This window comes from Clostridioides sp. ES-S-0006-03, assembly GCF_020662275.1.
Taxonomy (GTDB): domain Bacteria; phylum Bacillota; class Clostridia; order Peptostreptococcales; family Peptostreptococcaceae; genus Clostridioides.
On record NZ_JADGMM010000001.1, the window covers coordinates 1 to 115,343 of the forward strand.

Genomic DNA, 115,343 nt, shown 5'->3' on the forward strand with positions numbered 1-115,343 from the left:
TCAAGATAAGATTTCCCACCGCAAGGGTAAGACCCCAGAAAGACTATCTGGTTGATAGGTCGAAGGTGTAAGTGCAGCAATGTATTTAGCTTATCGATACTAATAGGTCGAGGACTTGACCAATATTTATTTGATGTTCATTAATTAAAATATATATGCAGTTTTTAGAGTGTTAATTTAACTCACAATAGAATAAGTGTGCTGGTGTGGCTCAACGGTAGAGCAGCTGACTTGTAATCAGCAGGTTGTAGGTTCGATTCCTATCACCAGCTCCAGTAAAGACTATGTTTTTAACATAGTCTTTTTTATTATATAATATATTTATTATTTTATATAGTTTATAGAAATAGACAGGAAATTGATAAATTTAAGTAAAAAATAGCTATTAAGTAAGAAATAGCTATACAGATTAAAATAATTATTTTAATCTGTATGTGAATACCTTAACGCAAAAATTTGATTATTTGTGTAAGAATTGTTAAAAAGACATGTATATTTAATTTGAAACTAACTTGCCATGGATTACCATTCTAGCATCATCAAATTCATAAGTGCATGTAGAAAGTGTAACTATCTTATCTTTACTACTTACTTTCATATTTGATTTATGTAATGATTTGGAAGTAATAGCATCTATGTATTTTTGATAGTCTGATTCGCTATTAAAGCTTGTTTTTAGATAATCATAATCAGATTCTACAATATAGGCAGAAAATACTTCATATAATAATTCTTTTCCATCCATAGTGATTTTTATTTGATTGTTTTCTTTAAAGAAATCATCATCTTTAAACTTATTTAGATTATTAAACATTGTTTTGTTTTTCATATTATGTCCATATACTATAACATTTTGGTCATCCAGAGATTTATTTCTATAATCCATGAATAATGTACCTGAGATAGATTTTTTACCATAAAAGTCTTTGTCAAGATAATAAGAATTATCTTTAGATTGTACAACTGGATAATTTATATTTGTATTATCAACAGAAAGCCAAAACTTAAAATCTTTGTTTATTTTTAATAAGTCTTCTTTTTTATTTTCTTTTTTCTGAAGTTGAGCAGATACTTTAGTATCATGGCTGTACTTGCTAAGCTTTAAGCATATATTAAATCCACTATAGATTATTACTAATATTAATATAATATTAATTATTACTCTATATAATTTTTTCAACATTCCACCTCAAATCATAAATAATAGTTTATATACCTATATTACACTATTTTTGAAGAAATTTAAATTTTTAGTATAATATTACTTTGACATACTTAAGTATTTATGATAATATAGCTAAGTAAAATGAATATTAAGTAAGCCAGATAATCGCATGTAATTTTACATGAGGAAAGTCGGAGCTCCATAGAGCAGGGTGCTAGGTAACACCTAGTGGGAGCAATCCTAAGGATAGTGCAACAGAAATAAACCGCCACTTAAGTGGTAAGGATGGAAAGGCGAGGTAAGAGCTCACCAGCAGCTAGGCGACTAGTTGGCTATGTAAACCCCACCTGGAGCAAGACCAAGATAGGAATAAAGAGTGCTGCTCGTACTCTCCGGTAGGTAGGTCGCTTGAGCTTATTGGTGACAATAAGCCTAGAAAGATGATTATCTAATACAGAACTCCGCTTATAGACTTGCTTAATTTTTTCGATAGGTGAAACATCAGTTTAAACTGATGTTTTTTTATTTGCAAATTTGTCTAATTTACTTTCAAAATTTTGTGGAATATTGTAATATAAGTTAGTACAGATATTAAAAATGGTATAATATAAGATGGATATAAAAAGAAAAAGTAAAATGATGTAAATAATATGATATGATATAAGATGTAGTAAATTTAGTAACTAATTATTAAAATATCATAATCAAATTAGTAATTTTACATAATGTAAATATCACAATAAAATAATTGATTTAAGGAGTGAAGGTTTTGAGTGAAAATAATATAATAAGAAATACTGTTTTAAATGTCACAGCAAGTTTTTTAAAACAAGAGTCTAAGATAAATGAAAAATTAGAAGGTGTTTTAGAAAAGAAATTTGAAAAAGTAGAATTCAATGAAGCAAAATATGCTGAGCTTTTAAAATTTAATATATTGTTTTATAAAACATTAGCAAGAAATACAGAACCGCTTATCGGGAAATGGATAGTAGATAAATACATACCTGAAATAGATGAATTAGAGAAAGAATTAGAATTAACTACAGCTAAATGTAGAAAGTATGTAAATAAGGCAATGAAGGATGGTTTAGACTGTCTAAAAGCCAACGATTTAAGTAGTTTTTTAGCTTATGATAAAATGGACCTATTAGAGAGACGAAGACGTTTAGAAAAGGATTATAAGGTTCTAAATCTATATAAAGACCTTCTTAATATAACACTTAGAAAGATAAGTTTAGAAAAGAAAGATTGTGCAAGTTTATTTCTTAAGAATCAAGCTGATGCTAAAAGAGAACTAAAAAGAGAAATAATATTCTGTGTAAATAAGATATTAGCTAGTAGCAAAGAGGTAGTACCTAAAAATATAGAAGAGAATTCTGAACAAAGCAGTGAAGATATAAAAGCAACAGAAATTGAAGATTTACAATTAGGTAAAGATAATTCAGAAAATGATGTTTTATTAAATTCAGTTAAAAAGTCAGAATTAGGAAAAGAACCGCAGATAAATGATGTAGAAGCAAAGTTTATGGATAAACTAAATAGTTTAAATGATGAAAGTATATCTCAAACTGTATATAATGAATATAAAAAATTATGTGGGTTAGAAGAACTTCCTTATGTTGAAGGCTATGGCTTTGGTGGAGAAGTTATTAAAGACTTTGTTTGTGCAACAGTTGCATTAGAATTTTTGAAGAGAAGAAATAGAGACCTTATAGAAGGTGCGATGAGATTAACTATAATTGGAGAATTTGGTGCTGAAAATTTTAAGGAATTCATAGATTATGTAATTAAAAATAAAACAGAAATTAGTGAAAATGTTTGGGAAGAAGCACACATTGTTCTAAAAGATAAATCTTCTGAATTAGAAAATCACGATATTGTATCAAAGAGAACTAGAAAAAATAAAGACATTGATATTGAAGAATATATTTATATGATAAAAAATGCAGATAAAGATGTTTGTTTTAGAAGTAGCATTTCTATAGAGGAAGATACTAAAGAAGAAGTAATTAATAAGAATGAAAATGTAGAGAATGCTATAGAAAATAAAGAAGATATTGAAAAAGATCATGATATAAATAAAGAAGAAATAATTGAACCAGAAAATAAGAAGAGTAGAAAAAAAGATAAATTATTTGGATTTATGAAAAAGGAAAGCAAAAAAGAGGATGTGCTAGAAGAAACTGAAAAGGAAGAGATTGGATTAGATAATACTTCTGATACAGTTCCAGGTGAAGCTGATGAATCTATTAAGGAAAATATAGAAAACTTAGAAGAAATAAACCAAAGTTTAGAAGAAGAACGCAACATAAAAATAGAAAAACCAATAAATAATGATGAGTTAGATAAAAAACTATCAGCAAGTAATGAGCCTAAATCTGAAAAAGAAAGTAAGGGATTAGGTGATGAAATGCCAAAAGAAGCAGAAGAAAAAAAGGTAGAAAGTGAAAAATCAGTAGTAATACCTATTAACAAGAAAGAAAAAAATAGCAAAAAGTCTAAACATTCTTCTAAGTTTAATTCTAAGGAAAAGAAAACAGAAATAAAAAATTATGAATCAAATGAAGAAGATTCTATAGATGATGAAGAGGTTGGTTCTAAAAAAAGCAGATTAAAAGAGACTATTATAGCTATAGTTATAGTGGCAATTGTTGGTGTAGGATACTTTATAACAGTAGGCAATAACAAGAAAAATGATAAAGACACGACACCTCCAAAAGCACCAACTCAGCAACAAGCCAACAATAAACAAACAGAAGAAGAAAAGAAAGCAAAAGCTGAAAAAGAAAAGAAAGAAGCAGAAGAAAAGGCAAAAGCAGAGGAAAAAGAAAAAGCTGAAAAGAAAGCAAAAGAGATGGAAGCATATAAAGACGGTAAAGGTGTATATTATACTGTCTATGCAGGTTCACTTAAAGTTGAAGCAACAGCAAAAGAAACAGCAAAAGAATATGAAGCTAAAGGTATTTCTTCAACAATAGTTCAAGAGAATGGATATTATAAAGTGAAGATAGGTGATTATTCTGAGTATGGAGAAGCACAAGAAAAATGTAATGAATTAGCTAAGAAATCTATTGATACATATATAGCGATGTATGATAAGTACTATGATTACAAATTAGAAGATTTGAAAGAATCAGCTCCTTCATTAAGTGCTGAAGAACTTAGACAAAAATATGAAGATTTAAGAAGTGAGTTAAAAAATAAATCTGGATATCGTGAATATGTTAAACATTTAGATAAACTTTATGAAGAAATAGTTGAAGGTGCTTAGGATATTTATTAAATAAGGACGAATTATGTCTCAAAATAAAAAGTATTAAAAGATATTATTTATTTTGAGACATTTTATTCACCTTTAGAAAATAATTATAATTTTGTTTAGGCGGTGAAGGTATGTTGAAATTAGGAGAAAAAATTATATATGAGCTTTCAGATGGATTTGAGCTTAGTGGTATCAGTAGATATTCAAAAGAATCTAAGAAACTTCATATAACAAATTTAGGTAATATTATAATCAGCAAAGCAGATGAAGTTAATGATGAATCAGGGGTAAAATATATATATAGTTTTTCAGATAATAAAAAAAAGTTAGAAGCAGTTTTAGAAGGTTCTCAAATAATCATTTATGGAGATAACTTGCCTTTTTATATAAAAAGTGAGAATTCAAGTAAGAATGTTACAGCAAGTTTAACTATGAAAATAACTTTAGATGAATATGATTTAATCTGTAAGAACCAAAGAGAATTTATATTTTATTTAAAAGACAACATGACTATCTTGAGTTTAGATGATAATAAATTTTATATGGGTGGAATTAATAAAGATAATGAAAAGTTTATATTTATCAGTGGAAAAAATAGATTTGAAATAAACTTTGATGATATAGAAAGATATATTTTAGAAGATAAGAGAGTTTCTCTAAAGGGTTATTTTCATATGGAAAGAGAAGGTCTTATAGTAAGGTCTATTTCTATATTTAATAATAATGTAGAAAATATAGTTCCAGCCGATTTAAGTGAGAGAGTTAAAGATAATAAGAAAATAGGAAATCTTCCTAAAGATTGTGAGATAGTATTCTGTAAAATATCAGGAAATATAGATGGATTTGATTATAAAAATACTAATATGCTTTTAGTAAAATATCAGGATCAACTTATTTTTATAAATAAGAAGTCTAAAAAAACTATTGTTAAGTCAACAAAAGATAATTGTTCAAAGTTAATTTTAGGAGAAGACATTATATTATATGATAATAAAAATGTATTTAACTTGCACATAAATGATAAAAATAAAGAAGCTATGCAAATAGAGGATTTAAAAGATATAGAAAATGAAATAGTAGGATATACATTAAAACATGCCCCATTTTTTATCCAAGAAGATTTTAATAGTTTAACAATAATGAAGTCTTTCCAAAAAGAAATTATATCTATAAAAAATAGTGATGTTAAAGATATTGTAATTAATAGAGATATTGAAAGTAAAAATTCTGATTTTGTAGAAACAGAAATAAAATTTAATAATCAAAAAATAATTTTAAATTTAAGTAGAAGTATGGTTCAAAAACTTATGCAAGATGTCTTTATATATGCAAAAAAACCACTACTTAAAGACGTTTCTGTTGAGATTTTATATAAAAATTGGTCTAAAGCTATGAATGATATGATAATATTTAATTTCTTTGGAAATATTTATTACATGAAATCTGAATTTGATAAAGTATTAGAAAGAGAACTGAATGATGAAATAAGAATAGAAGTCATAAATGCACTTTATAATCAGATACAAGAACAGAGAAATAATTTAGACTTGATATCAGCCTATACTCCAAGAATATTAGAAAATCAAGATATAGAGTTATTTGAAAAGTATAATGCAAAACTTGATGTACAAGTATTTAGACAGATTAAAAATTTATTCTTTGATTTATCATACAATATAAGTAGTTATTTAGATGGAGTTGAAAAAAGTTTAGATAATATTATATTTGTAATATCAGGTGAAGATAAGAAGCGATACAATTATAGGATGTTAAAGGAAAGTGAAAGTGCAAACTTGGATGTATTTTTAAAACAAGCTATATCAAGATTAAATCATTTAGTAGAAAATATGTATCCTTACTATGTGGATGAAACTAGTAGAGAGATGTTTAAGTTATTTGAAGTTTTATGGAAAAATTATAAAAATATTAATGATGATAGTATAAAAGAAGTATTATTCGAGAGAATAACAAATACATATGTATTTAGACAATTGACATTAAATAATAATACAAATGAAAGAAGAAAAGACATAATTGAAAAAATATATAATTCTGTTGATTATGGAGCCAATAAGCTAGATGAAAATATGTTTTTCACAGGAGGAATGAAGTATGTCAAGTAAATACAATGTATGGAATTTTAATTATGAGTTTTTAGGTCTGAATTCAAGTGATGAAAAAAATAATGAAGTTTATTATGAGATTGATTTAGATGAAGTCTTGAATGAAAACTATATAAGTGAAGATATAGATGGAGATTTAGATACTGATGGAAATAGCATCTTAGGAGAATTAATATCAGAAATGGATATAGATGAAGATGTAAGTGTTGACATGACATATCAAGAATTAGAAGTGGATTTAGAAGATTTAGATTCGTATTTGGATGATGATATAGATAGTGATATAAAGGGTATTTTGGATGAAATTTAGTACCTATGTGAGTTTTAGGTAGAATATAGACAATATAATATATTAACTTATAAAAACTAAAGGTAGATGAAATTTCATCTACCTTTATGTTCTTGTAATGTTAAGAATTGGGATAATATAGAGTTTGAAGAAAAAGTATAAATATGGTATATTAATTTGGTACAAGAGAAAATTTACGAAGAAGGGTGAAAAAATGCAGATGACAGTAAAAAAAGCGATAATACCAGCAGCAGGGCTAGGAACTAGATTTTTACCAGCAACAAAATCACAGCCCAAAGAAATGCTTCCTATAGTAGATAAACCAACTTTACAGTATATAATAGAAGAAGCTATAGACTCAGGAATTGAAGAAATTCTTATAATAACAGGTAGAAATAAAAAATCTATAGAAGACCATTTCGATAAATCAGTTGAATTAGAGTTAGAATTAGAACAAAAAGGTAAGACAGAAATGCTAGAAATGGTAAGAGATATATCAAATATGGTAAATATTCACTATATAAGACAAAAGGAGCCAAAAGGTCTTGGACATGCAATTTACTGTGCAAAAAGTTTTATAGGGGATGAACCTTTTGCTGTATTATTAGGTGATGATATAGTAGACTCAGATGTGCCTTGTCTAAAGCAATTAATAGATACTTATAATGAATATAAAACAACTGTACTAGGTGTTCAAAAGATAGCTAAAGAAGATACAAACAAATATGGAATATTGGATATAAAACATATAGAAGATAGGGTTTATAAAGTTAAAGATATGGTTGAAAAGCCTGCAATTGAAGAAGCACCATCAGACATAGCCATACTTGGAAGATATATAATAACTCCTGCAATATTTGATATATTAGAGAAACAAACACCTGGAAAGGGTGGAGAAATACAGTTAACAGATGCACTTCAAACTCTTGGAAAACAAGAAGCTATCTATGCTTATAATTTTGAAGGAAGAAGGTATGATGTGGGAGATAAGATTGGTTTTTTAGAGGCGACAATAGATTTTGCCCTAAAAAGAGAAAATCTAAAAGATGATTTAATGGCTTATATGAGAAAAAAAGTAAGCGAAAAATAAATTTAGAAAAGAGGTAATTACTATGGCGGTTTTAGTAGCTGGAGGAGCAGGATATATAGGAAGCCATACAGCAATAGAACTTTTAGAATCAGGTTATGAAGTTGTTATAGTTGACAATTTAAGTAATAGTAACTCAATAGTAGTTGATAGAATTAGAGAATTATCTGGAAAACAAGTAAAATTTTATAATATTGATATAACTAATAAAAATGAAATGCACACTGTATTTAAAGAAAATAATATTGAATCTATTATACATTTTGCAGCTTTAAAAGCAGTTGGAGAATCAGTAGAAAAGCCAATTGAATATTATAGCAATAATCTAATAAGTACATTAAATTTATTTGAATTAATGAGAGAATATGGTGTTAAGAAATTTGTATTTAGTTCATCAGCTACTGTATATGGAGATCCACATACTTGTCCGATATTAGAAGATTTCCCGCTTTCTGTAACTAATCCATATGGAAGAACTAAGCTTATGATAGAGCAGATGTTAGTGGATATATCAAAAGCAGATGAGTCATTAGATATAGCACTTTTAAGATATTTTAATCCAGTAGGTGCTCATAAGAGTGGAAGAATTGGTGAAGAACCAAATGGAATTCCAAGTAACTTAATGCCTTATATAACAAAAATAGCAGTGGGTAAATTAAAAGAACTAAGTGTATATGGAAATGATTATCCAACTCATGATGGGACTGGAGTTAGAGATTATATACATGTATTAGATTTAGCTGCTGGTCATGTAAAGGCATTACAAAAATTAGAAGAAAATCCAGGACTTGTTGTTTACAATTTAGGAACTGGTAAAGGATATAGTGTTCTTGATTTAGTTAAAGCATTTTCTAAAGCCAGTGGAAAAGAGATACCATACAAAATTGTTGGAAGAAGAGCTGGAGATGTAGCAATGTGTTATGCAGATTCATCAAAAGCAGAGAAAGAACTTGGATGGAAAGCTAAATATGAACTTGAAGAAATGTGCCAAGATTCTTGGAGATGGCAAAGTATGAATCCAAATGGATACGAAGCATAAAATGTATATTAAAGGGGTAAATGTAACAAATTTGTAAATACAAGATATTGGTAATTTTATGTTATAATTAGAGGCGTGTAGTTATGTTTCTAAAAGAGGGGGAAGTTGTAGTGAAAAAAAGTCTAAAAAAGTATTTAGTACTAGCAATGACTTTAGTTTTAGTATTTGCATGTGGTGTACCAGAATCAAGTGCAGCCAGTAAACATGTAATTATAGTAAACTCAAGAAAAAACACTCTGGGATATTTTGTAAATAGCAAGCTTGTAAAAGAATTTAAAGTTGCAACAGGGAAAAAAGGTTCAGAGACACCAACAGGGAAAACAAAGGTAGTTAACAAGATAAAAAATAGACCATATTATAAAGGAAATATACCTGGAGGAAGCCCAAAAAATCCATTAGGAGATAGATGGATGGGATTAGCACTAAAAGGAACTTATGGAGATACATATGGGATACATGGAAATAATAATGAAAGTTCTATAGGAAAACACATTTCTGGTGGATGTATAAGAATGCACAATAAAGAGGTTAGATGGTTATTTGACCAAGTTCCAGTAGGTTCAGATGTAATTATAGATTATAGTAATGACAGTTATACTAAAATAGCAGCAAAATATAAGATAAATTTAAACCAAACAGGATGGAAAACAGAAAATGGTAAGAAGTATTATGTAAAATCTGATGGAACATACCAAAAAAATAGTTGGTTAAAAGTAAATGGAAAAATGTATTATTTTGATGCTTCAGGAGTAATGCAAACAGGATGGAAGACAATTAATAACAAAAAATATTACTTAGGAACTGATGGAGTAAGAGTATCTGGATGGAAGGTAATTGATGGAAAAACTTATTACTTTAATTCAGATGGAGTAATGCAAACAGGATGGCAAGAAAAAGATGGCAAGAAATACTATCTAGGAAATGATGGCTTATCAGTAGTAGGATGGCAAGAAATAGATGGTAATAAGTATTACTTTGATAAAACAGGAGTAATGCAAACAGGATGGCAGCAATTAGAAGGTAAATCTTACTATTTAGACAAAGAAGGTAAAATGCTAACAGGAACTCAAAAAATAGATGGAAAAGATTATACTTTCAATGAAGATGGAACAATAAACCCTACATGGAACACCGTTGTAGGAGCAAATAGATTTGATACAGCTAAAAAAATAAGTGAAGTTGGAAATTGGGGTGCTGATAGTTCAGATACTGTTGTATTAGTAAATGGAAATGCAATAGCAGATGGAATAACAGCAACGCCTTTGGCAAGTAGTTACAATGCAACAATATTACTTACTAATACAGATAAATTACCAACTGAAACTGTTGCAGAAATGAATTCATTAGCACCTAAAACAGTAATTTTAATAGGTGGAGAAAATGCAATAAGTTCTAAATTAGAGCAAGAAATAAAGAGTACTTTTAATGCAGAGACAAAGAGAATATCAGGTCAAGATAGATATCAAACTGCTGTAAGAATAGCTGATGAACTTGGAAACAGAGAAGAAATAAAGACAGCTTATATGGTTTCTGGAAATGGAGAGGCAGATGCTCTATCTGTAGCTTCTAAAGCTGGAGAAGAAAAACAACCTATAATACTAGTTAAGAAAGATGGAATTACAGAAGAATCTTATATTTGGCTAACAGAAAGAAAATTAGAAAATGCATATTTTATAGGTGGACCAAATGCAATTAATGATTCAACAATAGCTAAGATGAATGAAATAACTACTGAAGATGTTTCAGGAAATAGAATATATGGAAATGACAGATTAGATACTAATGCTAAAGTTATAGAAAAATTCTATGGCGATACTGATTTACAATCTGTGTTAGTTAGCAAATCAGATGCTTTAGTAGATGCTTTATCCGCTGGACCATTAGCTGCAAAATTACACTCACCAATAGTTTTAATGGATAATTCAGGATTATCAGCAGAACAAAATAGAGTATTTGCAAATAAAAAAGTTGAAACTCCTTATCAAATTGGAGGAGGAGTATCTTATATAGGTATGGATAAATTAATAGATATTCTTAGAAAATAATAAAACTATATAAATAATGTATAAAATGAAATTGAGATGTAAAATTCAACAGCCTAAAGCTTTGATTGTTTATATCTCAATTTTTTTATTACAAAATTAAGTTTAAGTTATCTAAAAATCTTGGAATATTTTCAAAACTCATATAAAATAAATATAGGTGATATCATCATATGTTAAGAGGGTGAGTGAAATTATAAAGAAGAAGTATATAATGTTTATTGATGAAAGTGGGAGAGCTGATATAAATCATGAGGACCCATTTACATTAACAGGAGTAATTTTTGAATATAAATACGCAGTGAGTCAAGGTGATTATGTCTGTTGTTTAAGGAAAGAGATGGATGCCTTTAAAGATTATTGCTTTGGAACTAGTAATATAGGAATACACTTGACTGATATATCCAGAAAGTCAAGAGCATTTGAAAGGTTTGATGATTCACAAATTAAGTTATTTTATGATGAATTACCTTTATTTCTATCTAAACTAGAGTGCACCATAATATCAGTAACAGTAGATAAGGCTAGATTAAAAAAATACTATGCACCTTCAAAGGAACCTTATGTTGTAGCTTTTATACATGTGCTTCAAAATTTCTATTCATTTGTAAATAATGAAAATGTAGAGTCTGCAAGAATCGTTATTGAATCAAGAGATGATGTTTCAAATTTAAAAGTACAAAAGGCATTTTTTGATGTTTTTAATAATGGAACAATATATTTAGATATAGATGAAGAGTTAAGAGACAAGGTAAAAGGTTTTATAATTGCCAAAAAGGAAGATGTAGATTACAAAGAAGGTTTAGAAATAGCTGATATTCTATGTAATCCTCTTAGTAGAGCTAGAAGAGGATTAATAGAAGCAAATCCAAAATGTGTGCAATATGGAGAAAAAAATAAAATATTTAAATCTGTAAGAAGTAAAATATACACTCCAACTAGTTTAAATGACATAAGAAATTGGGGTTTTAAAGAAGTTCCGATTGTAGAGCCTGTTGGACCATGGCTTGAAAAAATGAGATAGATAGATTGACAAATTTTTAGAAAATTGATATAATATAAATAACTTAGTTATTCAGGAATTGAAATACAGTTGCTGTTATATAACGATTATTACTGAGACTCGGATGCCGACTGTCAGTTAAGAATCTATACTTTTAGAAGTATAGATTTTTTTATTTTGGAAGAAACCCTAAAAAAGAGACTATTTAAAAATAACCTCTTTTATTAATACTTATAATTGAGCATTTTTAATGACAAAGTTTTTGAAATTTTTAATTGCAGGAGGCAAATATCTATCCTTTATAACTGCTAAGTAAAAATTTCTTTCCCAACTTGGGTAAACGATTTGAATTACTTTTACTTTTGTAAACTTAAGCATAGGCATATTTGGTACTACAGCTATACCGAAATTTTTTGCAACTAATCCAGCAACTACCTGGTCTTCTTCTACCTCATGAACTATGTTAGGTTGTTGATTTATTTTTTTAAACATGTCATCAATTATATATCTAAGTCCACTTCTTTGATTAAATACTATTTGAGGATAAGGTATTGTCTCTTTTAAATCTATAGTATCTTTTGTAGCCAGTGGGTGGCTATATGGTACAATTAATACTAAATCTTGTTTGGATACAGGTATAAATTCAATTCCCTTCTCTTTTTCAAGTTTTGAGCAAAAAGCAATATCGTATTTTCTTTCCTTAAGACCTTGGATAATATCAGTAGTTACACCTGTATGAAATTTAAAGTCAATTGATTTATCAGGATTAGATTTTAAGAATCTATGAACCATATCAGGTATAAAGTCTGTACCAAGTGTTCTAAGGAAAGCTAAGTCAATTTGACCTTCACCAGTACCCGTTATCTTTAGTGACTTTACACTTGAGTCTAAGATTTCTAATGATTTTTCCACGTCTCTTAAAAATATTTTACCATATTTAGTTAAAACTATATTTCTACCTTCCTTTTCAAATAGAGACACTCCAAGTTCACTTTCTAACAAAGAAATAGCATGACTCAAACTTGGTTGTGTTATAGATAAATTTTCTGCTGCTTTTGTATAGTGCTCTAAATGTGCCAATGTAACAAAATAGCGTAAGTGATATAAGTTCAATTTTTGTTCATCCTTTCATGAGTATCGTATTTTTTATTTGTATGTATTTAAAGAAGTTGACCTTAAAGAAGTTTTTCACATTTTTATTATATATGATTACAGCGTAATAATAAAAGCTTTTAAAGAAATTTATCGTTTTTTGTCTTAAATTTTAGATAGATAGAGTTAAGGTATATATTAATAAATTATATTATCAATAAAATCTATAAACAAAATCTATGAATTGATAGGAAATTATCAATTTGTTATTAATAAAGTCTCATGATACAATGAATTTATAAAATCTAGATAAAGATAAATCAAAAAAATATTTTTATTTTTAAAGTAAAATAATGCTACTAGTAGAATAAATAAAAAAATAAAATCAAAAAAAAGATTAATTATAAAGAAATTAAAGGGGGCATATTTAAATTATGAATAATCAAAAAAATATTAACATTCCAATTACTATTAGTTCTTATACATTAGGCACAGAAGTTTCATTCCGTGATAGAGTGCGTATTGCAAAAGAAGCTGGATTTGATGGCATTGGATTACGTGCTGAAAATTATGTGGATGCAAAAAACGCTGGAGTTACAGACGAAGAAATGCTTTCAATTCTTGATGAATATAATATGAAAGTTACAGAAGTAGAATATATAACTCAATGGGGGACTAAAGAGGATAGAACAGAAGCTCAACAAGAAAAAGAACAAAATGTTTATCATATGGCTCGTTTATTTAATGTTAAACATATAAACTGTGGTCTATTAGAAATGGTACCAGAAGAACAAATTATAACTGCATTAGGAGAATTATGTGATAGAGCAGGAGAACTTATTATAGGACTTGAGTTTATGCCATACAGCGGTGTGCCAGATTTAGCTACTGCTTGGCGTGTTGTAAAAGGATGTAACCGTGAAAATGCAATGCTTATATTAGATACATGGCACTGGGCTAGAGCAAAACAAACAGTAGATGACCTTGCACCTGTTCCAGCAGAAAAGATAGTATCAATTCAAGTTTGTGATGTTTTAGAGACACCTTATGAAAAACTTAGAGATGAATCACTACATGACCGTGTAGCTCCAGGTGAAGGATATGGAAATACAGAAGAATTTGTAAAAATAATCAAAGAACATAATATATCACCAGAAGTTATAGGTGTTGAAGTAATATCTGATTCTTTAGTAGCTAAAGGATTATCAACTACAGCTGAGACTGTATTTAAGGCAACTAAAAAAGTATTAGATAAAGCATGGCCAGAAGTATCTCCAAAATAAAAATAGACTTATTCGATATTAAAGTATATAAAGCATAAAAATATAAGAAAAAAATATAAAACTTGAAAGGAAGGAAAACCTTATGAAGATTAGTTCTATGTTTACACCTATAAAAATTGGTTCAATGACAGTTCCAAACCGTTTTGTAGTTCCTCCTATGGGAAATAATTTCGCAAACACAGATGGTACTTTAAGTGAAACTTCTAAGGCTTATTATCTTGAACGTGCCTTAGGTGGTTTTGGATTAATAACTATAGAATCTAGTGTTGTGGATAAGAAAGCTAAAGGAGGACCTCGTAAACCTTGTTTGTATGATGATAGCACAATAGATAGTTTTAAAAATGTAATAGATGCCTGTCATAATGCAGGTTCAAAAGTATCTATACAATTACAACATGCTGGTTCTGAGGGAAATGAAAAAATTGCAGGGTATCCTTTAAAAGCTGCTTCTGCAATACCTGCGTCAAATGGACGTAATACACCATTAGCAATAACAACTGAAGAAATATATGAACTTATAGAATCTTATGGAGATGCTGCGTTACGTGCAAAAAAAGCTGGTGTAGATGCTGTTGAAGTTCACTGTGCTCATGGATATTTAGTTAGTAGCTTTATATCACCAAGGACAAATAAACGTGTAGATGAATTTGGTGGATGTTTTGAAAATAGAATGAGATTACCTCGCCTTATAATTGAAAATATACGTAAAAAGGTAGGTAATTCTATAGCAATACTATGTCGTATAAATAGTACAGATGATATTTTAGGTGGAATTGATGTACATGATAGTTCAGTAATCGCAGCTTATTTAGAAGATTGTGGAGTAGATGGACTTCATGTTTCACGTAGTATACATATACATGATGAATATATGTGGGCTCCTACAGTTCTTCATGCTGGATTTAGTGCAGATTTAGTTACAGAAATAAAGAAATCTGTTAGTATACCAGTAATAACTGTTGGTCGCTATACAGAGCCACAATTTGCTGAATTAATGGTTCGTCAAGGTAGATGTGATTTAGTAGCATTTGGTAGACAAAGTTTAGCTGACCCAAGTATGCCTAACAAAGCTAAAAATGGGAAGTTAGATGAAATGATACCATGTATTGCGTGTCTACAAGGTTGTGTGCCAAATATGTTCCAAGGTAAGCCTATAGCTTGTCTTGCAAATCCGATATTAGGTCATGAATCTGAACTTAAACCAGCTGAAACTACAAAAGAAGTTCTTGTTGTTGGTGGTGGTGTTGGAGGTATGCTTGCAGCATGGGTATGTGCTGAGAGAGGGCATAAGGTAACTCTAGTTGAAAAATCTGAAATGCTTGGTGGTCAAATGCGTTTAGCTGCATATCCTCCAGGTAAAGGAGATATTACTAATTTAGTTCGTAGTTATATTTCAAAGTGCAATCAATATGGTGTAAAAATATACACTAATACAGAAGTTACAGTAGAGTTTATAAAAGAAAAATCACCTGATGCAGTTATTGTAGCTACTGGTGCAACTCCACTTGTACTTCCTATACCAGGAATTAATGAATCAGGATTAATACATGCAGTGGATCTTCTTGATGGAAAAGAATCTTGTGGAAAGAAAGTTCTTGTTGTTGGTGGTGGAATGGTTGGTTGTGAAGTGGCAGCCTTCCTTGGTGAACAAGAACATGATGTTACTGTTATTGAATTAAGAGAACAAGTTGGTGCAGATGTAATTTCTGAACATCGTAAATTCCTTATGGATGATTTTGAAAGTTACAATATACATACTGTTACTGGTGCTAAAGTTGCTAAATTCTATAACGATGGAGTTGACTATTCACTTGCAGATGGAACAGAAGATAATTTAAAAGGCTTCGATTCAGTAGTACTTGCTATGGGTTCTCGTAATTATGACCCATTAAGCGAAGAAGTAAAGAAATTTGTGAATGAAACTTATGTTGTTGGGGATGCAGTAAAGGCTCGTAGAGCATTGGATGCAACAAAAGAAGCTTTTGAAGTAGCATTAAATATATAGTTGAAATTAAATAGATGTTTCTTTGCAAATAATTAAATAGATTATTTGCAAAGAAATTGATGATATTGGGAGGATATAAAATTATGGAAATTTCAGGAAGAACAGGGTTATTCGCATTAATAGGTACACCAGTGGGGCATTCTAAATCACCACTAATGTATAATTATAGTTTTGAAAAATTAGATTTAGATTATAGATACTTAGCTTTTGATATTACTGTGGACAAGGTAAAAGATGCACTTTCAGCTATAAAAACGTTCAACATAAAAGGAGCAAATGTAACAATGCCATGTAAAACTGCTGTTACAGAATATATGGATGAACTTTCTCCAGCTGCTCGTATAATTGGAGCATGTAATACAATTGTAAATGAAAATGGAAAGTTAATTGGACATATAACAGATGGTGTTGGTTATGTTCGTAATTTAAAAGAAAATGGAGTTGAAGTAAAGGGTAAAAAACTTACGATTATGGGTGCTGGTGGTGCGGCAACTGCTATACAAGTACAATGTGCATTAGATGGAGCAAGAGAAATATCTATTTTCAATGCTAAGGATGATTTTTATAAAAGAGCGGAACAAACAATTGAAAATATAAAGAAAGAAGTACCAGAATGTATTGTTAATTTATATGATTTAGCAGATACAGAAAAACTTTATGAAGAAGTATCATCAAGTGATATTTTGACAAATGCAACGCTTATTGGGATGAAACCTCATGATAATGAAACTAATATAAAAGATGTTAGTGTATTAAGAAAAGAGTTAGTTGTAACAGATGTTGTTTATAATCCAAATAAAACAAAAATGATTGAGGATGCTGAAGCTAATGGTTGTAAAGCTATTGGTGGATTAGGAATGTTATTATATCAAGGAGCTGAGGCTTTTAATCTATACACTGGATTGGAAATGCCTGTAGAAGAAATTAAAGAATTATACTTTAAATAGACGAAAAAATAATACTTTAATAATATAGAATATATATGTATCTCAATGTTTTGATATTACTTTACAAAATATTTTGATATTACTTTATAAATTGTCATAGTGGGTTTTGTATTGGTGGTATAGTTAAATGTAAAAGTTTAGCTATTCTTTAAACCCATTATGGGAATGCGTTTATTGTATATAAAAATGTTAATAAATTAACAAGAATGGGAGAATAACTATGAATAATAAAAAATACTATCCTACTGCCATAGCGTTGTATTTTTCATATTTTTTACTTGGTATTGGAATTTCAATTTTAGGACAATATAAACCAGAATTTGCATCTATGTGGGGAGCTAAGACACTATCAGATGGAACTCTTGATGTGAGTATTGTTTTAGCAGTTATTGCTGCATTAGGGTTAGGTAGACTTATATCATATCCATTTGCAGGCCCTATTTCAGATAAATATGGAAGAAAGGTAAGTGGACTTATAGGTAATTTTCTACATGCAATTTTCTTTATTGGAATTGTATTTTCACCAAATTTTTACATAGCGTATATATTTGCAGTAATTGGAGGTGCAGCAAACTCATTTTTAGATACTTGTGTAACACCTTCTTGTATGGAGATATTTGCTAGTCTAGGAACAATAGCAAATATGTTTACTAAATTCACAATAGCTTTAGCGCAATTTTTACTTCCTTTTATAATTGGATTTGTTGCAGCAAATTCAATATCATTTAAAGTTATTTTTATAGTAACAGCTGTTCTTATTATTGTAGATGCAATTTTAATAGCTATATTGCCATTTCCTCCAGCTAACAATGTTATTGATAATAATGGAAAGACTGTTAAGTCAGAGAAAATGAAGTTTACACCAACAAGTATAGCTCTTGTTTGTATTGGATTTACATGTACATCTACATTTGTACTATGGCTAAATTGTAATCAAGAATTAGGTAAATTATATGGTATGGCTGACCCTACAAAAATTCAATCTTTTTATTCAATGGGAGTAATCTGTGCAGTATTAATAACTTCTGTGCTTATAAAAAAATATGTTAAGCCAATAAGAATACTTGTTATCTATCCTGTAATAGCTTCAATTATGTTATTAATTGTGTATTTTGTTCAGTCTCCAACTATTTGTATGGTAGGAGGATTTGTAATAGGTTATTCAGCAGCAGGTGGTGTGCTTCAATTGACTACATCGACAGCAAATGAAATGTTTCCAACTAATAAAGGAAAAATAACATCTATAGTTATGATTGCATCTAGTATAGCTAACTATGTTATTTTAAATATAGCTGGATTTATTACAAAATCTGGTGGAGTAAATGGGCCAAAATATGTTGTACTATTTAATGTAGCTATAACATTTGTTGGAATTTTACTTGCATTGTTTGTAAACATGAGATATGAAAAAGAAAAAGTACATGATTGTAATATGTAACATTAGTATAATATAATTGTAAGTATTTTTAATTTTAACATGTCTGAAAGAAGAGGTGTGACAATGGAAAATATAGAAAAAATAAGAGAAAAAATAGACTTATATGATGATGAGCTGATTGATTTACTTGAGAAAAGAATGGAATGTATAAAAGGTATTATTGATATTAAAAAGGAAAAAGGTCTTCCCATTTTACAGCCAGACTATGAAAATAAAAAAGAAGTAGCATTAATTGAGAAGCTAAAAGGTCATAAGTTTGAAGATGAAATTATAGATATTTTCAGATATGTAGTAAAAAATAGTAAGAAAATACAGGCTAAAAATTTATTCTCTTACAATATAATGCTTGTTGGATTTATGGGGGTCGGAAAAAGCACTGTATCATCATACTTGAGTCATTTATTAGAAATGGAGCAAGTAGAAACAGATGCATATATAGTTGAGCATCAAGGGATGAGTATTTCTGAAATATTTGAAAAACGAGGAGAAGAATATTTTAGAAATCTTGAAAGCCAAGCATTAATAAATTTACAACAAAGAGAAGGACTAGTTGTTTCCTGTGGGGGAGGAATCGTACTTAGAGATAAAAATGTAGAATATATGAAAAAAAGTGGAAGAATTGTTTTATTAACAGCAAGTCCAGAAACTATTCTTCAACGTGTTAAACATAGTGATGAAAGACCAATACTTAATAATAATATGAATGTTGAATTTATATCTGATTTGATGAAAAGACGAGAAGAGAAATATATGGCATCAGCAGATATTATTGTAAAAACAGATAATAAAACAATAAAAGAAATTTGTGAAGAGTTGGTCGTAAAGTTAACGGAACTTGATAAATAAATTCTAATTTAACAAAACCATTGTTAAGCGATGAAACTTTAATATTTGTACAATTAGTATTACTGGAAATTTTAATTTCTAGTAATATTTTTTTATGTGTAAAAATGTAAATTCATTAAAATAAGTAGTATAATCAATATAAATTATAATAATGTAAAGGAGGATAATTTAGTGGGTAGTATTTTTAAGCAACTACAAAAGATTAAGGATTATGATGGATATAAAGAATCATTTGAAATGAATTATTTATGTATATACGAAAAGATACCTTTAAGAGAACAAGTAGAACTTGCAAATAATTTGGTAGAGAATATTTTAAATATTTATAGAAGTGAATCTAATAAAATTGACCTGTTAGAAGAGTATAGTCATAAGTCTCTAATTTGTTATTTTGAAATTTTTATGAAAAAGATAAACACTCTAATAAAAGAGCGAATAATTGATGAAAAGTGGTTATATCAGCTAACAGAGGATTTAATATATACAAGTGAAAAAGATGAGTATGTAAAACTTGGGCTTGTTTTAAGTGAAAATTATTTAGATGTAGATAATATAAGAGAAATAGTGGATACATTTTCTAAATCTGGAGAATACATATTTTACTTAAGTAATACTATTAGAAAACTTGAGTTTTACAATACATATTTGTTTAATCTATCTAGAATATCTACAGGCTCAATAAAAGTATTTGCCATTGTCAATATGGAAAATCTAGATTCTGAAATAACCTCTTATTTAATTGAAGAAGGATATAAAGATAAAAAATATGAAGGATTACTAATGAACTATATTATTTCTACAGTAGATTTAAGCGAATATCTTGAAAGACGAGATTTAGATAAAGATAAGGTAAACAACTTAGCATATCTTATATGCAATTATTTGTTAAGTGTAGAATTTAAATATATAGGGAATAAAGTGGAATTAGTGAATCAATTTCTTCCAATTGTAGCAAGCTATGGGACTAACTTTGATAGTCTGTATTCTATTTTTTTAATAGCAGTAGGTGTTTTAGAGGATGACAAAGTAAGTTGTGATAAAGTTGAATTTAAGAAAGAAATGAATAATGTTTTACTCAGTGAAAAGTGGAAAAGTATATTCTTTAAAGCATTAAATGAAGCTGATGGAAAAACAGAAGATATGATAAAAATGTCAGAAATCTATGATGTACGTTTATCTTTTGATGATTTATTACCATATTTAAATAAAGATATTCGAGATTTTGAGGTATATTGGCATATATCTAAAAAGGGAAGTGCAAGCTGTAAGTTGAAGTTATTAGATTTTTTTGAAAAAACATTTAAAACAGAAGAGTTAATTGGAAAAATGGAAGATATAGAAAAAAATAAATTAACACAAGAATATTATGATGATATGTTATTTTTCATTGTCCTTAAAGGTAGTAAATCACTGTACCCTAAAGGGAAAAATTTATCTTTAAAAGGACTTTTTGGAAACATAAATGAAGTACGTAAGGAATCTATAAATATTTTGAAGAGGTATAGAGAGAGACTTTCTCTTAAAGAAATGCAAATAGTTAAAGAAGCTTATGAAAAAGAAAAAAATATCAAATTAAAAGATGAGTTAAGACGATTGTTATATGAAAGTAATAATTTAAAAAAAGAATTTGTAAATACTAAAAAGCTGAAGGTAAATGAGCATGGTAAAGACATTTATTTGATTTCAGTAGCTGTTGCTGGCTCAAGGTTTAGAAATAGAGAATATTTAGAAAAGGAATTGGAGAAGAGTAAGATATACTATCTAAAAAGAGAGAAAGATAATTTATATGATGAAAATGCTATTAAAATAGTTGGAGAAACTGGGTATGTAATAGGTTATGTTCCAAGAAAAGATAATTATATTTTGAGTAATTTATTAGATGGAGGAAAACTTTTGTATTGTAGAGTAACTGAATACAATTTAGATGAAGATTATATTTACATAAACGTATATTTAAGTTATAAAGACGTGATTGAAACTGTTGAAAATTCACTTAAAATGGTATTAGATAGAAGTAAGGTAAAAGTTATAAACTAAATAATATTATGAATTATATGAAATTTAAACTGTAATCAATCTTCACTTGATGATGGGTTATATAAAATTTTGAAAGTACAATGGATAGAATCTATGTCACAATGTACAATCTTAGATGAGGGCGAATTTAGTGGTTATGTAGGCTTTGACGAGTGTAATGGAAATAGATTTTGGACAAAAGAGGAAATAGAATCCTTGACATTTATACCAGAAATATATAAAAGCAGTTATGGATAATTTGAATTAATGGACTTATGTGATAAACAAGAATACATATGAGCTTTTATTTATAAATCAAAACATATTGAGTATAGCTCCAAACACAGAGATAAATCAATTGTGTTATAAGGTATTTTAGAATAGAGATAAACCATGTGAAGTTTGTCCAATGAATGAACAAAAAAGTGCGTGCCTAATGTGTTGTAATGATATAACTAAGTATAAAAAAATGAATCTAAATCTGAACCTAACTGTTAGTGATGTATTTATAATATAATAGCTATTTTTATTTTAATAAAATATAGCATAAAGAAACCAATTGTTTTGTAAGTAGACTATACAAGTTTACTTGAACCTGTATCTCTACAAAACAATTGGTTTTATTCTATTTTATAATTTTAAATTTAGAAGGAATTTTAACTTCTGATTTTTCTTTTATTTTAGAAGCTTGTTTTTTAACTTTTTCCAATAACTCAGATTCGTTTACAACTAATACCTTTCTTTCTTTCATAAGCCACTTTCCATCACAAATTGTAGAATCTACATTTTCGCTAGTCATAGAATACACTATGTTTCCAATTGGATTATGCATTGGTAAGCAATGAATTGTATCTGGATTAAGAATAATCATATCTGCTTTTTTGCCAACTTCAAGACTGCCAATTTCTTTTTCAAGTAAAGCACATTTTGCTCCATTTATAGTAGCCATTTCTAATATTTGTTCAGCTGGAATAACTGTTGGATTTAAAGTTCTTCCTTTATGTATTAATGAAGTTAAATACATATCTCTCATTAAATCCATTCTATTATTTGAAGGAGCCCCATCAGTACCAATTGAGACTGGAATTCCTTTTTCTAGCATTTCAGGAATTGATGCAAAACCTAGTACTACTTTCATAGCTGCACCAGGGTTATGAGAAACTTTTACATCATGTAATCTGAATAAATCAATTTCTTTATGCGTAAGCCAAACTGTATGAGCAGCTAAAAGGTTTGGCCCCAAAACACCTAACTTATCAAGATATTCAACTGTTCCAACTCCAGTATTTTGTTTTACAAATGAAATTTCATCAGCTATTTCAGCTACATGCATATGTATACCTGTGTTGTATTTGTCAGCTAATTGTTTAGTTCTAACAAGTAAATCCTCAGTTGTATTAAAAATAGTTCTTAAAGCAAACCATATTTTAATTCTTTCATTAGATGTATTATTAAACTTATGGTATAAATCTAATTGAGTGTTGATTTCTTCATCAGTAGTTTTTTGCCATGCTTCAGGAAGACCATCTCCTGTATCCATAACTGATTTAGCTAGACATGCTCTAATTCCAGTTTTATCAACAGCTTCAACCATAGCATCGACATATTGACCACCAGACTCTAAAAATGTAGTGACACCAGATTTTATTAGTTCTACACAACATGCAGTAGATGAGATTAAAGAATCTTCGTAATTAAAGCTACTTTCATATGGCCAGATTCTTTCTCTAAGCCATGTTAAAAGAACAACATCATCAGAAAGACCACGACCTAATTGTTGAGATAAGTGAACGTGTGTATTGACTAATCCTGGCATTAATATTTTTCCATTAGCATCGTATATTTCAGCATCTTTATCTACAATATTATTATCAAATTTCCCAACTTTTTTTATAATATTGTCTTCAATAAGTATACTTCCATTCTCATATACTTCTCTATCTGTATTCATAGTGATTAGATATGCATTTTTTATAAGTAATTGTGACATAAATATCATCCCTTTTCTATGTATTTTTCTATCTATATATTATGATAATAAATTTTATATATAAAGTTAATAGCAAAATCAATTTAGATATAAAATTGATTTTGCTATTTTTAAATTAAAAATAAATAAGCTTTTAATATATCAAAATTAAAATACTAACTTAGTACTAAGTTTACAACTGCAAGTATACCTATAACCCAAAGTGTTATACTAATCTTATCAGTTTCTTTAGCTACAACATGCATTATTATATATGAAATAAATCCAAAACACAAACCAATACTTATACTATAAGTTAGAGGCATCAATAAAACTGTAACAAAAGCAGGGACTGCTATTTTACTATCAGCAAAATCGATTTGTTTTATACTTTCAAACATAAATACACCAACCATGACAAGTGCAGGTGCTGCAGCATAAGTAGGAACTATACCAAGTAATGGTGTAAATATAAGTGTAGCTAAGAATAATGCCGCTGTTACTACAGAAGCAAGTCCAGTTCTTGCACCTGCTGCTATACCAGAAGCCGATTCTCCAAATGTTGTAACTGTACTAGTTCCTAAAAACGAACCTATTAAAGTAGAAGAAACATCTGCATATAACATTTTTCCAAGGTCCTTTATTTCTCCATTTTCATCTTCAAGACCCATCTGTTTGCAACAAGTGATAAGGAATGCTAACGAATCAAACATGTCTATAAACATGAAAGAGAAGATAGGTCCAATTAATGAGAATTTTAACGCTCCTATAATATCTAATTTAAAAGCAATTGGTGCTATACTTGGTGGTGTTGAGATTATTGCTGTTGGTAATTCTACAAATCCACATATAATAGATATTACTGTTGCGACTACTATACTTATTAATATTCCACCTTTAATTTTTTTGTATTCTAATATTGCCATTAAGATAAGTGCAAAAAGAGCTATTAAAACTGTTGGTGTAAAATCTGCAAGTGAAACTATTGTATCTGGGTTTGCAATTATAACCCCCATGTTTTTTAAACCAACAAAAGCAAGGAAAAGACCTATACCTGCTGAAGATGCTACTGCTAATTCTCGAGGAATTGCATCAGCAATTGTCTTTCGTAAACCTGTTACTGCGAGTGTGAAGAATACACATCCAGATAAGAATACAACTCCAAGACCTGTTTGCCATGGAATTCCTGCTCCTATAACCAATGAATATGTGAAGAATGCATTTAGACCCATACCAGGTGCTAGTGCAAATGGTGCATTTCCTAAAATTGCAAATATCAGTGTACCAATGGCTGTAGCTAATATAGTAACTGTTATAAGTGCTGCTTTATCCATGCCAGCTTCAGATAATATTGCTGGATTTACGAAAACTATGTATGCCATTGTTAAGAATGTAGTAACCCCACCTATTACTTCTGTCTTAAGGTTAGAGCCACGTTCGCTGAATTTAAACATCTTGTCTAAAAAGCTTAATGATGAATTATTTCCATCTGGTTGTACATTATTAGTGTTTGGTACCATTTTTACCTCCAAAAAACTTTAAAATATAAACAAAAAAATATATATTCATATAGATAGAATAGAATATATATTAAAGTTAACATTCTATTCATAGAAAACTCATTTAAGGTGAGTTTGTAGAGACTATTAGACCATATTACTAATATTATATGAACATTTTCTATTTGTTTTTCTGTTGTATTATATCGTAATATTGTATTATTTACAATAAATTTAAAGAAATTATTCGTTTTTTTTGTCGATTTTATAAAAAACCGAGGTCATTTTTTATAAAGAATAATTATTTCTAAAGATAAATGTTACAGAAGTATAATAAATGTTATACTTCTGTAACACTTATGCTATTAATGGAAATTCATTATAAATAAGTTTGTGATATAATTATAAATGTACTGAATACAAGAATATTTCGTAAAAACTTTTTAATATATTGAAAGTACATATAATAGCTTAATATAATAATAAAAACGAGTTTAAAAATAATATAATTTATAGTGGAGGAGAAAATGACTAAGATTATTAAAGTACAAAAGCCTAAATTTACAGGGGAATTAGAAAATGTTGAAAATATTGAAGTTATATTAGATGATATATTCAATGATGAAAAAATATTTAATAAAACTATAGAAAATGAGGTTATAAGTGATTTAGATATTACAGGAGCAAGTTTTGAATCTTGTATATTTAGAAATGTATCCTTTGAAAATTGTAATTTGAAAAAGATTGACTTACTTGATGTAGTATTTGAAAACTGTAATTTATCCAATACGTCTTTCTATGGAGGAAGTATATACAGAGTTGAATTTAAAGACAGCAAATTAATAGGAGTTAGATTGGATGATTGTATACTTAAAAACGTATTGTTTAAGGATGTTTTAGGTAGATATTCTAACTTCTCGTTTTCTAAGTTCAAGATAGTTTCTATTTTAGATTCAAATTTTGAAAGTTCTGTGTTTCAGGAAGTAAAAAATGAAAATTTAGTATTCGAGTATACAAATTTAAAAAAATCGAATTTTAATGGAACTAAACTTTCTGGAGTAGATTTTACTACTAATAATATTGAAGGTATTGAAGTAGGAATAAATGATATTAGGGGAGCTTGTTTTGATGTGTCGCAAGCAATTGATTTAACAAAACTGATGGGAATTATCATAAAATGAAAATTATATGCAAATATTAAATTGGGAAAACGTTAACAATATGAGAATTTTTACCAGATTGACATTTTTATGAAAATAAAGTAAGATTATCTTAATATTCAAAATATTTTCAAAGGGGGTAGTTTGGTGTGAGTAAGCAGATGAGAGATATTTTTATAGTTGGTTTTGCTTTGTTCTCTATGTTCTTTGGCGCAGGAAATCTTATGTTCCCTCCATTTTTAGGAATGGAATCCGGTAAAGACTGGTTAATTCCTCTTGTTGGCTTTGTTGTTGCAGATGCTGGTATAGCAATGCTTGTTATCATAGCAACAGCAAGATGTAAAGGAAGCATGGATGATGTACTTAGAAGAGCAGGTAAAGGATTAGCAAGAGTAATGAGTGTAGCTGCTCTAGCATGTTTAGCACTTCTTGTTATACCAAGAACTTGTGCAACAACATATGAAATGGGTATTATACCTATATTTGGAGACCATGGAACAGTAGCTAAAGCAGTATTTTCAGTAATATTCTTTGGTTTGACTTTAGCATTTACGATTAGGTCTTCTAAAGTTATAGACATAATAGGTAAATATTTAACTCCAGCGTTATTATTAGTATTATTTGTTCTAATTGTAAAAGGGATAATATCTCCAGCAGGACCTATGAGTCCAGAACATATGATAGATAAAAATCTATTTGGTGAAGGTATATCACAAGGTTATCAAACAATGGATGCTCTAGGTGCAGCGTCTATGGCTACTATAATGTTAATGTCTATAGTGGCTAAAGGATATACATCAGATAAAGACCAAATAGGTATGACTATTAAAGCTGGTTTTGTAGCCTGTGTATTCCTTGCATTAGTATATGGTGGTCTTACTTATCTAGGAGCAACAGCTTCAACTTTATATGATACTAGCATACCTCAAGCATCTTTATTGGTTGAGATAACTAGTATACTATTATATGGTCAAGTAGGAAAGATAATTTTAGGTGTAATTGTAGCACTTGCCTGTTTAACTACTTCTACAGGTCTAACAGCATCAATTTCAACTTATTTTGAAGGAATAAGTAAAGCAACTTATAAACAACTAGTTATCGGTATATGTGTGGCTAGTATGCTTATATCTAATTTAGGTGTTGATGCTATAATAGCTATATCAGTTCCAATTCTACAAACTATATATCCTGTTTTATTGGCAATAGTTATCATGGAATTAGCTGGTAAGCATATAAAAAATGATAATGCATTTAAGGGTGCAGCATATGTTACATTACTAGTTAGTGTATTATCAGCTGTAAATGGAATGACAGGAGCTGTTCCATTTATACAAAGTTTACCACTTGCAGGTTTGGGCTTTAACTGGGTAATACCAGCTATATTGGGTGGAATAGTTGGTAACTTCATAAAAAGCAAAAAACAAATAGCATAATAATTTATAATTAATTTAATTTTATAATATATAATTTTTTTAGTACTATGGGTAGATTTAATCAAAATCTAATCTACCTATAGTATTTTTTAGATTGGATTATAATAGTTAGCATATAATTTTTTTATAATATAATTTTTCTTTGAAGTATGATAAAATTAGTAATAGTGATAAGAAAGTACAAATTTAGGAGGTTTTAACTAATGCTTAAAAAAATAACAGCACTTATGCTATCTATATGTTTAATTATTGGGATTACAGGGTGTAGTTTAGTTACAGGCAAAAATGATAAAGAGAAAATCATTGATGATTTCAAAGTTGCAGTAGTAACTCAGCCATTATCTGAAAATAAAGTACAATACAGTATAGTAGAAGATTTAGCAAAAGAGTATAAGGAAGCTAATGAAACTGATAAAGAAAAAGATGGTGAAGCTAGAGTTGAGCGAACTATAAAACATGTTGTGTTGCCAGAAAACTTTACTTCTAATATAGATAAGTCTATAAATGAAATAGTAAAATTGACTGATGATAAAGAAATTCAGGCGATTGTAGTATCAACGGACCAAGCAGGTCTTTTACCAGCATTACAAAAGGTAAAAGAAAAGCGTCCAGAAATAATAACTATCTCAGCTCCTATGGGAGAGGACAAAAACCAATTGAGTCAATATGTAGATGTAAATCTAGGAGTTGACACAGAGGAAAGAGGAAAGTTATTAGTTGAACGTTCAAAGGAACTGGGAGCAAAAGCTTTTATTCATTATGCATCTAAGGATGATTTGAAAGATGCCAATATAGCCAAAAGACTGGAAAAAATTAAAGAGACTTGTAGAAGTTTAGGAATGCAATTTGTACAAGTTGATACACCAAATGTAAATACAGAAGAAGATAAGGGCAAAATGAAGCAATTTTTAAATGAAGATATAGACAAACAGGTTAAGAAGTATGGAAAAGATATAAATGTATTTGGTGTAAATGAGTATATGGATGAAGTTATATTAACTAAAGCTTTAGAGTTAAAATATATAGTTGCAGAGCAAAGTAATCCATCACCAACAGATACATATCCTAGCGTTATGGGATTTAAAATAGCTAAAAAAGATGCTCAAAATTATGACAAGATAAATGATATGATAAGTGAAAAGGCTAAAGCTGCTGGCATGTCAAATAGACTTGGTGGATATCCTATGCCAATGGACGCTTTTATACCATCATTAGCGACTTATCTTGCGACTGAGATGGTACTTCAAGATTTAACACAGGAAGATGTATGTGACCCAGACTATTTAGAGGCGTTTGCAGAATTAAAATTTGGGATTGGTTCAGAGTTTGTACCTTTAACAGATACACTTTATAATTATCAATCAGTAATATTAAATCAATTAATATACTAATATTAAAAGCTATGAAACTAATAATAAAAATTATTACTTCATAGCTTTTTTGCTGAAGGTATCTTTTATTATTTTATAATAAGTTATAGTAAAATAAAATTTATGATTATAAATATAAATTTTGAGGTAGTAAATTTGAATTAATATAAAACTAAAATATATTATTTTCTATAATTTTTATACCTTTTTCGGTGATAGAGCTACCTTTTCTTCCTTTACCAGGAGTTAAATATTCATTAGATGTCAAATATTCTAGCATACTTCTTACTTCATATTCTGTGACATTATGCTCCATAAATTTCATGAGTTTTGATCTTCCCATTGGCTTTATATATAACGATTTTAGGATAGAAACACATATATTTTTATCATATTGATTTAAATCATGAAATATAGAGGTATTTCCTAACATATGATGATTATTTAATTTTGAAGATATATTTTGTGGCAAGTCATTTATCGTAAGTTGATTAGAACCCATATAAGCCATATATTCAATACAATTTCTCAATTCTCTGATATTGCCCATCCAAGTATAAGAATTTAAAGCTTTTAATAGATTTTTATCGAGTTTAATATTTTTATATGGAAGTTCTTTTAAAAACGATTCTAAAAGAAATGGTATATCTTCTAATCTATTTCTAAGAGGAGGCAACTCTAATGTGAACATACTTATCCTGTAAAACAAATCCATTCTAAATTTATTTTCTAAAATTAATTTTTCTAGGTTTTTGTTTGTAGCAGCTAGTATTCTTACATCAATTGGAATAATATTTGTACCACCAATTTTTCTAATTTCCTTTTCTTGTAAAACTCTTAAGAGTTTTACTTGTAAATCATGTGGCATATCTCCTATCTCATCTAAAAATATGGTTCCAGTATGAGCTAATTCAAATAATCCTTTCTTTCCACCCTTTTTTGCTCCAGTAAAAGAACCATCTTCATATCCAAACAGTTCACTTTCAAGCAATTCACTTGGAAGTGAAGCACAATTTATTGCTACAAAAGGTTTATTTTTTCTAGGAGAATGGTTGTGTATTGATTGAGTAAAAGCTTCTTTACCAGTACCTGTTTCACCAGTTATTAGAATAGGGTTATCTGTAAGAGCCATTTTTTTTGCTTTTTTGATACAGTCTTTTATAACAGTGCTATTTCCAATTATATTACTGAACTTATACTTGGCTATATAACCTCTTTTAACAGAGTCACTTCTTATTTTTTGTTCTAGTATTTCTATCTTGCTTACATCTTTTAATGTAATTAAGCAACCTTCTATATTTTTATAAAGATAAAATGGTTTTTTTGATAGTATAAATTTTTTGTCTATTTCATCTATGTATATAATCATATTATCTATGTTTAGATTTTGAGTGATTTTATCCAAAAAACTCTTTGGTAAATATTCCATTAAAGAAGGTGATTTTATGAGCTTTTCATCTAATTCCAACATGCTTAGTAAAGATTTATTTACAAATGTAACCTTGTTGAATGTATTGAAAAATATTAACCCATCTCCAATTTCGTCAATAGTCATATAGAGTATAGTTTTTAATTTAGATATATTATCTAATGATGTATTTAAAAAATCATGACTAAGTATTTCCTTAGATAGCTTGTATAGTTTTTCTATAAACTTCTCGTTTTTTAGCTTTAATACTACTAGTAACGACATATATGTATCTAATGAAATTTTTCTCCAACCTAAGTCAACGATATTTTTTATGTATTTTGGTATAAATCTAGTCTGACCTGGTGTTATAGCTGTATCTAAATCATATATTTCTTCACAGTTTGGGTATGTTGGTACAAAATCGATATGATTTATTCCTATTTTATATAAATAAGTAGCCATTTCAAACGCTGAAGTTTTATTGGTAGTCATAAGTAATGATTTTGTACCTGGAGGTAGTTTCATCATTTTCTCATATCCAAGCTTTGAAAGTGCCTTTGTTCCATGGATAATTTCAATATCTTCCTTGAAATGCTTTATTAAAAAATTACTAGTTAAAGGTGATAGAGAAAGAACTACATCACCCTCTAAATTCTCTCTTATACCATCAAGTATGTTTTGAGTTTCTATACTTATTTCATCTCCAAAAAAGCTTATTAACTCTTCTTTGTAGTGGTCAGCATTTAATTTATCATATGTTATAAGGATTAATTTTTTTCTGTCCATTTTATTTCTCCTAACTAAGGTAATATTTAGTTTGCTTTTTTAAGAGCAGAACAAGTTATATTATACAACAAATAACATGATAAATTTATACATTTAGCTAAATAATAGGATTTTATAGGTTTTTATCCTATAAAATCCTATTTATAAAATTAGTTTGAAAAATTATATAGAAAAATATTTATAATATAAAGATTTTTCTACTGCATGACAATAAAAGATGTATAAATATAAGTTTAAAAAGTTAGCAATTGCAAGCAATTTATATGATGTAAAAAATTAACAATAAAAAAACAAATGAAAAAATATTATTATTAAAGTATTGGCATGGGTTTTGCTTAATGAAAAGGTGTACTAATAAAATTTATTTAAGCAGGAGGGAGAATTTATATGAGCAAGTTAGAATCAACAACAGAAAAAATAGAAGTTAAATGGTATGGGTATGTAGCATTAATATTAGGAGCATTATTCTTTTCAGGAATATTTAAAGATGCACCTGGAGCATTAAAAGTACTAGATTTTAATAATGTATTAGGAAACTTTGGTTCACTGGGGACAGTTAATGATGGTGTAGGTACATTAGCTGCAAACTTCAGAGGGGATGGAGGGACTGGTCCTCGTGATGGATGGCTATATGCATTAACTTTAATACCATCAGTTATGTTTGCACTTGGAATAGTCAGAGTTATAGACCACTTAGATGGTATGAAAGCAGCGCAAAAACTTCTTAGTCCACTATTAAAACCATTACTAGGATTACCTGGATTTGCAGGATTAACTTTAATAGCTAGTTTACAATCTACAGACGCTGCTGCATCTATGACTAAGGAACTTAAAGATGATGGGTATATAGATGAAAAGCAAAAAGCTGTTTTCTGTGCATTTCAGTTTTCTGGAGCATCTGCAATCACAAATTTCTTTGCTTCAGGAGCAGCATTGTTTCCATTTATAGGCGATGTTCCAATATTTATACCACTTGCCTTAATCTTAATTATGAAATTTGTTGGAGCAAACTTACTTAGATTATACTTAAATAAATTCGAAAAGGAGGAAGCTTAATATGAGTGATATAGCAAAAAAAGAGGTGAAAGTTAAAAAAGGAAATGTGATAGATGCATTTATTGGTGGAACTAGAAACGGGTTTCAAATAAGCACAAATTCAATGGCTCCAAATGTTATATTTGGTTTTGCTATAATTTCTATATTCAATTTAACTGGTCTTTTGGATATAATAGGAACAATTTTCACACCTGTCATGAGCATATTTGGACTTCCAGGTGTTGCAGCAACTGCAATAATGACAATATTTATATCAATGGGAGGAGCTTCTGGGGTAATAGCTGGCTTGTTTACAGCAGGTCAAATAAATCAAGCACATGTTGCAATACTTTTACCAATGTTATTACTTTCAGGAGCTCAGATACAGTTTATGGGTAGGTTGTTAGGAACAGCCGAATTAAAAACTAAATACTATCCACATATGTTTATAATAGCAACTTTAAATGGATGTATTGCAATGCTTATAATGAATTATTTTGTAGTATAGACAACATATGGAAAAGAGTAATATAAGGTAAAAATTAAAATTTATGGAGGTATTATATTATGGAAAATAATAAAAGTTATATTGACTATGTACATAAGGTGTATGATTATTTACATACAATTCCAGAAAAAGGATTTGAAGAATACAAGACATCTACATTTATTTTAGAAGAACTTAAAAAAATGGGATTTGAAAATATAGATGAAGGTGTTGCAGGAACTGGCATTATAGTAACAATAGACTCAAAAAAAGAAGGGCCAGTATTTGCGATAAGAGCAGATATAGATGCATTAGAATTTATAATAGATGGAGAAAAGAAAATGATACATGCTTGTGGTCATGATGGTCACACTTCCATGCTTCTAACAGCTGCAAGTTTAATAAAAGAGAGGGACTTAGTAAAAAAAGGAAAACTTAAAATAATTTTTCAACCAGGTGAAGAAAAACTTTATGGAGCATTAAGAGTAATAGATTCTGGTTTATTAGATGATGTTGAAGAGATGGTAGGTATGCATTTAAGACCTGGGCAAGATTGTAGATTAGGAAAGGCCATACCTGCAATGTATCATTGTGCCAGTTGCATAATGGAATTTACTATTAAAGGTATTACTTGTCATGGTTCTAAGCCACACTTAGGTGTAAATGCAGTAGATGCTGTATGTTTAGCAGTAAATGCAATAAATGCAATAAGAGTAAATCCAGCTGTTCCAAATTCTATTAAAGTTACAAATATATCAGTTAAAGGTGAAACATATAATAATATACCAGATGAAGCTTTTATGGCTTTAGATATAAGAGCAGAGAGTAATGAAATAATAGAAGAATTAAAAGAAAAAGCTATTCATGCTATAAAAACCGCTGCAAGTTCTATAAACGCAGAGGCTATATTGCTTTCGAAAGATGGAGTTCCAGCAGCAGAGTTTGATGAAGGTCTTGTAAGTTTAGCTGAAGAGACTATTAAAGATGTACTTGGTGAAGATGCATCTATAGGTGTATTTAAAAACTCTGGTGGGGAAGATTTTCACTATTATACTCAAAAACTAAAATGTAAGACTACATATATTGGACTAGGTGCTGATGCTACACCAGGATTCCACAATCCTAATGTGACGTTTGATACTAAGGCTTTAGAATATGGAGTTGATATCTGGTGCAGACTAGTTGAAAAGAGATTAGGATAAGATTTTAAATTAATTGATTTATATTTAAAATTTTTTAAACTTATGAAAAGAGGTTTTTTATGTTAGTTGTAATATTATTGACGTAAATAGTCTCTTTTTATTTTGTTGTAATGAAGTTATTTTTACAATATCGAAAAAATCTATTGTAGGAAAAATAGGTATATTTTAAATCTATTAAACCAAAAAGTATTATTATTATAGTGTGTAGAGTGGTAAAATGTCCTTAGATTACAAGTAGTGACAAATTTAATATTTATAGAATTTATATTTTTAGGAGGCTTAAATGAGTAAATATAATTTTGATAGAGTTGTAGACAGAGTAGGAACAGACTGTGTAAAGTGGGATTTCAGAACTAATTGTTCACCAAAAGCACAAAAAGATGGTTTACCTTTTTGGATTGCAGATATGGATTTTGAATGTGCAGAACCAATAATAGAAGCATTACATAAAAAAATCGACCATAAAATATTTGGGTATAGTTCTAATAATAGTGACGAATACTTTGATGCAGTTTGTGGATGGTATAAAAGAAGATTTAACTGGGAAGTAAATAGAGAAGATATTGTTTTTAGCCCTGGAGTTGTACCTGCTGTAGCTATTTTAGTAAGAATATTAACAAACTCTGGAGAAGGAGTAATAATTCAAAAACCAGTATATTATCCATTTGAAGCAAAGATAAAAAGCAATAACAGGGAAGTTATAAATAATTCTCTAATATATGAAAATGGAACTTATAGAATGGATTACACTGATTTAGAAGAAAAAGCTAAGTGTGGCAATAATAAAGTACTTATTCTTTGTAGCCCTCACAATCCTGTTGGTAGAGTATGGAGAGAAGAAGAATTAAAAAAAGTCGTAGAAATATGCAAAAAATATGACTTGTGGATAATAGCAGATGAAATACACTCTGACTTAATTCGAAAAGGATTTAAACATATTCCTTTACAATCATTATGCCCAGAATATAAAGAGAAAATAGTCACATGTATAGCTCCAAGTAAGACATTCAATTTAGCTGGAATGCAATTATCCAATATAATAGTGAATAATAAAGAGTTAAAGAAGAAGTATCAATATGAAGTTACAGCTGTTGGAGTTGGTACTTCACCAAATCCTTTTGCTATTGTAGCCACTATAGCAGCATATAATGAAAGTGAAGACTGGCTTGATGAATTAAATGAATATCTAGATAATAATATAAAATTTATTGATGAGTACTTAAAAGAATACTTACCAAAAGTTAAACTTGTTTACCCAGAAGGGACATATCTAGCTTGGCTAGACCTTACTGCTTATGGATTAAATGAAGTAGAACTTGAAGATTTAATGTTTAAAAAAGCCAATGTATTATTTGATGAAGGTTATATATTTGGAAAAGAAGGTATTGGGTTTGAAAGAATAAATGTAGCATGCCCACAATCTCTATTAAAAGAATGTATGGATAGATTAAAAACTACATTTGAAAACTTATAAAACATGGGGAAAAATGTATAAAGTATATAAAAAATAAAAAATAATAAACTTGACAAAATTTAACTAATCACTTATCATACTATTATGAATAAATAGAAAACACAAAAGTTAACTTTTATTAAAGTAAAAATAAAACTTTAAAGACGTTGAAAGGAAGAGTAGGTATAGAATGTAATTAAAGCGAGTTGGTGATGGTGTGAGACCAATATGAAGTCTATAGTGAAGAACATCCTGGAGTTGCTAACTGAAATTTTAAAAGAGTAGGCTTAGTCGGAACCAAACCGTTATCATATTGGGATGTATCGAGTAATATCTGTACATTATGAGCTGGGTTTGAATCTATTTCAAACTAATCAGGGTGGTACCGCGGAAAAGCAACCTTTCGTCCCTTTTTATAGGGATGAGAGGTTTTTTTAATGGAAAAATATATAGAATATAGGGAGTGAATAGTATGAGTACAATAATACCAAAAGATTATAAAAGCAGTCTAAATGTAATTGATACACAAGTAGCCATAAAAAAATTAAAAGATTTCTTTGAAATGAGATTGAGTAATGAGTTAAATCTAATAAGAGTTTCTTCACCACTATTTGTATTGCCTGAAACAGGTGCAAATGATAATTTAAATGGAGAAAAAGCAGTAAGCTTTGATATACCATTTATGGATAAAAATGCAGAAATTGTTCAATCACTTGCAAAATGGAAGAGATTAGCTCTTAAAAAATATGGTTTTGCAGTTGGAAGTGGTTTATATACAGATATGAATGCAATAAGAAAAAATGAAGAACTGGACAATATACATTCTTTATATGTAGACCAATGGGACTGGGAATTAGTTATAGAAAAAAGTAGCAGAAATGAAAAAACTTTAGAAGACGTTGTAAAAAGATTATATGGAGTATTTAAAGATACTGAAATATTTGTGTGTAGTATGTATGAAGGTATAAAAGAAATTTTACCAGAAGAAATAACATTTATAACATCACAGGAATTAGAAGATATGTATCCAGAGTTATCGCCAAAAGATAGAGAAGATAAAATTGTAAAAGATAAAAAAGCTGTATTTATAACACAAATAGGAAAGACATTAGTATCAGGAGAAAAACATGATGGAAGAAGCCCTGATTATGATGATTGGGAATTAAATGGAGATATACTATTTTATAACCCTGTTCTAGATTCTGCATTAGAATTATCATCAATGGGAATTAGAGTTGATGAAGAATCACTAGATAGACAGTTAAAGCTTGCTGGATGTGAAGATAGAAAAGAATTTGATTATCATAAAATGCTTTTAAATGGTGAGCTTCCATATACAATTGGTGGAGGAATTGGTCAATCAAGAATCTGTATGTATTTCTTGCAAAAGGCACATATAGGGGAAGTACAAGTTGGAGTATGGCCACAAGATATGATTGAAAATTTTAGAAACGCAGGAATTGAATTGTTATAATTAAAAATAAATTAATATTATTGTAAAAATTATAAACAATTTAAAATACTTAAGTTATTATATAACTGTCCATATGTAATCAATACAATTTAAGTATAAACTAATTAATAAAATTTATATCTAAAATATTCATCAAATTAATTATATCGGTTATAATGTAGAGTAACCTATGATTATAAGAGGTGATAAATATGGAACTTTTAAAAAGAGTTATTGATATAATTTTAGATACTTTAAAAAAAATTTTAGTAAGATTTAAAAATGCTAAGTTTGGATTACTTTTTATATTTGATTTACTTAAACTACCAGATTTTATGACAGATAAAAGAATAAATATAATTGATAAGGTCAAAGTAGTTTCTGTATTAGTTTTTACTGTATCCTACTTTGTATCTGGTATTGATATAATACCTGAAATGCTCGCTGGAGCATTTGGATTTATAGATGATGCTATAGTATTAATTTGGAGTATAGGTATTGTGAATGAAGAAATTAATAAGTACAGAATCATTGCAAAACAGGATAAACATTCAAATATAATTGAAAATGTAGAATTTTCTATAAAAGATGAAGAAGAATAACATTTTATAAGTGTTATTCTTTTTATTATTAACAAAAAATGGTTAAAATGTTGACGGAGAGATAAAACTCTATTATCATAAGAAGTGGGGGGATTCAATGATTGACAAAGTATTCAATGTACAAGAATACTTAATCTAAAAAAATTTATGGAGGGAAAAATTATGAGTAAGAAAAAGATAGGTTTAGTGCCTAAACTAATCATCGGTATCATAGTCGGTATTTTAATCGGAAGTTATGCACCAGAAATAATAGTTCAAATATTAGTAACAGTTAGTACTTTATTCTCAGCATTCTTAAAGTTTGTCATACCATTTATAATTATAGGATTTGTAACAGCAGGGATAGCTGATTTAGCAACAGGAGCAGGAAAGTTATTAGGAATAACTACAGGAATAGCATATGGTTCTACTTTAATTGCAGGAGTATTGTCATTTGCAGTATCTATGTTAATATTTCCAAATTTTATTGATGCAAGTGTAGCAAGTCAAATTGGAGACCCAGAAACAGGAATGTTAGCACCAATATTTACAATTCCACTAGAGCCTATGGTAGATGTAACAGCAGCAATAGTGTTTGCATTTGTAATGGGACTTGGAATATCAGCTTTAAGAAATCATGGAAAAGGAGAAGTTCTATTTAATTTCTTCCAAGAATTCCAAGAAATAGTAACGAAAACGTTGTCAACAGTAATTATACCCTTATTACCATTATATATAGCAGGAACTTTTGCAAATATAACTATAGCAGGACAAGTATGGACAATATTAGGAGTATTCTGGAAAGTTTATTTAGTTGTAATACCATTACACTTTGTATACATGGCATGTCAATTCACAGCAGCAGGAGCATTCTCAGGAAAGAATCCAATCAAAATGTTAAAAAATCAAATACCTGGATATTTAACAGCTATAGGTACTCAATCTTCAGCAGCAACTATACCAGTTAACGTTGGTTGTGCAGAAAACAATGGTGTAAGTAAACAAATAAGAGAATTCGTTGTACCTCTTTGTGCAACAATACATCTATCAGGTAGTATGATATCTATAACTGGATTTACAACAGCAGTTTTAATGATGAATGGTATGCCTCATGGAATCAATGTATTATTCCCTTACATTGCAATGTTGGGGATAGCAATGGTTGCAGCACCAGGAGCACCAGGAGGAGCTATAATGAGTGCACTTCCTTTCTTACCAATGGTTGGAATACCATCAGATGGTGGTCTTGCGAGCTTAATGATAGCTTTATACTTAACTCAAGATAGTTTTGGTACAGCATGTAATGTATCAGGAGATAATGCAATAGCAGTAGTTGTCGATAAAATAAATGATGGAATGAGTAAAAAAGGAAATAAAGAAAAGCAAAGTGCTTAATTTCTTAATAAATAAAAATGAGTTATCTCAAAAAGAGATAGCTCATTTTTTTATAATTATAAGTCTTTCGTAATTATATATTTTTGTATTCTTTATGCTAATCTGTATCTAGTATTTTTCTATTTAAAAACTGTTTTAAGAGATGATATTAATAATTTATTTTCATCAGGCTTTAATATACATACTCTAAAAAAGTATTCATCTAAACCTTCAAATGAATAACAATCTCTTATTATTATCTTTTGAGGAATTAGTTTCTCACGAAGAGCTTTAGCAGTAAATTCCTTTGTTTTAATTTTACATAATATAAAATTACCTTGAGTATCATATACATCTAGGCTGTCTATGCTTTTAAGCTCCCCAAGTAAGTAATTTCTTTCAGTATTCATTAAGGAAATAGTACTAGAGATAAAGTTTGAATCTCTAAACATTATTTCTCCCATCTTAGAGGCTATTATGTTGATATTCCATAAATCTAAGTTGTTATTTATTTTATTCTTAGCAGCATTATCAGATATAAGTCCATATCCAAGTCTTATGCCTGGTGTTGAAAAAAATTTTGATGTTCCTCTTATAACAAATAAATTAGAATAATCATCGACTAATTGAGTAGAAGAGTATATATTTGTATCAGTAAACTCTACATAAGTTTCATCAATCATTAAAAATTTATTTGTGTTTTTTAATATTTCTTTTATTTCTATTTTGTTAAATGCAAATCCAGTTGGATTGTTAGGATTGCAGATTACAACTAAATCATAGTCTTTAGAATTAATAGTCTTTATAAGATTTTCTAATTTTATATGAAAATTATCTTCTTCATTAGCAAAATATTTATCTATAGAACAATTAATTTTAGATAGTTCTTTTTCATACTCTGAATAAGCAGGAGAAAGTAAAAGAGCTTGTTTAGGGTTAATTGTATGTATAAAAGATGAAATTAATTCTGTAGCTCCACTACCAAGTACTATATTATCTATAGAACACTTACAGTAGTTAGATATAGAAGTTTTTAAGTCTATGTAATCAGGGTCAGGATACATAGATACTATATCTATATTGTTTACAATGTATTGTTTGGCTAAAACTGATGTACCAAAAGGGTTTATATTAGAACTAAAATCCATAAATTCTTCTTTTGAAAAGCCATACTTACTAGATAAACTATATAAATTAGCTCCATGATTTGTGCTCATAAAAGTGCCTCCAAAAATAAAATTATATAATTAATAAAAATAACTGATTAATATATTTACATATAGATTATAATACAAAGGAATATTTATTCCAAATTTTTAAGAGAAAAAGCAAAAAAGTATGGATAAGCTGTTAATTTAGGTTTAAAAATGATGAAAAAGATTTTAATTGATATTTCAGTATGCTATAATATATAGGTTAATAGATGGAAAGCGGGAGGATTCAAGATGTACAAAGTTACAGGAAAAATGTTGACAGAAGAACAGATAAAAGCAAAAGTTTATGAATTAGGTAAAAAAATAGAAGAAGATTTTAAAGGTGAAGATTTACTAGTAGTAGGTATACTTAAAGGAGCTAGTGTATTTGTTTCAGATTTAATAAGATGTATAGATTTAGATGTAAATATAGATTTTATGAGTGTTACAAGTTATGGAAATTCAACAGAATCTTCTGGTACAGTTAAAATATTAAAAGATTTAGATGTAGATATTGAAGGAAAGAATGTGTTAATTGTAGAGGATATAATAGATTCTGGTTTAACATTAAGTAATCTAGTTGCAGCTTTAAAAACTAGAAATCCAAAATCTCTAAAATTATGCACTCTACTTGATAAGCCTCAAAGAAGAAAAGCTAATATACCTGTAGACTATGTTGGATTTGTTATAGAAGATAAATTCATTGTTGGTTATGGAATAGATTATGCTGAAAAATACAGAAATTTACCTTATATAGGTATAGTTGAGGATGTAGAATAGACTTAAATGTGAATTAAAAGCACTAATCTCTGTAGGAGTTAGTGCTTTTTAATTAAGTATATAAAATTTTAGTAAAGGAGACATCGGTATGGATATTCAATTGAGTATATTATTATTTTTCCAGAGTTTAAGAAATCCAATTTTAAATTTTATATTTCTTGTATTTACAGTAAGTACAGAAGCACCATTATTGATATTAATTACAGCAGTTATATATTGGTGTATAAATAAAAAATGTGGACAAAAAATGTTGTTCGCGATAGTTGGAAATTTTATTGTGAACCTAGGTATTAAAGAATTTGTAAAAGCTCCTAGACCAATAGGTATAAAAGGTCTTGAATCACTGAGAGTTTCTACCGCTGGAGGATACTCTTTTCCAAGTGCACATACTCAAACTGCAACTACATTTTGGGTTAGTATTATGACTATATTTAAAAGAAACTATATACGTTTGTTGGGTGCAGTGATGGTTTTAGGAGTAGGATTATCTCGACTATATTTGGCTGTTCATTGGCCTATAGATGTAATTGCTGGTTGGATACTTGGCATATTTTTTACCATTGTATTTGTAAAAGTATTTGACTATATCGATGATAATAAAAAATATATTTTTCTTGTAGCATTACTCATCCCATTTATATTAATAGCAATATTTCTAAAAAGCCCTGAATATTTTGAAAAATTTGGTATTCTAGTAGGATTTATATTTGGGTATATAGTTGAAGATAAGTTTGTTAAATTTACTACAGAAAATAATAATAAAAAGATTAATTTTAGTAATAAAAATAAAAAGAGCAAAAACATAGTATTTTCGAGAATATGCAGGTTTTTGATTGGAATAGTCACAATAGGAATTTTATATGTTGCTATTAAAGTGTTGATTTCAATATTAATAACGACTTTAAATATAAGTGACTCTAGTATGAGTATAATTTTCATGAATTTTATTAAGTATACATTGGTTGTTTTTTATGGAATAGCAGGAGCTCCTGCATTATTTAAAATTTTGAAATTAAATTAATTTAATTTGTACTATTGTATAGAGACTAATTTAATTTTAAGAAAATTTAAGGGTAGAAAAGAGTGATTATTTGAAGAAAATAGTAGTAATAGGCGGTGGACCAGCAGGGATGATAGCAGCCTCAACTGCATCTGAAAGAGGGTTTGATGTAACTTTAATTGAAAAAAATCATAAGTTAGGCAAGAAGCTTGCAATAACAGGAAAAGGTAGATGCAATATAACTAATGATTGTGATATAGAAGAATTAATAGAAAATGTTCCTACAAATGGTAAATTCTTATATAGTGCTTTTTACACTTTTACAAATGATGATGTAATAAGTATGTTTAATAATCTTGGAGTAAAAACTAAAACAGAAAGAGGAAAAAGAGTTTTTCCAGAAAGCGATAAAGCGTTTGATGTTGTAAAAGCTCTTGAAAAACAAGTAAGAAGCAAAAAAGTAAATATATTATTAAACTCTAAGGTAGAAAAAATAATATCTAAAAATAATAAAATTGAAAAAGTAGTTCTAAGCAATAAAAAAGAAATCAAGTGTGATTCTGTCATAATAGCAACGGGTGGATTAAGTTATCCACTTACTGGTTCTACTGGTGATGGATATAAATTTGCTATTTCGCAGGGTCATACTATTGTAGATACAAAACCATCTTTGATTGGTATGGAAGTTCAAGAAGGTTTTGTAAAAGATTTAGAAAAATTATCATTAAGAAATGTTGAGATAAGTGTGTTTAATAGTAAAAAAAAGAAAGTGTATAATGATTTTGGAGAACTTGAATTTACTAAATTTGGTTTAGATGGACCTATAATAAAGTCTGCAAGCTGTAGGATGAAAGATACAACTAAAGAAAATTATACTATACTGTTGGATTTAAAACCTGCATTAGATGAAGAAAAATTAGATAAAAGAGTTCAAAAAGATTTTCAAAAACATACAAATAAAAAATTTGAAAAAGCATTGGATGACTTGCTTCCTAAAAAACTTATACCTATAATAATAAATTTAAGTGAGATTTCTCCAGATACAGTTGTTCATCAAGTTTCTAGAGAACAAAGAAAAAATTTAGTTCATTTACTAAAAAATTTGAAATTTACAGTAAAAAGATATAGACCTATTGACGAAGCCATAATAACTTCTGGTGGAGTAAAAGTGAATGAGATAAACTCAAGTACAATGGAATCAAAATTGATAGAAGGTTTATTTTTTGCTGGTGAAGTAATAGATATAGATGCGTACACAGGAGGATTTAATTTGCAAATAGCTTTTTCGACTGGATATTTGGCAGGTTTTAATTGCTAAAAATTACCTGAATTAAAAATGTTTAAAATCACATAATATTATCAGCAACACAAAATAAATTAAACAGAAGGAAGGTAATCAACATGGCAAGTAACAATAACAACAACAAAACAGTAGTACCAGGAGCAAAAGAAGCTTTAAACCAAATGAAATTAGAAATAGCTAATGAACTTGGTATGAGTAATTATCAACAAGTTGATAAAGGAAACCTTACTGCAAGAGAAAATGGTTATGTAGGTGGATACATGACTAAAAAATTAGTTGAAATGGCTGAACAACAAATGGCTGGAAAAAACAACAGATAGTTAATAAATAATTATTTATAACTATTAGGCTATTGTTATAGCTAGAGCTATCTCAAATATAGAAAGTAATTTCTAAATTGAGATAGCTTTTTTTTATTAAGTTTTATATGTCGATATTTTTATGTAATAAATTTTAGAAATCTGGATAAAATAGTACAAATGAATATATTACATAAGGAGTGATGTAAAATGAGTAGTGTAAACTTTGAAGATTTAAAAAATAAATTTATTAATAGTGATTTAGATGAAAAAATAAGAATATATACGACAACAGAAGGATTATCAGTAGAACAGTTTAAAGAACTATTAAAATATTATCCAATACAACACTTATCTAAATTAGAAAAAGCTCTTGGATAATATCATATAGAAATAAAAATTAAAAAGGCAATTTGTTTAATATAAAAAAATAGATTTTATATTAAATAAATTGCCTTTTTATAATAAATTTATTTTATTATGCTTTTGATATATAATTATATATTCTCTCATTTCCAAGTTCAATAGACCCAGTATTGATAAGTGTAATAATACCTTCTATATCCTTAGGAGTCAGGTACTTGTATGGAATTGATAGATTATAACCAGTATCATGTAATAAATTTTTCAATTGAATTATTTGAGTGATATTAAAACTTTTTATAGACTTAGTAGATTTTTTTCTTGAATTAGACAAATTTTCATTTTGTATTTTTATTAAAGTTTCAATATAGTCTATATAAGATAACTTAAATTCATATTCACTTATTATTTTTTCATCAAGTATACTATTTATAAAATCTTGAGATAATATATTATCTGCAAATTTATCTGCTGTTAATTTTCCAGATATAATACCTTTTTGGTATTTTCTAAGAATTTTTTTTGTATAGCAGTATATTTTATTTCTTGTTTCTAAATCGAGTTGTTCTATTTGCACAAAAACACTTCCTTTTAATTGTAAGAATATTTATTTTGAAAAGTTTATACTTAGTCTATAAAGTTTTAATAATTTATTTACAATAAATACTAAATTATAAAATATTTGTTATTTTTTATTATTACCAAGTATAAAAAATATTATAATTGTAAAACTTACAAATATATGTAAAATATTTAGGAGTGATGAAAATGTTAAATGGGATAATAAAACTTTTTTATTCTGAAATTGTAAAAACAAAGATTAATAACTTAGATTCAAGTGGATATTCATTAAGGGATGAATGTAAAGAAATCAGAAATATAACTTTAAAGATAGACAGTGTGTTTTTTAAACTTTTAAAGTTAGTTTTTGGTTCAATACTGCTTATTGTAGCATTTAATCTAAATTGGATATTAGGTATAGGAGTATTTTTAGTTGGAGTGGTATACATTCTTTATAAGAGAAATATGGAAGAACAAGTGAAGGAACATATAAACAATGTAAAAAATAATATCGACATCTCTAAGATAACTTTTATGGATGAAAAGGGAAGAACAGGTCTAAATGCATTGATTACATTACTTCTTATAGGAATATTGACAGGATTTAACTTGATATTAGTTCTTAGTTTTGTCGTTGTTTTTGTTTTTACTATAAAGAATGTATGTTAAAATACTAATAAATAGTTTAATATATAGGGGGAGAAATTGAGTATGACTAATGGCAATTATAAAATGAAGAATTTAGTGGAAATATCTGCTATGGTGACTGAATCTACAGATTTTTTTAATATAAAAGATAAAATAATAGAAAAAATGTTAGAGGTTGTTCACCCTACAAAGGCATGTGTAAATCTATTTTATAAAAATGATTCTAAATATGCCTATTTAGTATGTTCACAAACTTTAGAATATGTACCTCAAATTTTTCCAATCAATAGTCTTAAAGGTGCAAAAATTGATTTTGACACATATCCAGAATATATCCATGAAGCTGTAAATGAGAAAAAGATAATATATGTAAAAAATGTATTTGAAGATTCTAGAGCAGAAGGGGAACGAGATTTAGCAAAATCTGAAGGTTACATTGGTAGAATAGTTTTTCCTTTTATCATAAATAATGAAGTAGTTGGATTTATGACTTGCTTTTTGACAGAAGAAGATTTTCTAACAGAACAAGATATAGACTTTATATCTTCTGTTGCATCTCTCTTAAGTTTATCAATAGAAATAACTAATAAAAATAATAATGTACAAATTTTGGTTGATAAATTAAGAGGTTCAATAAGTGCTATAAATGAAGCTACTAAAAAATTATATCTCAATAAAAGTATAGATGGATTTTTAGAAAACTTAAGTAAACAGGCGTGTAACATCACTAATAGTAAAGAAGCTTTGATAATTATAACAGGTCATGATAATAAAGATAAGATATTTAGCTGTTATAATACAGAGCATAAGAAGAAAACAAATTTATATCCTATGTTAGACAAGTTTGTAAATAAAGAATCCTTAGGAGGATATTTAAATAATTTAAAACCATGTTCACAAAAAGGGATAAACTTGGAAAGTTATATATATTACAAACTCCAAGATAAAAATGAGACTATAGGATGCATTGTTTGTGCAAACAGCAAAAACTACACTAGTGATGATTTAAATATTCTTAGTATATTATCTAAACAGGTTTTGGTTGGTATGCAGTTATATGAGCACAATGAAAAAGAAGTAAAGCACAAGGTTCTTGAGAATGAGTTAAATGTATTAAATAAACAGCAACAACTTATTATGGACAAAGGTAAAATGGATTGTAATGATGAAAAAGAACTTTATTTTTATCATAAACCAGCAAGAGTAGTAGGTGGAGATTTTTACTATGCTACAAAGGTAGATTCTGAACACATAGTTTATATTGTTGCTGATGTAATGGGTCATGGAATGGTTTCAAATTATGTTGTTGCAATGATAAAAGGTGCTTTTAAAGTGTTATGTAATCAGTATAAGACACCACAAGAAATAATGACAAATTTAAATAGTATGTTATATGATGAATTTGACAAGATGGGAGTATTTACAACTTGTTTGATTGGACTTATAGATATTAAAGAAAATATGATTACAGTATCTAATGCAGGACACTATAGCCCTGTAGTTGTAAAAAAAGATGGAACAATAGAAACTAACTTAAATTGTAAAAAGGGAATACCTATTGGGGTAATGGAAGATGCAACATATGAAAACAATACTCTTTCAATGGAAGATTATGCAATGGTATGTATGTATACTGATGGAATTTTAGAAATAAAAAATAAATCAAAAGAAGAATATGGTATAGATAGATTAGAAAACTTTTTAAAAGAAAATTTTAGATTAAATCACCAGTTGATAGTAGAAAATTTAAAATTAGATTTAAGAAACTTTTCATCAAAAGATAATTATGATGATGATATTTTAATTGTTATGTTAAAGGATAGGTAGATTGATTATGGATTTAAATAATAAAATAGAACTTGAAAGTCCAGAAATTATAATAATAAATGGAAGTCCGAGAAATAATAGAAACTGTAGTTTTATAGCAAATGAAATAAAACTTAAATTAGAAGAGAGTGGACTTAGTAGTAAAATATTCAATATATATGATATGTATATTGAATATTGTACAGCATGTGGGTTTTGTAATAAGACAGGGTATTGCAAATTTAATGATGATATGAAACCTTTATATAAAATGTTTGATAAATCAAAAGGAACTATAGTAATAAGTCCTGTACATTTTGATTCAATATCAGCTAAAGTAAAAACTGTTGTTGATAGAACTCAAGCTATCTATGCGAGTAAGTATATATTAAATAAGCCTTCAATTGATAGGAATAAAAAGCGTATAGGTATGTACATTGCAGTAGGAGGTAGTAAACCTTATGATTCACAATTTAAAGGTGGGCAAATAGTTATGGACTTTTTCTTTAAGAGTATAAATACTAAACTTTTACACAATATATATTTAAACAATACAGATAATATACCTTACACAGATAATCAAGAGTTTAAAGACACTCTGTCGAAGAGTCTAAAAGTTTATATTGATTCAATATAATTTGATTTTGTAAGTAATATTATGTATAATTGTATTGCAATAATTTAAAAATAATTAAAGGAGGGAATTTCAATGAAATTACCAATAGCATTATCTAATAAACATGTTCATTTGAGTCAAGCTGATATAGACGTATTATTTGGAGCAGGTCATGAATTAACTAAATTTAAACCATTATCTCAACCGGGACAATTTGCCTGTGAAGAAAAAGTTGATTTAGTCGGTCCAAAGGGGACTCTAAAAGGAGTTAGAGTTTTAGGACCAGCTAGACCTCAAACTCAAGTTGAGATTTCTTTAGCAGATGGATTCCCATTAGGAGTAAAAGCTCCAATAAAAGAATCTGGTGATATAGCTGGAACTCCTGGTGTTAAATTAGTAGGACCAGCTGGAGAAGTTGAAATGAAAGAAGGAGTTATAGTTGCTTCTAGACATATACATATGAGCAATGAAGATGCTGCTAAATTTGGTGTAACTGATAAACAAATAGTAAAAGTTAAAACATCTGGACCAAGAGCATTAGTATTTGAAAATGTATTAGTAAGAGCTAGTGATAGCTTTAATTTAGAAATGCATGTTGACATGGAAGAAGGAAATGCAGCAGGTGTTAAAAATGGAGATTTAGTAGAATTAATAGTTGATTAGTTTTATGTATGAAATTTATGCTAGTGAATATTTTATTTACTAGCATATTTTTTAATGTAATAAATTTCTATATTATAAATTTAATCTATCAGATTAATTTATAATATAAAGGGGTATTATGAAAATTATAATAAAAACTTACAAAAATATGATATAATATGGTAAAATTAGATATATAAAATTTATATATGATAAAGAAGGCTCTTTTACTCCTAATACCAATATATGCAAATAGATAAAAAAGTTTGAAAAATCTAACTTAATTTATTATATATTGTATACAAAATTATGAAAAAAACTTAACATATTTAATTTAAAAAAAAATCTACTTAAATATGTAATTAATTTACAATTTTCAAAGGAATTTTATCAAATCTGTAGTATTATATTAGAAGATAGAGTATTTGCGCGACTATGTGTGTTTATATTTTTGTTGTGTAAATTATATGTAAATATAAAAAAATAGACTTGTTATAAACAAGTACAATTGTAGCTATCAAGGAGGATACATATTATGGCTAAGTTTATGAAAACACTTGATGGGAATACAGCTGCAGCTCACGTTGCCTATGCATTTACAGATGTAGCAGCTATATACCCAATCACACCATCTTCAACTATGGCTGAAGTAGTTGATGAATGGGCGTCACAAGGAAGAAAAAATATATTTGGACAAAAAGTTAATGTTGTTGAAATGCAATCAGAAGCAGGAGCAGCAGGAGCATTCCACGGTTCTTTACAAGGTGGAGCTTTAACTTCTACTTTTACAGCATCTCAAGGTTTATTATTAATGATACCTAACATGTATAAAGTTGCAGGGGAGTTATTACCAGGAGTATTCCATGTAAGTGCTCGTGCTTTAGCATCTCAAGCTTTATCAATATTTGGGGATCATCAAGACGTTATGGCTGCTAGACAAACTGGATGTGTATTATTAGCTTCTGGTTCAGTTCAAGAAGTAGCTGATATAGCACCTGTTGCACATTTAGCTGCAATAGAAGGTAAATTACCATTTATACATTTCTTTGATGGATTCAGAACTTCACATGAAATCCAAAAAGTGGAATTATTAGAAAATGAAGATTATGCAAGTTTATTAAACTTTGAAGCAGTTCAAGCATTTAGAGATAATGCTTTATCTCCAAATCACCCAGTTACTCGTGGTACTGCTCAAAACCCAGATATATATTTCCAAACTAGAGAAGCTTCTAACAAATACTATCAAAATATAGTAGGTATAGTTGAAAAATACATGGAAAAAATGAGTGATTTAACAGGTAGAAAACATAGTTTATTTGATTACTATGGAGCAGAAGATGCTAAATCTATATTAATTGCTATGGGTTCTGTAACAGAAACAATAGAAGAAACTATAGATTACTTAAATGCTAAGGGAGAAAAATATGGTTTAGTTAAAGTTCATTTATATAGACCATTCTCAATGAAACATTTCTTAGATGCTGTGCCATCTACTGTTGAAAGAATATGTGTACTTGATAGAACTAAAGAGCCAGGTTCAACTGGTGAACCATTATACTTAGATGTACGTGATGTATTCTATGGAAAAGAAAATGCTCCTATGATAATAGGTGGAAGATACGGATTAGGTTCAAAAGATACTACTCCTTCAGATATAAAAACTGTTTTTGATAACTTAGTTTCAGAACAACCTAAGAATGGATTTACAGTAGGTATAGTTGATGATGTAACTAATACTTCTTTAGCTCCATCTGAATCAATTAAAATAGCTTCTAAAGGAACTATAAGATGTAAGTTCTGGGGATTAGGTTCTGACGGTACTGTTGGAGCTAACAAACAAGCTATAAAAATAATCGGTGACCACACTGAAAAATATGCTCAAGCTTACTTTGATTATGACTCTAAAAAATCTGGTGGTATAACTATGTCTCACTTAAGATTTGGTGATACTCCAATAAGAGCTACTTATTTAATAGATGAGGCTGACTATATTGCCTGTCATAAACAATCATATGTTTATCAATATGATTTATTAAAAGGTCTTAAAAAAGGTGGTACATTTGTACTTAACACTATATGGGACCAAGCAGGAATTGAAGAAAACTTACCAGCTCATATGAAACAATATATAGCTAAAAATGATATAAAATTCTATACAGTTAATGCTGTTAAACTAGGACAAGAAATAGGTCTTGGAAATAGAATAAACATGATAATGCAATCTGCATTCTTTAAATTAGCTGAAATAATACCAGAAGAAGATGCTGTTAAATACTTAAAAGATTCTATAGTTAAAGCTTATGGTAAAAAAGGTGAAAAGATAGTTAACATGAACTATGCTGCTGTTGATGCAGGAATAAATGCTTTAGTTAAAGTTGAAGTTCCAGCTTCTTGGGCAAATGCTGTTGATGCAGATAAAGAAGAAGTTAAAGAACCAGAATTTATAAGAAATATATTAAGACCAATGACTGCACAAGAAGGTAATAACTTACCAGTAAGTACATTCAATGGTATAGAAGATGGAACATTCCCTTGTGGTACTTCAGCTTATGAAAAACGTGGTATAGCTGTTGATGTTCCTGAGTGGGTAATGGATAACTGTATCCAATGTAACCAATGTTCTTTTATATGCCCTCATGCATGTATAAGACCAGTTTTAGTTACAGAAGAAGAATTAGCTAATGCTCCAAAAGGATTTGAAGCTAAAAAAGCATTAGGTAAAGGATTAGAAGGATTAAAATATAGAATCCAAGTTAGTCCACTAGATTGTACAGGATGTGGAAACTGTGCTGACATATGTCCAGCTAAAGAAAAAGCTTTAGTTATGAAACCAATAGATACTCAACTTGATACAGAGTTAGATAACTGGGCATTTGCAGTAAATCCTGAAGAGGTAGCTCCAAAAGTTGATGTTATGCCTGCAAACACTGTTAAAGGAAGTCAATTTAGACAACCATTAATGGAATTCTCAGGAGCATGTGCTGGATGTGGAGAAACTGCATACATCAAGTTAGTTACACAATTATATGGAGATAGAATGATGATATCTAATGCTACTGGATGTTCTTCTATATGGGGAGCTTCTGCACCTTCAACTCCTTATACTTGTAACCATGAAGGCAAAGGTCCATCTTGGGCAAACTCTTTATTTGAAGACAATGCTGAATACGGATTTGGTATGTACACAGCTGTTAAACAAATAAGAGGAAAAATAGTAGATGCTATGACAGAATTAGTTTCTATGGATATCTGTGAAGATGCTAAAGCAGTATTTACAGAATGGTTAGATTCTAGAAATGATGGAGAAGCATCTAAAGTAGCAAGTGCTAAAGTTGTTGAATTATTAGAAAAACCAGCTTGTGATTGCACAGATGAAAAAGCTAAAGAATTAGTAAAAGCTATAAGAGATAGAAAAGATTATCTAGTTAAGAGATCTCAATGGATACTAGGTGGAGACGGTTGGGCATATGACATCGGTTACGGTGGATTAGACCATGTTCTTGCATCTGGCGAAAATGTAAATGTACTTGTATTTGATACAGAAGTATATTCAAATACAGGAGGTCAAGCTTCTAAAGCTACTCCAGCTGCTGCTATGGCTAAATTTGCTGCAGCAGGTAAACAATCTAGAAAGAAAGACCTAGGTATGATGGCTATGACTTACGGAAACGTATATGTAGCTCAAGTTGCTATGGGTGCTGATAAAAACCAATTTATCAAAGCTGTTCTAGAAGCTGAAAAACATGATGGACCATCTTTAATAATAGCTTACGCTCCATGTATAAACCATGGATTAAAAGAAGGTATGGGAAGAACTGTAGCTAACGAAGCACAAGCTGTTGCTTGCGGATACTGGCATTTATACAGATTCAATCCAGAAGTAAAAGCTGAAGGTAAAAACCCATTCACTTTAGATTCTAAGGAACCAACTGCAAGCTTCAGAGATTTCATACTTGCACAAGTAAGATACTCTGCTATAGCTAAACAATTCCCAGAAGAAGCTGATGGATTATTTGCAAAAGCTGAAGCTGATGCTAAAGAAAGATACGAAGGATATAAAAAATTAGCTGAATAATAATTAAAATATTATAATGCTTATTTAAGATATGATTTGATAATAATTAGGGATACTATTAAAAAATAGTATCCCTTTTTTATTTATATCAAACTGTGAGAATTAAGATTTTGTTTCGGTATATTGTCTATGTTTTTTAGGAGTATTTTAGGAAGAAATATACCTGTTTTGTTGCGATAAATAATATAATTGTTTCCAAATTCATTTATCATGTCTTTTTCTTCTTTTTTTGCTAATCTATAATATACAATTACTAGTATAGACCACATAATTTTTCAAAACTGATGTTATTATTTCAAAGTTATATAACATCAACAGTTGAATCTTCAATTGATGAATATCTTCATCAACAATTTAATGCTTCAATCCATGAAAAATCTCTTGCAGAAATACTTACTTCACTTTCTACTATTGTTGCAGAACTATTTCAACAAGGAGTGGAAGAAGGCATATTTAAATGTGAATATACTTTAGAAGTATCAGAGATAATTTTATCTGTTTTTACTTTTTTACTTGACCCAGGTATTTTTTATTGGAATAAAGAGGAGAAAAAACGCAAATTAGAAGCATTAAGTTTGATTTTAGAAAGAAGTCTAATGGCACCAAAAGGAAGGTTTAATTTTTTTATAAGGGATTTTTAAATTATTTAATTATTAAATAATATTTATAATATAGGAATTTATATTTTATATTCAAATATAAGTATTCATTTTTGTGATTTAGCTTTGAATCTATCATTTTAAAAGAATCTATATTTAGTATAAAAAATATATTAAAGATAAAACACTATATAATAGTATAGATACAAAAGAGTATCCCATTTAAGATTTTTAAAAATCATCTTGAGATACTCTTTTTGTATATATAGAAAAAGAGTATTTTATCCTACAAAGATTTGTGTCCAGTAAATTGAACCACCACTTTTTTGTGCTACTCCAACACCTATTTTACTGTAATTTGGATTTAATATATTTTTTCTATGACCTTCAGAATTCATCCAAGCATTTACAACTTCTTTTGGTGTTTTTTGTCCCATTGCTATATTTTCACCAGCTGTTTTATAGCTTATCCCAAACTTTTTCAACATGTCAAATGGAGAACCATAAGTTGGAGAATTATGTGCAAAGTAGTTGTTGTCAATCATATCTTGAGATTTTTTTGTAGCGACATTTGATACATCAGCATCAAGAGTAAGTGGATTTAATCCAGCTTTAGATCTCTCTACATTTACTAAATCAACAACTTCTTTTTGGTAAGCTGAAAAATTTCCAGTTGTAGAGCCTGAATTGTTATTATCTTCAGGTTTATTAGATTCTGAGTTATTATTATCTTCAGGCTTATTATTAGAGTCTGAATTGTTGTTGTCCTCAGGTTTATTAGATTCTGAGTTATTATTGTCTTCAGGCTTATTATTAGAGTCTGAATTGTTGTTGTCCTCAGGTTTATTACTATCTTCAGGCTTATTAGTAGAACCTGAATTGTCATTATCTTCAGGCTTAGTAGAGTCTGAGTTATTATTATCCTCAGGTTTATTAGTAGAACCTGAGTTATTGTTGCCATTAGGCTTGTTAGTAATATTACAATTCTTGTCATTGTGATTTTTATCTTTACAAGAATTATCTTTGTCAGGTTTAAGTTCTGGTTTTACAGAACAATTTGGTTTTGCTGAAAACTTAAATTTAGCATTAGTATATACTAAATTTTTATTACTTATATTCATATTATTTTCAAGTGACGAAGCACTTGCAGTAACAGCACTGGAAGCTGTTGCTAAGGTTAACACTCCTAAAGCTAGTATAGTTTTTAATTTTGTTGGTATATTTTTTCTCATTATAAACACCTCTCAATCTAAAAATTCTAAAAATGTTACTAAATTGTAACCTTTAGTGTAGGGGGTACCCGTGCATTTATACTAACATAGAATCAAGTGTTTTTTTACTGTAAAGATATGTAAATAAAATATACCTGGAATAAATAGGTATATTTTATGATGTTTGATAATTTTCATCATTAATCTGCATAGTATGGAATAACTGCTTTAGAAGAAATAGTGTTTTTATAATAATTCTATGATGTAAAATTCTGGTTGTGGTAAATTTTTTTTATAGTTAGTGATATTTATTTAATATATACTTTGAAAATCAGTAAAAAAAGTATCTTTAATTAGATTCTTGAAAATAGAAAAGTCATCTATCATAAATAGATGACTTTTTATATAATAAATTGTAGTTTGATTTAGTTTAATACATTAGTAATCCTAATGTAATTACAATGATTTCTGCTATTAATGAACCAACTGCAACCACAATAAAAGTTTCTTTAAAACCAGTTTTATGTGTTAATTTAGATAAACTCAAGAATGTAAGAAACACACCGCTTTGAGGTACTATTGTTAATATATTTGAAGCAATTGTAGCAACACGATGGATTAACTCTGGGTTCATACCAGTACTTAGATAATAATCTGCAAAGTTCGGCATTACTATTCCCAAAGCCCCAGAAGAGGAGCCTGTTATTGCTGACATTGTTGAAGTTAAAACAGTAAGACTTATAAGTGGACTTCCTGGTATTGACATGATAAGTTTACTGAATATATCAAAGCCTGGTGCAGCCATTATTACAGCTCCAAATGCAACAGCAGAAGATGTTGCAAAAATAGGTCCTATAGAACCACTAGCACCAATACTCAATGTTTGTATTTTTGATGATAAAAATTTACGGAATAGAAAAGCAGATAAAACAATTGCAACTATTAAAGCTATGTAAATTACATTTTTTTTCATAAACTCTGAACCAAAAGTGCTTCCAGATATTGCTATGACTACAAGTGACAATAGAGGAAAAATACTTGCAAAAAATCCTGGTAACTCTCTATCTAAAGATTCTTCTTCTACATCTGAAGTGTAAGTTGCATAAGTTTCTCCTTTCCTAAGACTCTTGTTTAAAGTATATTTCATGTATACTAGACCAAATACAGCACAACCTATACTTCCTGCAATACTTGGTATAGCTGCTGCAGTAAGAGATGTGTTTAGGTACTGAATAGGAATAACATTTTGAATAGCTGGTGTACCAGGAATCATAGTCATAGTAATTGTTGCAATTCCAAGCCAAAGAGGTATCTGAATAAGATTCCAAGAAATATCAAGTTTTTTAAATAGAGTTCTTGCAAGTGGAATAACTGCAAACATAACTACAAATAAACTTATTCCACCATATGTTAATATAAAACTTACTATAAATATAGCCACTAAAACTCTATAAGGGTGATTAGAACCAAATTTATTTAGAATAAAATCAGCTATAGATACAGTAGCTCCACTTTCCTCCATAAACTTGGCAAGTATAGAACCTAACAAGAATATTGCAAAGTAACTCATTATATAGTTTCCAAGTGCTCCCATATAATTATTTTTGTCAGCACCCAGCATTGATGTCACAACATCCATTTTATTTAAGAGAACAACTATCAAAGTTGCTATTGGAGCAGCTATAGTTATATGAATTTCTTTAACTGAAAAATATATAATAGCTATAATACCAATAATTATACCAATTGGTGCGATAATACTCATAAATATCCCTCCTTAGTAGAAGGACCTGAAGAATAAATTCCTCAAGTCCTAAATATGTAATAATTATTGTGCAGTATATCCTCCATCTAGTAGGCAAGCTTGTCCTGTAATTCCTTTAGCCTTATCACTAGCTAAGAACATTGCATAATCAGCAATTTCTTGAACATCTAGTAGACGTTTTTGAGGTACAAGTGGATATAGAACTTCTTCTAATACATTTTCTAGTGGTACATTACGAGTTTTTGATAGGTCATTAAATTGACCTCTAACAAGTGGAGTATCTACATATCCAGGGCATATAGCATTAACTGTTATACCTGAGTCAGCAGCTTCAAGTGCAGCAACTTTTGTTAGACCTATAAGTCCATGTTTAGCTGAATTGTAAGCAGCTTTACCAGCAAATCCAATTACACCATTGATTGAAGCCATGTTTATTATACGACCAAATCCTTGTTTTTTCATTATAGGGAATACTTTTTTAGTAGCTATAAAAGGTGCTGTTAACATTATTTTTATCATAAATTCAAATTTATCAGTTGGGAAATCTTCTATCATAGCAACATGTTGAAGACCAGCATTATTTATTAGTATGTCCAATCTTCCATATTTTTCTATAGTTTTATCTATTGCATGGTTAATTTCTTCTTCTTTAGTTACATCACACTTTACATTTGCACAATCATAACCTTCTTTTTGTAATTCTGATGTAACTTTATCTAGCGCTTCTTGATTTATATCAGAGAATACTACCTTAGAACCATTCTTCAAGAATGATTCAGCTATTTGTTTACCTATTCCACTTGCAGCTCCTGTTACGAATACAACTTTCTCTTTAACCATTTTTATTTCCTCCAATTTAATTTTATTTTTATATTAATTTTTTGTATTAATATTTTACATCTTTTAAATTTATTTTCTGATGTAATTTTGATTAATTTTAAATAATCGATGCCTCTTTATTTAATGAATCTGACAATATTAAAGGTGCTTCAGTAGCAGAAAGAACTTCGTCTAATGTGAAGATAGGATTTATTTCTATAAGAAGGAGTCCATCTGTAGTTACTTCTATAACTCCCATCTCAGTTACAATTAAATCTACAGCATTGGTTGCAGTAAGTGGGAGAGTACAGTTATTTAATATTTTTGCTGAACCTTTTGAAGTGTGTTCCATTGCTACAATGACTTTTTTTGCTCCAGTTACTAAATCCATAGCTCCACCCATCCCAGGAACCATTTTACCTGGAATCATATAATTTGCTATGTTACCATATTTGTCAACTTGGAGTGCTCCAAGAACAGTTATATCTACATGACCTCCTCTAATTATTCCAAAAGAAGTGGCACTATCGAAAAAACAACCTCCATGAAGGATAGTAACTGGCTGACCACCAGCATTTACAATAGTTTCATCACTTGAATTTCCACTTTCAGCTGGTCCTAGACCTAGAAATCCATTTTCAGATTGTAAAATAACGTTTACCTCATCTGGAATATAATTGGCTACTTTGGTTGGTAAGCCTATACCAAGGTTTACAACAGCTCCATCCTTTAATTCCTTAGAGACTCTGTTTGCAATATATTCTTGTATTTCTAATTTATCCATTATAAATTACCTCCTTCAACGATGTAATTCACAAAAATACCTGGTGTAGTAACTTCATTTGGGTCGATATCACCTATTTCAACAATTTTGCCTGCCTCGACTATTGTAATATTAGCAGCTGAAGCCATTAAATTATTAAAGTTATTCATAGAACCTTTGTAAACTAAGTTACCTGCTTTATCTACCTTTGAAGCAAATAAAAGAGCAACATCAGCATGAATTGGTTTTTCAAGAAGATATTCTTTACTATCGACAACAATCTTTTGCTTTCCTTCTTCTATAAGAGTACCAATGCCAGTTGGTGTTAGTATTCCACCTAAGCCATAACCAGCTGCACGAATTTGTTCAGCAAGAGTTCCTTGAGGAACTAATTCAACACATGTTTCATTATCATTCATCTGTCTTCCTGTTTCTTTGTTTAATCCTATGTGAGAGGCAATTATCTTTTTGAACTGCTTATTAACAACCATCTTTCCAACACCCTTGTCAATAAAACCAGTATCATTACAAACTAATGTTAAATCTTTTATACCTTTATCACATAAATAATCAATTAAATTTTCTGGGGAACCATTGGCCATGAATCCACCAACCATTACTGTATCTCCATCTTTGATGTGAGATAGAGCCTCATCAATGCTAACTATTTTATTCATATTTCCTCCTATCGTGAAACTATCATTGCTATTCCTTGACCACCACCAATACAAAGTGTTGCAAGGCCAGTTTCTACTTTACGTTTTTGCATTTCATAAATAAGGGTTACAAGTACTCTAGCTCCACTTGCTCCTATTGGATGTCCTAGTGCTATTGCACCACCATTTACATTTAGTTTAGACGAATCTATTTGAAGTTCATTTTTAACTGCAAGTGCTTGTGCCGCAAATGCTTCATTCGCCTCTATCAAGTCTATATCGTTAATATTAAGACCTACTTTTTCTAGTGCTTTTTTAGTTGCAGGAATAGGACCAGTTCCCATTATTTCAGGTTCTACACCAGATGATGCATATGATTTTATTGTAGCAAGCGGCTTAAGCCCAAGTTCATCTGCTTTTTGTTGACTCATTAGTATCATCATTGCTGCACCATCATTGATTCCTGATGCATTTCCAGCTGTTACAGTACCATCTTTTTTAAAGGCAGGTTTAAGCTTGGATAGTATTTCAGATGTCATGCCTAATTTTGGATATTCGTCTGTATCAATAGTTTTAATTTCTCTATGATTTATTGCAGCTTCTACTGGAACAATTTCGTCTTTAAAACGATTGTTTTTTATAGCTTCTTCAGCTTTATTTTGGCTTTCTAGTGCTATTTTATCTTGCATTTCCCTTGTAATTCTAAATTTATCAGCAACATTTTCGGCAGTAATTCCCATATGATATTGATTGAAAGCATCTATAAGACCATCTGTTAGCATACTATCTACCATAGTAACATTGCCCATTTTACTACCAAAACGAGCAGTAGGAATAATGTAAGGTGATTGACTCATATTTTCAGTACCACCTGCAATTACTACATCATTTTCACCAGCTATAATTGATTGAGCTGCTAGTTGAATACTTTTAAGTCCTGAACCACATAATTTATTTACTGTGTAACTTGGTACAGAACTCGGTATACCTGAGTTTATGGCAATTTGCCTAGCAACATTTTGTCCAAGACCTGCTTGTAGAACATTTCCAATTATCACTTCATCTATCTCAGATAAATCAAGTTTTATACGTGATATAGCTTCCTTAACAGCTACAACTCCAAGTTGAACAGCAGAAGTATTTTTAAATACGCCACCAAAGTTTCCTATAGGTGTTCTTACTGCTGATACAATTACTACATCTTTCATGTTTAATAGTTCCTCCTTGAATGATTATTTGAAATTTTCTGAATAAAAAACTTTGAAGAACACTATAATAAATTACTTATAATACAAGCTTGTTTTTAAGTAGTTTAATTATTTTTATTCCTAATGCCTTAGGTTTTCCTCTTTCTAACTATAGATTACGGCTAAAAATGTGTTTTGTCTAAGTCTAATTTTTTATACAACATATAAGGAAAATTTATAGGATAAAAATTTAGAATATATATATAGGAATATTTTGTTAAAATATTAATGAAATTATTTCGCTTTTCTTATAAAATGTTCTTATAAGAAAAAATATTAATATCAACTATACTTGTAAGAAAGGTGGTTTGAAATGGATATAAAACAGTTAAAATATTTTGTTGAAATAGTGAAATCTGGTTTTAATTTATCAATTGCATCAAAAACTCTTCACATATCTCAACCAGCCTTAAGTCAAATTATAAAAACCTTTGAAGAAAATGAAAATGTATATTTATTTGAGAGATATAAAGGCAGGTTAAATGGCTTAACTCCAGCAGGAGAAAGATTTTATGTAAATGCAGAAAATATTATAAATGAATATAAAAATATGATGGAGGATTTGCGAGAAGATTCTGTTCAGTTTAAAGGGAAAGTTAGAATAGGAATACCACCACTTATACTTGGAATAGCTTTTTCTGATGTAGTTGCACAATTAGTTGCAAACAATCCAGACATAGAATTTGATATAGTAGAGAAGGGGGCATATGATTTAAGTAGAATGCTTATTTTGCAGGAATTAGATTATGCAGTTCTTTTACATCCACATAAAATTGATAGGAGTGTAGTAACAGAACATGTACTTCAAGAAGACGAACTTACAGCATTTTTAAATATAAATCATCATCTCGCAAAGAAAAATAAAATAGATTGGAATGATTTAAATGAAGAACTGCTTGCAATATTTAATCCTACATTTATGATACATCATAAATTAATGCAAAAATTTACTGATGAAAAAGTTAAACTTAAGAGGTATATTATGTCTGGTTCTTGGGATTTCTTGTTGTTGTCAACTACAAACTCTGACTTTATAACTATTTTACCATCACCAGTACACGATTTTTTTGAAAATAGTCAAATTATAGAAAAACCATTTAATGACCCTATCACATGGAAGGTTGTGTTATGTAGACCTAAAAAAGAGCGTTATAGTCATGTAGATGAACATGTATTTAAATTTATTATAGATTTCTTTAGTAAAAAGAATCTATGATTTGTTATTTTAATAACAAATTATAGATAAAATAATTAAGTTCAATTACAATAAACTATTAGTTTTTCAACTACATATTAATTAAGGGAAAATAAATTTTATATAATATATAAATAATTTAGAAGGTTATTAAAGTTACTTAATATATAACTTCATTAAATTCTATAACATATAAAATTTTTATTTTGAAATATATAAAAAGCAGTGAGTGTATTTATACACTCACTGTAAAATATTTTGTATTTTTATTTTAAAGTATTGATATTATCAAGTGTTATTAGAGAACTTTTTACTTATTATAGTTAAACTCATAACTGTTAAGAAGATAAGTAAGCCAGGAAATACAGCTAAATATAACTTATCAAAAATATGTCTTTGAGCATCTTGAAGCATGTTACCCCATGATGCAAGAGGTAACTGTATACCAAGTCCTAAAAAACTAAGTGCAGATTCAGTTAAGATAGCATTTGCAATATTTAATGAACCAGCAACTGTGATAGTTTCTTTATAGAAGCCTTAGGAGCTAGATAAGTATTTAATACAATTAAAACTAAAAAACTTGGAATACTCATAAGCATGTCTACTAATCTCATCAAGAACTGGTCTAGTTTCCCACCAATATAGCCACTAATAACACCTACAGCAGTACCAAATACTATAGAAATAAGCATTGATAAGATACCAACACTAAGTGAAATTCGTCCACCATAAAGTGTTCTAGCAAAGTAATCTCTTCCTAGTTCATCTGTACCAAAAATATGTTTTAACCTAGGTTCTTGAAGTTTAGTAGTAGTATCATAGAGAGATATTCCATCTCCAACAAACCCACCATCTGGATGTAAGTTCTATACAAGATGTCCTTATTGTAAGGAAATATGTAAAATAGAAGTGCCAGCTTTAAAGGAAATCTCAAAAAATCATATGGTTGCATGTCACTTAGTATAGAGGTTTTCAAAACTAAATTTGGCGTATATAATAAGAATAATAGATTAAAGTAAATATTTTATAATTACATGTAAAGTGTAATACTATCAATATTAAGATAGTTAATATATAAGTCTAATCTATAAATTATATATTGAAAAGAGATGTAGATATGTCAATTTTAGTAACTTTATTAGGTTTGTTGGTCTGTACAATAATTTCAACTATACTTAGTAAAAAATGGAGCAATATTCCTCTTGCAATTTATCAAATTGTATTAGGTGTTTTATTGTCTATTTTACCATTTAAATTTTCCTTTTCGTTTAGTCCAGATATATTCGTAATATGTGTCATAGCTCCACTATTATTTAGTGAAGGTCAAAATGTATCAAGAAGAGAATTATTAGAACTTAGAAGACCAATTTTACTTCTTGCATTTGGACTGGTTTTAACAACAGTATTTGCAGGTGGGATTTTTATACATTTTCTTATTCCTGAAATGCCACTATCAGTTTCATTCGCTTTGGCAGCAGTAATATCTCCAACTGATTTAGTAGCAGTAAAATCAATTACACAAGGTTTAGATTTTCCTAAAAATATGATGAATATACTTGAAGGAGAATCGCTATTAAATGATGCTGCAGGGGTAGTGGCATTTAAAGTTGCAGTACTTGCTACCGTTACAGGCTTTTTTTCAATAAAAGAAGCAAGTATTCAATTTTTGATTACTGCATTTGGAGGAATAATAGTAGGAAGTATTTTAGGATATATAATCATAAAAATAAGACTTAATTTGCACAAGTGGAATTTAGAAGAAATACCAATGGTAATAGTCATACAGATAATGACTCCACTTTTTGTGTATTTTGTGTCAGAAGAGCTAGGGGTATCTGGAATTTTAGCAGTTGTAATGGCAGGTATAGCCCATGGAATCGAAAAAGAACATTTACAAAATACAACAACTAAATTGAGAATAATATCAGATAATACATGGTATGTTTTGGAGTATGTACTGAATGGGTTTGTCTTTACATTACTTGGTTTTTTGTTGCCAGGTATATATCAAGGAATTATCACTAACAACGAAGATATAGCATTAAATTTAACTTTTATTGCTATTTTAATTGTAGTTATATTATTTATTATAAGATTTGTATGGGTGTATTTATGGCACAGTTCTTTTATAAAAATCAAGAAAAATCCTTTAAATAATTTCTTTACAGGTTTTTTAGGATTTAAGAATGAAGAATTTGAAAAAGATGATACTTCTAGATGGAAATATTCATTAATAGTTGCTACTTGTGGTGTTCATGGTACATTTACACTTGCAACTGCTCTATCTATACCATTTTACCTAGACAATAAAGATATGTTTCCAATGAGAGATATTGTTTTGTTTATATCATCAGAAGTCATACTTATAAGTTTATTACTCGCAACAGTTTTATTGCCAGTACTATTAAAAAAGAATGTACAAAAGTCAGAAGACTTATTGTCTGATAGAGAGGCATATAAATTAATTTTAAAAGAAGCTATTTTAAAACTTAGCAATGAAAAAGCGCAAGAGGTACAGCCAGTAATACATGATTTAAATGAGCAGCTAGTAGATTTAGAAAAGGGTATATTAAATATTCCAGATAACAAAATTATAAATATGATGATTGCAGAGGCAGATAATCAAGGCTTAATAGCTGTTCATAAATTATTGAATGATGGAAAAATTTCTGGTAGAGCATTTGAGTTATATAGATTTTATATTACAAAATCGAGAAAATCTGTCCAAAAATCAATATTTAAGATTGTAAAATTAAAAATAAGTATGTGGATTATAGATAGAAAGGTAAAAACAGAAGTAAAAGAAAAGATTACAAAAATAATATCTGAAAATAAGGAACTAATTAAAGAGTTTCACCATGCATATGCACTTTCTACAAAGACAGCTATATCATTTATAAATAAAAATATTAATGAAGATAATAGGCATGAATCATTAATAGTAATTAGATTTTATAATCGTTATCTAAATTGGCTAACTAGAAAAATTCATAATGATGAGAAATTTGAAGCAAAAGTAGTATACTATAGATTAATGGCAATACAAAGTGAAAGAGATAGTATTCAACAACTAGTTGAAACCAAACAAATATCAAGAGACGTAGCTAAAGAACTATTGGAAAATATTCTCTATGATGAAATGATGATGATAGAATGAAAAAAATAAACTGTATAGGATTTAAATTTTATTGGTACTAAAAAATAGGAAACAGTTTTCAATAATTGCTTGACATAGATATCCATTTATAATAGAATAAAGCTATAAATTGAATACAATATTTATGAGCGTTAACAAATTGGATTGTTACTGGGAAGCAGGCAATACCTAAGTTAGGATATACAGGTGAATTGTATCTTAATTTAGGTGTTTTTTTATGAATAAGGGAAATTGTATTTTGGGAGAGATATTGATTATGATTATTCAACAAATTTACAATAATAATGTTGTGTTAGTTTTAGATGAAAACCAAAAAAAAGAATTAATACTAACAGGATGTGGAATAGGATTTCAAAAAAAGAAAGGTCAAGAAGTAGATAAAAGTAAAATTGAAAGAACCTTTGTAACACAAGATGAAAGTTTTATAGATAAAATTGGAAAATTAGCAAGCCAGGTTGATGAGAAGTTTTTTGAAGTGAGTACAGAGGTAATTGCTCATGCAGAAGGCATTTTAAATACTGAACTTTATGAGTACATATATGTAGCACTTACTGACCATATTGCATTTGCAATTAAAAGATATCATGAAAATATAAATATAAAAAATGATTTACTACATGAAATAAAAAGAATTCACAAAAAAGAATACGAAATTGGAAAATGGGCTGTAGATTATATAAATAAAGAATTTAATGTAGAGTTTCCTTTAGATGAGGCAGGATTTATAGCTATGCACATAGTAAATTCAAATTATAAAGGCAGTTCAAAGGAATCCCTGTTAATTACTAAAATTGTAAAAGACATACTAAATATTATAAGATATTATTATAGAGTTGAGTTTAAAGAAGATGATATAAATTATGATAGACTTCTTACACACTTAAAATTTTTTGCAAATAGATTAGTAAAAAGAGAGGAAATCAATGATACTAATAATGATATTGTAGATATAATCAAGATAAAGTATGAAAAAGACTATAATTGTGCATATAAAATAAAGACACATGTAGAGAAAAACTATGAGTACTATGTAAGTCAAGATGAATTATTATATTTAACACTACATATTAAAAGAGTCATATCTGTGTTGAATTCATGATAAACATACTAAATAAATATAAATTCAATATCGGTGTTTAAGATATTATGTAAAATTTAATAGCAATATAATAATTTTAAAACATTAAGATTGTTACTGATAATGCAGGCAAGACTTAGGTTTATAAAAAAATTATAACAGTTTATTTTTAATTCTAAAATTAGGTTGATATAGGTTTATTTATATTAACATGAGGTTTATTTTTAGGATTAAAGTTACTAGTGTAATTTTTTATAAACTTAAGTCTTTTTTATTTAAAAAATATAAAATAATAAGGAGATAGAAGTAAATGAAAAAAATATTTGGTGTTTTACAAAAAGTAGGAAAATCTTTAATGTTACCAGTTGCATTACTTCCAGCAGCAGGTATATTGCTTGGTGTAAGTAATGCTTTAGCAGGAGATGCGTTACTTGCTCATTTTCCAGCACTAGCAAATCCTACATTCCAACTTATAATAAGTATAATGGAAAGTTCAGGGCAAATCATATTCAATAACTTGCCACTTATATTTGCAGTTGGTGTAGCCGTGGGTCTAACCGAAGGCGAAGGTGTAGCAGCATTGGCAGCTATAGTAGGTTTTTTAATCCTTAATACGTCTATGGGTGTTATGGCAGGTGTCACAGAAGATATGATAGATAATTCTATGTATGCAAGTATTGTTGGAATACCAACAATTCAAACAGGTGTATTTGGTGGTATTATAATAGGCATAGTGGCTGCTTATCTTTATAAAAAATTTTATAAAATTGAACTACCTCAATATTTAGGTTTTTTTGCAGGTAAAAGATTTGTGCCTATTGTTACATCATTAACAGCAATAGTAATAGGAATTATATTATCATTTATTTGGCCACCAATACAAGAAGGATTACTTAGTTTTTCAAAAAATGTTATAGAAGCAAATCAAACATTAGCAGCATTTATGGAAGGGTCTTTAGAAAGGTTATTAATACCATTTGGTTTACATCATGTTTTCCATAATCCATTTTGGTATCAATTTGGAGAATATGTAAACAAAGCAGGTGAACTTGTAATGGGTGACCAAAAGATATTCTTTGCTCAACTTAAAGATGGAGTAAATTTCACAGCAGGTACTTTTATGACAGGGGCGTTTCCGTTTATGATGTTTGGTCTTCCAGCAGCAGCACTTGCTATGGTACATGAAGCAAAGCCAGAAAAGAGAAAATTTGTAGCAGGAATAATGGTATCAGCTGCACTTACATCTTTTTTAACAGGAATAACTGAACCAATAGAGTTTGCATTTTTATTTGTTGCACCAGCATTATTTGTAGTACATTGTTTGTTTTCAGGTTTATCATATGCAGTAATGCAACTATTAGGAGTTAAAATCGGATTCACATTTTCAGGAGGATTAATAGATTTCTTGCTATTTGGTGTACTTCCTAATAGAACTCAATGGTATCTAGCTATTTTAGTAGGTATTGGATTTGCAGTATTATATTATAGTGTGTTTAGATTTATGATAAGAAAGTTTAACCTAAAGACGCCAGGAAGAGAAGATGAATCAGAGTCTAATGTGGAGACTAGTGAGATTTCAAAAGATGAGTTAGCATCAGAAATACTAATAGCTTTAGGAAATAAAGAAAATTTAAAAAGTTTAGATGCTTGTATAACAAGACTTAGATTAGTTGTAAATGATATAGATAAAGTGGATAAAGAAAAGTTGAAATCACTTGGAGCAGCAGGTGTAATGGTTATTGGAAACAATGTCCAAGCTATATTTGGTCCAAAATCAGATGCAATAAAATCTAATATAAAAGATATAATAGAGGGAAAAGTAAAGATTGAAAATACTGATATTAAAAATATAGATAAAAAGAAAATGGAAAAAAATAATAACACAGAAAACACTAATATAGGTAATACTTTGGTGGAAGAAGAAATTTATTCATTGACAAATGGAGAAATCTTAGGTATAGAAGAAGTTCCAGACTCTGTATTTTCAAGTAAATTAATGGGCGATGGTTTTGCAATTAAATCTGATGATGGATTAATTTATTCACCAGTAGATGGAACTATTGGAGTTGTATTTCCAACTAAACATGCAATAATAATCAAATCTAAAAAAACTGGAGTAGAAATACTTATACATTTAGGTATAGAGACTGTAAACTTAGAAGGAAATGGGTTTGATGTATTTGTAAATGTAGGAGATGAAGTTAAATCGGGTGATAAACTGGTTAATATGGATTTAGAATATATTGAAAAAAATGGTTTATCAACAATAAGCCCAGTAGTATTTACTAATTTAGAACAAAATCAAAAACTAAACATTAAAAAGGGAAAAGTCACAGCAAAAGAAAGTAATCGTGTAAGTATATTAAAAGAGAGTATTGAAAAAATAGGATAGACACATCAGTATATATACTTAAAACTTGTATGAGTTTTAGTAATTATATAAGCATAATTTTAATTTATATATTTTAGTTTAATTAATAAAAATATATGATTTATATTTCAAGCAATTAGAGGTACTAGTATATCTATTTTACTAATACCTCTAATTTTTCTTGAAATAAAATCTATAATAATTATTTATTCATCTAACAAATTACTATCTAAAGGGCTTTTATTGTTTAGATAGTTTTTAGGAGATACACCATAATACTTTTTAAATGCCCTTACAAAGCTAGAATAATCATTAAATCCACATTTACTACAAACTTCACTCATAAGATGTCCATTGGTTATTAATGATTTAGCTAAAATCAGTCTTTTTTGAATTATATAATTGTGTATGGATGTTCCAGTATGAGATTTAAATCTTCTCATGAGATAATATTTGCTTATAAAAAATTCAGATGCAATGCAGTCTATAGAAAGTTTATTCTCTATATTTAAGTTTATATAGTTTAATATTTTTTTTATAGTTTCATCATAAAATACATCTTCTACAGATTCTATGTTCTCGCTTTTTAAGAAAATTCTATTTAAAAATATCATAAGCTGTATGAACAAGGTATTTCTCAGTATTTCATTTCCAAATTCATTACTAGATTCAGAAATATTTATTTGCTCAATAAAAAGTTTGAGTGCTTCGATGTCATGTATCTTTAAACGCAATAGATTACATTTATTTTCTGTGGCTGTCTTAAAACATTTTTCTAAATCACTAGTATTATCACTGTTTTTTTTCATAAATTCTGGGCTAATCCATATTGCAATTCTTTCATAAAATACATTTGAATCTATAACTGGTTTGTGAATTTCATTACTACTAATAAAAAGTATGTCCCAAGGTTTTAGTTTATATGGAATTCCTTCAACAAAATAAGTTACATTTCCATCTATAAATATAATTATCTTATTAAAATCGTGATTATGGTATTCAAATTCTATGTCTTTTTTATCTCGGATACTAAATATTTTAAAATTATCATTTAAGTATCCAATTTTATTGTCTGTAATTTTCATAAAAGACCTCTCTTAGATTATATTATAGAGAATTATAGAGCATTTTTTACAATATTTCAAGCATTTTTAACCATTCACATAGTAAAAAATTCTTAATATAATATTACATGAAGTGTAATTTTAGCAAAAAGAGTTTAAAGGGAGGAAAGCATTTATGAAATTAAATGATATTATACAGGGGTTGGATATAATCAGTGTCAAAGGTGAATTAAATATAGATATTAATAGTGTACAATATGATTCAAGAAAGATTACAGAAGGTACATTATTTGTATGTATAAAAGGATTTGTGTCAGATGGTCATAAATATATAAAAGATGCTATAAACAAAGGAGCAAAAGCTTTTATTGTTGAAGAAGATGTAGACATAAAAGGGTATACGTTTATAAAAGTAAAAAATACAAGAGAAGATATGGCAAAGATAGCTGATAATTTTTATAATCATCCATCACAAAAATTTAATGTTATAGGAGTTACAGGTACTAACGGAAAAACTAGTATAACTACTATACTAAATGAAATATTAACTTTGAATAAAAATAAAGTTGGTCTTATTGGTACTATAAAAATATTTGATGGTGAAAAAGACATTATTTCTAATTCAACAACTCCAGAAAGTATAGATTTACAATATCATTTTAATAATATGTTAAATAATGGATGTGATTACTGTGCTATGGAAGTTTCATCACACTCATTAGCACTAAATAGAGTTGATGAAACAGACTTTAAACTAGGAATATTCACAAACTTAACACCAGACCATTTAGATTTTCACAAAGATTTAGAAGACTATAGAAAAGCTAAAGAAAAATTGTTTTTTAAGACTACTATGGCAAACATAATAAATATAGATGATGATGGTGGTAAAAAGATATACGAAAATATAAAAGATATAGATGTCCCTTGTTACACATATGGAGTTGAAACTAATGCTGATTTTATGGCTAGAGATATAAAATCAGATTCAGATGGTGTATCTTATAGATTAATAACTCCTTCTTATGAAGAAGTTATATTTATACCAGTTCCAGGAATGTTTACAGTATATAATACTTTAGCTGTTATAGCTGCTTGTTATGTACTTGATATACCTAAACCAGTATATAAAGAAGGTCTTAGACTTTCTAATGGAGTATCAGGAAGGTTTGAAACTGTACCAAACGATAAAGGTATAAGTGTAATTGTTGATTATGCTCATACTCCTGATGCACTTGAAAATGTATTAAAGACAACACAACAATTTGCAGAAGGAAAAATAATTTCTGTATTTGGATGTGGTGGAGATAGAGATACTGAAAAGAGACCTTTAATGGGTGCTATTGGACAAAAATATTCTGATATATGTATTGTAACTTCTGATAATCCAAGAACTGAAGAACCAGAAGCAATAATAAAGGATATACTTGAAGGAATAGATAAGGAAAAGAAAAATTATCATGTTGTTGCTGATAGAAAGCAAGCTATAGAAGAAGCTATAAGTATGGCAAAGAAAGATGATGTTGTAATTATAACAGGTAAAGGGCATGAAAATTACCAAATAATAGGTAAGGTTAAGCATCATTTTGATGATAAAGAGATTGCTAATGAATGTTTAAGTAAAATGTAAGGTGAAAATTTAATAAAATATATATTTTAAGAATATAATATCAAAATTATTTTGATATTATATTCTTTTTATGTAGTGTACATTAATGCAAATTATGTTAGTAACCTTTAATATAGATAATATAATTTATTAAAATTGTATTATCTATATTAATTAATTTTTTATTGTAATAAAGTTGATAATTTTGTATAATTACAGTAAATATGGAAAAATAAGTATTGTCGCAAAATTGTTAAAATAATTGATATAAAATAATAATTGTATACATATAGATTCCAGAAAGGCAGGAAGCGTGATGTTGGGTGATGCAAAAAATAATAGGCAGGGTTTGTCCATAATTGCTATCATAAGTATCTTAGTAGTTACAATTTCCTGTTTGATTTATGGTTCAAAGTTGAATAAGACACTAGGTGAGGAAACGAATCAATATCTTTCAGAAATAGCAAATCAAAGTGTCAATGTGTTAAAAAAACAAATTAATGGCGATATAAAATTGTTACAATCAATTTCAATATATATTGAAGGAGAAGAATCTTTTGAATTGGACAATATTATTTCAATACTTAAAAGAGAATCTGTAAATAGTTCATTTAAAAGAATGGGTGTTATTCTACCAGATGGTATGGCATATACTACAGATGGTTATGTAGAAGATTTTTCTAAGAGAGATTATTTTTCCAAGTCAATGCAAGGAGAAGTAGTCATAACAGGTAAGTTAAAAGATGTAATAAAAGATCATAAAGACATTAATGTGTACTCTGTACCAATTTATAAGGGGAACAAGATTATTGGTGTTATATTTGCTACACATAGTACAAAGTTATATGAAAAGATACTCTCTGTACCAACTTTTAATGGAAAAGGATATTCTTATATAGCTAATAGTAATGGTGATATTGTTTTAAATCCAAGTAGCAAAAACGCAAACTCTAATATGGAAAATTTATTTTCATATATAAATAAAAGTAATACCTTATCAAAATCTACTCTTAATGATATGAAGTTAAATATAAAAAATTCTAAATCAGGTTCATTAAGTTATAATATGTCTGGAAAAGGATATTATTTAAGTTATGCTCCAATAGGAATTAATGATTGGTATCTTTTTTCTGAAGTTCCTAGAACTGCTGTATCTGAAAAATCATATGCTATTATAAAACTTACACTATCAGCATGTATAGTTTTAATTGTGATATTTACATCATTAATAATTTATATCTTGATTATGCAAAAAAAGAGTAAGGAAAGGTTAGAAGAATTTGCGTTTAAAGACAGTATTACAGGAATTGGAAATTCAAATAAATTTAATCTGGAAGGTGGTAAATTTTTATCCACTCATGAGAAAAAGAATCTAGTTTTAATTTATTTTGATATAGATAAATTTAAGTTAGTAAATGATAGATTTGGATATGAAGAGGGAGATAGAGTATTAAGAAAAATTGCAGAGATGATTGAAAATATGTTTAAAGAAGAGTCTGTATTTTCAAGAATTTCAAATGATAATTTTGCTATAATATTTGAAAAAAAGAAGGATAAAGAATCAGTTATAGAGATATGTGAAATTATGCGTAAAAAATTATCTATGATAAAAACTAGCTTAGATGTAGAACTTAATCTGATACCATCTATAGGAGTGTATTTTATTGAAGAGGGAGAAACAAATATATCTACTTGTCTTGATAAGGCTATGATTGCAAAGACTACAGTAAAAAGAAAATACTTAAAAGTGTATGAGATTTATGCTGAGAATTTAAAGGAAACTCTTATAGAAGAACGTGATATTGAGCAAGAGATGCACGATGCTTTAAAAAATGAACAATTTAAGGTGTATTTGCAACCTAAAATTGAATTATCTACAGGTAAAATAGTAGGTTCTGAAGCTCTTGTACGTTGGCAACATCCCAAAAAGGGATTAATAAGTCCAGGTGTGTTTATTCCTATTTTTGAAAAGAATGGTTTTATAACAGAATTGGATATGTTTGTATTTATTCAAGTTTGTAAAAACTTTAAACGTTGGGAAAATGAAGGCTTACCTAGATTTCCTATATCAGTAAATTTATCAAGAGTACATCTTGAAAATCCAGACTTTATAGAAAAGTTTGAAAACATTGCAAAAGAATATGATATTGAACCAAATTTAATTGAAATTGAACTAACAGAGAGTGCAATATTTGATAATACAAAAATGTTATTTAAAATAATGCAGAATTTAAAATCTGTAGGATTTAAAATATCTATGGATGATTTTGGCTCAGGGTATTCTTCTTTAAATATGCTTAAAGATATGCCAATTGATGTATTGAAATTAGATAGACAGTTTTTTATAACAGTAGAAGATACAAAAAAGAGTCAAATTGTGGTTTCAAGCATTGTTCAGATGGCAAAGCAACTTGATATAAAAGTTGTTTCAGAGGGAGTTGAAACCTTAGAGCAAGCAGAGTTTTTAAGATTTATAGGATGTGATATGGCTCAAGGATTTTTATTTGCAAAACCAATGCCAATAGAAGAATACGAAAAGTTGATATTAAATAGGAATGATATTGAAGGTATGAGTACAAATTAAAAAACTTAGTACAAAATGAAATAAAGATTTGTAAGAAGAGTGAACTTTGTATAGTCAAAGTTCACTTTATTTATGTAAAAATACTTTGGTATAAAAATATGAATTAGGTTTAGAGTATTACTTTACATTATATGGAGCATATAATATTTTCTAAAAGAGATATAATTTTTCCATGACTAGAAGTTTTTAATTTGAGTGTAGCAGTTTGTGAATATAAGAATATCAGCAATTATGTAAGTACTTAAGGGAGGAAAATTTTTGAGTAATATAACAATTAGGGAAATGGTAAATGATGAAAGAAAGCTTGTTTTGGTGGAAAGCGTATTTGGGATTACAGTAAAGTACTGTCATTGTTGACAATCATAATTTCTGTGGGAATACTATAAAAAAGAGAGCTTCTATTATGATTTTTAAAAATCATTTAGAAAAACTCTCTTTTTTATAAAATCTAAATAGCTATTATAATATAATAGAAGTTTCTATTATTCTAATTTTCTTATTGTAATACAATAGTTAAGATTGTAGATAAATAAGCATTTTAAACATTAAATCTAAATAATATTACATCTCCATCTTTAACTATGTATTCTTTACCTTCTAATTTAACTAATCCTTTTTCTTTTGCAGCTGCCATAGTACCATGTTCAACTAAATCATTAAAAGCAATTGTTTCAGCCCTGATAAATCCTCTTTCTATGTCAGAATGTATCTTTCCTCCTGCTTGAGGTGCTTTACTTCCAATCTTTATAGTCCATGCTCTGACTTCTTTTGGACCAGCTGTTAAGAATGAAATTAGACCAAGTAAGGCATAAGATGATTTTATAAGTTTATCAAGCCCTGATTGTTCAAGCCCTAATGTTTCTAAAAATTCTTTCTTTTCTTCAGCAGAATCAAGTTCAGAAATTTCTGCTTCTATTTGTGCACATACAACAACAACTTCAGCATCTTCTGTTTCTGCAAATACTTTAACTTGTTGAACATACTTATTACTTTCTCCATCATCTGCCAAATCATCTTCTGATACATTTGCAGCGTATATTACAGGTTTAGATGTAAGTAAATCTAATGAATTTACAAAGCTTTGTTCATCTTCTGTAAATTGCATAGTTCTTACACACTTACTATTTTCTAAAGTAGCCATGATTGAATTTAACAAATCAAGCTCAGAAACTAAAGTTTTATCAGCTTTAGCGGCTTTTTGAGTTTTATGAATTCTTCTTTCAAGAATCTCTATATCAGAGAAAATTAATTCTAAATTTATAGTTTCTATATCGCGAAGTGGTTCAACAGAACCATCTACATGTATAACATTTTCATCTTCAAAACATCTGACAACATGTACGATTGCATCAACTTCTCTTATATGTGATAAAAATTTATTTCCTAAGCCTTCTCCTTTAGAAGCACCTCTAACTAAACCAGCTATGTCACAAAATTCTATAGCAGTAGGAACTATTTTTTCAGAGTTGTACAATTCTTTTAGTTTATCTAATCTTTCATCTGGAACAGATACAACTCCAACGTTTGGGTCTATTGTACAAAAAGGGTAATTTGCAGATTCTGCGCCTGCTTGAGTTATTGCGTTAAATAGTGTGCTTTTACCTACATTTGGTAAACCAACTATACCTAATTTCATATTAATCGTCCTCTCTCTTATTCTTTTTATATTCTTTATATAACTTTAAACAATCAATCTATGGGATTGTAAAATTGTTTTAATTATAGACATACATATTGATTATACATCATATATATGAAGCTTGTAAACTAGACTTTAAAGCAGACTGCTCTAAATAACTTTTTATTTAAATTTAAATAAAAATATTACTTTTAGAAAATAATAAAAAGGATATAATTAAATAGAAGGTTTTTATATATAAGTATATACAATCAAAAAATGAATAAATTTCAATTTTAAAATTGATGTTTAAATAAAAAATAGGAGGTACATATGGTTAATACTAAGAAAATAATAAATTTAGGTAATAATATTAATTTGACTTTGATAAAAACAGAAAAGTTTAAATCAAATCTTATAAGTTTGTATGTTCAGAGATTGTTGGATAAAAAAGAAACTACAAAAAATGCTTTGATACCATCAATAATAGCAAGTGGAAGTGAAAAATATCCTAGTGCCAGAGCAATATCCAATAAACTAGATGATTTATATGGTTCGTCTATGGGAGCTGATGCTGTAAAACGTGGAGAGCGTCAAGTACTAAGTTTTAAAATAATTAATATAAGTGAAAAGTATTTAGATGAAAATATATTTGAAGAAGTAGTAGAATTTTTTAATGAAGTAATAAATAATACACTTGTTGTAGATGGTGGATTTAAAGAAGAATATTTAAATATTGAAAAAGAAAATTTAAGAGATAAGATACAATCAATAATAAATGATAAAAAAGAATATGCACAAGATAAATGTATAGAAGCTATGTGTGGAAATGAAAGATACAGTATAAGTGAGTTTGGTTACGAAGATGAAATAGATAACATAACTTCAAAAGAGCTATATGAGCATTATAGAAATATACTTAAAACATCTCCAATAGACATAGTTGTAGAAGGTAATTTTGATGAAGATAAGGTTGTAGACATAATAAGTAAGAATTTAAAATTCGAAAGAGAAGATATTATAGATATACCAAAAGAAGATTTCATAAAACATGTAGATGAAGTAAAAGTAATAGACGAAAAAATGGAAATAACTCAAGGTAAATTAGTTATGGGGTATAGAGCAAATGTAGATTATGTAGATAATGATAAATATTATGCCCTTGTGGTCGGAAGTAATGTATTAGGTGGTGGTCCACACTCTAAACTATTTGTGAATGTAAGAGAAAAGGAAAGCTTATGCTATTATATTTTCTCTTCAATAGAGAAGTATAAAAGTATTATGCTTATATCATCTGGAATAGAAACTAAAGATTATGATAAAGCTGTAAAATTAATAAAAGAACAATTAGAAAGTTTAAAAGCAGGAGATATATCTGATGAAGAGTTAGAAAATAGTAAGCTTGCTTTAGTTAACTCTATGAAATCTATAACAGATAATATAGGTGGAATGTCTGATTTTGCTTTTTCTCAGTCTATGGCAAAGACAAATTCTGAAGTAGAAGACATAATATCTAGCATAGAGAAAGTTACTAAAAAAGATATAGTTGAGGCTGTAAAAGATATAGAACTTGATATTGTATACTTTTTAAGAAATTAATGGAGGAGATGTCTATGGAAAAAATAGTTAATGATATATTAAGAGAAGAAGTTTATTATGAAAAATTACAAAATGGCTTAGATGTATATTTTATGCCAAAGAGAGGCTTTACAAAAAAATATGCTATTTTAGCTACTAATTATGGTTCAAATGACTTAGAATTTATTCCAATAGGAGAAGATAAAAAGATTAGAGTAAATGAAGGAATTGCACATTTTTTAGAACATAAGATGTTTGAACAACCTGATGGAGGAGATGCTTTTGAAAAATTTTCTAAATTAGGTGTAAGTGCAAATGCATTTACTAACTTTACAATGACAGCATACTTATTTTCAGCTACGGAAAATTTTTATGAAAGTTTAGAGCACTTAATTGATTATGTTCAAACACCTTATTTTACAGATGAAAATGTTGAAAAGGAAAAAGGTATAATAGCACAAGAGATAAAAATGTACAATGATGATCCAGACTGGAATGTGTATTTTAATTGTCTAAAGGCTATGTATGTAAATTATCCTGCTAGAATTGATATAGCTGGTACAGTAGATAGTATATATAAGATAACTAAGGAAGAACTATATAAGTGTTACAATACTTTCTATAATCCAGGAAATATGGCTTTGTTTGTTGTAGGTGATTTGGATGTAGAAAAGGTAATAGATGTAACTAAAAAAGCAAACAATTATGATGTGGATAAACTTTCTAAGAATATAGAAAGATTTTATCCTGAAGAACCAGCAACTGTAAAGGAAAAAGAAGTTATAGAAAAGTTTCCTATATCTATACCTATGTTTAACATAGGTTTTAAAGATAATAATGTAGGTGTAAAAGGAAAAGAACTTTTACGTAAAGAAATTGTAACTGATATCCTTATAGGTATGTTATTTAAAAAGGGCAGTAAACTTTATGAAGATTTGTATATGCAAGGTCTAATAAATGAAAATTTTGGAGCTGGATTTTCATCTCAAGTAGACTATGCTTTTAGCGTAATTGCTGGAGATTCTAAGGAACCTAAAAAAGTAAAAGAGATAATTCTTGAATATATAGAAAGAGCTAAAAAAGAAGGATTATCTAAAGAGGAGTTTGAAAGAACTAAAAAGAAAAAAATTGGTTCATTTATTAAATGTTTTGATTCTATAAACTTTATAGGAAATAGTTTTATATCTTATATCTTTAAAGATATAAATATATTGGATTATTTAGATATTATTAAGGATGTTGCTTTTGAGGAAGTTGAAGAGAGATTAAAAGAACACTTTAAAGAAGAGTATTGTGTTATTTCTATTGTAGAACCTAAGTAGAACGTTTGAATATTACAAATAAGTAGCTAAAGGCCAAATAGTTAATTTTGATACTTGTTTTATTTAGGTAGCAAGTGATTTTGTTGAATATACTTATACAAATTAAGTTAGTAAAAATTAAATATTATTAATAAAAATTTGTAGAGAGATTGGTGTATAATATACACCAATTTCTTTGCTTGTAAATAATTTATGCATAATTTTGTTGAGACAGCATGTATAATATATTTTAAGTATTTGTAGAATCAACATCAATATGTTTTGTAGAATTAACATTAATATGTTATCATAATTTAGTATAATTACAATTAATTGTAAACATGGTGTATTGCTTTGGAAATATTTTAATTAAGATAAAGAGGTGGAGTTATGGATAGAGTAGCATTTACACTGTTTGGGATAGACATAATGTGGTATGGAATACTTATGGCTAGTGGCATGATTTTGGGAACTTTAATAGCAATAAAAGAGTCGAAAAGAGTTGGGCTTAAAGAAGATGATGTATTAAATATAGCTATCATAGCAATTCCTGTTGGATTAATATGTGCAAGAATATATTATGTTATATTTAATTGGAGTTATTATGCTCAAAATCTATTTCAAATACTTAATTTCAGAGGTGGCGGACTTGCTATACATGGAGGGTTAATAGGTGGAATCTTAGCTGGCTATATATACACTAAGTTTAAAAATATTAATTTCTTAAAAATGGCTGATACTGTCATACTTGGAATGCCTTTAGCACAAGCTATAGGAAGATGGGGGAACTTTATTAACGGAGAAGCTCATGGAGGTACAACTAATTTACCATGGGGAATAATGGTTGATGGAGTAAAGGTTCATCCAACTTTTCTATATGAGTCTATATGGGATTTTGGAATATTTATAGTTTTATTATTGTTTAGAAAAAATAAAAAATACGAAGGACAAGTTATAGTGACTTATATAACCCTTTATTCAATAGGAAGATTTTTTATAGAAGGACTAAGAACAGATAGTTTAATGTTAGGACCACTTAGAATGGCTCAAGTGATAAGTTTAGTTGGTGTTATTGGTGGTATAATAGCACATATTTATTTATCAAAGAGAAATAAAAGCAACAGTATTGAAGAATAATTTAAATATTAAGTTTGAAGGAGGTAGTTATGGAATTTCATCATGTATCAGTTCTTTTAAATGAATGTATAGAAAATTTAAAGATAAAACCAGATGGAGTATATGTTGACTGTACTATGGGTGGTGCAGGACATTCCAAAGAAATAGTAAAAAAATTATCAGATAAAGGATTATTTATAGGGTTTGACCAAGATAAAAATGCTATAAATACAGCAAGAGAAAGATTAAGTGAATATGAAAGCAGAGTAAAATTTGTTCATAGCAATTTTGAAAATATAAAAGAAGAATTGGAAAAAATCGGAGTTTATAAGATAGATGGTGTATTAGCAGATTTAGGAGTTTCCTCTCATCAACTTGATGAAGCTGAGAGAGGATTTTCTTATATGCAAGATGCACCACTTGATATGAGGATGGATGTTAGGTGTGAATTTTCAGCATATGATGTTGTAAACACTTATGCAGAAGATGAGCTAGCTAAGATAATTAAAGATTATGGTGAAGATAACTGGGCTAAACGTATAGCTAAATTTATAGTTGAGGAAAGAGTGAACAAACCAATAGAAACTACAGGTGAATTGGTTGATATAATTAAAAAAGCTATTCCTAAAAAAGCTAGAATAGATGGGCCTCATCCAGCTAAAAGGACTTTTCAAGCTATACGAATAGAAGTAAATAATGAACTTGGAGTAATTACAAAAATGATAAATGATGCTTCTTCTATAATGAATGAAGATGGTAGAATTTGTATAATAACATTTCATTCGTTAGAAGATAGAATAGTAAAGAATGCATTTAAATATCTCGCATCAGATTGTATATGCCCACAGCATTTACCAATATGTCAATGTGATAAAGAATCTGAAGTAAAAATAATAACTAGAAAACCAATATTACCTAGTGCTGAAGAAATAGAAGTAAATCCACGTTCAAGAAGTGCTAAATTGAGAGTAGCGGAAAAAATATAATTTATATAGTTTGAGAGTAAGGACTAGCAATGTAATAAAATAATAAACTTCTTAATTATAGTTAAAACCTATTATAGTTTTTATTAGAATAGAAAACAACTATGATATAATCGACAATATAGAAAAATATTTTCTGTTATAATATAACTAAAGTAGATATTAGGAGTGGAGAAAAATAGAGAATAAGCATAAAAAATTATTAATAAAAATTTGTATTATATTGGGGGTATTTGGTATTTACTTTTTTATACCTCCTGTTAAAAAAATGGTAAATCAGATGATATTTTATCTGAGTATGTTAAATCTAGATGCAATTAAGGAGTACATATTATCATTTGGAGTTTGGGCACCAATAATATCATTTGCACTTATGATATTACAATCAATAGCTGCACCTCTTCCTGCATTTTTAATTACTTTTGCAAATGCAGCCTTATTTGGATGGGTAAATGGTGCTATACTGTCATGGATTAGTGCAATGGCAGGTGCTGCAATTTGTTTTGTAATTGGAAGATTTTTAGGTAGAGATGTAGTTGTAAAACTTACAAGCAAATTTGCACTAGAAAGTATAGATGGTTTTTTTGATAAGTATGGAAAACATACGATTTTAATTGCAAGATTGCTTCCTTTTATATCTTTTGACCTTGTGAGCTATGCAGCAGGTCTAACATCCATGAGTTTTATATCTTTCTTTATAGCTACTGGAGTAGGACAATTACCAGCAACCATTGTATATTCTTATGTTGGTGGTATGTTGACTGGTGGAGCTAAAGTCATGATGACAGGACTTTTAATATTATTTGCTTTAAGTGTATTGATTTATATGTTAAAGAAAATATATAGTGATAAAAATAAATAAAAATTAGTGTAAAATCTATAGGTTTGAATTCAAGAATTAGTGAATCTATAGATTTTTTGTTGTGTATAGAAAAAATTACAAATAGATTGTGTAACAGTGTATTAATTTAGCGATGAAATTTTAAAGGAAGAGATATGATTAATAACAAATATAGTATAGAGGAAAATCTAAAAATCTATATTATCGGGGTGATAATTTGAAAAAAAATTATAAAATACATAATCTAAATGAATATAAAAATAAAAAAAAGAATAATTATAAAAAGAGAATTAATAAAAAAATAGGGGCTAAATGTATTTTATTGATTACAACTTTCGTAGTAATAATATTGAATCTATGTGGTTATTCAAAAATTTCAGAAATGAAATATGATATTCATTATTTACAAAAAGATTTAAGAAAAAAAGAGATAGTACTAGAGGAACTAAAGGCAAAAGAAACTGAAAAAACATCAATAAAAGAAATTGAGTTAAAAGCAAAGGAATTGCTCAATATGGACTATCCAAAAGATGGACAAATAAAGTATATAAATGTGGATAACTAGGGGGAATAGGTTTGAGAAAAGTAAAAAGGATAAGCAAAAAAAGACTGGTACTTGTTCTTGTTTTAGCATGTGCACTGTTTTTTTGCCTTGTTATTAGGACTGGATACCTACAACTTATGAAAGGTAATTGGTTAAGTACAAAAGCATTAGAACAACAAACAAGAGATATACCTATAGAGCCTAAAAGAGGAACTATATATGATAGAAACATGAAAGAATTGGCAGTAAGTGTAACTAAATATACAGTTTGGTGCAAACCTGTAGAAGTTGAAGATAAAAAAGAAGCGGCTGAAAAAGTGGCTGAAATTTTGGACGAAGATTATAAAGATATTTATGCTTTAATAAGCAAAAAAAATATGGCTCTTGTAAAGGTCAAAAGATGGATAGATGATGATAAGGCAAGTAAAATAAGAGATGCTAAATTAGGTGGAATATGGGTAGCAGAAGACAATCAAAGATATTATCCTTATGGAAATTTTGCACCATATGTAATAGGTCATACTTCTTCAGATGCAACAGGGATATCTGGTATAGAAATGCAATATGATAAAAAATTAAAAGGAAAAGCTGGAAAATTAATAGTAAGTACTGATGCTTCAGGTAGAGAAATTCCACAAGGTATGGAAAAATATTATGAACCTGTTCAGGGGAATGGTCTTGTATTGTCTATAGATGAAGTAATCCAACATTATACTGAAAAAGCAGTACAAAAGGCTTATGAAATAAATAATGCAAAGAAAGTCACTGCAATAGCAATGAATCCTAAAACTGGCGATATACTTGCTCTAGCATCAAAACCAGATTATGACCCTAATGACTCAAGAACGCCAATATATCCATATTATCAAGAAGAACTTGAAAAATATAGCGATAAAGACAAAATAAAGGGTTATTATCAAATGTGGAGAAATCCAGCAGTAAGTGATACATATGAACCAGGTTCTACATTTAAACTTATTACATCTTCCAGTGCTCTTGAAGAAGGAGTAATAAAAGATGGTGAGAAATTCACATGTACAGGTAGTGTAACTGTAGGAGGAAGAAAGATTAAATGTTGGAGACACTATAGACCTCATGGAACACAAGAGTTTAAACAAGCAGTACAAAATTCTTGTAACCCTGTGTTTGTTGAATTAGGAAGTAGATTAGGTGTTGGTAAAATGTATGATTATATAGAATCTTTTGGTCTTATGAATAAGACAGGTATAGATTTACCAGGAGAAGCTAAAGGAATATTGTATAATGAAAAAAATGTAGGTCCAGTTGAGTTAGCTACAATATCATTTGGTCAATCAATATCAGTAACTCCAATACAACTTATAACAGCTATATCATCAATAGCAAATGGTGGAGATTTAATGCAACCAAGAGTAGTAAAATCTTATACTGATAACAAAGGTAATATAACTGAGACAGTAAAACCAAAAAAAGTAAGAAATGTTATATCTAAAGAAACATCTAAAAAAATGTTAGAAATTGCAGAGTCAGTTGTAACTGATGGTGGAGGAAAAATTGCATATATACCAGGATATAGACTAGGTGGGAAAACAGGTACAGCTCAAAAGGTTATAGATGGTAAATATGCTCAAGGAAAATATATATGTTCATTCGTGGGAATAGCACCTTGTGATGACCCACAAATTGTAGTTCTTGCTATTGTTGATGAGCCAACAGGAGTAAGTGCATTTGGTAGTACTACAGCAGGACCTATAGTAAAAGAAATAATGAATGATTCTCTAAAATATTTAGGGGTCAAACCAGTATATAAAGAAGAAGAAAAAGCTGAATATGAAAAGAAACAAGTCAAAGTACCAGATGTAAGAAATTTAAAAATTGGGGATGCAGTGAAAGCATTAGAAGATGCGAAGTTAAAACCAAATTTAGATACAGATATAGAAATTCCAAAGGATACAAAAGTAAAGGATGTTTTTCCAAAACCTGGAATAAAAGTTAATGAAGATTCAAGTATAACACTATATTTTGAAAACTAAAAAGTAACAGATAATTAACATATATCCATAAACATCTTCAAAAAAACAGAAATATAGTATATAATTATAAAGTTAAGAGTTATCGTAGGCAATGTATATGTAACGGTATACATTGCCTTTTGTTGCTAAGATAATATAGCTAATGTTTTTATAAGGAGGAGTTTGAGAATGGAGTGCTTAACAATAAAGGAGTTAGTACTTGCAACTAATGGAAAGTTAATATATGGAGATTATAATGACTGTGTAAGTGATATAGTTATAGATAGCAGGGAAGCAAATGCACAAAATGCATTTGTAGCCATAGTTGGAGAAAATTTAGATGGGCATACCTTTATAAAGTCTGCATATGATAGTGGATGCAAAACTTTTATAAAAAATGAAAGTAATGGAATAAAATTAGAAAGTTCGGATATAAATTTAATAGAGGTAAAAGATACAACTTTGGCTCTAGGAAATATTTCCAGATATTATAAAGAAAAATTTGACATTCCATTTATAGGTGTTACAGGTAGTGTAGGAAAAACAACTACTAGAGATATGATATATGCAGCTATTTCTGCAAAATTAAACATCTTGAAAAATGAAAAGAACCTAAATAATCATTTTGGGGTTCCTTTGACTTTGTTTAATTTAAATAAAGAACATGAGTGTGCTGTAATAGAAATGGGAATGTCTGGATTTAATGAAATAAAGTATTTGGTGGACATAGTAAATCCTAAAATTGCAGTTATATCAAATATAGGATTGTCACACATAGAAAACCTAGGTTCACAGGAAGGGATTTTAAAGGCAAAGCTGGAGATTGCTTCAAATTTTGATGATACAAATACTTTGATTGTAAATGGCGATGATAAATTTTTATCTACATTAAAAGAAAAAGAGCATGTATATAAGTTAAAAACATTTGGATTTAAGAAAGATAATGACATTTATTGTGAAGATTATACTATGGAAGAAGATAGTTTGACATTTACATGTGTCATAAATGGAAAAAAAGAGGAAATATTTATACCAACAATAGGAGAGCATAATATATATAATGCTATGTCGGCGATATTAGTTGGCATGAGTTTAAATATTTCTTTGGATTGTATAAAAACAGGTTTAAAAAACTTCAAAGGGACAAAAATGAGATTAGATATAATAAAAAATGAAAGATTAACAATAATTAATGACTCATATAATGCCAGTCCAGATTCTATGGAAGCAGCCTTGAAAATACTTGGTAGATATAAAGGTAGAAAAGTAGCAATACTTGGAGATATGCTTGAGATGGGTGAAATTTCAGAGTATGGTCATAGATTAGTTGGAAAATCATCTATGAATAATACTGATATCATAATAACTATAGGTGAAAACTCAGTGTTTATTGGAGACGAAGCAAAACGATTAGGATTCGATTCATCCAATATATATCACTTTAAAAATAGAGACGATGTATTTAATCGATTAGATGAATTAATAAAAACAGGAGACACTATTTTAGTGAAAGGCTCAAGAGGCATGAAATTAGAAAAAATAGTTGAATATCTAAATAAATAAGCTTAAACTAATGAGTTGATTGACAAGGGAGAGGAGTTTTATGATGTTAGGAATAACAGAGCTTACGTACACCGCATTGATTGCGTTTTTGATAGTAATTATAATAGGACCAATATTTATACCAATGCTTAGGAAATTTAAATTTGGTCAGACAGTTAGAGATGATGGACCTCAAACACATCTAGCTAAGAATGGAACACCTACTATGGGTGGAATTATAATGATTGTTGCAATTCTAATAACTGGACTTACAAGAGTAAAAGTTAGTCATGACATGGCAGTAGGTCTTATATGTATTGCTGGTTTTGGTTTTATTGGTTTTTTAGATGACTTTATAAAAATAAAGCTAAAAAGGTCACTTGGACTAAAAGCATATCAAAAAATAATCCTTCAAGTTGCATTATCTTTTTATGTTGCTTTTTATCAGTATACATCGTCATCAAGTGCTTCGCAACTTATGATACCATTTACAGATTTTGTAATAAATGTTGGAATACTATATATACCAATAATGATGTTTATAATAGTAGCAATAGTAAATGCTGTAAATTTAACTGATGGTCTAGATGGTCTAGCATCAGGAGTGACTTTAGTTGTTTCTGTATTTTTTATGTTGTTTGCAAGTTCAGTTGCAGGCAATACAGAAGTTGCAGTTTTAGCAGCAGCAACTGTTGGAGCATGTCTAGGCTTTTTAGGATTTAATTCATATCCAGCTAGAGTGTTTATGGGAGATACAGGTTCAATGGCATTAGGTGGTGCGGTTGTAGCATTTTCAGTTTTAACTAATTCAGTGCTTATAATACCTATAATTGGAGGCATTTATTTTGCAGAAGCTCTATCAGTTTTAATTCAAGTTGGATATTTTAAAGTAACTAGAAAGAGATTCTTTAAGATGGCTCCAATACACCATCATTTTGAACAATGTGGTTGGCCAGAAACAAGAGTTGTATTTGTTTTTTGGATTATTACAGTTGTTTTAGCTTGGATAAGTATAATAGCAGTATTTTAGGCCTAGGGGGAATAAAAAATGGACTTAAGTGGAAAAAAAGTTTTATTAGTAGGGCTTGCAAAAACTGGTATATCTACAATTAAACATTTAGATAAATTAGGAGCAAGTATAATTGTAAATGATATTAAAGATGAAAATAAATTAAAAAACATACTTGATGAATTAAAATCTATAAATGACATAGAATACATATTAGGATGCCATCCAGAGGCTGTAGACGATGTAGATATGGTTGTAGTATCTCCAGGAGTACCATTAGACTTGCCATTTATTTTGAAGCTAAAAAATTCAGGCAAGTATATAATTGGTGAGGTAGAATTAGCTTTTAAATTGTCAAATAATCCAACTTTTATAGGGATTACAGGTACAAATGGTAAGACAACTACAACTAGCTTAGTAGGAGAAATTTTTTCAAGTGCCAAAAAAGATACATATGTAGTTGGTAATATAGGGAATCCTGTAATAGATACTATAGAAACTTCAAATGAAGAATCTATACTTGTAACTGAACTGAGTAGTTTCCAACTTGAAAGTGTGGATGAATTTAGACCTAAAGTAAGTGCAATATTAAATATTACAGAAGATCATTTAAATAGACATCATACTATGGAAAAGTACATAGAAGCTAAATCAAAAATATTTATGAATCAAAATGATGAAGATTTTTGTATATTAAATTATGATGATGAAATAGTGAGAGGCCTAGCTGATAAATGTAATGCCAAAGTAATTTACTTTTCAAGAACTCATAGAGTAAATGGAGGAGTATATTTAGAAAATAATGACATAATAATAGATATAGAGGATAAGATTAAGTTTCTAAATAAAGATGATGTAAGTTTGCCTGGAGGCCATAATTTAGAAAATTGTATGGCAGCAATAGCAATAGCATATGTTTGTAAAGTAGATTTAGAAGTAATAAAAGATGTATTGATGACATTTAAAGGAGTTGAACACAGACAAGAGTTTGTAAGAAACTTAGATAATGTAATATATGTAAATGACTCAAAGGGAACTAATCCAGATTCTACTATAAAAGCTGTACAGTCTTATAATAGACCAATAGTGCTTATAGCAGGAGGAATGGATAAGGGAAGCAACTTTGATGAACTTCTTGAAATTGCAAAATCATATGTTAAATCATTAATCTTATTAGGAGAAACTGCACCAAAGATAGAAAATTGTGCTAAAAATAAAGGATTTAATGACATACATATAGTAAAAGATATGGAGGAAGCAGTTAAGACTTCTCATGAGATTTCAAAAAATGGAGATATAGTGCTTCTTTCACCAGCTTGTGCAAGTTGGGATATGTATGAAAGTTTTGAAGTAAGAGGAAAAGACTTCAAAGATAATGTAAACAATTTAAAATAATCTCTTACCTCTAAACTTACTTAGATGGAAGAATGGAGGTAGATTAGTTGGATGCCTAAAGAAAATTTGAAAAAACAAATTGACATAAGGATGAAGACTGAATTTGATGGAGTAGTATTTTATACTACTATGCTTTTAGTATTTGTAGGAATAGTTATGGTGTTTAGTGCAAGTTTTATACAATCTTCATTTAAACACAATGATGCATACTATTTTCTAAAGAAAAATGTAATATATGCTATACTAGGATTTATAGTTATGATTATTACATCTAGAATAGACTATAATTTTTGGAAGAAAAATGCTACAGCAATTGGAGCTATAGCAGTAGTATTATTATTGTTGGTTTTAACTCCTTTGGGAATAGAAGCAAACGGAGCAAAAAGATGGTTAGGGATAGGTGCTTTAACATTTCAGCCTGCAGAAATTGCAAAGTTTGCTACAATAATATTAACTGCAAAATTGATTGAGAAAAATTATGATAAAATAAAATCTTTGACAAAAGGTGTTGTACCACTTCTCGTAGTTCCAGGAATATTTTTTGCGTTGATAATACTTCAACCAAATTTGTCAACAGCAGGTACTGTAATTCTAGTTACATTTGTAATGATATTTGTTGCTGGAATGGATATGAAAATTGTATTTGCTATGATAGGAAGTGGGGCTGCTTTATTTGCTGCATTAGTAATTGCTGAACCGTATAGACTTAGTCGTGTTACATCTTTTTTAGACCCATTTCAAGACCCACTTGGTAAGGGGTATCAGGTAATACAAGGTTTATATGCATTAGGTTCAGGAGGACTGTTTGGTTTAGGCTTAGGAAAGAGTAAGCAAAAGTATTTTTATATACCAGAGCCACAAAATGACTTTATATTTGCTATAATAGGAGAAGAGTTAGGATTAATTGGTTGTATAATAGTTATAATGCTATTTGTAGCCTTAGTCTACAGATGTGTAAGAATAGCTTTGAAGACTTCTAATGTATTTGCTTGTATGGTTGTCATAGGTATAGGGGCACAAATTGGAATACAAGCAGCTTTAAATATAGCAGTTGCAACATCATCAATGCCAGCTACAGGTGTAGCACTACCATTTATAAGTTATGGAGGTACCTCACTCACCATCTTTATGGGGGCTGTAGGTATAGTGTTGAACATCTCAAAGCATGTCAAAATTAATTAACAGGAGATGATGATTTGATGAAAGTTTTATTATCAGGCGGTGGAACTGGAGGACACGTATATCCAGCTATAGCTATTGCTAACAAAATAAGAGATGAACATCCAGACGCCGAGATAATGTTTGTTGGGACGGAAAAAGGAATAGAATCAGAAATAGTTCCTAAGTATGGATTTGAATTGAAAACTGTAACAGTACAAGGATTTAAGAGAAAAATAGACTTCGATAATGTAAAAAGAGTTTTTAAGCTTTTTAAAGGATTGGAACAATCAAGAAAAATTGTTAAAAAATTTAAGCCAGATGTAGTCATAGGAACTGGTGGATATGTCAGTGGACCTGTTTTATTTAATGCGTCTATGGGAAAAATACCAGCTATAATACATGAGCAAAATTCTTTTCCTGGGGTAACTAATAAGATTTTATCTAAAACAGTTACAAAGGTACTTACAAGTTTTGAAGATTCACATAAAAGATTCCCTGAGGCAGCAGAAGAAAAATTAGTTTTTACAGGAAATCCAGTTAGAAAAGAAATTTTGTTATCAAGAAAAAATATCGCAAGAAAAAATTTAGGAATAAGTGAAGAGAAAAAAATGGTACTTTGCTACGGTGGTAGTGGAGGTTCAAGAAAAATAAATGATGCAATGAGACTTGTCATTAAAAATATGGTAAATGAAGATATAGCTTTTATATTTGCAACAGGAAAAAGCTATTATGAAGAATTTATGGAAAGTATCAGTAATATAAATCTTAAACCATACCAAAAAGTAGTACCTTATTTAGAAGATATGGCAAATGCACTTGCAGCAAGTGATTTAGTTATAGGTAGTGCAGGAGCAATTTCATTAGCTGAAATAACAGCTCTTGGCAAACCTTCTATAATAATACCTAAAGCATATACTGCTGAAAATCATCAAGAGTACAATGCTAAGAGTATAGAGAAGCAAGGGGCAGGGGTTGCAATCTTGGAAAAAAACGTAACTCCAGAAAGCCTGAATACAGCCGTATTTAAACTTTTAGGAGATAGAGAACTTCTAGTTGATATGGCAAATGCAAGTAAAACTATAGGTAGACCTGAGGCTATAGACCTTATATATGATGAGATAATAAAGGTATATAACTCAACACAAAAATCAACAGCTAAGAAACCAAAAAAAGAAAAAGCTATTGAGGAAGTAAAGAAAGAAGCAGCTCCAAGTATAGAAGGTCAGGCTAAAGTAATAGGAATAAAGAAACGATAAATAAATATTTACCCCTAATTTATAATATATTAGATTTTCTAAATTATTCTAAATTAGGGGTTTATTTATGTGTATATAAGTTTTAAGTTATAAAATACATATAGTATTTTATATTTATTTTGATGAAATATCAATTTAATCCTCTTTTTTAATGTTTTATTAGATTGTTTTGTAAGAAAATGAGAAAATTTGACTTTAAATATTATATTTTTTTTGTAGGGAATATAAACTCGAAAGGTGTATTTATTAACCAAAGGGGTTGATTGTATTTGAAGAGGAGAAAGAAGCTAAATACGAATAATGTTATGATAGTTTTAGTTTTTATACTTATGCTATCTTTTGGGATATGTATTATTGTAGGGAGTGATTTATTTGATGTAAATAGGATAGATGTGATTGGAAATAAAAGAGTCACCAAGTCAAATATAATGAAATCGTTAAATGTAAGTTCACATGAAAATATATTTGCATACAATTTTAAAGACATGAAAAGTAAGCTTATGAAAAATCCGTATATAGAAGATGTAGAAATAAAAAGGAAACTTCCAAATAAGATAATTATAAGCTTAAAAGAAAAAGAAATTTTTGCGGTATTAAAGGATGAAGATAACTATTGTTATATAGATAAAAAAGGGAACTTATTAGAGGAATTAAAAGGCACTAATGAAAGTAAAAATGATTTGATAGTGGAAGTAGATTATAGTATTAATGATACAAAATCAATAAAATTTAAAAATTATAAAACTAAAGAGAGTGTATTTAAGACTTTAAATTATTTAAAAGAAGAAGGTATTTATAGAAAAATAAATTATGTAAACTTTAAAAAAGAAGGGAATGTAGATATGCTTACGAGAAGCAATATAAAAATCTTACTTTCTAATGATGATAACTTAGATTATAATATATCTAGGGTAAATAAAATTTTGATTGACCTGCAAAATAAAAATACCAATGGTGGGACTATAAATCTAAATTATGGAAAGCTAGCTGTATATAGTCCAGAAGGATAGACAATTGTAAGGAAGTGATATTTTGAAAAAAAGGTTTATAAATAAGAGTATAATTATAGGAAGTATTGTATTGGGAGTTCTCGTTAGTTTACAACTAAAAATTATTAATATAGAAAATAGAGGAATGACGACTTTTAAGAGAGGCGAGCAACTTACAGAAGAACTTAAATCTCTAAAAAAAGAAAAAGAAAATCTTCAATCAGAAATTAATAGTGTAAAAAAAGATATAGAGACATATAGAGGTAAAAGTGAAAAAGGAGAGCAAGATATACTTAAATCAGAAATAGAAAAATATGAAACTTTAGCTGGATATACAGATGTAGAAGGAAAAGGTATTGAAGTTGAAATAAATTCTACAAAAACTTTAGGAAGCTTTGATAAAAATGACAGTATACTATATAATTATGATTTATTACTGTCAATGATAAATAAATTAAATTCAGCACAAGCAAGTGCCATATCTATAAATAATCAAAGAGTAGTTTCAAATACATATATGTATTTGAAAGAAGATAAACTTTATATGAATGACACTGTTATAAAGGAGCCAATTACAATAAAGGCAATTGGTGATTCTGATACATTAGCTTCTGCGCTCAATATAAAGTATGGTATTGTCTGGGAAATAGAAACGTATTATAATGCAAAGGTAAAAGTAATTAAAGAAGATAATGTAAAAATAAATGGACATGGTGATACAGATAAAGTAGAGAGGAAATAATAATATGAAAAAGAAAATGATTATATTAGGAGCATTCATATTAGGCATTTTCATATCAACTTATATAAAATCACTGAACCCAAATAAAGTGTATATAACATTGAGCCAGACTAAAAATATTGAAAGTGAGATAGAAAATACAAATAAGGAAATAAAAAATCTAAAAGAAGCTCTTAAAAGTAACAAAAAGACTTTAGATGAATATAAGCAAGCAGAAAATAATGGAAATGAATCTATTCAAACATTAATGAAAAAAGAACTTGAAGAAGTTAAAGAGTTAAGTGGTTATTCAGCTGTCACAGGTCCAGGAATAACTATTACTATGAAGGATAGTGAAAGAGAATTAAAAGATGGACAAAATCCAAACGACCTGATTATACATGATATTGACATTCTAAGAGTTTTAAATGATTTGAAAAAAGCAGGTGCAAAAGCAATATCTATAAATGGAGAAAGAGTATTGTCAACAAGTAAGATAAAATGTTCAGGAGCAACTATTACAGTGAATGATACTACATATGGACAACCATTTATAATAAAAGCTATAGGAGATATAGATTTATTGAGTGCAGCTATAAATTCTCCAGAATCATATGCTAAATCTCTAAAGGATATATATGGGATTAATATAAAAATAGAGGAAAATAATGGAAATAGAGTGAATTTATTTGCAAAATAAAACGAAAAATACAAAAAAATAAAGAAAAAATAAAAAAAATTAATAAAAAGGATTGTAATATAGTTGTGTTTCAAAGTAAAATAAAGAGGTGAGGATTTATGATATGGATTTTAGGAGGATTGGCATTTGGTGTGGTAGTAGGTTACTACATTCCATTTACATATTCTATGGATTATTCGATATATATGTCAGTAGCTATTCTTGCAATAATGGATTCTATATTTGGAGCTATAAAATCCAGTTTTGAAGATAACTATGATAATGTAATTTTTGTTACTGGTTTCATAGGTAATGCTATCTTGGCTATATTATTGACTTATATAGGAGAAAAGTTGGGAATTTCACTTTACTACGTGGCAGTATTAGTTTTTGGGATGAGACTATTTAATAATTTATCTATAATTAGACGTTATATCATTGCCAATATTATGAATAAAAAACATAAAAATTAAAGAACTTTTGAGATATACATAAAATATTTTATACTTAAAGAGTAATATTTGACAATATAAGTAAGAAAATTAAAAAGGAAAATTTACGTTTTTGTGGAATATGTTACTTAAAGGTTAACAAAATAAAAGAAGAAAATGATATAATTAATACATACGATAACTTTGAATCATGAGATAAGGGGGTTTATGATGCTAAACTTTGACGTAGAATTAGAAGAATGTGCACAAATTAAAGTAATAGGTGTAGGTGGCGGTGGAAACAATGCTGTCAATAGAATGGTAGAAGCTCAACTTAAAGGCGTTGAATTTATATCAGTAAATACAGATAAACAAGCTTTATATACATCAAAGGCTGAATATAAAGTTCAAATAGGAGAAAAATTAACTAGAGGACTTGGTGCAGGAGCTAATCCAGAAGTAGGAAAAAGAGCTGCAGAAGAAAGTAAAGATGAAATAGTAAAACTACTTCAAGGAGCTGATATGGTATTTGTTACAGCTGGAATGGGTGGTGGTACTGGTACAGGAGCTGCCCCAGTAGTTGCAGGCCTAGCTAAAGAAATGGGTATCCTTACAGTAGGTGTAGTTACAAAACCTTTTGCATTTGAAGGTAAGATAAGAATGAAAAATGCTGAAGGTGGAATAGCTGAGCTTAAGTCAAAGGTAGATACTCTTATAACAATACCAAATGATAGACTTTTACAAATAGTACAAAAGAATACTTCAATGCTGGATGCTTTTGCAGTTGCAGACGATGTGTTAAAACAAGGTATACAATCAATTTCTGACCTTATAGCAGTTGAAGGATTAATAAACTTAGACTTTGCAGATGTTACTACTATAATGAAAGATAAAGGTCTTGCTCATATGGGTATAGGTAGTGCTAGTGGAGAAACTAGAGCTATAGATGCTGCTAGACAAGCTATCCAATCACCACTTTTAGAAACATCAATACAAGGAGCAAAAGGAGTACTTCTTAATGTTACAGGTGGTCCTAACTTAGGATTATTTGAAGTTAATGAAGCATCTACTTTAGTTATGGAATCTTGTGACCCAGAAGCAAATGTTATATTTGGTGCTTCTATAAAAGAAGATTTAGGCGATGAAATAATGATTACAGTAATCGCAACAGGATTTGAAGGTTTACAAGGTGGGATTTTAGATTTGGATACTAAGCCTAAATCAAGTATAAGGTCTTCTCTGAATACAACTGTAAAACAAGTTGTAAAAGAAATAGAAGAAGAAGAAATTGTGGTTGAAGAAAAGATAGAAGCTCCTAAAAAGGCAAGTATAATAGAAGAAGATGATGATGAGAGCATGGAAATACCTACATTTTTAAGAAGAAGAAGATAATATGTAAACTTATAAAGAAGTCAATAGACTTCTTTTTATTTTTTGTACTTTAATCTCCTATTTTTTTTAACATATTTTAATATCAAAAAAAATAGGAGATTAAAGTTTTTTCTACTGAGTATAGAAAAAAATGATAGTTATATAAATGGTTATAGTTTTTTATAATTAGACAATGACATTTTTATTTGGTAATATTAAACCTGAATTGAATTGTAAAAATTTGAGGAAAAAGAGAAATTAAAGTCTGAAAGGGGATTAAGTATGATTAAGCTAAAAAAAATTCTTTCTTTAGCCATGGTTGCTATTTTGTCAACATCACTTCTTGCTGGATGTACAAAAAAAGAAGAATCTAAAGGCAAAGATGGCAAAGAAAAATTAGTTGTATGGTCTGCACCGTTAACAGATCATGATGCAGATGCATGGAAACCAATACTTGAGAAATTTGAAAAGGAAAATAACTGTGAAATTGAATTCCAAATAGTACCATGGGATAATTATGCAGAAAAATATGCTACTGCAATCAGTGCAGGTGAGGGGCCAGATATAGGGTATATGTATGCAGAAATGTTTCCTCAATTTATAGAAATGGGAGCAGTTGAAGATTTAACTCCTTATTTAGAAAAATCAGGAACTTCAGATAATTATTTATACTTAGATAATGCAAAAATGATGGGTGGAATTTACGGTTTACCTATAGAAGCTGCTAATCCAGGTGTATTATACTATAATAAAGATATACTAGAAAAATTGGGAGAAAAACCTCCTAAAACGTGGGAAGATTTTAAAAGAATATGTGAAAAAGCAACAAAAGATACTGATGGAGATGGAAAAATAGACCAATGGGGTCTTGCACAAGGTTGGGGTTCTAAAGTGTTTGGTAGTTTGAACTGGAACTGGTATCCATATCTATGGCAAGCTGGTGGAGATATATATAATGATGATTTAAAATCAGTTAAATTTAACAATAAAGAAGGATTAAAAGCTGCAAACTTTATAAATGATATGAAAAAATATATACCAGATAATGCTTTATCAAAAGACAGTAATGAGATGGTTGAAAGTGTATTTGGACCAGGAAAAGCTGCATTTACTATAATGCTGTCTTCTGCTGCTACAAGTACTTTTGATAAATCATTCCCAGACTTAAACTGGGGATATGTAACTTCATTAGAAGATAAAACAGTTGGTAGTTTTGCCTCAGTAGATGATTTAACTTTAATGTCAGCGTGTAAAAACAAAGAACTTGGATTTAAACTTCTTGAATATATGTTAAGCAAAGACTCAATGGAAGCTTTCCATAAAGAGATACCAAGAGCACCAGTTGCTAAAGGTGAAAAATATCAAGGAGATCCAAGATTTGAAGAAATGGTAACAAAAGATAAAAATATGTACAGACCATTAACAGTTGGACCTCATGGAGTAGAAATATATGAACACTTATGGAAACAACTTCAAATGATGATAGCTGGAGACAAAACTCCAGAACAAGCACTAAACGAATCTGCAAAATATGCAAATGAATTGTTAGCACAATAATTTAATTTTATATTTGATTTATAGACTATGCAATTTAATTTTATACAAGTAAACGATTTACTTGCTATATTATTAAGTCGCATAGTCTTTTTTTATGGAAATATTCCAAAGGTAGAGTTGAATAACTTCTACCTAGATATATTGAATTCTACAAAAAAGTCTATTTCTTTGATGCTAAAAAAATATCTTTTGACGACATAAAGTATAAGACATATATCATTGTTATTTTTAAATAGAATTTGTTTTGGATTCGACTGTCAAAAGTGACATAAAATTTTGTACATACTATCTTATAATATGTTTAAAGGTTTTAAGGGGGGATACATGGTGTATATTGAGTACTATGTTATAGAAAACCTAGTAATAAATTATATTATTATAAGTTGTACTTCTATTCTTACTAAAAAATATAATCCTAGAAAAAATAAGTTGCTGGGGGCTAGTTTAGGAGGAGCCTACTCTGTTGCTTATTTATACCCATCAATGGATATACTATTTACAGTGCCATTTAAAATAATAATCATGAGTATTATAACTTTAATTTCATTTAGGACTAAGAGCAAAAAAGATTATGCTCATGTAGCATTAGTTTTTTATTTAGTAAATATTTTTATTTCTGGAAGTACTTATTTTGTAATTTATTTTACAGGAATAAGCCATTTAAAAATATCTTTTTTAATTGCATGTACTTATGTAAGTTGTGAACTATTAAAGTACATTTACAAAGACTTGAAGATGCTTAAATACATCAAAGAGCTTACGAAGACCATAAATATAAACTTATTAGAAAAAAGCTTTTGCTGTAAGGCATTAGTTGATAGTGGAAATTTATTAAAAGACCCAATAAGTCAAAGTGATGTAATAATAGTCAAATCAAGTGTATTAGAAGGATTGATTCCAGAAAATCTATTAAATATTAACTATGAAGATATAGATATGAAAAAAGCTCAGGAAATTATATGTAGTTTAGATGACAGAACTTCAGGGAGAGTTAGAATAATACCTTATAAACATGCTGGAAGTAATAAGACAAGCATAATAATTGGTCTAAAAGCTGATTATGTAGAGGTAGATGAGCAAAAGATAGGAAATATAATACTTGGTATTTCAAATTTTAATGATAGAGAATATGGGGCAATAATGAATCCAAATATATTGCCTGGATTCTAGCTAAAAATTTAAGGGGGACAAAGGATGTTACGATTAAAAGAAAGAATCATAAGCTTTATTACGATGTTAGGTATTAAATTAAAAATAATAAAGCCAAAAGGAATATACTATATGGGTGGAGCCAATATTCTTCCTCCACCACTAAAACCAGCAGAAGAAATGGAACTTTTGCAAAAGCTAGAAACTGATGAAACCGTAAAATCAATTTTAATAGAAAGAAATTTGAGATTAGTAGTCTACATATCAAGAAAATTTGAAAATACAGGGATAGATGTAGAGGATTTAATTTCTATAGGGACTATAGGTTTGATAAAGGCAGTCAATACTTTTAAATTAAATAAAAATATAAAATTAGCAACCTATGCTTCGAGATGTATAGAAAATGAAATACTAATGTATCTAAGAAAAAATAATAAAAAGAAAACGGAGGTATCATTTGATGAGCCTTTAAATATAGACTTAGATGGAAATGAACTTCTATTATCAGATGTTTTAGGTACAGAAAATGATGAAATATATAAAATAATCGAAGAAGAAATAGATAGAGATTTATTGGTTATGGCACTTGACAGATTAAGTGACAGAGAAAAGCAAATTATGGAATTAAGGTTTGGACTTATAGATAAAGGTATTGAAAAAACACAAAAGGAAGTTGCTGGAATGCTTGGAATATCTCAATCCTACATATCTAGACTTGAAAAGAAAATAATTTCAAGATTACAAAAAGAAATGAAAAAATTTGTATAATGCTAAATTAATTCTTCTTAAAAAGTATAAAAAAATTGGAAATGTAAATAATTTCAATAGATGAATACTTTTTGAGAGAGGACTGAAATGTATGCAAGTTAATAAGGTTGAAATATGTGGTGTTAATACATCTGAACTTCCAGTTCTTAAAAATAAGCAAATGAAGGAACTTTTATTACAAATAAAAAGTGGTGATGAAGAAGCCAGACAACAATTTGTAAGAGGAAATTTAAGGTTAGTCTTGAGTGTAATAAAAAAATTTAACAACAGAGGAGAAAATATAGACGATTTATTTCAAATAGGTTGTATTGGTCTTATAAAAGCTATAGATAATTTTGATTTAAGTCAAAATGTCAGATTTTCAACTTATGCTGTTCCTATGATTATAGGAGAAATTAGAAGATACTTAAGAGACAATAATCCAATCAGAGTTAGTAGATCATTAAAAGATATAGCATATAAGGCACTACAAGTTAGAGAAAGATTAATTAGAACAAATTCAAAAGAACCAACAGTATCAGAAATAGCAAAGGAATTAGAATTAGAAGTAGAGTCAGTTGTAATGGCACTTGATGCTATACAAGATCCAATATCTTTATTTGACCCAGTATATCAAGATAATGGAGATGCCATATTTGTAATGGATCAGGTTCAAGACAAAAAAGATACTGATGAAAACTGGTTGCAAGAAATATCACTTAAGGAAGCTATTAAAAAATTAAATAGTAGAGAAAAGTTGGTATTAGATTTAAGATTTTACAAAGGAAGAACTCAGATAGAAGTTGCTGATGAAATCGGTATATCTCAAGCACAAGTATCAAGAATTGAAAAAAATGCTTTAAAAAATATGAGAAAGTATGTATAAGTAATCCATGGAATGTAAACATAATTTTAAATTTAAATGACCTATATAGGTCATTTTTTTTTATCCAAATACATATTTATTTTTAAAGGAAGGGTGAGTATAATATGATTAGAGTTTCTGATATAATGGAAAAAGAAATTATAAATGTAAAAAATGGAAAAAGGATGGGTTTCATAATCGACATAGATATGGATATTCATGAGGGAAAAGTAGTCTCATTTACCATTTTTGGAGATGGAAGTAGAAGTTTTTTTTCAAGAGGAGGGGATGAAGAAGTTATATTTTGGAATGATATACTTAAAATAGGTTGTGATACAATAATAGTAAATATAGGTTCAGAATTAAGCTTAGATGAATTTGATATATAGCTAAACAAAGGAGGAATACAGATGCAATGTCCTTATTGCAATTATAAAGAATCAAAGGTAATAGATTCTAGACATACAGATTTAAAATCTATTAGAAGAAGACGTGAATGTGAATTATGTAAAAAGAGATTTACTACTTATGAAAAAATAGAAACTACTCCTTTAATGGTTATTAAAAAAGATAATAGTAGAGAGTATTTTGATAGAGAAAAAATAAAATATGGACTATTAAAGGCATGTGAAAAAAGACCTGTATCTGTTGAAGATATTGAGAATATAGTTGTACATATTGAAAATGAAATAAATAAATGCTTTATAGAAGAAATCGAAACCAAAAGAATTGGTGAAATGGTAATGGATAAATTGAAAGATTTAGATGAAGTTGCCTATGTAAGATTTGCTTCTGTGTATAGACAATTTAAAGATATAAATACTTTTGTAAATGAACTTAAAAGTATACTAATAGAAAAAGGAGACAAATGATGAAAGATTATATAAATCTAAAAAGTGTAGAAGATATTAAAGAGTATGTTAACTTAAGTAGCAATTGTAAAGAAATTGATGAAAAATTAAATTCTATAAATCTAGTTATAACTTGTAAAAATATAGATGCAAAAAGTAAAGAAGACATGTTAAGGGTTTGCAAGGAATGCGATTTAATGTTTGAAAATTTAACTAGTAATTCTCAAATACATTCAGACATAGTTAACATAGTTAGTAGAGAGAATATAGGACAAAAAATAGAAGGAGATGCACTTATAACAAACTTAGAGAAAGTACCACTTTTATTGTTTACAGCAGATTGCGTACCTATATCAATTATAGATGCTAAAAATAAAGCCATAGGACTGGCACATGCTGGCTGGAAAGGTACTTTTAGTAATATAGGTCACAAAACAATAAAATTGATGTCTGAGACTTATAAAACAGCTCCTGAAGATTTGATATGTATAATTGGACCATCAATTGGACCTTGTTGTTATGAAGTTTCTGAGGAGTTAGTAGAAAAATTTAACACAATTCTTACAAATAATGATGAAAAGTTCTATATAATAAAAGAGGGAAGTTACTATTTAGATTTATGGAAAATTAATGAGTATATGCTGAGATGTAGTGGAGTCAAAAAAGAAAATATAATAAATTTAAATCTATGCACTAGTTGTAGAGCAGATGAATTCCACTCTTATAGAAAACATAATAAGGCATCAGAGCGAATAGGAACGGTACTACAGATAAAATAGAGAGGAGCTTTTTAATGAATACTAAAGTGCTTGTTATAGACGATGAAATGCATATAGTTGAGCTATTAAAATTCAATTTGGAGGTGTCAAACTACGAAGTTAGTTATTCATATGATGGATTTGATGGATTTATAAAAGCTAAGGAAGTTAAACCAGATTTAATACTTTTAGATTGGATGCTACCAAATATAAGTGGAATAGAAGTATTGAGAAAAATAAGAAGTGATAAAGACTTGAAAAATATTCCTGTTATAATGCTTACTGCTAAAAATATGGAAAATGACAAGGTTGAAGGGCTTGAAGTAGGTGCTGATGATTATATAACCAAGCCATTTAGTATAAAAGAATTGTTAGCTAGGGTTAGCTCTGTTTTAAGAAGATATAACTTAACTAGTACAGGCGAAGAAAATAATATACTTACCACAGGTAATTTAAAACTAGATTTATCAAAACATGAAGTTACTAAAGGTTCTGAAAAGATAGAGTTAACACTTAAAGAGTTTGAACTGTTAAAATTATTAATTCAGAATAAAGGTAAAGTACTTTCAAGAAACTATCTTTTAGATAAAATATGGGGCTATGAATACTATGGAGAAACTAGAACAGTAGATGTCCATATAAGATATTTAAGAAAAAAAATAGAAGATGAAGATAAATCAGAAAAATATATAGAAACTATAAGAGGTGTAGGATACAAAATAGATTAGAAAAAGTTATATTTTAGGAGTGTTATCTTGTGGAAGAATTAAATAGCATATATTTTTTTATTGTTATGTTGTCTATAGCCATTGTAATATTGTCTGTAAGATATACAGTAACACTGAGAAAATATTTAAAAGAGTTTATATACGTTTCAAAAAAAGTAAGTAACAAGGAATTTCATGCTAGGTTGAATATATCAGCTAAAGGCGAATTAGGCGAATTAGCCAGAAATTTTAATCATATGATAAAAAATATGGATGATACATTGGAAGAAGTACAATATAAACATTTACAATTAAGGTCTATATTAAAGAGTATATCTCATGGAATTTTAGCTATAGATGTAAATGGAAACATATTATTGATAAATGATGAAGCTAAAGAAATGATAAAGAGTGAACCAAACAAACTAGTTGAAGGACATAATATCAATGCTGTAATAAAAGAAGAAGAAATATTAAAGCAGATACTTCAATTTATAGGTTCTAAAGAAAATGAAACTGCAAAGATTACTACTAAAGATGATATAGTATACAAAATAAAAGTGGATCCAGTTTATCTTCAAAATACCAATAATGTAATAATTGGCTCAATAGTAAACATAGAAGATATTACTAAAAAAGTGAAGCTTGAAAATATGAGAAGTGATTTTGTTGCTAATGTAAGTCATGAACTTAAAACACCACTTACATCTATAAGTGGATTTGTTGAAACGTTAAAATCCAATGAAAATATAGATGCAAACACTAGAAATAGGTTTTTGGAAATAATAGAAAGTGAATCAGACAGATTAAAAAGATTGATTGACGACATATTATTATTATCATTTGTAGAAAATAAAGACACTCTTCTAATGGAAGATGTTGTAATATACGATGTATTTAGAGAAGTATATGAAATAACTCAACGTTCAGCTAGTGAAAAAAACATAGAAGTTTTATATAAATGTGATGATAAATCAATAAACATACTTTCTAATAGAGATTATATCAAACAAGTATTTTTAAATTTAGTTGATAATGCTATAAAATATACTCAAGATAATGGTATTGTACAAGTGGTAGTTTTAAAAGATGAAGAAAAAATAATAATCAAAGTTATAGATAATGGTGTTGGAATACCAAAAGAAGATGTAGAACGTATCTTTGAACGCTTCTATAGAGTAGATAAAGCAAGAAGTAGAGATGTAGGAGGAACGGGTTTAGGATTGGCTATAACGAAGCATATAGTCAAATCATTAAATGGATGTATAAAAGTAAAAAGTGAACTTGGTATTGGTAGCGAATTTATTGTTACAATCCTACAAAAAAATTTCCTTAAATAGAAGGAAATTTTTTTTGTTTTTTGCACAAACTATATAAGAGAAGGAGCTGAGAAAATGGAAGAAAGCTTATTAGGTGCCAATTTATTTAGACACTCTTTTATAGTAGCAGTAATTATAGGAATATTATGTAGAGGATTAGTTTTAAGAGTTACAGACAAGCAATACCCATCGAGACCACAAGATTATTTAGAGCAAATAATAATATCAGGGCTTTCAGCTTCATTGGGTGCAATAGCATTACCTGCACTTATAGATAAGGAGTTTGCAGCATTAACATTTTTTGCAGTAGCGATACAACAATTTCAAGGTCTTGCAGAGCAGGAAAGAATAACATTAAAAAATATAGACAATGAAGAATTAGTACCAAAGGGAGATGCTTATGTAGAAGAAATAGCATCTACGTATGAATCTAGAAGTTATATCAGTCTTTTTTCTGCATTAGTATCTTCTATAGTTTATATTACTGTTTCAAAACGATATGACCTTAGCTTTATTTATTGTACAATACTAGCTGTTATAGCAGGAGCTTTGGTTGGTTTAATTTTTAGAAGGTTTCTAAGACGAAATAGTATAGCAGATATAGCAGATATAGTTCCTGCTGAAGTAAGTTTTGAAGGGCCTATTTTAAAAGTAAATGGTGTAATAATAACCAATATAGGTTTAGAGAATACAAGAGAAAAATATAAAAATGAATGTTTAGCTATAGAAATTATACCAAGAGATTTGGGTGCATTTGGGATAGTAAATGATATAGGACAAAGACAAGCTATAATACATAATCTATTTATTCATATGGGTATAGATAAAGATGTAGATGAGGTTGATATTGTAGCTATATCTAAAACTAACTTAGAAAAAAGCACTGTGGTTATACCATATATACCAATAATCAAGGATATAGATGTAATGATAGATGTAGTAAAAAGTACTCCTATCATAGAGACATCAAAAGGAAAACAGAGTGATTTTTCTAGAAAGACTTTGTAGATTTATAAGTGAACATTTTATATTAGATATTTTAGGAGTGATTTAATGGATAGAGTATTTTTTGTTGCAGTTATTATTGGTATAACATCAAGAGTTATAATGTTGAATTTAGACCAAAAACAGTACCCTACACAACCAAATGTTTTACTATCTCAGCTCATATTAGCCTTTGTTGCTTCGGCATTAGGAGCATTACTAGTTCCAGCTCTTATAAATCGTTCTTATACATCGATAACATTTTTATCTTTGGCAGCAGAACAGTTTAGACAAGTAAGAGCAAATAGAAGGAATACATTACAAAACTTAGAAGAAGTTCAACTTGTAAAAAGAGGAGCTGCATTTATAGAAGAGATAGCTAGAACTTATGAAGTAAGAAATTATATGTGCATAGTTACATCTTTTTTAACAATAGGATTATATTATGTAATTATTGAAGAAACTAAAATAAGTGAAGGTATGAGTTTGATAATAAGTTCAATTTGTGGTTTATTATTAGCTTTCATACTTAAAAAACTTCTTACTAGAAAAAGTATTGGAGATATAGCTGATGTAATGCCTGCTGATATTAGCTTCGTAAATGAATCTATATTGAAGGTGGGAGATTTAAAAGGAATAACAAATATAGGTCTAAAAAGTGATAGAGAAGTATATATTAATAGAGGTGTAGGAATACAAATAATTCCTAAAAATAGAGATTATGCTAATGCAGGAATATTATTTGATTCGGGTCAAAGACAAGCTATAGTGTACAATATATATTCAAGATTAGGTTTATATGGAGATTATGAAGAACCTGCATTTGTACCATTACCTAGACGAAATAAAGATGATGAAAGTATAATGATTGCTTATTTACCAATAGATAGGAATGTTGAAAAGGTAATGGAAGCTGTAAAATCATGTCCAATACTTTCAAGTTCTAAAGGTAAAAACTTATCACTGAAAAACTATAAAATAGGAAAGAAAGGAAGTGCATAAAATGGGAATGGATATAGGTCTAAATGAATATACCCTAGCAATAGTTACACTAGATAAAAATATGAGAAATGGTGGAGGTTGTCCAATATTTTATGCAAATGATGAAAAAGACTTGCAAAATAAGGCGATGCTCATGTCAAAGTGTGTAGGTGGAATGGTTCACGATATGACTAATGGAACATTAATAATAGTAAAGCATTAAAACGATAAGATACTTTTAAGAGCAAATAATGTTCAAATTTATAAAATATTTAAATTTGAATATTATTTGTTTTAATCTTTTTATAGCTATTTACTTATATTGACTATTAGAATTAAAATGTGTTATTATGACATGAAATGTTTAAAAATGCTATTGTAAAATATAATAAAGTAATAAACTGTATATGAAAATATATTATAATAAATATTGATGAATATAAAAGAGTGGTGAAAAAAATGGAAGTAAATGTAAAAAAAATAAATAATATTATAAGTAAAGTTTACAAAGATAGTATTGCAGAAGAAATAGGTATAGAAGTAGGAGATTTACTTATATCTGTAAATGAACAGCCAATACATGATATAATAGAGTATAGATTCTTACTAAGTGATGAGTATTTAGAGGTAGAGATACAAAAAAAAGATGGCGAAGTCTACATATATGAGATAGAAAAAGACTATGATGAAGATTTGGGTGTTGAATTTACAAATCCAATAATTGACCAAGCTAAAAGTTGTAGAAATAAATGTATGTTTTGTTTTATAGACCAATTGCCAGAAGGAATGAGAGAAACACTTTATTTTAAAGATGATGACTCAAGATTGTCTTTTTTACAAGGAAATTTTGTTACACTTACAAATATGAGCGAAGAAGATATAAATAATATAATTAAATACAGAATAAGTCCTATAAATATATCTGTGCACACAACTAATCCAGAATTAAGACAAAAAATGATAAGTAATAAATTTGCAGGAAAATTATATGGTATAATGAAGAGATTGGCAGATGCTCATATAGAGATGAACTGTCAAATTGTTTTATGTCCAGGTATAAATGATGGAAAGGAATTGGATAGAACAATAAAAGAATTAGCTCAACTTTATCCATATGTAAATAGTGTTGCTATAGTTCCAGTTGGAATTACAAAGCATAGAGAAAATTTAGTAGAATTAAATATATTTGATAATAAGGGTGCAAGTAAAACTATAGAGCAAATACATGAAATACAACAGATATATCTTGAGAAAATAGGAACTCGATTTGCATTTTTATCAGATGAATTTTATATATTATCTAGTAGAGAATTGCCTGGATATGAAGAGTATGAAGGATTTTTACAGTTTGAAGATGGTGTAGGTATGATACGTAAGTTAAAAACAGATATTGAAGAGTATCTAAACACATTGTCTGAGAATATTCTCAAAAAAGATAAAAAGGTATCAATAGCTACTGGACATTCTGCATATGAATTTATACAAAGTATGGCAGATGCTATGATGGACAAGTTTAAAAATCTTCAAATAGATGTTTATGAAATAAAAAACAAGTTTTTTGGAGAAACAATAACAGTATCAGGCCTTTTAACAGCTAAAGATTTAAAAGAGCAACTTGAGCATAAGGAATTGGGAGAAGCTCTTTATATAACAAGAAGTATGTTAAAAGCAGATGAAGAAATTTTCTTAGATAATATTGAACTAAATCAGTTAGAAGAACTTATGAAAATAAAAATTATCCCATGTTTAAATGAAGGAAAAGATTTTGTGGATAAAATTTTAAAATAGAAAACAAAAGATGGAAGGAGAAACAACATGAGTATAAGTAGGCCAGTTGTAGCTGTAGTTGGGAGACCAAATGTTGGTAAGTCTACAATATTTAATAAATTTGCAGGAAAAAGGATATCAATAGTTGAAGATACACCAGGAGTTACAAGAGATAGAATATTTGCAGAAGTAGAATGGTTAGATAAATATTTTACATTAGTAGATACAGGAGGTATTGAGCCTGATAGCGAAGATATAATATTATCTCAAATGAGAAATCAAGCTATGCTTGCAATGGATATGTCACATGTAATACTTTTTATAGTTGATGGCAAGGCTGGAATAACAGCTGCTGATAAAGAAATTGCTCAGATACTTAGAAAAACAAAAAAACCAGTAATTTTAGTGGTTAATAAAATTGATAGTCAAAGTCAGTTTGACAATATATACGATTTTTATGAATTAGGTTTTGGAACTCCTTTTGGAGTGTCAGGAGCCAATAGTATGGGATTTGGAGACTTATTAGATGAGATAGTTCAAAATTTTCCAGCAGGATTAGATACAGAGTATGAAGAAGATATAATAAGAGTAGCTATAACAGGTAAGCCAAATGCAGGAAAGAGTTCTATACTTAATAAGATATTAGGAGAAGAAAGAGTAATTGTAAGTCCAATTGCAGGAACTACTAGGGATGCAATAGATACTTATTTTGAAAAAAATGGACAGAAGTTTCTTCTTATAGATACAGCAGGGCTTAGAAGAAAGAGCAAAATATATGAGACGATAGAAAAATACAGCGTAATAAGAGCTATGAGTGCTGTAGATAGAGCAGATGTTGTGTTAATAGTTATAGACGCTTTGGAAGGCGTTACAGAACAGGATACAAAAGTTGCAGGTATAGCACATGATGAAGGCAAGGGATGTATATTTGTAGTCAATAAATGGGACTTAATAGAAAAAGATAATAAGACAATGAGTAATTACACAAAAGATATAAAAGAAAAATTCCCATTTATGATGTATGCTCCAATAGTATTTGTTTCTGCAAAGACTAATCAAAGAATGAATAAAATATTAGACACAGTTGAATATGTATCAAATGAGCATTCTAAGAGAATATCAACTTCAGCATTAAATGAAGTAATTGGAGAAGCTGTAATGTTAAATCAGCCACCATCTGATAAAGGTAGAAGATTAAAAATTTACTATGGAACTCAAACAGACATTAGACCTCCTAAAATTACTTTATTTATAAATGACAAGAACTTAACTCACTTCTCATATCAAAGATACCTTGAAAATAAGATAAGAGAAAACTTTGGATTTGAAGGAACTTCTATAAAGTTTGAGTATAGACAAAAAAATAAAAAGTAAATATCTAAAATATAACTAAAGGGGGTAAGTTCAGTGGAAATATTTAGTTATATAATTATTGCTGTAATTGCATACTTATTAGGCAATATATCAACTTCGTATATAGTTGCAAAGCGAATTGCTGGGGTTGATATAAGGACTCAAGGTTCGGGTAATGCAGGCTCGACAAATGTACTTAGAACACTTGGGAAAAGAGCAGGAGCAATGACTTTTTTAGGTGATGTTTTTAAAGGTGTAATTGCTGTTTTGATATCGGAAATTGCAGCAAAGTTGGTTGGTATAGATACTCTTTTAGCTGGATATCTAGCAGTTATATGTGTTGTAGCAGGTCATAATTGGCCAGCAGTTTTAGGATTTAGAGGGGGTAAAGGTGTTGCAACTTCACTAGGTGCAATGCTTGCTGTAAATCCAGCAATAACATTAATGTGTTTGGCAGTGTTTATATTGGTGGTAATTATAACAAAATATGTCTCATTAGGTTCTGTTGTTGGTATAGGTTGTTCACCAATATTTATGATTATAGCAAAAAATAAAGCAGGGTTAGTTGTAGCTTTGTTTTTAACCATATCAGTAATATATAATCACAGAGCAAATATAAAGCGATTATTAAATGGGACAGAAAGAAAAATTGGTCAAAAGAAAGAATAGTAAATATATTATACTCAGGTGGTGTTAAACATGGAGAAAGTATGTGTATTAGGTACTGGAAGTTGGGGAAGTGCATTAGCTTTAGGCCTTGCAAATAAAGGTAATGATGTTAGCATGTGGACTCGAAAAGAAGAACAAGCTAAAAAAATAAACAGGACTAAAGAAAATACAGACTATTTACCAGGAGTATTATTTCCACATAATATAACTATAAGTACTGATATAGAAAAAACTATAGAAAATTGCAAAGTAATAGTTTTAGCAGTTCCATCTCAAGCAGTAAGAAGTACTTGTGAAAAAATAAAACCCTTTGTAAAAGCTGGACAGATTATCGTTAATGTAGCAAAAGGTCTTGAAAAAGGCACTGGACTTAGATTGTCTCAGGTATGTGAAGAAGAATTGCCACAAAATCCATATGTAATACTATCTGGTCCATCTCATGCTGAAGAAGTAGCAAGAAATATACCTACTACAGTAGTAGTAGCCTCTAAAGAATTAAAAATAGCACAGAGTATACAGGATTTATTTATGAGCCCTAAACTTAGAGTTTATACAAATCCAGATATAGTTGGAGTTGAACTTGGAGGAGCATTAAAAAATATTATAGCTTTCGGTGCTGGTATATGTGATGGTTTAGGGTATGGTGACAATGCAAAAGCAGCTCTTATGACAAGAGGAATTAGTGAAATGAGTAGACTTGGTACTGCTATGGGAGCTAACATGTCTACATTTGCAGGCCTTTCAGGCATTGGAGATTTAATAGTTACTTGTACAAGCATGCATAGTAGAAATAGAAGAGCGGGTATACTTATAGGACAAGGTATGAGCTTAGAAGATACATTAAAAGAAGTAAAGATGGTTGTAGAAGGAATAACGGCTACTGAAGTAGCACATGATGTTGCTGAAAAGCTGAATATAGATATGCCAATAACTAATGCTATATATTCTGTGATAACTAAAGGTGCAAATCCTAAAGAAGTTGGAATAGAGCTAATGATGAGAAGCAAAAAGCACGAAATGGAAGAAGTAGTTTTAGGTGATGATATATAAATTTATTGCATAATAAAATAAAAAAATAATAGACGTGTTTTAGCCCTCTTTATATAAAGAGGGCTATTTTAATATTACTTAGCATGTTTTATTATGTATTCAATAGAAGAAATCATTTTCATAGTTAATTCATCATCATTAGAATTTTTTCCTGTGTTCTTTTTTAAGAATAATAGATTTTGATAAAAAGAAATAATTATATCATTGATTATGCCTAAATCTTTAGCTGGTATATATCCAGTATCTACAAGATTGTTCAACAGTATTTTATTTCTTTCTTTTATACTTTTTCCTGTAATCATTAAAGATATATCACTGTCATGAATACCTAAATCTTCTGGAAACATATCATAATATTGTTTTGTTATATAACTAAGCTCATCACTGGACAAGTTAAAAAATACCTGATAAAAAGCTTGGGCATTTTCAAAAGAATGTTTACAAAATAATTTCCACATAATTATATATTTCTTATATTCATCATTTACATTCTCTATACACCTCGAAATATTCAAGTTATAATCTTTAAAATATTTTATAGATGCAAATGATATTAGATGGTCTAAATTTTTAAAGTAGTTGTATAGTGTTGAACTGTTATAGCCAGCCATATCTGCAACCTTACGAAGTGTAATATTTTCTATTCCTTCATTTTCCATAATGTTTTGAGCAGCTTCTATGAAATACATCAATATCCTTTTCTTTTGTAACTCTTTATTTGTCATTTTATTCACCTACAAATAATCAATATAGTTTATATAATCGTGATTTTATCATTAAATTTACCATAAATCAAGAATAATATCCCAAAATATAATGTATACTTGTTATATTTTAGATAATTTAAAATCATAATAATATAAAAAATATTTTAAAATTAAATCATGATTGACAAAATAATCATGATTATGATAAAATAATCACAAATAAATTTAATTTACATACGAATACAACAATTAATAAAAATGTTAATAATTTTAAAATAATATGTTTATCTTTGTTGTGTTGAATAAATTATCTAAATATTGAGAAAGAGGTGCCCTATGTCAAATAATATGAGACTAGAAAGATTAAGAAAGTATATGAATGAAAAAAACATCGAAATTGCCCTAATATTTGAACCAGACAACCAATTTTATATTAGTGGATTTAAAGCAATAACTTACTCTAGACCAATTGTAACAGTAGTAACTCAAGATAAAATAGAATTAATAGTACCTGGATTAGAGGAGCTACATGCTAAAGAAGTTGCAAAAGTTGATAATGTATATGTATATTATGAAATACCAGAGATGAAAGAACATGGAATATCACATAAACATTACTTAGATATAATTTTAAATAGATATCCTAAAGGAATAACTGTTGGGATAGAAAAAGATATAGTATCTGCAAGCTTTTCAGAATATATAACTGAGAAATCATTTGCTATTAAAGATGTTGGAAGTAAAATATTTGAAATGAGATATGTAAAAGATGCAAGAGAGATAGAATTTTTAAAGATAGCTGGTTACTTATCTGATATAGGAATAAAAGGTTCTTTGGAAAATGTTAGAGTTGGGATGAGTGAATTGGAATTTGACGTTGCAGGGGATAATGCTTTACTAAAATATGTATCTGAAAATTATCCTGATACATATATCGGATTTGCAAACTGGACTTGTTCAGGCATCGATAGAACAGCACAACCACATTTAGACTCCAATACTAGGATACTTCAAAGAGGAGATATAGTAATACATAGTAGACAGGTTTGGTATGAAAACTATAGAGCAGAAAATGAAAGAACTTTTATTATAGGTAAGCCAACAGAAAGACAAAAGGAAGTATTTAAAATTGCAGTAGAAGCTCAACAAGCTGGATTAGATACAATAAAAGCTGGTATACCAGCAAGAATGGTGGATGAAGCAGCAAGAGCTGTTGTTGCAAAGCATGGTCTAGAGTTATATTCAAATCACAGAATTGGTCATGGTTTAGGTTTATCAGAACATGAGGAACCATATTTAAGATTTGACAATGAATTAATATTAGAAGAAGGAATGGTATTTTCTATGGAACCAGGAATATATATACCTGGAATTGGAGGATTTAGACATTCAGATACAGCAATAGTAGGTAAAAATAGTGCTACAATTATAACTAATTATCCAAGAAGTGTTGAAGAGCTTATACTTGATATTTAAATTAGTACATATGTATGAATTTAAGTAAATTTGAAATTGGAGGAATTACAGTGAAAAAGAAGATTGGATTTTGGGATTTAGTATTTATGAATATATCAGCATTATTTGGGATTAGATGGATAGCTAAATCTACTGCCTCTAGTTTTGGGTTGGGTCTTGGTTCGATACCAGTTTGGTTATTGTTTGCTTTTATATTCTTTGTTCCAGCATCACTTATATGTGCAGAGTTGGCTGCAACATATCCAAAAGATGGTGGACTTGGAGAATGGGTTAAACAGGCTTATGGAGAGAAGTGGGGATTTATGGTGTCATGGTTAAATTGGACATCAAAGATATTTTGGTATTCCTCATTCTTGACATTCTTAGCTATAAATATTGCTTATATGCTTGGAAATCCAGCTCTATCAAACAATAAGATGTTTATTTTAGTGCTTTCACTCATAATATTCTGGATGTTATCCTTAGTAAGTACTCGTGGAATGGCATTTGGAAAATTCTTTACAAATACAGGAGCATTAGGTTCTACAATTCCTGCTATATTACTTATAGTGATGGCATTTATGTCTGTAGTTATTCTCAAAAAAGCTCCATCAGCATCTGTATATACAATCCAAAATATAATACCAAAGATAGATGCTAATTCACTAGTTTCTATATCTGCTATAATATTTGCACTATCAGGAGCTGAAACAACTGCTAATTTCATAACCGAAATGGATAATGCTAAGAAAAACTTCCCTAAAGCTATATTGACAGTAGCTGTTTTAATAGGAGGAATCTATATCCTAGGTTCAGTAGCAATAACAATGATACTTCCTCCAGATGAAATTGCAGCATCGACAGGAATACTAGATGCGCTAGCTAAAGTTGCACAAGATTTAGGAATAGGAAGCTGGTTTATAAGAGTAGTAGCATTTGGGATAACTTTATCAGTACTTGGAGCACTAATACTTTATATAGCAGGTCCAGTAAAGATGCTTTTTGGAAATGTAAAAGAAGGTGTATTTCCTAAGCAATTAACTGTTACAAATAAACACAATATACCATCAAATGCTGTAGTAATTCAAGCTATAATAGTGAGTCTACTTCTTATAGGAACAAATTTACTGCCGTCAGTAGATAATATATATAATGTCCTTGTAACTATGACAGCATTAACAGCCTTGTTTCCATATGTATTACTTTTTACGTCATATATAAGACTTAGAAAGACAAGACCAAACGAAGAAAGACCATACTCAATTGCAAAAAGTGATTCAGTTTGTATCAATATAGCCAGAATGGTACTTGTAGTGACTGTAGTAGGGATACTTTTCTCAACAGCACCAGTTATGGAGACTTTAAAGGATAATATAGTCTATGAGATTGAAATGATAGGTGGAGGTCTTTTTGTTATAATAACAGGTTTAATGATATGGAAGAACTATGAAAAGAAGGTATCTAATAATTCTGGAGATTCCTATAAATAAAAATATAATTATTTTAGTGAACTAAAAGCGTATCTCTTTAGTTCACTAAAAATTATGGATAAATTAACTTAACATATCAATAAATCTATAATATATTGAAATGTTAAAAAATCAATAATTAGTTGTCATAAAAATTTATGAGTATTTACATAAGGAGGAAATATGTCAGTTGAAGTGAATAAACCAAGCATTTGGAAAAATTTCAAAGTCTTGATAATACTCTTTGTAGCAGGAGCCTTTATATATGCTTTACCATATTTAAAGAATTATTACTATGACACTTTTGCACAAGCATTTAATCTTACAAATACACAAATGGGGAGTTTAGGAAGCATTTATGGTCTACTTGCAATGGTATCATACCTTTTTGGTGGTTTCTTAGCAGACCGTATTTCAGCCAGAAAACTACTTTCAGGTTCTTTAATTATTACAGGGGTATCTGGTCTTGTATTAACGCTTTATCCTCCATATATTGTTGTATTTTTAATCCATGCTTTATGGGGAATAACAACAATACTTACTTTTTGGCCAGCTCTTGTAAAAGCTGTCAGGATGTTAGCATCTGAAAATGAACAAGGAAAAGCTTTTGGATTTATGGAAAGTGGTCGTGGAATTACCAATGCAATTCATTTATCTATAGTCTTAATATTATTTGGATATATTTCATCAAAAGTAAGTGATAAATCTGGTCTTACAGCTATTATAGTACTGTATTCAGCTATAAATGTAATAGTTGGATTATTAGTATTTTTTAAGTTAAAAGATAATGAAAAAGAGGTATCAGCCAAATTTGATAAAGAAGCTTTCTTTACAGTAATAAAAATGCCTCATACATGGATAATAACAATAATAATGTTTTGCTCATATTCAGCTAATATGTCATTTTATTATTTTACGCCGTATTCAACTGAAGCATTTGGAGCTACTGTAGTATTTGCATCTGCAATATCAATATTAGCTCAGTACTGTAGACCAGTAGCATCAGCTGCTTCTGGATTGCTTGGAGATAAAGTTGGTTCATCAAAGATTATATCTTATGGATTTATACTTATGATTGCAGGACTTTTAGGTGTAATCTTTACACCAACGAAATCTTCTATGATTTATGTACTATTGATTGGATGTGTTGCAATATATGTATCTATGTATGCAATTCAAGGTTTACATTATTCATTACTTGAAGAAGGTAATTATTCACTATCAATATCAGGAACTGCTATAGGTATAGTTGCTACATTAGGATATCTTCCAGAAGTACTTTGTCCTCTAGCAGCAGGAAAGATATTAGATGCATTTCCAGGTGTAACTGGATATAAGTACTACTTCATTGTTCTTACTATAGTAGCCATAATTGGATTGGTGTTTACATTTATATGGATGAATATGACTAAAGAAAGACGTAAAGAGCTTATTGAAATGAATAGTAAGTCAAATGAAAATACTACTAAAGTTAGTTAATATAATACATTACTATTTAGGCTAGCATTATAATTTAATTTACATTGAAATTTGCAAATTTCTATATGTAAACTAAATTAATATTGCTGGTCTTTATTTTTCTATTTTAAGAATATTAACCTCGAAATCTAAATATAATTTAATAAGATTAGATGTATAGGAGGAATAATATGAATAATAACATATACGAAGATATATCCAAAAGGACTCAGGGGGATATATATATTGGAGTAGTGGGGCCTGTAAGAACAGGAAAATCAACTTTTATAAGAAAGTTTATGGAAAAGTTGGTTATCCCAAATATAGACAATGAGTTCAAAAAAGATAGAACAAGAGATGAGATACCTCAAAGTGGTTCAGGCAAAACTATAATGACAGTAGAGCCAAAATTTGTACCAGCAGATGGTGTAGAAATTAAAATAAAAGACACAGTATCTTTAAAAGTGAGAATGGTAGATTGTGTTGGATACATAGTTGAAGGAGCTTTAGGTCATGAGGAAGGTGGAAAGCAAAGATTAGTATCCACTCCTTGGTCACAAGAAGCTATGACATTTGAGAAAGCAGCAGAGATAGGGACTAAAAAAGTTATAAAAGACCATTCTACAATAGGAATAGTTGTCTTGACAGATGGCTCAGTTACTGGTATTGATAGAAAAAGCTATGTAGAGCCAGAAGAGAGAGTTATACAAGAATTAAAAAATCTTAAAAAACCATTTGCTGTAGTTTTAAATACGTTAAGTCCTAGAAGTGAAGAAACAAGTCTGCTTAGAAATGAATTAGAGGAAAAATATGAGGTTCCAGTCCTTCCAATGAATATAGTTGAAATGGAAGATGAGGATATAGAAGAAGTTATGGAAACTGTACTATATGATTTCCCACTTACAGAAATAAGAATAAACTTACCTAAATGGGTGGAAGGTCTTGAGAGAAATCACTGGATAAAAAGCAGTATAATAACAACATTAAAACAGAGCATTATAGATATAGGTAAAATAAGAGATATAGAAGGAATTATGCAAGGTTTCTCTGAGTTAGATTTTTTAGATGATACAGGTGTTGACCATGTAGAGTTAGGGGAAGGTGTCATAAACATTGACTTACAAACAAAGCAAGATTTATTCTATAATGTCCTTGAAGAAAAAAGTGGATTTAAAATTGAAGGGGATTATCAATTACTTAGCCTGATAACTAGACTATCTAAAGTTAAAAATGAGTATGATAAGATAGAAAGCGCTTTAATAGATGCTAAGATAAAAGGATATGGAGTAGTAGCCCCTTCTTTAGAAGAACTTAGCTTGGAAGAACCAGAAATAATGAAACAAGGAAAACAGTATGGTATTAAGTTAAAAGCTAACGCACCATCACTTCACATTATAAAAGCAGATATATCTACAGAAGTTTCTCCTATAGTTGGAAATCAAAATCAAGGTGAGGAGATGATAAAATATCTTATGGAGGTATTTGAAGAGCAACCAGCAGATTTATGGGAATCAAATATGTTTGGGAAGTCACTTCATGATTTAGTAAAAGAACAGCTTCAAAGTAAATTGTATACTATGCCAGAGGAAATAAGAGTCAAGATGCAAAAGACTCTACAAAAAATTGTAAATGAAGGAAGTTCTAATATCATAACTATTTTGTTATAAAAATATAGCTACTTGTTAAAGTAAAATATTTGTTTACTTTAACAAGTAGCTTTTTATTTATAAAAATCAATAAAAGTTTTTATATAAATTGACAATAATTGATAATTGTGGAAAAATTATAATGAGTAAAGTATATTTTTAGACAAGGCTGTTTTAAGCTAAAAAAATTCTAGAGGTGTAGTATGAGAAAGTATGAGATATTTATTTTTGTAAATATAATATTTTTATGTTTTATAAGTTTTCCACATAAAGTCTTTGGACAAGAGGATAATTGCCTTGAAGATTTTAAAATATGGTATCAAGAAAATAAAAACAATACTGGAGAGATGGTCTACACTCTTTCTTGTGATATGGTGATAGATGAAGAATATAGGTTTTTCACTCCAGATGAAGCTAAACTCACAATAGATACTAATAAATATAAAATTTTAATAAAAGACCAAGGGAATTTTATAATTCAAGAAAATGAATTGAATATAGTAGGAGAGGGTGGAGAAGATGGAGTAATACATGTAGAAAAAGGAGGGAGATTAAATATAGGTATAGATAATATAATTGCTACCAACGGAACTGCCTTATATATTGAAGAAGGAGGTTATTTAAGATTTAGTTCATACTATGAAAGTATTGGAAATATAAGGGCAAATGGAAATAATGCTATAGGAATTTATTCTGAAAATGACATTAGAGTGCCATATAAGGATATAGAGGTAAGAGGGAAAAATGCTGTAGGAGTATATTGTAAAGGTGATATTGAGTTGGAAAGCACATCAGTAAGAGCTTATGATAATGACAACAAAACTAGATTATTAAGAAGTTCAGATAAAACTGTTAAATCAATTGTATCAAAAAGTAAAAATATTTATATAATTGATAGTTATAATGAGTTTATACCAGCCATATCTGAAGATTCTGGATATAATATTGTAAAATGTTGTCATAGGGGAATTAATGTATTTAGTGAAGAAATAAAAGTAAGTAAAGATGATAAAATAGAAAATATAAAATTTCCCAAAGATATGGTATTAGAAACATCTAGTAGTAATCAAA

The 115,343-nt window shown here is 28.7% G+C and carries 96 protein-coding genes, 1 tRNA gene, 1 rRNA gene, 1 other RNA gene, 1 pseudogene, 1 riboswitch and 1 other annotated feature (1 of these 102 running past the window's edge); of the genes and pseudogenes, 83 read left to right on the forward strand and 17 right to left on the reverse strand.

Annotated features, from left to right (window positions below; all coding sequences use genetic code 11):
• Together IR151_RS00005 and IR151_RS00010 are read left to right on the forward strand one after the other, a co-directional pair.
• A 23S ribosomal RNA gene (locus tag IR151_RS00005) occupies positions 1–123 on the forward strand; the annotation flags it as partial.
• Between the two features lie 77 nt (positions 124–200).
• Positions 201–275 (forward strand) — tRNA-Thr (locus IR151_RS00010).
• A gap of 221 nt (positions 276–496) precedes the next feature.
• Here IR151_RS00010 and srtB read toward each other — a convergent pair.
• Positions 497–1,183 carry a class B sortase gene (srtB, locus tag IR151_RS00015; RefSeq protein WP_285891634.1) on the reverse strand — a complete coding sequence of 229 codons (687 nt, stop codon included), beginning with the start codon at positions 1,181–1,183 and terminating at the stop codon, positions 497–499.
• A gap of 131 nt (positions 1,184–1,314) precedes the next feature.
• On the opposite strand from srtB, the gene rnpB reads away from it, so the two are divergent.
• The 8 genes from rnpB to IR151_RS00055 all read left to right on the forward strand — a co-directional run bounded on the left by rnpB (position 1,315) and on the right by IR151_RS00055 (position 12,031).
• An RNA gene (gene rnpB / locus IR151_RS00020) (RNase P RNA component class A) lies at positions 1,315–1,649 on the forward strand.
• 276 nt (positions 1,650–1,925) lie between these two features.
• A complete protein-coding gene (locus IR151_RS00025; protein WP_227432350.1) occupies positions 1,926–4,436 on the forward strand; it encodes an SPOR domain-containing protein in 2,511 nt (836 codons plus the stop codon).
• 122 nt (positions 4,437–4,558) lie between these two features.
• On the forward strand, positions 4,559–6,550 hold the full coding sequence (locus IR151_RS00030; protein WP_227432351.1) for a hypothetical protein: 1,992 nt from the start codon (positions 4,559–4,561) through the stop codon (positions 6,548–6,550).
• On the forward strand, positions 6,540–6,860 hold the full coding sequence (locus IR151_RS00035) for a hypothetical protein (RefSeq protein WP_227432352.1): 321 nt from the start codon (positions 6,540–6,542) through the stop codon (positions 6,858–6,860). The genes IR151_RS00030 and IR151_RS00035 overlap by 11 nt, the downstream gene beginning before the upstream one ends.
• A gap of 193 nt (positions 6,861–7,053) precedes the next feature.
• Positions 7,054–7,929, forward strand: coding sequence for a UTP--glucose-1-phosphate uridylyltransferase GalU (gene galU, locus IR151_RS00040; protein WP_285894577.1), 876 nt, complete (start codon positions 7,054–7,056; stop codon positions 7,927–7,929).
• A 22-nt stretch (positions 7,930–7,951) separates the two neighbouring features.
• Positions 7,952–8,965: a UDP-glucose 4-epimerase GalE gene (gene galE, locus IR151_RS00045; protein WP_227432353.1), complete on the forward strand. Its 1,014-nt coding sequence runs from the start codon at positions 7,952–7,954 to the stop codon at positions 8,963–8,965.
• A gap of 110 nt (positions 8,966–9,075) precedes the next feature.
• Positions 9,076–11,010 carry a cell wall-binding repeat-containing protein gene (locus tag IR151_RS00050; RefSeq protein ID WP_227432354.1) on the forward strand — a complete coding sequence of 645 codons (1,935 nt, stop codon included), beginning with the start codon at positions 9,076–9,078 and terminating at the stop codon, positions 11,008–11,010.
• Between the two features lie 211 nt (positions 11,011–11,221).
• Positions 11,222–12,031 (forward strand): DUF3800 domain-containing protein, encoded by an 810-nt coding sequence (locus IR151_RS00055; protein ID WP_255613040.1) that lies wholly within the window; start codon positions 11,222–11,224, stop codon positions 12,029–12,031.
• A gap of 210 nt (positions 12,032–12,241) precedes the next feature.
• On the opposite strand, the gene IR151_RS00060 is transcribed toward IR151_RS00055, so the two are convergent.
• Positions 12,242–13,123, reverse strand: a complete 882-nt coding sequence (locus IR151_RS00060; protein WP_227432356.1) for a LysR family transcriptional regulator — start codon at positions 13,121–13,123, stop codon at positions 12,242–12,244.
• 413 nt (positions 13,124–13,536) lie between these two features.
• Here IR151_RS00060 and IR151_RS00065 point away from each other — a divergent pair, with 413 nt between their 5' ends.
• From IR151_RS00065 to IR151_RS00095, 7 genes are all read left to right on the forward strand, one after another.
• Positions 13,537–14,385 (forward strand): sugar phosphate isomerase/epimerase family protein, encoded by an 849-nt coding sequence (locus IR151_RS00065; protein ID WP_227432357.1) that lies wholly within the window; start codon positions 13,537–13,539, stop codon positions 14,383–14,385.
• An 82-nt stretch (positions 14,386–14,467) separates the two neighbouring features.
• The gene (locus tag IR151_RS00070) at positions 14,468–16,390 is read left to right on the forward strand and encodes an FAD-dependent oxidoreductase (RefSeq protein WP_227432358.1); all 1,923 of its coding nucleotides are present in this window, start codon (positions 14,468–14,470) and stop codon (positions 16,388–16,390) included.
• 83 nt (positions 16,391–16,473) lie between these two features.
• A complete protein-coding gene (gene aroE / locus IR151_RS00075) occupies positions 16,474–17,337 on the forward strand; it encodes a shikimate dehydrogenase (protein ID WP_227432359.1) in 864 nt (287 codons plus the stop codon).
• Between the two features lie 220 nt (positions 17,338–17,557).
• A complete protein-coding gene (locus tag IR151_RS00080; protein ID WP_227432360.1) occupies positions 17,558–18,775 on the forward strand; it encodes an MFS transporter in 1,218 nt (405 codons plus the stop codon).
• A 63-nt stretch (positions 18,776–18,838) separates the two neighbouring features.
• On the forward strand, positions 18,839–19,621 hold the full coding sequence (locus tag IR151_RS00085; RefSeq protein ID WP_227432361.1) for a shikimate kinase: 783 nt from the start codon (positions 18,839–18,841) through the stop codon (positions 19,619–19,621).
• Between the two features lie 171 nt (positions 19,622–19,792).
• Positions 19,793–21,658: an HIRAN domain-containing protein gene (locus tag IR151_RS20325; protein ID WP_227432362.1), complete on the forward strand. Its 1,866-nt coding sequence runs from the start codon at positions 19,793–19,795 to the stop codon at positions 21,656–21,658.
• A 69-nt stretch (positions 21,659–21,727) separates the two neighbouring features.
• On the forward strand, positions 21,728–21,895 hold the full coding sequence (locus tag IR151_RS00095) for a hypothetical protein (RefSeq protein WP_227432363.1): 168 nt from the start codon (positions 21,728–21,730) through the stop codon (positions 21,893–21,895).
• A gap of 367 nt (positions 21,896–22,262) precedes the next feature.
• Here the strand turns inward: IR151_RS00095 and IR151_RS00100 are convergent, their stop codons facing one another.
• Both IR151_RS00100 and IR151_RS00105 read right to left on the reverse strand, forming a co-directional pair.
• Positions 22,263–23,627 (reverse strand): amidohydrolase, encoded by a 1,365-nt coding sequence (locus tag IR151_RS00100; RefSeq protein WP_227432364.1) that lies wholly within the window; start codon positions 23,625–23,627, stop codon positions 22,263–22,265.
• Between the two features lie 155 nt (positions 23,628–23,782).
• Positions 23,783–25,126: an NCS2 family permease gene (locus IR151_RS00105; protein WP_227432365.1), complete on the reverse strand. Its 1,344-nt coding sequence runs from the start codon at positions 25,124–25,126 to the stop codon at positions 23,783–23,785.
• Positions 25,127–25,197: 71 nt separating this feature from the next.
• A riboswitch (purine riboswitch) is annotated at positions 25,198–25,299 on the reverse strand.
• A gap of 333 nt (positions 25,300–25,632) precedes the next feature.
• On the opposite strand from IR151_RS00105, the gene IR151_RS00110 reads away from it, so the two are divergent.
• The 3 genes from IR151_RS00110 (at position 25,633) to IR151_RS00120 (ending at position 29,089) form a co-directional block, all read left to right on the forward strand.
• Positions 25,633–26,286 carry a pentapeptide repeat-containing protein gene (locus IR151_RS00110; RefSeq protein ID WP_227432366.1) on the forward strand — a complete coding sequence of 218 codons (654 nt, stop codon included), beginning with the start codon at positions 25,633–25,635 and terminating at the stop codon, positions 26,284–26,286.
• Between the two features lie 140 nt (positions 26,287–26,426).
• Positions 26,427–27,698, forward strand: a complete 1,272-nt coding sequence (brnQ, locus tag IR151_RS00115; RefSeq protein ID WP_227432748.1) for a branched-chain amino acid transport system II carrier protein — start codon at positions 26,427–26,429, stop codon at positions 27,696–27,698.
• Between the two features lie 203 nt (positions 27,699–27,901).
• Positions 27,902–29,089 (forward strand): DUF3798 domain-containing protein, encoded by a 1,188-nt coding sequence (locus IR151_RS00120; RefSeq protein ID WP_227432367.1) that lies wholly within the window; start codon positions 27,902–27,904, stop codon positions 29,087–29,089.
• A 151-nt stretch (positions 29,090–29,240) separates the two neighbouring features.
• Here the strand turns inward: IR151_RS00120 and IR151_RS00125 are convergent, their stop codons facing one another.
• A complete protein-coding gene (locus IR151_RS00125) occupies positions 29,241–31,265 on the reverse strand; it encodes a sigma 54-interacting transcriptional regulator (RefSeq protein ID WP_227432368.1) in 2,025 nt (674 codons plus the stop codon).
• Positions 31,266–31,652: 387 nt separating this feature from the next.
• Between IR151_RS00125 and IR151_RS00130 the strand changes: the two genes are divergently transcribed.
• The 7 genes from IR151_RS00130 (at position 31,653) to IR151_RS00160 (ending at position 38,871) form a co-directional block, all read left to right on the forward strand.
• Entirely contained in the window at positions 31,653–32,321 is a 669-nt protein-coding gene (locus IR151_RS00130) for a nucleoside recognition domain-containing protein (protein ID WP_227432369.1), read from the forward strand.
• Between the two features lies 1 nt (position 32,322).
• Positions 32,323–32,808 carry a YjiG family protein gene (locus IR151_RS00135; protein WP_227432370.1) on the forward strand — a complete coding sequence of 162 codons (486 nt, stop codon included), beginning with the start codon at positions 32,323–32,325 and terminating at the stop codon, positions 32,806–32,808.
• 59 nt (positions 32,809–32,867) lie between these two features.
• The gene (locus IR151_RS00140) at positions 32,868–33,989 is read left to right on the forward strand and encodes a M20 peptidase aminoacylase family protein (RefSeq protein ID WP_227432371.1); all 1,122 of its coding nucleotides are present in this window, start codon (positions 32,868–32,870) and stop codon (positions 33,987–33,989) included.
• A 283-nt stretch (positions 33,990–34,272) separates the two neighbouring features.
• A complete protein-coding gene (locus IR151_RS00145; protein ID WP_227432372.1) occupies positions 34,273–35,463 on the forward strand; it encodes a MalY/PatB family protein in 1,191 nt (396 codons plus the stop codon).
• 137 nt (positions 35,464–35,600) lie between these two features.
• Positions 35,601–35,856: a binding site (T-box leader), on the forward strand.
• Positions 35,857–35,914: 58 nt separating this feature from the next.
• Positions 35,915–36,916: an aspartate--ammonia ligase gene (gene asnA, locus IR151_RS00150; protein WP_227432373.1), complete on the forward strand. Its 1,002-nt coding sequence runs from the start codon at positions 35,915–35,917 to the stop codon at positions 36,914–36,916.
• Between the two features lie 191 nt (positions 36,917–37,107).
• Positions 37,108–37,497, forward strand: a complete 390-nt coding sequence (locus IR151_RS00155) for a YkvA family protein (protein WP_227432374.1) — start codon at positions 37,108–37,110, stop codon at positions 37,495–37,497.
• Positions 37,498–37,659: 162 nt separating this feature from the next.
• Positions 37,660–38,871, forward strand: coding sequence for a dicarboxylate/amino acid:cation symporter (locus IR151_RS00160; RefSeq protein WP_227432375.1), 1,212 nt, complete (start codon positions 37,660–37,662; stop codon positions 38,869–38,871).
• 119 nt (positions 38,872–38,990) lie between these two features.
• Here IR151_RS00160 and IR151_RS00165 read toward each other — a convergent pair whose 3' ends face one another.
• Positions 38,991–40,067, reverse strand: a complete 1,077-nt coding sequence (locus tag IR151_RS00165) for a pyridoxal phosphate-dependent aminotransferase (protein WP_227432376.1) — start codon at positions 40,065–40,067, stop codon at positions 38,991–38,993.
• Between the two features lie 228 nt (positions 40,068–40,295).
• On the opposite strand from IR151_RS00165, the gene hpt reads away from it, so the two are divergent.
• The 5 genes from hpt to IR151_RS00190 all read left to right on the forward strand — a co-directional run bounded on the left by hpt (position 40,296) and on the right by IR151_RS00190 (position 43,806).
• Positions 40,296–40,823, forward strand: coding sequence for a hypoxanthine phosphoribosyltransferase (gene hpt / locus IR151_RS00170; RefSeq protein ID WP_227432377.1), 528 nt, complete (start codon positions 40,296–40,298; stop codon positions 40,821–40,823).
• An 88-nt stretch (positions 40,824–40,911) separates the two neighbouring features.
• Positions 40,912–41,844, forward strand: coding sequence for a phosphatase PAP2 family protein (locus IR151_RS00175; RefSeq protein ID WP_227432378.1), 933 nt, complete (start codon positions 40,912–40,914; stop codon positions 41,842–41,844).
• Positions 41,845–41,914: 70 nt separating this feature from the next.
• Complete coding sequence (locus IR151_RS00180; RefSeq protein WP_227432379.1) at positions 41,915–43,141, forward strand: NAD(P)/FAD-dependent oxidoreductase; 1,227 nt, start codon at positions 41,915–41,917, stop codon at positions 43,139–43,141.
• Positions 43,142–43,224: 83 nt separating this feature from the next.
• The gene (locus IR151_RS00185; RefSeq protein WP_227432380.1) at positions 43,225–43,446 is read left to right on the forward strand and encodes an alpha/beta-type small acid-soluble spore protein; all 222 of its coding nucleotides are present in this window, start codon (positions 43,225–43,227) and stop codon (positions 43,444–43,446) included.
• Between the two features lie 189 nt (positions 43,447–43,635).
• The gene (locus IR151_RS00190; protein ID WP_003416012.1) at positions 43,636–43,806 is read left to right on the forward strand and encodes a hypothetical protein; all 171 of its coding nucleotides are present in this window, start codon (positions 43,636–43,638) and stop codon (positions 43,804–43,806) included.
• A gap of 97 nt (positions 43,807–43,903) precedes the next feature.
• Here the strand turns inward: IR151_RS00190 and IR151_RS00195 are convergent, their stop codons facing one another.
• The gene (locus tag IR151_RS00195; RefSeq protein ID WP_227432381.1) at positions 43,904–44,365 is read right to left on the reverse strand and encodes a hypothetical protein; all 462 of its coding nucleotides are present in this window, start codon (positions 44,363–44,365) and stop codon (positions 43,904–43,906) included.
• Positions 44,366–44,556: 191 nt separating this feature from the next.
• Between IR151_RS00195 and IR151_RS00200 the strand changes: the two genes are divergently transcribed.
• The 6 genes from IR151_RS00200 (at position 44,557) to IR151_RS00225 (ending at position 52,777) form a co-directional block, all read left to right on the forward strand.
• Entirely contained in the window at positions 44,557–45,018 is a 462-nt protein-coding gene (locus tag IR151_RS00200) for a hypothetical protein (RefSeq protein WP_227432382.1), read from the forward strand.
• Positions 45,019–45,060: 42 nt separating this feature from the next.
• A complete protein-coding gene (locus tag IR151_RS00205) occupies positions 45,061–46,824 on the forward strand; it encodes a GAF domain-containing SpoIIE family protein phosphatase (protein WP_227432383.1) in 1,764 nt (587 codons plus the stop codon).
• A 7-nt stretch (positions 46,825–46,831) separates the two neighbouring features.
• Complete coding sequence (locus IR151_RS00210; RefSeq protein ID WP_227432384.1) at positions 46,832–47,440, forward strand: flavodoxin family protein; 609 nt, start codon at positions 46,832–46,834, stop codon at positions 47,438–47,440.
• 72 nt (positions 47,441–47,512) lie between these two features.
• Positions 47,513–48,082 (forward strand): phosphate propanoyltransferase, encoded by a 570-nt coding sequence (gene pduL, locus IR151_RS00215; RefSeq protein WP_227432385.1) that lies wholly within the window; start codon positions 47,513–47,515, stop codon positions 48,080–48,082.
• 514 nt (positions 48,083–48,596) lie between these two features.
• Positions 48,597–52,136, forward strand: a complete 3,540-nt coding sequence (gene nifJ, locus IR151_RS00220; protein WP_227432386.1) for a pyruvate:ferredoxin (flavodoxin) oxidoreductase — start codon at positions 48,597–48,599, stop codon at positions 52,134–52,136.
• 284 nt (positions 52,137–52,420) lie between these two features.
• Entirely contained in the window at positions 52,421–52,777 is a 357-nt protein-coding gene (locus tag IR151_RS00225; RefSeq protein ID WP_227432387.1) for a hypothetical protein, read from the forward strand.
• A gap of 239 nt (positions 52,778–53,016) precedes the next feature.
• Here IR151_RS00225 and IR151_RS00230 read toward each other — a convergent pair whose 3' ends face one another.
• The 6 genes from IR151_RS00230 to IR151_RS00255 all read right to left on the reverse strand — a co-directional run bounded on the left by IR151_RS00230 (position 53,017) and on the right by IR151_RS00255 (position 59,157).
• Positions 53,017–53,967 (reverse strand): CAP domain-containing protein, encoded by a 951-nt coding sequence (locus IR151_RS00230; RefSeq protein ID WP_227432388.1) that lies wholly within the window; start codon positions 53,965–53,967, stop codon positions 53,017–53,019.
• Between the two features lie 409 nt (positions 53,968–54,376).
• Complete coding sequence (locus IR151_RS00235; protein ID WP_227432389.1) at positions 54,377–55,711, reverse strand: GntP family permease; 1,335 nt, start codon at positions 55,709–55,711, stop codon at positions 54,377–54,379.
• Between the two features lie 63 nt (positions 55,712–55,774).
• Complete coding sequence (locus tag IR151_RS00240; protein ID WP_227432390.1) at positions 55,775–56,551, reverse strand: 3-hydroxybutyrate dehydrogenase; 777 nt, start codon at positions 56,549–56,551, stop codon at positions 55,775–55,777.
• Between the two features lie 97 nt (positions 56,552–56,648).
• Positions 56,649–57,314, reverse strand: a complete 666-nt coding sequence (locus IR151_RS00245; protein WP_227432391.1) for a 3-oxoacid CoA-transferase subunit B — start codon at positions 57,312–57,314, stop codon at positions 56,649–56,651.
• Entirely contained in the window at positions 57,314–57,970 is a 657-nt protein-coding gene (locus tag IR151_RS00250) for a CoA transferase subunit A (RefSeq protein ID WP_227432392.1), read from the reverse strand. The genes IR151_RS00245 and IR151_RS00250 overlap by 1 nt, the downstream gene beginning before the upstream one ends.
• 8 nt (positions 57,971–57,978) lie before the next feature.
• Positions 57,979–59,157, reverse strand: a complete 1,179-nt coding sequence (locus tag IR151_RS00255; protein WP_227432393.1) for an acetyl-CoA C-acetyltransferase — start codon at positions 59,155–59,157, stop codon at positions 57,979–57,981.
• Positions 59,158–59,509: 352 nt separating this feature from the next.
• Between IR151_RS00255 and IR151_RS00260 the strand changes: the two genes are divergently transcribed.
• Positions 59,510–60,412: a LysR family transcriptional regulator gene (locus IR151_RS00260; RefSeq protein WP_227432394.1), complete on the forward strand. Its 903-nt coding sequence runs from the start codon at positions 59,510–59,512 to the stop codon at positions 60,410–60,412.
• A 476-nt stretch (positions 60,413–60,888) separates the two neighbouring features.
• Here IR151_RS00260 and IR151_RS00265 read toward each other — a convergent pair whose 3' ends face one another.
• Positions 60,889–61,083, reverse strand: coding sequence for an ABC transporter permease subunit (locus IR151_RS00265; protein WP_227432395.1), 195 nt, complete (start codon positions 61,081–61,083; stop codon positions 60,889–60,891).
• A 133-nt stretch (positions 61,084–61,216) separates the two neighbouring features.
• On the opposite strand from IR151_RS00265, the pseudogene IR151_RS00270 reads away from it, so the two are divergent.
• The 4 genes and pseudogenes from IR151_RS00270 to ptsG form a co-directional block, all read left to right on the forward strand.
• Positions 61,217–61,357: pseudogene (locus IR151_RS00270) on the forward strand (oligopeptide/dipeptide ABC transporter ATP-binding protein); the annotation flags it as partial.
• A gap of 151 nt (positions 61,358–61,508) precedes the next feature.
• Positions 61,509–63,548: a cation:proton antiporter gene (locus tag IR151_RS00275; RefSeq protein WP_227432396.1), complete on the forward strand. Its 2,040-nt coding sequence runs from the start codon at positions 61,509–61,511 to the stop codon at positions 63,546–63,548.
• A 256-nt stretch (positions 63,549–63,804) separates the two neighbouring features.
• Positions 63,805–64,647, forward strand: a complete 843-nt coding sequence (gene licT, locus IR151_RS00280) for a BglG family transcription antiterminator LicT (protein ID WP_227432397.1) — start codon at positions 63,805–63,807, stop codon at positions 64,645–64,647.
• Between the two features lie 289 nt (positions 64,648–64,936).
• A complete protein-coding gene (gene ptsG, locus IR151_RS00285) occupies positions 64,937–67,018 on the forward strand; it encodes a glucose-specific PTS transporter subunit IIBC (protein ID WP_227432398.1) in 2,082 nt (693 codons plus the stop codon).
• 185 nt (positions 67,019–67,203) lie between these two features.
• On the opposite strand, the gene IR151_RS00290 is transcribed toward ptsG, so the two are convergent.
• Positions 67,204–68,082 carry an AraC family transcriptional regulator gene (locus IR151_RS00290; RefSeq protein WP_227432399.1) on the reverse strand — a complete coding sequence of 293 codons (879 nt, stop codon included), beginning with the start codon at positions 68,080–68,082 and terminating at the stop codon, positions 67,204–67,206.
• Positions 68,083–68,236: 154 nt separating this feature from the next.
• Here IR151_RS00290 and IR151_RS00295 point away from each other — a divergent pair, with 154 nt between their 5' ends.
• Together IR151_RS00295 and IR151_RS00300 are read left to right on the forward strand one after the other, a co-directional pair.
• Complete coding sequence (locus IR151_RS00295; protein ID WP_227432400.1) at positions 68,237–69,691, forward strand: UDP-N-acetylmuramoyl-L-alanyl-D-glutamate--2,6-diaminopimelate ligase; 1,455 nt, start codon at positions 68,237–68,239, stop codon at positions 69,689–69,691.
• Positions 69,692–69,986: 295 nt separating this feature from the next.
• On the forward strand, positions 69,987–72,254 hold the full coding sequence (locus tag IR151_RS00300) for an EAL domain-containing protein (RefSeq protein ID WP_227432401.1): 2,268 nt from the start codon (positions 69,987–69,989) through the stop codon (positions 72,252–72,254).
• 538 nt (positions 72,255–72,792) lie between these two features.
• On the opposite strand, the gene ychF is transcribed toward IR151_RS00300, so the two are convergent.
• On the reverse strand, positions 72,793–73,890 hold the full coding sequence (gene ychF, locus IR151_RS00305) for a redox-regulated ATPase YchF (protein WP_227432402.1): 1,098 nt from the start codon (positions 73,888–73,890) through the stop codon (positions 72,793–72,795).
• Between the two features lie 315 nt (positions 73,891–74,205).
• Here ychF and yfmF point away from each other — a divergent pair, with 315 nt between their 5' ends.
• The 33 genes from yfmF (at position 74,206) to IR151_RS00470 (ending at position 107,537) form a co-directional block, all read left to right on the forward strand.
• Positions 74,206–75,471 carry an EF-P 5-aminopentanol modification-associated protein YfmF gene (gene yfmF / locus IR151_RS00310; RefSeq protein ID WP_227432403.1) on the forward strand — a complete coding sequence of 422 codons (1,266 nt, stop codon included), beginning with the start codon at positions 74,206–74,208 and terminating at the stop codon, positions 75,469–75,471.
• Between the two features lie 14 nt (positions 75,472–75,485).
• Positions 75,486–76,772 (forward strand): EF-P 5-aminopentanol modification-associated protein YfmH, encoded by a 1,287-nt coding sequence (gene yfmH / locus IR151_RS00315; RefSeq protein WP_227432404.1) that lies wholly within the window; start codon positions 75,486–75,488, stop codon positions 76,770–76,772.
• Between the two features lie 369 nt (positions 76,773–77,141).
• Positions 77,142–77,888, forward strand: coding sequence for a prolipoprotein diacylglyceryl transferase (gene lgt, locus IR151_RS00320; RefSeq protein ID WP_227432405.1), 747 nt, complete (start codon positions 77,142–77,144; stop codon positions 77,886–77,888).
• A gap of 29 nt (positions 77,889–77,917) precedes the next feature.
• Entirely contained in the window at positions 77,918–78,853 is a 936-nt protein-coding gene (gene rsmH / locus IR151_RS00325) for a 16S rRNA (cytosine(1402)-N(4))-methyltransferase RsmH (protein ID WP_227432406.1), read from the forward strand.
• Positions 78,854–79,130: 277 nt separating this feature from the next.
• Positions 79,131–79,712, forward strand: coding sequence for a TVP38/TMEM64 family protein (locus tag IR151_RS00330; protein WP_413927243.1), 582 nt, complete (start codon positions 79,131–79,133; stop codon positions 79,710–79,712).
• Positions 79,713–79,908: 196 nt separating this feature from the next.
• Complete coding sequence (locus IR151_RS00335; RefSeq protein WP_227432407.1) at positions 79,909–80,256, forward strand: hypothetical protein; 348 nt, start codon at positions 79,909–79,911, stop codon at positions 80,254–80,256.
• Positions 80,257–80,267: 11 nt separating this feature from the next.
• Entirely contained in the window at positions 80,268–82,247 is a 1,980-nt protein-coding gene (locus IR151_RS00340; RefSeq protein ID WP_227432408.1) for a stage V sporulation protein D, read from the forward strand.
• A gap of 168 nt (positions 82,248–82,415) precedes the next feature.
• The gene (locus IR151_RS00345; RefSeq protein WP_227432409.1) at positions 82,416–83,789 is read left to right on the forward strand and encodes a UDP-N-acetylmuramoyl-tripeptide--D-alanyl-D-alanine ligase; all 1,374 of its coding nucleotides are present in this window, start codon (positions 82,416–82,418) and stop codon (positions 83,787–83,789) included.
• Between the two features lie 40 nt (positions 83,790–83,829).
• Entirely contained in the window at positions 83,830–84,798 is a 969-nt protein-coding gene (gene mraY, locus IR151_RS00350; protein WP_227432410.1) for a phospho-N-acetylmuramoyl-pentapeptide-transferase, read from the forward strand.
• A gap of 18 nt (positions 84,799–84,816) precedes the next feature.
• Positions 84,817–86,172: a UDP-N-acetylmuramoyl-L-alanine--D-glutamate ligase gene (gene murD / locus IR151_RS00355; protein WP_227432411.1), complete on the forward strand. Its 1,356-nt coding sequence runs from the start codon at positions 84,817–84,819 to the stop codon at positions 86,170–86,172.
• Between the two features lie 51 nt (positions 86,173–86,223).
• Positions 86,224–87,354, forward strand: coding sequence for a stage V sporulation protein E (spoVE, locus tag IR151_RS00360; RefSeq protein WP_227432412.1), 1,131 nt, complete (start codon positions 86,224–86,226; stop codon positions 87,352–87,354).
• A gap of 17 nt (positions 87,355–87,371) precedes the next feature.
• Entirely contained in the window at positions 87,372–88,589 is a 1,218-nt protein-coding gene (gene murG / locus IR151_RS00365; RefSeq protein WP_227432413.1) for an undecaprenyldiphospho-muramoylpentapeptide beta-N-acetylglucosaminyltransferase, read from the forward strand.
• Positions 88,590–88,858: 269 nt separating this feature from the next.
• Positions 88,859–89,599 (forward strand): cell division protein FtsQ/DivIB, encoded by a 741-nt coding sequence (locus tag IR151_RS00370; RefSeq protein ID WP_227432414.1) that lies wholly within the window; start codon positions 88,859–88,861, stop codon positions 89,597–89,599.
• Positions 89,600–89,621: 22 nt separating this feature from the next.
• Complete coding sequence (locus IR151_RS00375) at positions 89,622–90,320, forward strand: DUF881 domain-containing protein (protein ID WP_227432415.1); 699 nt, start codon at positions 89,622–89,624, stop codon at positions 90,318–90,320.
• Between the two features lie 4 nt (positions 90,321–90,324).
• On the forward strand, positions 90,325–90,999 hold the full coding sequence (locus IR151_RS00380) for a DUF881 domain-containing protein (RefSeq protein ID WP_227432416.1): 675 nt from the start codon (positions 90,325–90,327) through the stop codon (positions 90,997–90,999).
• 98 nt (positions 91,000–91,097) lie between these two features.
• The gene (locus IR151_RS00385; protein ID WP_227432417.1) at positions 91,098–91,451 is read left to right on the forward strand and encodes a small basic family protein; all 354 of its coding nucleotides are present in this window, start codon (positions 91,098–91,100) and stop codon (positions 91,449–91,451) included.
• A gap of 189 nt (positions 91,452–91,640) precedes the next feature.
• Positions 91,641–92,801 carry a cell division protein FtsZ gene (gene ftsZ, locus IR151_RS00390; RefSeq protein ID WP_227432418.1) on the forward strand — a complete coding sequence of 387 codons (1,161 nt, stop codon included), beginning with the start codon at positions 91,641–91,643 and terminating at the stop codon, positions 92,799–92,801.
• 261 nt (positions 92,802–93,062) lie between these two features.
• A complete protein-coding gene (locus IR151_RS00395) occupies positions 93,063–94,337 on the forward strand; it encodes an ABC transporter substrate-binding protein (protein WP_227432419.1) in 1,275 nt (424 codons plus the stop codon).
• A gap of 324 nt (positions 94,338–94,661) precedes the next feature.
• Positions 94,662–95,507, forward strand: coding sequence for a sigma-E processing peptidase SpoIIGA (locus tag IR151_RS00400; protein WP_227432420.1), 846 nt, complete (start codon positions 94,662–94,664; stop codon positions 95,505–95,507).
• A gap of 24 nt (positions 95,508–95,531) precedes the next feature.
• The gene (sigE, locus tag IR151_RS00405) at positions 95,532–96,254 is read left to right on the forward strand and encodes an RNA polymerase sporulation sigma factor SigE (protein ID WP_227432421.1); all 723 of its coding nucleotides are present in this window, start codon (positions 95,532–95,534) and stop codon (positions 96,252–96,254) included.
• Positions 96,255–96,345: 91 nt separating this feature from the next.
• Complete coding sequence (gene sigG / locus IR151_RS00410) at positions 96,346–97,119, forward strand: RNA polymerase sporulation sigma factor SigG (protein WP_169468424.1); 774 nt, start codon at positions 96,346–96,348, stop codon at positions 97,117–97,119.
• Between the two features lie 104 nt (positions 97,120–97,223).
• Positions 97,224–97,487, forward strand: coding sequence for a YlmC/YmxH family sporulation protein (locus tag IR151_RS00415; RefSeq protein ID WP_227432422.1), 264 nt, complete (start codon positions 97,224–97,226; stop codon positions 97,485–97,487).
• Between the two features lie 21 nt (positions 97,488–97,508).
• Positions 97,509–97,970, forward strand: coding sequence for a transcriptional regulator NrdR (gene nrdR / locus IR151_RS00420; RefSeq protein WP_227432423.1), 462 nt, complete (start codon positions 97,509–97,511; stop codon positions 97,968–97,970).
• A complete protein-coding gene (gene pgeF / locus IR151_RS00425; protein ID WP_413927340.1) occupies positions 97,967–98,728 on the forward strand; it encodes a peptidoglycan editing factor PgeF in 762 nt (253 codons plus the stop codon). Before nrdR ends, pgeF begins: the two co-directional genes overlap by 4 nt.
• A 14-nt stretch (positions 98,729–98,742) precedes the next feature.
• Entirely contained in the window at positions 98,743–99,435 is a 693-nt protein-coding gene (locus IR151_RS00430) for a winged helix-turn-helix domain-containing protein (protein WP_227432425.1), read from the forward strand.
• Between the two features lie 29 nt (positions 99,436–99,464).
• A complete protein-coding gene (locus IR151_RS00435) occupies positions 99,465–100,754 on the forward strand; it encodes a HAMP domain-containing sensor histidine kinase (RefSeq protein ID WP_227432426.1) in 1,290 nt (429 codons plus the stop codon).
• A gap of 54 nt (positions 100,755–100,808) precedes the next feature.
• Positions 100,809–101,741 (forward strand): YIEGIA family protein, encoded by a 933-nt coding sequence (locus tag IR151_RS00440; RefSeq protein ID WP_227432427.1) that lies wholly within the window; start codon positions 100,809–100,811, stop codon positions 101,739–101,741.
• Positions 101,742–101,786: 45 nt separating this feature from the next.
• The gene (locus IR151_RS00445) at positions 101,787–102,719 is read left to right on the forward strand and encodes a YIEGIA family protein (RefSeq protein WP_227432428.1); all 933 of its coding nucleotides are present in this window, start codon (positions 101,787–101,789) and stop codon (positions 102,717–102,719) included.
• Position 102,720: 1 nt separating this feature from the next.
• Positions 102,721–102,921, forward strand: coding sequence for a capping complex subunit for YIEGIA (locus tag IR151_RS00450; RefSeq protein WP_227432429.1), 201 nt, complete (start codon positions 102,721–102,723; stop codon positions 102,919–102,921).
• Positions 102,922–103,157: 236 nt separating this feature from the next.
• Positions 103,158–104,486, forward strand: coding sequence for a DUF512 domain-containing protein (locus tag IR151_RS00455; protein ID WP_227432430.1), 1,329 nt, complete (start codon positions 103,158–103,160; stop codon positions 104,484–104,486).
• Positions 104,487–104,513: 27 nt separating this feature from the next.
• The gene (der, locus tag IR151_RS00460) at positions 104,514–105,839 is read left to right on the forward strand and encodes a ribosome biogenesis GTPase Der (RefSeq protein WP_255612844.1); all 1,326 of its coding nucleotides are present in this window, start codon (positions 104,514–104,516) and stop codon (positions 105,837–105,839) included.
• Between the two features lie 33 nt (positions 105,840–105,872).
• Positions 105,873–106,487, forward strand: coding sequence for a glycerol-3-phosphate 1-O-acyltransferase PlsY (plsY, locus tag IR151_RS00465; protein ID WP_227432431.1), 615 nt, complete (start codon positions 105,873–105,875; stop codon positions 106,485–106,487).
• A gap of 30 nt (positions 106,488–106,517) precedes the next feature.
• Positions 106,518–107,537 carry an NAD(P)H-dependent glycerol-3-phosphate dehydrogenase gene (locus tag IR151_RS00470; RefSeq protein WP_227432432.1) on the forward strand — a complete coding sequence of 340 codons (1,020 nt, stop codon included), beginning with the start codon at positions 106,518–106,520 and terminating at the stop codon, positions 107,535–107,537.
• Between the two features lie 74 nt (positions 107,538–107,611).
• On the opposite strand, the gene IR151_RS00475 is transcribed toward IR151_RS00470, so the two are convergent.
• A complete protein-coding gene (locus tag IR151_RS00475) occupies positions 107,612–108,262 on the reverse strand; it encodes a TetR/AcrR family transcriptional regulator (RefSeq protein ID WP_227432433.1) in 651 nt (216 codons plus the stop codon).
• Positions 108,263–108,580: 318 nt separating this feature from the next.
• Between IR151_RS00475 and IR151_RS00480 the strand changes: the two genes are divergently transcribed.
• From IR151_RS00480 to IR151_RS00500, 5 genes are all read left to right on the forward strand, one after another.
• Entirely contained in the window at positions 108,581–109,720 is a 1,140-nt protein-coding gene (locus tag IR151_RS00480) for a M24 family metallopeptidase (protein WP_227432434.1), read from the forward strand.
• 14 nt (positions 109,721–109,734) lie between these two features.
• Entirely contained in the window at positions 109,735–111,189 is a 1,455-nt protein-coding gene (locus tag IR151_RS00485; RefSeq protein WP_255612845.1) for an amino acid permease, read from the forward strand.
• A gap of 162 nt (positions 111,190–111,351) precedes the next feature.
• Positions 111,352–112,647, forward strand: a complete 1,296-nt coding sequence (locus IR151_RS00490; protein ID WP_227432436.1) for an MFS transporter — start codon at positions 111,352–111,354, stop codon at positions 112,645–112,647.
• A gap of 170 nt (positions 112,648–112,817) precedes the next feature.
• The gene (gene spoIVA / locus IR151_RS00495; protein ID WP_227432437.1) at positions 112,818–114,293 is read left to right on the forward strand and encodes a stage IV sporulation protein A; all 1,476 of its coding nucleotides are present in this window, start codon (positions 112,818–112,820) and stop codon (positions 114,291–114,293) included.
• A 182-nt stretch (positions 114,294–114,475) separates the two neighbouring features.
• Positions 114,476–115,343, forward strand: partial view of a hypothetical protein gene (locus tag IR151_RS00500; protein WP_227432438.1) — the start only. It continues 1,064 nt past the right edge of the window; the window shows 868 of its 1,932 coding nt (coding positions 1–868); its start codon is at positions 114,476–114,478; its stop codon lies beyond the right edge, outside the window.

Coding starts and splice junctions, on each gene's coding strand:
- IR151_RS00100 (WP_227432364.1), bottom strand. CDS start 23,627: ATGTCACAATTACTTATAAAAAATGCATATCTAATCACTATGAATACA.
- mraY (WP_227432410.1), top strand. CDS start 83,830: ATGATGTTAGGAATAACAGAGCTTACGTACACCGCATTGATTGCGTTT.
- IR151_RS00160 (WP_227432375.1), top strand. CDS start 37,660: ATGAGTAAGAAAAAGATAGGTTTAGTGCCTAAACTAATCATCGGTATC.
- IR151_RS00200 (WP_227432382.1), top strand. CDS start 44,557: ATGTTAAATGGGATAATAAAACTTTTTTATTCTGAAATTGTAAAAACA.
- IR151_RS00055 (WP_255613040.1), top strand. CDS start 11,222: ATGTTTATTGATGAAAGTGGGAGAGCTGATATAAATCATGAGGACCCA.
- IR151_RS00225 (WP_227432387.1), top strand. CDS start 52,421: ATGTTATTATTTCAAAGTTATATAACATCAACAGTTGAATCTTCAATT.
- brnQ (WP_227432748.1), top strand. CDS start 26,427: ATGAGAGATATTTTTATAGTTGGTTTTGCTTTGTTCTCTATGTTCTTT.
- IR151_RS00230 (WP_227432388.1), bottom strand. CDS start 53,967: ATGAGAAAAAATATACCAACAAAATTAAAAACTATACTAGCTTTAGGA.
- IR151_RS00265 (WP_227432395.1), bottom strand. CDS start 61,083: ATGCTTATTTCTATAGTATTTGGTACTGCTGTAGGTGTTATTAGTGGC.
- IR151_RS00400 (WP_227432420.1), top strand. CDS start 94,662: ATGGTGTATATTGAGTACTATGTTATAGAAAACCTAGTAATAAATTAT.
- IR151_RS00080 (WP_227432360.1), top strand. CDS start 17,558: ATGAATAATAAAAAATACTATCCTACTGCCATAGCGTTGTATTTTTCA.
- pduL (WP_227432385.1), top strand. CDS start 47,513: ATGAAATTACCAATAGCATTATCTAATAAACATGTTCATTTGAGTCAA.
- IR151_RS00240 (WP_227432390.1), bottom strand. CDS start 56,551: ATGGTTAAAGAGAAAGTTGTATTCGTAACAGGAGCTGCAAGTGGAATA.
- IR151_RS00475 (WP_227432433.1), bottom strand. CDS start 108,262: ATGACAAATAAAGAGTTACAAAAGAAAAGGATATTGATGTATTTCATA.
- IR151_RS00110 (WP_227432366.1), top strand. CDS start 25,633: ATGACTAAGATTATTAAAGTACAAAAGCCTAAATTTACAGGGGAATTA.
- IR151_RS00380 (WP_227432416.1), top strand. CDS start 90,325: ATGAAAAAGAAAATGATTATATTAGGAGCATTCATATTAGGCATTTTC.
- IR151_RS00275 (WP_227432396.1), top strand. CDS start 61,509: ATGTCAATTTTAGTAACTTTATTAGGTTTGTTGGTCTGTACAATAATT.
- IR151_RS00290 (WP_227432399.1), bottom strand. CDS start 68,082: ATGAAAATTACAGACAATAAAATTGGATACTTAAATGATAATTTTAAA.
- nrdR (WP_227432423.1), top strand. CDS start 97,509: ATGCAATGTCCTTATTGCAATTATAAAGAATCAAAGGTAATAGATTCT.
- licT (WP_227432397.1), top strand. CDS start 63,805: ATGATTATTCAACAAATTTACAATAATAATGTTGTGTTAGTTTTAGAT.
- IR151_RS00210 (WP_227432384.1), top strand. CDS start 46,832: ATGGATTTAAATAATAAAATAGAACTTGAAAGTCCAGAAATTATAATA.
- IR151_RS00250 (WP_227432392.1), bottom strand. CDS start 57,970: ATGAATAAAATAGTTAGCATTGATGAGGCTCTATCTCACATCAAAGAT.
- IR151_RS00415 (WP_227432422.1), top strand. CDS start 97,224: ATGATTAGAGTTTCTGATATAATGGAAAAAGAAATTATAAATGTAAAA.
- rsmH (WP_227432406.1), top strand. CDS start 77,918: ATGGAATTTCATCATGTATCAGTTCTTTTAAATGAATGTATAGAAAAT.
- spoIVA (WP_227432437.1), top strand. CDS start 112,818: ATGAATAATAACATATACGAAGATATATCCAAAAGGACTCAGGGGGAT.
- IR151_RS00470 (WP_227432432.1), top strand. CDS start 106,518: ATGGAGAAAGTATGTGTATTAGGTACTGGAAGTTGGGGAAGTGCATTA.
- sigG (WP_169468424.1), top strand. CDS start 96,346: ATGCAAGTTAATAAGGTTGAAATATGTGGTGTTAATACATCTGAACTT.
- pgeF (WP_413927340.1), top strand. CDS start 97,967: ATGATGAAAGATTATATAAATCTAAAAAGTGTAGAAGATATTAAAGAG.
- IR151_RS00120 (WP_227432367.1), top strand. CDS start 27,902: ATGCTTAAAAAAATAACAGCACTTATGCTATCTATATGTTTAATTATT.
- IR151_RS00085 (WP_227432361.1), top strand. CDS start 18,839: ATGGAAAATATAGAAAAAATAAGAGAAAAAATAGACTTATATGATGAT.
- IR151_RS00445 (WP_227432428.1), top strand. CDS start 101,787: ATGGATAGAGTATTTTTTGTTGCAGTTATTATTGGTATAACATCAAGA.
- galU (WP_285894577.1), top strand. CDS start 7,054: ATGCAGATGACAGTAAAAAAAGCGATAATACCAGCAGCAGGGCTAGGA.
- IR151_RS00395 (WP_227432419.1), top strand. CDS start 93,063: ATGATTAAGCTAAAAAAAATTCTTTCTTTAGCCATGGTTGCTATTTTG.
- IR151_RS00245 (WP_227432391.1), bottom strand. CDS start 57,314: ATGGATAAATTAGAAATACAAGAATATATTGCAAACAGAGTCTCTAAG.
- IR151_RS00260 (WP_227432394.1), top strand. CDS start 59,510: ATGGATATAAAACAGTTAAAATATTTTGTTGAAATAGTGAAATCTGGT.
- sigE (WP_227432421.1), top strand. CDS start 95,532: ATGTTACGATTAAAAGAAAGAATCATAAGCTTTATTACGATGTTAGGT.
- murD (WP_227432411.1), top strand. CDS start 84,817: ATGGACTTAAGTGGAAAAAAAGTTTTATTAGTAGGGCTTGCAAAAACT.
- IR151_RS00430 (WP_227432425.1), top strand. CDS start 98,743: ATGAATACTAAAGTGCTTGTTATAGACGATGAAATGCATATAGTTGAG.
- IR151_RS00155 (WP_227432374.1), top strand. CDS start 37,108: ATGGAACTTTTAAAAAGAGTTATTGATATAATTTTAGATACTTTAAAA.
- IR151_RS00035 (WP_227432352.1), top strand. CDS start 6,540: ATGTCAAGTAAATACAATGTATGGAATTTTAATTATGAGTTTTTAGGT.
- murG (WP_227432413.1), top strand. CDS start 87,372: ATGAAAGTTTTATTATCAGGCGGTGGAACTGGAGGACACGTATATCCA.
- IR151_RS00125 (WP_227432368.1), bottom strand. CDS start 31,265: ATGGACAGAAAAAAATTAATCCTTATAACATATGATAAATTAAATGCT.
- galE (WP_227432353.1), top strand. CDS start 7,952: ATGGCGGTTTTAGTAGCTGGAGGAGCAGGATATATAGGAAGCCATACA.
- IR151_RS00490 (WP_227432436.1), top strand. CDS start 111,352: ATGTCAGTTGAAGTGAATAAACCAAGCATTTGGAAAAATTTCAAAGTC.
- IR151_RS00190 (WP_003416012.1), top strand. CDS start 43,636: ATGAGTAGTGTAAACTTTGAAGATTTAAAAAATAAATTTATTAATAGT.
- IR151_RS00105 (WP_227432365.1), bottom strand. CDS start 25,126: ATGGTACCAAACACTAATAATGTACAACCAGATGGAAATAATTCATCA.
- IR151_RS00065 (WP_227432357.1), top strand. CDS start 13,537: ATGAATAATCAAAAAAATATTAACATTCCAATTACTATTAGTTCTTAT.
- nifJ (WP_227432386.1), top strand. CDS start 48,597: ATGGCTAAGTTTATGAAAACACTTGATGGGAATACAGCTGCAGCTCAC.
- srtB (WP_285891634.1), bottom strand. CDS start 1,183: ATGTTGAAAAAATTATATAGAGTAATAATTAATATTATATTAATATTA.
- IR151_RS00450 (WP_227432429.1), top strand. CDS start 102,721: ATGGGAATGGATATAGGTCTAAATGAATATACCCTAGCAATAGTTACA.
- IR151_RS00440 (WP_227432427.1), top strand. CDS start 100,809: ATGGAAGAAAGCTTATTAGGTGCCAATTTATTTAGACACTCTTTTATA.
- IR151_RS00485 (WP_255612845.1), top strand. CDS start 109,735: ATGAATTTAAGTAAATTTGAAATTGGAGGAATTACAGTGAAAAAGAAG.
- IR151_RS00130 (WP_227432369.1), top strand. CDS start 31,653: ATGAGCAAGTTAGAATCAACAACAGAAAAAATAGAAGTTAAATGGTAT.
- ftsZ (WP_227432418.1), top strand. CDS start 91,641: ATGCTAAACTTTGACGTAGAATTAGAAGAATGTGCACAAATTAAAGTA.
- yfmF (WP_227432403.1), top strand. CDS start 74,206: ATGGTTAATACTAAGAAAATAATAAATTTAGGTAATAATATTAATTTG.
- IR151_RS00385 (WP_227432417.1), top strand. CDS start 91,098: ATGATATGGATTTTAGGAGGATTGGCATTTGGTGTGGTAGTAGGTTAC.
- asnA (WP_227432373.1), top strand. CDS start 35,915: ATGAGTACAATAATACCAAAAGATTATAAAAGCAGTCTAAATGTAATT.
- spoVE (WP_227432412.1), top strand. CDS start 86,224: ATGCCTAAAGAAAATTTGAAAAAACAAATTGACATAAGGATGAAGACT.
- IR151_RS00145 (WP_227432372.1), top strand. CDS start 34,273: ATGAGTAAATATAATTTTGATAGAGTTGTAGACAGAGTAGGAACAGAC.
- ychF (WP_227432402.1), bottom strand. CDS start 73,890: ATGAAATTAGGTATAGTTGGTTTACCAAATGTAGGTAAAAGCACACTA.
- IR151_RS00235 (WP_227432389.1), bottom strand. CDS start 55,711: ATGAGTATTATCGCACCAATTGGTATAATTATTGGTATTATAGCTATT.
- IR151_RS00205 (WP_227432383.1), top strand. CDS start 45,061: ATGACTAATGGCAATTATAAAATGAAGAATTTAGTGGAAATATCTGCT.
- IR151_RS00070 (WP_227432358.1), top strand. CDS start 14,468: ATGAAGATTAGTTCTATGTTTACACCTATAAAAATTGGTTCAATGACA.
- IR151_RS00255 (WP_227432393.1), bottom strand. CDS start 59,157: ATGAAAGATGTAGTAATTGTATCAGCAGTAAGAACACCTATAGGAAAC.
- IR151_RS00030 (WP_227432351.1), top strand. CDS start 4,559: ATGTTGAAATTAGGAGAAAAAATTATATATGAGCTTTCAGATGGATTT.
- IR151_RS00165 (WP_227432376.1), bottom strand. CDS start 40,067: ATGAGCACAAATCATGGAGCTAATTTATATAGTTTATCTAGTAAGTAT.
- IR151_RS00295 (WP_227432400.1), top strand. CDS start 68,237: ATGAAATTAAATGATATTATACAGGGGTTGGATATAATCAGTGTCAAA.
- yfmH (WP_227432404.1), top strand. CDS start 75,486: ATGGAAAAAATAGTTAATGATATATTAAGAGAAGAAGTTTATTATGAA.
- lgt (WP_227432405.1), top strand. CDS start 77,142: ATGGATAGAGTAGCATTTACACTGTTTGGGATAGACATAATGTGGTAT.
- IR151_RS00135 (WP_227432370.1), top strand. CDS start 32,323: ATGAGTGATATAGCAAAAAAAGAGGTGAAAGTTAAAAAAGGAAATGTG.
- IR151_RS00300 (WP_227432401.1), top strand. CDS start 69,987: ATGTTGGGTGATGCAAAAAATAATAGGCAGGGTTTGTCCATAATTGCT.
- IR151_RS00185 (WP_227432380.1), top strand. CDS start 43,225: ATGGCAAGTAACAATAACAACAACAAAACAGTAGTACCAGGAGCAAAA.
- aroE (WP_227432359.1), top strand. CDS start 16,474: ATGGAAATTTCAGGAAGAACAGGGTTATTCGCATTAATAGGTACACCA.
- IR151_RS00330 (WP_413927243.1), top strand. CDS start 79,131: ATGATATTTTATCTGAGTATGTTAAATCTAGATGCAATTAAGGAGTAC.
- IR151_RS00140 (WP_227432371.1), top strand. CDS start 32,868: ATGGAAAATAATAAAAGTTATATTGACTATGTACATAAGGTGTATGAT.
- IR151_RS00455 (WP_227432430.1), top strand. CDS start 103,158: ATGGAAGTAAATGTAAAAAAAATAAATAATATTATAAGTAAAGTTTAC.
- IR151_RS00480 (WP_227432434.1), top strand. CDS start 108,581: ATGTCAAATAATATGAGACTAGAAAGATTAAGAAAGTATATGAATGAA.
- der (WP_255612844.1), top strand. CDS start 104,514: ATGAGTATAAGTAGGCCAGTTGTAGCTGTAGTTGGGAGACCAAATGTT.
- ptsG (WP_227432398.1), top strand. CDS start 64,937: ATGAAAAAAATATTTGGTGTTTTACAAAAAGTAGGAAAATCTTTAATG.
- IR151_RS00175 (WP_227432378.1), top strand. CDS start 40,912: ATGGATATTCAATTGAGTATATTATTATTTTTCCAGAGTTTAAGAAAT.
- IR151_RS00345 (WP_227432409.1), top strand. CDS start 82,416: ATGGAGTGCTTAACAATAAAGGAGTTAGTACTTGCAACTAATGGAAAG.
- hpt (WP_227432377.1), top strand. CDS start 40,296: ATGTACAAAGTTACAGGAAAAATGTTGACAGAAGAACAGATAAAAGCA.